Source organism: Microvirga sp. CF3062, from assembly GCF_036314045.1.
Classification (GTDB): Bacteria; Pseudomonadota; Alphaproteobacteria; order Rhizobiales; family Beijerinckiaceae; genus Microvirga.
Map to the genome: position 1 here is coordinate 1 of NZ_JAYGGN010000005.1, position 109760 is coordinate 109760.

Genomic DNA, 109760 nt, shown 5'->3' on the forward strand with positions numbered 1-109760 from the left:
CCGCGCTCATGGAGCGCGCGATGTCGTCGGCCAAGGAGATCACCCGCGACGACTTCGTCCCAGGCGCAGGCTCAAGCTCATACAATGTGACTACGGGGCCGGGATTGACCTTGGAGATGGCGCCGCGGACGCCGAAATCCTCCAGGGTGCTTTCAAGCAGGGCGGCGTTCTGCTCCAGGGCGTCGGCCGAGATCGTGGGACCCGCCGGGCGCTTGGGCTCGGCGAGCAGGCCGAGCTGTGGCAGCTGGTAGTTCTCCTCGTCGAGGAGCGAGGGCTGGGCCTCACGGGCCATACGCTTGCCGGCCTTCGGCGCCGTATGTGCCGGCGCGACCCGGGGCGGGGCAAGCTCGGGCCTGACGGCAGCTCGAGCCGGGGGAGCATCGTCCACGTCCCAGGGAGCCTCGTCATCGTCGTGCATGGGAGCGGAGGCCGGCATCGGCCGTGGGCGCGCCGGTGCGCCATCGAGGACGGGCTCGCGACGCTGTCCCGGCTGGCGGGCGGAGCGCTTCACCGGTGCAGGCGTGTCCTCATAATCCTCGTCGGGGGCGCCGCGGCCCTCCCGCCAGCGCCGGGCGGCAGCGCGCAGGCTCATGGCCCCATGGGCGAGCGCCCCAAGGGACACGATGCCCCAGCCGGGCTCGTCATGGCCGATCTCCTCGGCCTCGTCCCAATCCTGAATCCTGCGGCGGCGGACCGGCACGGGATCCTCGATCTCCTCCGGCTCTTCGCCATGCCTCTCGTCCGCCGGTCCGAGGCCGCAGGCTGCCGAGAGGGTCAAGATGGCGACGCCTGCGAACAAAAAGCCCAGCACTGCGCTGGCCGAGCCGCTGGACAATCCCGTGATAGCCTTGGCACCGGCCAGGATCGCATCGCCGACCACGCCGCCGAGGCCCGTGGGCAGCGGCCAGCTCTGGGTCGGGGGCAGGGCGCTGGCCAGCGCCGTCGCGGCGCCCGCGCCGATGACCCAGAGGGCCACGCGCAGCTGCAGGCGGCCGAGCGCGCCCGACTTCATGAGCCGCCAGCCCCACAGCGCCAGGGGCAGCACGGCCGCAATGGCGCCGAGGCCTAAGAGCTGCATGAAGAGATCGGCCACAATGGCGCCGGGCCAGCCGATGAGGTTGCGGACCGGCAGGTCGGTGGCGTTGTTCAGGCTCGGATCGTCCACCGACCAGGTGGCCAGCGCCACGGCGACCGCGCCCGCGAAGGCGATCAGGCACAGGCCCGTCAGCTCCTGGGCCCGACGGGCCAGGAAGGCTCTCAAGGAGCTGAAGAGGCCATCATAGGCGGAGGAAGAACGGCGGGCCGCGCGCATCAAACCACTCTGAAAAACCACAGGACGAGACACTATTGCCAGGATGCTAGCGCGGGCGGGTTAAGGGTCCTTTAACCGTAAGTGCATCGGGTGGGGAAAAGTGGTGCTGCATCCATCCTCCCTCTCCCGTGCGGGAGAGGGCCGGGGTGAGGGCAGGCCGGCGCAGGATGAGGTGCATCGGGTGACGCGTTGCAGCGGAGACGGTGGTGCTTTGCTGGTGAAGTGTCATTCCCTCACCCCTGCCCCTCTCCCACACGGGAGAGGGGACGGTGGAGTGGCCTTATGCGCGGTTGACGTCCGAACACCAAAAGATCACTGTCCCGGCCATGAGACGCAGGACCTCCGCACAGGGCTGGACGCGCGCCACTATTGCGGCGGTGATGGCCTATGCCTTCGTCCTGCAGGCCCTGTTGCTGTCCGCGAGCGGCGCCGTCCATGCGGCGGCCGCCGCCGAGCCGCTGGGGATCATCTGCCTGCAGGACGGCTCGTCCTCGCCCGATCATTCTCCCGCGAAAAACCACGCGAATCTCTGCTGCACCTTGAGCTGCCACGGCTCGGGAGCGGCAGGTCCCGCTCCGATGGCGGTTATCCTCGGGCGGATCGCACCTCTTGCCGTCGCAGGCAGCCGCGTCGTGGACCCGCCGCGCTTGCGCCTTACCTCCAACGTCCTGCCCCTGGGATCGCGCGCGCCGCCGCGCCTCGGCTGATTACCGATTTCGACTCCCAATTCTGCAAGGACTTCCATCCATGACGTCTTCCCGCATCGGCGCGCTTGCTGCCGCGCTCATTGCCGTTTCTTCTCCCGCTCTCGCCCATGTCAGTTTCGAGAACGGGCAGGCGACGCCCAATTCCACCTACAAGGTCACCTTGCGAATCCCGCACGGCTGCGACGGCAAGCCAACCCTGAAGGTGCGCGTCCGGATCCCCGAGGGGGTCGTCGCCGTCAAACCCATGCCTAAGTCCGGCTGGAAACTCGAGACCACCAAGGGCGCTTATGTGCGCGCCTATCAGGTTCACGGCGAGGCAGTGTCGGAGGGCGTCACCGACATCGTCTGGACCGGCTCCCTCGACGACGCTCATTACGACGAGTTCGTGTTCCAGGCCCGCTTCACCGATGCCTATCAGCCGGGCGCCACGGTGCACTTCCCGGTGGTGCAGGAATGCGACAGCGTGGCAGAGGAATGGACGCAAGTGCCCGCCGCCGGCGAGGATCCGCACAGCCTGAAAGCTCCCGCGCCCGGCGTGAGGATCGTGGCTGCCCAAGGCGCGGCCGCGGTCGCGCCCGCGATGGTGAAGGCCGGGTCCCTGACCCTCGAGCAGCCCTGGTCGCGCGCCACTCCCGGCGGCGCCAAGGTGGGCGGCGGTTACGTGCGCATCACCAACACCGGCACGGCACCTGATCGCCTCACCGGCGGTTCGCTCTCTCTGGCGTCAAAAGTCGAGGTGCATGAGATGAGGCTTGAAGGCGACGTCATGCGCATGAAGGCCGTAGAGGGCGGGCTCGAGATCAAGCCCGGCGCCACCGTCGAACTGAAGCCCGGCGGGCTCCATCTCATGTTCGTCGACCTGAAGGAGCCGCTGAAGGAGGGCCAGACCGTGAAGGGAACGCTCACCTTCGAAAAGGCAGGCCCCATCGAGGTGGAATACACCGTGCGCGGCATGGGCGGGGCTGCTCCCGCCGAGCACAAGCACTAAGGAGGCACAGCGATGAACCCGAAACGTCTTCTCGTGCCGCTCCTCGTCTTCACGGCGGGGCTCCTGGTGCTCGTCGTCACGGCGGGCCTGCTTCTGTTTCCCTCGCAGCCGCAGCAGAGCGCCGGCAAGGTGCCGATCGGCGGCCCGTTCAAGCTCACGAGCCACGAGGGCAAGCCGTTCACGGCGGAGAACCTGAAGGGCAAGCCCTTCGTGGTGTTCTTCGGCTTCACCCATTGCCCGGAGGTCTGCCCGACGACGCTCTACGATCTGACGCAGGACATGGCCGCATTGGGCCAGGATGCCTCAACCCTGCAGGCGGTGTTCATCACGGTCGATCCGGAGCGCGACACGCCGGAGCTGATGAAGACATATCTTGAATCCTTCGATCCGCGCATCGTCGGCCTCACCGGCACGCAGGAGGAGATCGCCGCGGCGGCGCGCGCCTACAAGATCTACTACCGCAAGGTGCCGACGGACGGCAGCTACACCATGGACCATTCGGCGACGCTGTTTCTCATGGACAGCAAGGGCGAGTTCTATGGCACGTCCAACTTCCAGGAGCCGGAGGAGACGCGGCGCTCGAAGCTGCGGCAGCTCGTGAAGAATGGGTGAGTTTGTAAATGTCATCCCGGACGGCGCAAGCCGATCCGGGATCGCTAGACGAGTAGAGCGCGGGCACACCTCTCCCAGTGGGAGAGGTCGCGCCTTCAGGCGCGGGTGAGGGGTTACAGGTCTATCCGGACAGGACACTAACCCCTCACCCCAGCCCTCTCCCTCAGGGAGAGGGAGTTCAGAGCGACATCCTGAACCCGATCCCGGATCGGCTGCGCCGTCCGGGATGACACTGTTGAAATAATAAGAAAAGCCCCGACCGTCGTGACCGGGGCTTTTCCGTTCGAGCCTCTGGAAGGCTTCGTTGCCGCATCGCCTGTGGCGATGCAGGTTTGGCTTAGTAGTTGTAAGCGCGCTCGCCGTGGTCGGCGAGGTCGAGGCCTTCGCGTTCCTGGTCGTGCGTGACGCGCAGGCCGACGATGGCGTCGGTGATCTTGAAGAGCACCAGGGAGCCAATGCCGGTCCAGACCAGCGTCACCACCACGGCAATGGTCTGCGTCACCAGCTGGCCGCCGATCGAATACTCGCCGACGCCGTAGCCGCCGAGCGAGGGAGCGGCCACGATGCCGGTGCCGATGGCCCCGATGATTCCGCCGACGCCGTGGATGCCGAACACGTCCAGCGCGTCGTCATAGCCGAGCGCGTTCTTCACGCCCGTCACCGCGAAGTAGCAGACCGCGCCGGCCACAAGCCCGAGCACGATGGCGCCCATCGGGCCGGACAGGCCCGCGGCCGGCGTGATGGCCACAAGGCCTGCAACTGCGCCCGACGCGATGCCGAGCAGCGAAGACTTGCCCTTGGCAAGAGCTTCCACGGTCATCCAGGCGAGGCCTGCCGCGCACGGCGCCACGATGGTGTTGAGGAGCGCCAGCGCCGCGCCGCCCGTGGCCTCGAGGTTGGAGCCCGCGTTGAAGCCGAACCAGCCGACCCAGAGAAGGCAGGCGCCGACGAAGGTGAGCGTCAGCGAGTGCGGGGCGAGCAGGTCGCGGCCGTAGCCGATGCGCTTGCCGATGAGCAGGGCGCCGATGAGGCCGGCCACGCCCGAGTTGATGTGCACCACCGTGCCGCCCGCGAAGTCGAGAGCGCCGAGGCCGAAGAGATAGCCTTCCGAGAACCACACCATGTGGGCGATGGGCAGATAGACGAAGGTCAGCCACAGGCCGGTGAAGAGCATCACGGCCGAGAACTTGATGCGCTCGGCGAATGCGCCGACGATCAGCGCCGGCGTGATGGCCGCAAAGGTGAGCTGGAAGGCGATGAAGGTGAATTCCGGAATCGCCACGCCCTTGGTGAAGGTGTCGGCGGTGGAATCCGTGGTCACGCCGGAAAGAAACGCCTTCGAGAAGCCGCCGATGATCGCGCCGAGCACGCCTTCGCCGCCGGACGTGAAGGCGAGCGAGTAGCCGTAAGTGACCCACAGGATGCCCACGAGGGAGAACACAGCGAAGACCTGCATGAGCACGGAGAGCATGTTCTTGGTGCGCACCAGGCCGCCATAGAACAGGGCCAGCCCCGGAATCGTCATGAGGATCACCAGGATCGTCGAGACGAGCATCCAGGCGGTGTCGCCCTTGTTGACCGTGGGAGCAACCGCTGCGGCATCCTGCGCCAGGGCAGGGTTGAGAGCTAAGAGACCTATACCCAGCGCACCGAGCGCCGGCAGGAGGAAAGGACGGAACGTCATCGGATCGAACCTCGAAAAATCAGCAAAAAGGGGATTAAAGGGCGTCGCCGTCGGTCTCGCCGGTGCGGATGCGGACAGCCTTTTCGAGCGAGGTGACGAAGATCTTGCCGTCGCCGATCTGGCCCGTGCGCGCGGACGCCGTGATCGCCTCGATCACCGGGTCGACCAGCTCGCTTGCCACGGCCACCTCGATCTTCAGCTTCGGCAGGAAGCTCACGGCATATTCGGCGCCGCGATAGATTTCGGTGTGGCCCTTCTGCCGGCCGTATCCCTTCACCTCGGTCACGGTGAGGCCGTGCACGCCGAGGTTGGTGAGCGCGTCGCGCACTTCCTCGAGCTTGAACGGCTTGATGACCGCCATCACAATTTTCATGGGTCAGGCCCCCTTTGCTTGCGTCTTCCCGAAAGTGCGGGCGACGGTTCCAACGTGAACCCGGCTCTAGGTCCGGGTGTCGGAGGGCTTTATGCAAGTATCGTGCCAAGCCTTGCGGGCTATGGAGGGCGGCCACTGCCTCTTTTCGAGGCAGTGGGAGTTTGGCGGGAAAGTAGCCTTTGTGATGAATTTTTGGGCAGTAGAGTGAGGGCCAAGCGGAGCGCAGGTTTACCTCTCCTTGAGGGAGAGGTCGGACCGGAGGTCCGGGTGAGGGGTTACTGTCCTCTCCGGATAGCGCTCTCCCCCTCACCCGCCGCACTGACGTGCGTCGACCTCTCCCCATTGGGGAGAGGTGGACTGGCTCCGCGAGCTCAAAAGCTGAAACTCAGCGACGGCGCTCGCGAATGAGGCCTTCCTGGGCGACCGACGCGATCAGGGTTCCGTCCTGCCTGAAGATGAGGCCGCGTGACAGGCCGCGGGCGCCGGCGGCATTCGGCGTGTCCTGCGCGTAGAGCAGCCATTCGTCGGCCCGGAACGGCCGGTGGAACCACATGGCGTGGTCGAGGCTCGCCGGCTGGATCTCGGGCTCGAACACCGTCCGGCCATGGGGAATGAGCGACGTGTCGAGGAGCGTCATGTCGGACGCGTAGGCGAGCACGCTCTGATGGATTGCCGGATCGTCCGGCAGGCGGCCGGTGGTCTTGATCCACACATGGAAGCGCGGCTCGCCCGGATCGCGCGACATGTAGCGGTTGAGCTCCACGGGCCGGATCTCCAGCGGGCGCTCGCGCTCATAATAGGTGCGCATGGGCTCCGGCATCTTGAGGATCAGGCCGCCCTTCACCTCCTCCTCGCTGGGGAGTTCATCCGGACCAGGAACCTTGGGCATCTCGGCCTGATGGGCGAAGCCGTCCTCCTCCAGATGGAAAGACGCCGACATGGAGAATATCGCCTGCCCGTGCTGGATCGCTAGGACCCGGCGCGTGGTGAAGCTCTTGCCGTCGCGGATGCGGTCGACCTCGTAGATGATCGGAACCTTGGGATCGCCCGGCAGCATGAAGTAGCAATGGAGCGAGTGGGGATGGCGCCCGTCCACCGTGCGGGTGGCGGCCACCAGCGCCTGCCCGATCACCTGCCCGCCGAACACCCGCTGCCAGCCACTCTTGGGGCTCTGGCCGCGAAAGAGATTCACCTCGAGCTGTTCGAGGTCGAGGATGGAGAGAAGGTCGGTGACGGCGCGGGACATGGGCTTCAAAAATCCTTGGGCTTCGAAATCCTGTGATCACGAACGGTCATCCATCGGGGAGCGGCCTCGACACGTCAAGCTTGACGCTGGTCAATGATTGGCTGACACCCACCTATAACGTCTGGAGCAAGGAGATGGAGCGATGAGCGCAGCAACAGGCTCGGCAACACCGCGCATCGTCATCGCGGGTGGCGGTCTCGCCGGGTTGTCTCTCGCGCTGGCGCTGAAGAGCGCGCTCACGGACGGAATCGACGTGGTCATGTGCGATCCAGCGCTCAAGCGCGATCCACACGGCGACAAGCGCTCCTATGCCATCGCGGCCGCCGCGCGCCGGATGCTGACGGCGCTAGGCGTGTGGGACCAGGTGGCGCAGCGCGCCCAGCCCATTTTGGACATGGTGATCACCGACAGCCGCCTGCAGGATCCGGTGCGCCCGACCTTCCTCACCTTTGCCGGCGAGGTGGACGGCCACGAGCCCTTCGCCCACATGATCACAGCCGGCAATCTCACGGCCGCGCTGCTCGAGGCCTGCCGTGCGACTGGCGTGGATTTGAGGCTCGAGGGCGTGAAGGGCTTTGCCGTTCAGGGCACCCGCACCGATGTGACCCTGACCGATGGCGACATTCTGCCCGCCGCCCTGCTGGTCGCGGCCGATGGCGGGCGGTCGCGCCTGCGCGAACAGGCAGGCATTGGCTGGATCTCCTGGCCCTATCGGCAATCCGGCATCGTCGCCACCATCGCCCATGAGCGCGACCACGAGGGCCGGGCGGTGGAGCACTTCCTGCCCTCCGGCCCCTTCGCGATCCTGCCCCTCAAGCCCGAGCCTCAAGGAGACGGCAGCGTGCAGCACCGCTCCTCCATCGTCTGGACCGAGCGCGCCGAGAACGTTCCGCCCCTGCTGGAGTCACATTCTGAGGATCTGCTCCTCGAATTGGAGCGCCGCTTCGGGCTGCAGCTGGGAAAGCTCTCCTTCGAGACGAAGCCGCAGGCCTTCCCCCTGTCCTTCGGCGTGGCGCGCAGCTTTGTGGCCGAGCGTCTGGCGCTGCTCGGCGACGCCGCCCATGTAATCCACCCGATCGCTGGGCAAGGGCTCAATCTCGGCCTGCACGATGCGGCGGCGCTCGCTGAGATCATCACAGACGCCATGCGCCTTGGCATGGATCCGGGTGCGGCCGACGTGCTCGACGGTTACGAGCGAGCCCGCCGCACCGACATCACCGCCATGGGCGTGATCACGGACGGGCTCAACCGGCTGTTCTCCAATGACGTGCTACCCGTGCGCCTGATCCGCGACTTAGGGCTTGGCCTCGTCGACCGCATGCCGGGCCTGAAGCGCTTCTTCATCCGCGAGGCGGCGGGACTGACCAGGCGGGAAGCACCGCGGCTGCTCAAAGGTGAGGCGCTATAGGGTACCTCCGGATTCGAGCTTCGAAGGAATTCCTTTTAGACATGTGATAATATAGTGTTTGAGTATCGTTCTCCCGTCACGCTGCGGATGCTTCATGCCCAACATCATCTACACCAATCTAGACCAGCTTCCTCCAAGTGGCACGGAGGCGCGGCTCGAATTGGCCGGGTTCGGTCTGGTCGTGATCGATCTTGACATCACGAGCGATACTGGCGCTGTGATCAAAGCCAACGAGACGGATCACATCCTGATCCGGAAGGACAGGACCATCACTGGTCAGACCGATGGAATCGTACTGACGGGGCACAGCAGCACCATCACCAACGAGGGCTCCATCCGGTCCCTGTCCGAGACCGGGGCAGCCATCCGCCTCTCGGGCGCGGTCACCTACTCGGTCGTCAATTCTGGAACGATCACGTCTGCAGGTCTTGCCATCCAAGGCAGTGCGGGCGTCGATCGGATCATCAATGCAGGGACACTGCAGACGGCGTCCAATTCGGCCAATGCCGTTCTTCTGGATCTGGGGGCAGGCAACGACTTATTCGAGGGTGTTCTCGGCACGGCGACCGGCGGTACCATCAAGCTCGGACTCGGTAACGACACCGCCTTCGGTGGCGCAGGATCGGAGATCTTTTCCGGCGGGGCAGGCGACGACGTCCTCTTCGGAGGCGGCGGCAGCGACACGGCCGATTACTCGGAGGCGACCGGCGGTGGTGTGAACGTCGATCTCAGCAGGACGACGGCTCAGACCATCCATGGCAACCAAGGCGTCGACATCCTCATCGACATTGAGAATGTCATCGGAAGCTCCGATAATGACACCCTCATCGGCAATACGGGCCAGAATGTCCTCAAGGGAGGCGGCGGCCAAGATGTTCTGCAGGGCGGATCGGGCAACGACACGCTCGAGGGTGGGGACGGCAACGATGTCCTCGACGGTGGACAGGGCAACGATCTGCTCGATGGCGGTGCCGGCACCAACACGGCCCGCTACACCGGTTCCTCCGGAGCCAAGGTCGATCTTCGCATCGTGGGGGCTCAGGATACCGGCAGTTACGGCTCCGACACCCTTGCCGGAATTGTGAATCTCGAAGGCGGCTCCGGCGCCGACCATTTCATCGGCAGCGACGAGAACAACCGGTTGAACGGCGCGGGCGGAAACAACACGCTCGAGGGCGGCAAGGGTAACGACACGCTCACCGGTGGGTCCGGGGAGAACACGGCCGTGTTCTCCGGGGCGAGCGGCGAATACAACAGGGTCAAGAACGACGATGGCACGTTCACGATCACCCATGCGCGAGGAACCCAGGCGGACGGCACCGATACGCTCAAGGATGTGCGTCTGGTGAAGTTCTCCGACACAACCCTCGCGCTTACTAACGCCAATCCGACCGACATCTCCCTGTCAGGAACATCCGTGTCCGAGGACAAGGCTGTGGGTTCTGTCCTGGGAACCCCACGCGGCACCGACCCGGATGACGATGACCTGACCTTCAGCCTCGTGTCGAACCCGAATGGCATCTTCGGCCTGAACAGCAGTGGCGAGCTCGTGCTGTTGAAGGCGCTCGATTACGAGGCGGCGGCGCAGCATACGATCATGATCAAGGCCGAGGACAAATACGGCGGCGTCCTCACCGAGACCTTCACCATCAATGTGCGGAACGTCGTTGAGACGACTCCGCTGGTCCACTCCGGCACCTCGAAAGGGGAGCAGGTGACAGGTGAGTCTGGTCATGACCGGCTCTTCGGCCTGGGTGGCAACGATGCGCTCTTCGGCCAGATTGGTAACGACACGCTCGCCGGGGGAACGGGAAAGGATACTCTCGTTGGCGGGACCGGCAGAGACGTGTTCGTGTTCGACCAGAGACCAAACGCGAAATCGAACCTCGACTACATTCAGGATTTCAACCCAGCGGACGACACCGTTCACCTGTCGCGGAAGATCTTCACCAAGATCGCGAAGGGTGCCCTGTCGAGCAAAGCCTTCGTCACAGGCAACCAGTTCAAGGACGAGGACGACCGGATCCTCTACTACAAGCAGGGCGGCGCCCTGTTCTACGATCCGGACGGGTCCGGATCGGCCAAGGCGATCCAATTCGCCAGTCTCTCAAAGAACCTCAAGATCAGCCACAAAGACTTCTTTGTCATCTGAGGTTGGACGGCGCCCTAGCCAACCTTGCCATGCTCATAGCGGCACTCGTCGTGATTGGCCAGCACCTGGATGATCCGGCATTCTCGCACGGGTCCATGCCGGCAATCCTCCAGCATGTGTCGCAGCTCGGAGCGCAGGAGCGTCAGCTGCGCGAGGCGGCGTTCCACGCTTTGCAGATGCCGCAGCACGATCTCGTCCGCCGGCTCGCAGGGCTGATCAGGACGGGCACTCAGGCTTAAAAGCTCGCGGATGGCCTCTACCTCGAAGCCGAGATCCCGCGCATGGCGGATGAAGCGCAGGCGCGATACGTCCTCGGGGCCGTAGCGGCGCTGGCGCCCCTCCGTGCGCGGCGGGGCGGGAAGCAGGCCGATCTGCTCGTAGTAGCGGATGGTCGGCAACTTCACGGCAACCCGGCGCGACAGGTCCCCAATCGACAAATCCATCATTTTTCCTCTTGAACCTCTAGTCGCTAGAGATTGTACAACTCGGCACAACGCATGAAAAGGAGATTCGGATGAGCGCAGGTCACAGTCATGAGCGCGGGGCGTGCTGCTCGTCTCATGAGCATCACGTGCATAAGAGCTCGACCCCTGCAATCCCTCACAGTCACGCCGAGGAGGCTTGCGGCTGCGATGGGGGTGTGCCGGTCTTCGATGGGGTCGACCCGCGCTACAAGCGCGTGCTCTGGACCGTGATCGCGATCAATGCCGCCATGTTCGTCACAGAGATCGTGGCAGGCCACCTTGCCCGCTCGCAGGCTCTCCAGGCCGATGCCCTCGACTTTCTCGGCGACACGGTGACCTACGGCTTGAGCCTCGCGGTGATAGGTGCATCCTTGCGCACCCGCGCCACGGCCGCCTTGTTCAAGGGACTGAGCCTCTCGCTGATGGGCGCCTGGGTGCTGGGCTCGACTCTCTACCATGTGCTGATCCTCGGCCTGCCGCGGGCTGAGATCATGGGTGTGATCGGCCTCCTCGCGCTGGCAGCGAACGTCACCAGCGTGCTCCTGCTGATGCGCTACAAGGACGGCGACGCCAATGTCCGCTCGGTCTGGCTCTGCTCGCGCAACGACGCCATCGGCAACGTGGTCGTCACCGGGGCAGCCGGCGCGGTCTGGTGGACTGCAAGCGCCTGGCCGGATCTGATCGTGGCTAGCCTCATGGCCGGGCTGTTCCTGTCCTCAGCGGTGCAGATCCTGCGGCAGGCTTGGGCCGAGTACCGCAGCACCGATCCGGTCGCACCTGTCCCGGCCGAGTAGCTGTCAAAGAAAAGGCCAGGCATTTGCCTGGCCCTTCGTTTCAGGTGCGGAAACGGCGCTTTACTTCTTGGCGCGCTCGACCGCCTCCACAATCAGGCGCTTGGCCTCTTCGGCATCGCCCCAGCGGATGATCTTGGCCCATTTGCCGGGCTCGAGATCCTTGTAGTGCTCGAAGAAGTGCTCGATCTGCTTGATGGTGATCTCCGGCAGATCCGTATAGTTCGCCACCCGGTCGTAGCGCTGGGTCAGCTTGCTCGACGGAACGGCGATGATCTTCTCGTCCTGACCGGCGTCGTCCTCCATCACGAGAACACCGACCGGACGCACGTTCATGACCGCGCCGGGCACGATGGCGCGGGTGTTGGCCACCAGCACGTCGCAGGGGTCGCCGTCGCCCGACAGGGTATGGGGAATGAAGCCGTAGTTTCCGGGGTACCGCATGGCGGTGTAGAGGAAGCGGTCTACGACGAGCGCGCCGGATTCCTTGTCCATCTCGTACTTGATGGGCTCGCCGCCGATCGGCACTTCGATCACGACATTCACGTCGTCCGGCGGGTTCTTTCCAATCTTGATCGCGTCAAGGCGCATAGAGCTGTTCTCCGGAACAAGTCATGAGCATCCTCGCAGGCGAGGCGTCCCGTGTTTGAAGGGAACGCCGTGACACCGGTGAAAATGCGGCAGAAGCTGGGCTTGAGAGCGGCTTGAGCCGATGCTCGAAGAGCCGCTCCCTGAAGCTGGACGCTTCACTAGCCGGAGCGGGCTCCGGCAACAAGGAGTGACGGTTGGAATTTTTAGGGCCTTTAGCCGAAAGGCGACCTCACTCCAAGGCGCGTCAGCGTCAGCGGAAGAGAAAGGCCACCTTGGCAAGCGGCGTTCCGCCGATGCGCTCCTCGATGCGGGCGATCCTCTGCCCGCCCATGCCGCCGTAGAAGGCGCAGGCGCGGGTGTTGTCCTCCAGTGCCCAGACAACGACCTTGTCGAGCTCCCGGTGCCGGAGGTCGTTGCGCACCGCCTTGAACAGGCGCCGCCCGAAGCCGATGCCTTGATACTCGGGCAGCAGGTAGAGCTCGTCGATCTCGCCGTTCGCCGGCAGCGACCGGTCGCGGCAGCGGCCGTAAGAGGCATAGCCGATGGCGCCCTGGCCGAGATCCAGCACCACGAGTGGGCGCCCGCGGGACACGGTTGAGCGCCACCAGCGCTCGCTGCGCCTGGAAAACATCTTCTCGAGGGTCACACCCGGGATGATGCCGGAATACGCCTCGCGCCAAGCCGTGTCGAAGACCTTCGAAAGGAAAGCCGCATCATCGGGCTTCGCATGACGGATACTGACGAGAAGGTCGCTCATGGCTTTGGCAAAACGGGTGAGAGAGGCAATAAATTCAGTTTCCGCGCGAAAGGGTTAATGGGGCCTTAACAACCCGGAAGCCAGCTGATGAGAGCGTGGCGTCTTAAGCGCAACCAGTGAGATGGGAGCTAAGTCAAATCGCCGCAATGGGCCAAAAGCTGTTCATGAAGAGATAGATCGCGTTCTGAAGACACGCACAAGCGGTGATTGTGTCAGCTTCGCAATCTGCAGATAGTACTAAATATTCCTTGCTCGAGTAAGGAGTCCTACCCAAGAGGAAGAGTAGAAAACGCCTTCTTCCTCTTGGGAGGGGCAATAGAGCCGTGGCCGATTATCTTCATGATTCTCCCTCAAATACCTATCGGCTCGAACCGGACACGCAGGATTTCTCCCTATCCGAGGTGCATGGGCAAGGTGCGGCCAATGTTGAGGGAAACCTCCGGGACAATGTCATCACCGGCAATGATGCCAATAATAGTCTCGATGGCAACGGTGGTGCCGATACGCTGATCGGCGGCCTTGGCGACGATCAGTATTTCGTCGACAACTCGGACGATGTGGTGATTGAAGGCCCGGCGGATGGAAGCGTCGACGAGGTCATCGCCTACATCTCCTACAGCCTTCCCGCCAACGTCGAGACGCTCGTACTGCGCGGCCTCGATCCGATCGACGGCATCGGCAACGATCAGGCCAATGCCCTCATCGGCAATTCGGTGAACAACCGAATGCTGGGCGGCAATGGCGATGACAGGCTGTTCGGGGGCGACGGCAACGATACCCTGGACGGCGGGGCTGGCGCGGACCTTCTCTGGGGTGATGCTGGTGACGATACTTTCATCATCGATGAGGACAATGAGATTACCGAAGACCCTAATGCGGGCATCGACTGGGTCATCGCTTCGTTCGGCTACACGCTCGGGTCCAATCTTGAAAATCTTCGGCTGAGCGGAGCCTTGCCGCTCACGGGCATCGGCAACGGTCTCGACAATTACCTGATCGGCGCCCAGGGCAATGATACCCTGGAGGGCCATGACGGACAGGACACCTTGGACGGCGGCGCGGGAGCCGACAGGCTCGAGGGTGGCGCAGGAGATGATGTCTACGGGATCGATCACGCGGATGATCGTGTCCTTGAAATCGGCGGTGCCGGCCATGACCGGGTCGAGACGCTCGTCAGCTACAGCCTTGCGGTCTTTGTGGAAGATCTGTTTGCGGCCGGCAGCGCGCCTTTAAGTCTCGTGGGCAATGCCCTCGCCAATTCCATCCAGGGAAATGCCGCTGCCAATACGCTCGACGGTAGTGCGGGAGCGGACACGCTGGCAGGAGGGCAAGGCAACGACACCTATGTGGTGGACGGCCTGGATACGATCATCGAGCTGGTAGGTGGCGGCATCGATACGATCCTGAGCGCCCTGAGCTATAGCTTGGATGAGAGCCTGGATCACCTTACCGCCACGGGGCAGATAGCCGTGACCCTGACAGGCAATGCTCTCGACAACATCATCACAGGAAACGCAGCCGCCAACACCCTCGATGGAGCCGCCGGCGCGGATCATCTTCTGGGCGGAGCAGGCGGCGATACCTACATCGTCGATGGATCGGATTGGATCACGGAGCTTGCGGGCGAAGGGATCGATACCGTTCTGGCAGGCTCGTCCTACACCCTCGGGGCCGATCTGGAAAACCTGATCGCGTCCGCACCAGGGGCGATCGACCTGACAGGCAATAGCCTGAACAACACATTGATCGGAAATGATGCAGCCAATCGCCTGGATGGCGGTGCCGGCAGCGACGTGCTGCGTGCAGGCGCAGGGGACGACATCTATGTGGCCGACGGGGCGGATACGATCATCGAGGAGGCAGGCGGTGGAACCGATACCGTGATTGCCGGCACAACCTTCTCGCTGCTGCCGTTCGTCCATGTGGAGAACCTCAAGGCAGCGACGGGCCGGTCCAACATCGCGATGACCGGCAACAAGAGTGCCAATGCGCTCACCGGCAATGAGGGGGCCAACAAGCTCTATGGCGGTGACGGCAACGATCAGCTGAAAGGCGGGTCGGGCAAGGACGCGTTCGTGTTCAACACGAAGCTAAGCAAGAGCACGAACGTGGACAAGATCCTCGACTTCTCCTCCTCCGCCGACAGCATCTTCCTGGAGAACAAGATCTTCACGAAGCTGGGCTCAGGCTCGTCAAAGGGCAAGAAGCTCACCTTAGACATGTTCGTGGAGGGAGGTCGGGCCAGGGACAAGGAGGACCGGATTATCTACGACAAGAAGACAGGTACGCTCTCCTACGACAAGGACGGTGCCGGTGGCGCAGCTCAGGTAAAAATCGCCACGCTGACCAACAAGGCCAAACTCTACTATCACGACTTCTTCGTCATATGAGTCCATAGAATGGAGCGCTCCATTCTATTCGGAACTAGCGCCCGCTCTCATTGGAAGAGTGGGTGCAAGGCGGCAGCAAAAGGACAAGCCTAGAGACCGAGCGGAGGAGCGCAGCAATGATGTTGAGGAATTAACCTCAATCAGGATGATCGCCCTCCTGCGCTCCGCATCTCACATCGGCATGGTCATCGGCTTTTCGAATTGCAATAAAATCATATTGCTTGCATTTATAGCAGCTGATTCCGGATCCGATGCGCACTGTGCCTGCTCACGGATGATCGAAGTTGGAAGTATATTGATGGTAAAATTTCCTATTCACGCATCGATTGTCCTGAACATCCATCGCGAAGCCGTCTTTTTGCGCCGCACGCTTCTTTCTCTGGCCGAAGCAGCAGACTTTGCCCGTTCGAAAGGAGTCTGCCTCGAGCTTGTTGCCGTTCTTGACAGAACGGACGATCAGACGCGCCAGATTCTCGCATCGTTCAATCTGAATACTTACCAGAGCACCAAGATCATCGAAGTCGACAACGGCTCGCTTGGATTGTCCCGCAATGATGGTATCAACCACTCGTCAGGAGAGTTTATCTTCACGGCAGATGCGGACGATCTCGTATCTTACAATTACTTTCATACTATCTTGATGGAAGCCCAAAGCAGGGGGAAAAACTCCCTATACTTCCCCGAAGCTGTTCTGAGCTTCGGGGATGAGCCATTGATCGCGCTCTACAAAGGATCGGAGGTCGTGCCTCCCAAGGCGTTCGTTGATGGGCAGCCCTATATCTCCCGAGTCTGCGCTCACAGGGACATATTCCTCAGCATTCCCTACTGGGATGTGCATCTTCAGAAAGGTTATGCTTACGAGGATTGGCACTTCAATGCAGAAGCGGTCGCTCTGGGCGTGGATATCCACACGGTCCCCAAAACCGTTCTGTTCTATCGCCAAAGGGCCGGAAGTCTCTTGAAGGCGGCGGATGTGATGTCTGTCCGGCAGATTCCGCCGACCCGACTCTTCGAGCCCGAAACCTTCCTGAAGCTCTCACGGCGTTACGAGCAGGACCGTGCCATGGGAGCCGAACAACTGAGATCCGCCCCTCCCCAAACAATGCGTTGGTCCATCGATGATCCCAGCATCAAGGACTTTATTTGGCGGGCCAATGCGATCGAGCCGTCCATCTTGGCCGAGAAATATGCTGCCTGCCAGATCCTCCGGAATTTCACGCAAGATTATCCTCTGGGCACGGCTTATCTTGATCTATGCGCTGTTGTCAGGGACCGAGACTTCAGCGACGTGTTTCTGCTGCCCTTCATGCCACGCGGCGGCGCGGAGAAATACTTCGTCAGCCTCATGGAAGCGATGTACGAGATCGACCCTTTCAAGAACTTTCTCGTCATTCTGGGGGAGCGTATCGACAAGTCGCGTTGGATGGACCGCTTGCCGCCAAACGTGGTGGTCGTCGACATGGCTCTCCATTGCCGCTCGCTCTCGCTGGATCAGCGCTGCCTGCTGACCTTGAAAATCATCGAGACGTGCCCTCCCGAGACGCGGATCCATATGCGTAATTCCGCTTTTGCCGATAAATTCCTGGATCTCTATGGCGTTGTCTTGAAGGATCAGGAGACAATTTATTACCAGTTTGCCGACATAGAACGCATTAAAAACGGTCAACGCTCAATCGTTCATTCTTCGCTCGGCCTCATCGCCGACAACCTCGATCATCTTTCCAAGATCGTCTGCGACAACAAGACAACGATCGAAAAGGATCATCATCGGCTCGGCGTGCAGACTCATAAATGGCATTGCCTTTATGCCTCAGTCGAGGCACCAGCAGTACTGCCGTCTCGCGAGGTCGATGCCTACCGGCGCATTCTCTGGGCTTCGCGGCTGGATATGGAGAAGAGACCGTCCCTGCTTCCCCTGATAGCCTCGCGTCTCAGCCGCAGCGCTCCCGATGTCTGCATGGATGTGTTCGGCGGATCCGTGTCGGAGGGGTTCAATCCCCGGCTGCTGGAACGCCTGCCCAACCTTCGATACCACGGACCCTACGACGGCTTCGGCTCCCTGCCGCTCTCCAAGTCTTCGATCTTTCTCTATACGAGCCTGCATGATGGAATCCCTAACGTCATTCTTGAAGCCATGAGCCACGGCCTCGCGGTCATCGCTCCGGATGTCGGCGGCATTTCAGAGGTCGTCGACGGAGAAACCGGGATCCTGCTGCCCTCGCTGGCAGATGACCGCGACATGGCGGATTCCTATGTAAAGGCCATTCGCAGACTCGTGAGCGATCCCAACCTTGTCCGCGCGTTTGCTGAGAAAGGCCAAGCCCTCGTCCGCAGAGTCCATTCGCCCGACGCCTATAAGGCCCGGGTCACCGATCTTTTTGGCCTTCATCAGGAGCAGTTCGAGCATGCTTAAGAAGAGCGATATCCAGCCGTCGCCTTGCGGCTCCGAAGACCTTGAATATTACAAGTCGCTTGCGCGCCTTGCGGAACGGCGGGCACGGGACATCCGTCGGATCGCAGCCCTCGAACGGGAGCAGCTGGAGAAGCATGCTGTCGATAGGGGAATCACGATGGCCAAGGCGGAACTGGAGGAACTCCGGAGAACGCATACAATTCTGGCAACCTCGCGAGCGCATGCATTGGCTAACGCCTATATACGTCTTGCCACGGGAGATTCCTTCTTCGCCAAGGCCCTGCAGCCTCTCCGGTTAATCGCTCACATGGTGTTTCCGCAGACTCCAGGTGTCTAACCTCCTTACGATCAAGCGTGAGGCTGTGGCTTCGCGCTACTGCATCAGTAACTCTAAGCCATGTCGACAGACCAATCCATTAAGACAAGCGGGGCGCTCCATTGCTGGAGCGCCCCGCTTGTCTTAATGCCCGCTCTCACGTGAAGAGCGGGCATTTGAATATCTAGTATTACGCCGCGAGCTGGCGCAGGACGTAGTGCAGGATGCCGCCGTTGCGGAAGTACTCGACTTCCTCCAGCGTATCGATGCGGCAATGCACCGGCACGCGCTTCACCGAGCCGTCGGCGGAGGTGACTTCCATCTCCATGCGCATGCGCGGCTTGAGCTCGCCGGCGAGGCCTTTGATGGTGATGGTCTCGTCGCCCTTCAGGCCTAAGCTCTCCCAGGACGTGCCCTGCTCGAACACGAAGGGGGCCACGCCCATGCCGACCAGGTTCGAGCGGTGGATGCGCTCGAAGCTCTCGGCGATCACGGCGCGCACGCCGAGCAGGTTCGTGCCCTTCGCCGCCCAATCGCGGGACGAGCCGGTGCCGTATTCCTTGCCGGCAAGGATGATGAGCGGAACGCCTTCGTCCTTGTAGCGCATGGCGGCGTCGTAGATGAACATCCGCTCGCCCGACGGGTGATGGATGGTGTAGCCGCCCTCGACCACGTGCCCGCTCTCGTCCTTCACCATCTGGTTCTTGATGCGGATATTGGCAAACGTGCCGCGCATCATCACCTCGTGGTTGCCGCGACGGGTGCCGTACTGGTTGAAGTCGGCAACCAGCACCTGATGCGCCTGCAGGTATTCACCGGCCGGCGAAGCTGCGCGGATGTTGCCTGCGGGCGAGATGTGGTCGGTGGTGATCGAGTCCTGGAACAGGCCGAGGATGCGCGCGTTCAGGATGTCCGTGACGGGCTTGGGCTCCTTGGTCATGCCCTCGAAATAGGGCGGGTTCTGCACATAGGTGGATCCCATGTCCCACTCGTAGGTGAGGCCCGGCTCGAAGGTGACCTTGCGCCAGTTCTCATCGCCCGTGAACACGTCCGAGTAGCGGCTCTCGAACAGCTCGCTGGTGATCGTGCGGTCGATAAAGTCCTGCACTTCCGTGGAAGAAGGCCAGATGTCCTTCAGGTACACGGGCTTTCCGTCCTGGTCGTGACCCAGCGGATCGTTGACGAGATCAACCAGCATGGAGCCGGCGAGCGCGTAGGCCACCACCAGCGGAGGCGAGGCGAGGTAGTTCGCGCGCACGTCCGGGTTCACGCGGCCCTCGAAGTTGCGGTTGCCCGAGAGCACCGACACGGCCACGAGGTCGTTGTCGTTGATCGCCTTGGAGACGTTCTCCGGCAGCGGGCCCGAGTTGCCGATGCAGGTGGTGCAGCCGAAGCCGACGATATTGAAGCCGAGCGCATCGAGGTCGCCCTGGAGGTCCGCCTTCTTGAAGTATTCCTCGACGATCTGCGATCCGGGCGCCAGCGAGGTCTTCACCCACGGCTTGGATTTCAGGCCCTTCTTCACCGCGTTGCGGGCCAGCAGCCCTGCGCCGATCATCACGCTCGGGTTCGAGGTGTTGGTGCAGGAGGTGATCGCCGCGATCACCACGTCGCCGTGGCCGAGATCGTAATTGGCGCCGTCCACCTTCACGCGCTTGCCCATCTCCTGCGCCTTGCGGAACTCCTTCTCCATGGCGCCGAGGAACTCGGTCTTGGAGGTGTCCAGCGTCACGCGGTCCTGCGGGCGCTTCGGGCCGGCGAGCGACGGGACCACGTCGTTAAGGTCGAGCTCGAGGGTGTCGGTGAAGACCGGGTCGGCCATGTCGGGGGTGAGCCACATGCCCTGAGCCTTGGCATAGGCCTCGACGAGAGCGACGCGCTCATTCGTGCGGCTCGTGGTGCGCAGGTAGTCGATCGTCTTGACGTCGATCGGGAAGAACCCGCAGGTGGCGCCGTATTCCGGAGCCATGTTGCCGATGGTGGCGCGGTCGGCCACCGACATGTCGGTGAGGCCGGGGCCGTAGAACTCCACGAACTTGCCGACCACGCCCTTCTTGCGCAGCATCTGGGTGACGGTGAGCACGAGATCGGTTGCGGTCACGCCCTCACGGAGCTTGCCGGTGAGCTTGAAGCCGATAACCTCGGGAATGAGCATGGAGACCGGCTGGCCGAGCATGGCGGCTTCCGCCTCGATGCCGCCCACGCCCCAGCCGAGAACGGCAAGGCCGTTGACCATGGTGGTGTGCGAATCAGTGCCGACCAGGGTGTCCGGATAGGCCACTTCCTCGCCGGTCGCCGTGTCCTTCCGGGTCCAGACGGTCTGGGACAGGAATTCCAGGTTCACCTGGTGGCAGATGCCGGTGCCCGGGGGAACCACGGAGAAGTTCTCGAAGGCGGTCTGGCCCCATTTGAGGAAGCGGTAGCGCTCGCCGTTGCGCTGGTACTCCAACTCCACGTTGCGGTCGAAGGCCTTGGGCGTGCCGAACTCGTCCACGATCACCGAGTGGTCGATGACGAGATCGACGGGCACGAGCGGGTTGATCTTGCGCGGGTCACCGCCGAGGTTCTTCATGGCGTCGCGCATGGCGGCGAGATCCACCACGGCCGGCACGCCGGTGAAGTCCTGCATCAGGACGCGGGCAGGGCGGTAGGCGATTTCCTTCTCGGCCTTGCCCTTGTTGTCGAGCCAGGCGGCCACGGCCTCGATATCGGCCTTGGTGACCGTGCGGCCGTCCTCGTAGCGCAAAAGGTTCTCGAGCAGCACCTTCATGGAGAAGGGCAGTTTCGACGCACCCTTCAGGCCGTTCTTCTCGGCCTCGACGAGGGAGTAATAGGTGTAGGACTTGTCGCCGACTTTTAGGGTCTGGCGGGCATTGAAGCTGTTGTTGAGCGTCACGGCGAATCCTCGCGTGCATTTGGGTTACGAACATTGTGTTCGGCCGAAAGCGCGATATGCGCGCGCCGCTCCGGGGGCGCCCGGATAGGGGAGAAGCGCGCGAGACGGATTGGACGCCTTGGCGCGCGGCGCAGCCAGGGGTGCTATAGATCATTTCGAGCCATCCCGCTACACGGTTTAGAACCATTCTGGGGTGCAATCAGGGCAGGGGTCTTCGGGTTTGCGTCTGAGCGTTAACAATTTGGCCTGCGAACGAGGAGAGCGACGCATTTTCGAGGGCGTCTCGTTTACCCTGCAGGCAGGCGAGGCCCTGGTGATCACCGGCCGCAACGGCGCTGGCAAGTCCTCCCTCCTCGACATCCTGGCTGGGCGGCTCCATCCCGCTTCGGGTGCGATTCTGCTGGACGGTGCTGGCGAACGCACCCTGGCCGAGTGCCTGCACTATGTGGGCCATCGAGACGCCCTCAAGGCTGCGCTGACGGCCGAGGAGAATCTCACCTTCGCCCGCGACTTCCTCGGCAATCCGGCCCTGAAGCCACGCGATGCGCTTGAGGCGGTAGGCCTCGCCCATGCGGCCCGCCTGCCGGTTGCCTATCTCTCGGCCGGCCAGCGCCGCCGGGTGGCGCTCGCCCGGCTGCTCGTGGCGCATCGGCCGCTCTGGCTCCTCGACGAGCCGACCTCCGCCCTCGACACCGCTTCCCAGGAGATTCTGCGCCTGATTCTCGAAAGCCACCGGGAGAATGGCGGTATGATCGCGGCCTCAACCCATGCGCCGCTGTTCCTGGGAAATGCTAAGGAAATCAGGATCGAGCGCACGAAAAGCCCTCCCCCCTCTGCGGGGGAGGGTGCCGAGCGGAGCGAGGCGGGAGAGGGGCAGCCCTTGCTCTCCCACGCCCCCTCTCCCGGCCCTGCGGGCCACCCTCTCCCGTATAGGGGAAAGGGGAAAAGGGGCGAAACTCAATGATCCGCTCCTTCAACGCCCTCCTGGTCCGTGACCTGAAGCTTGCCGCCCGCGTCGGCGGCTCCGGTGTCATGGGGCTCATCTTCTTCCTGATGATCGTGACACTGATCCCCTTCGCGCTCGGACCCGATCTCAACCTGCTCTCGCGCATCGGCCCGGCCATCCTCTGGATCGCGGCTCTGCTCGCCACGCTGATCGGTCTCGACCGGCTCTTCCAGGCCGATCAGGAAGACGGGTCGCTCGATCTGCTGCGCCTCTCACACGCACCGCTGGAGATCGTGGTGCTGGCGAAAGTCGTCGCCTATTGGCTCGTCACGGGCCTGCCGCTCGCCCTTGCGGCGCCCTTTCTGGGGTTCCTCGTGGCCCTATCGCCCGAGGCTATGCTCGCCATGGTGGCGACCCTGATGGTGGGCACGCCCGCGCTCACCTTCATCGGCGCGGTCGGCGCGGCGCTGACCTCGTCGCTCCGGCGAGGCGGGCTGATCCTCGCCATCCTGGTCCTGCCCTTCATGATCCCGACCCTGATCTTCGGGGTCTCCGCCGCCAATGCGGCCATCGGCGGGACGATTCCCTTCGCAACACCGTTCCTGGTGCTCGTCGCCCTGTCGCTGATCGCCGCCGTGGTCGGCACGGTGGGCGCTGCGGCAGCCCTGCGGTCCGGAGAATAGACAAACCCATGACCGAACACCTCGTTATCCGCATGCGACGCTTTCTGGCCGATCCGGTGCCAGCCCCTGTCTGGCCGGCAGGGATCCGGCTCGTCCCGTTCGAGCCCGACCGGCACGCGGAAGCCGTCCATGCGCTGCTGGTGGAGGCCTATGCGCGGGGCGGCGGCATTGTTGAGCCCTTCGCGATCTGGTGGCCGAGCCTGCGGGATAATTCGGAATACGACCCAGCTCTGGTCTTTGTTGCAGCGGACGAGCAGGGCAAGATTGTCGGCTTGGCACAGTGCTGGACAAGCGCCTTCGTCAAGGATCTGGCGGTGGCTCCGTCGATGCGCCGGCACGGACTGGGCTCGGCGCTGCTGCATCAGGTGTTCCATGCCTTCCGCGGGAGGGGCGCTGCCTCCGTCGACCTGAAGGTGCATGCGGACAATCCGTCCGGTGCCCTGCGGCTCTACCGCTCTCTTGGCTTCAAGGAGGTCGAGTCCTAGAGGCTCGCCTGAGCGTCAGGCGGCCTGAGAGGCCTTATCCAAGATCGGCTTGAACGCAGCCTCGAATCCCTCCACGCCCTCACAGGTGAAGGCCAGCACACGCCCGGCCTCACGGCGGACCCATCCCGTCTCGATCATGCGCGACAGGATCGCGGCGCCGAGCGCCCCTCCGAGATGGCTGTGGCGCTCACTCCAGTCGAGGCAGGCGCGGCAGACGGGGCGACGGCCTTTTTCGAGCGCCGCGAGATCGATGCCGAACTCGGCGAAGAAGGCGCGGCCCTTATCTGTCAGAGCGAGATCCTGATCGCCATCGATGAAGCCATGTTGCCGGGCCGCTTTCAGCAGGGCGACGCCGCGCTCGCCGGCGAGGTGGTCGTAGCAGATCCGGGCGGACCGCAGCGCCGCATCCTTCGGGCCGGTGCGCACCCGGGTGGCGCCCGTGCGCTGGGCGAGGCCCATCAGGGCCTCCAACACCTGCGCCACGTCGGGGCCTGAGAGCCGGAAATAGCGGTGCCGTCCCTGCTTTTCCGCAGTGAGCAGATTCGCAGCATCGAGCTTGGCCAAGTGGCCGCTTGCCGTCTGGAGCGTGACGCCCGCCGCCTCGGCCAGTTCGCTCACGGTGAGCGCCCGCCCGTCCATGAGGGCGGTGAGGATGTTGGCGCGGGCCGGATCGCCCAGGAGCGCGGCAACAGACGCGATGACGGGACCTTCTTTCATAGTTCGATCGTAGCCGAAGCATCGGCGTCGATCAATCGGCTAAGACCGAACTGTGTCAGTCAATAAGGATGCTATCGATGATCACCTGCTTCATCCGCTACGAGATCGATCCCTTCAAGGTGGAGGCCTTCAATGAATACGCGCGCAATTGGGGCCAGGCGATTCCCCGCTGCGGCGGCGATCTGATCGGCTATTATGCGCCGCACGAGGGCTCCAGCACATTGGCTTACGGCGTGTACAACATCGAAAACTTGGCTGACTACGAGGCCTATCGCGAGCGCCTGAGGAACGACCCTCAAGGCCGTGCCAATTACGAATTCGCCAAGCGCGAGCAGTTCATCCGTCGGGAGGACCGCACCTTCCTGCGCCTCGCCTCGACCCCTCATGCGGAGCTGATCAAGCCATGATCGCGGTGATCTTCGAAGTCTGGCCGGACGGAGATGACGGAAAGCGGGATTATCTCGGTCTCGCCGCGGCGCTCCGCTCCGACCTCATGGGGATGGACGGCTTCATCTCCGTCGAGCGCTTCCAGAGCCTCAGCGAACCAGGCAAGCTCCTGTCCCTGTCGTTCTGGCGCGACGAGGAGGCGGTGCGGGCCTGGCGCAACCTGCCCTCCCATCGCACTACGCAAGGGGCGGGCCGCGACGGCGTCTTTCGGGATTACCGCCTGCGGGTCGCCAGCGTGATCCGCGACTACGGGTTGAACGAGCGCGACGAGGCTCCTGCCGATAGCCGCACGGCGCACGAGGGCATCACGGGCGCAGGCTGATGCCGAAGGCCTGCTCGATGGCGGGTTTTCCGTCCCGTTCGACCCGGTAGATTGCCCGGTAGAGGCCGGGGCGGAAGCCTCCTTGCGGCTGCTTCACGCCCGAAAACGCCATCCATTGCGCCTTGTCGCGATCAAGCGGCGGGGCCTTGTTCTGGGCGAGAGGCTTGCCGTCCGGATCGAACAGGGTGAGCGTCTGTACGTCGCCGCCCTTGAGCCCGATGGCGCGCACGAAGGCCACGAGGGCGGGAGAGCGCGTGGTGGGCGTCTCCTGCTCGGTTGCACCCGATTCGATCGCCTCCATCGTCACCGGGCCGGACGCGAAACCTTTGTTGAGCACGCTGCCGCCCTGATAGGCGAGAGTCTGCTGCAGAGAGTTCTCCCATAACGACTTGCCGCCGCCGCAGGACTTTTCCGGCGCGCCATAGGCGAAGGGATCGACCGGTTTGCCGTCCTTGCGCAGGGTGAAATGCAGGTGCGGGAACTCGGTCATGCCCGAAAGACCGACCTGTCCGATCCTGTCGCCGGCCTTCAGGGTGTCGCCCGACTTCACCTTGATTCTGCCCTTGGCCAGATGGCAGTACTGCGCCTCCCAGCCGTTGCCGTGATCGACCACGGCGCCGTTGCCGCATTCGGTGTTGGCGACGCTGTCGCGGCCGCGCCCGGTGAGGGAGACGTCCTCCACCCCGTCGCGGGTGCGCAGCACCTTTCCGTCGGCGGCGGCTACCACATCGACGCCTGCCTTCTGGGCCGCCATGGTGGGCACCCGAATGTCGGTGCCGTCATGCCCCTCGTAGGTGAGGGTGCCGCATTGGTAGTCACTCACCGAGGGCGAAGGATCACGGTCCACGTAGTGCTGGATGAAGCAGCTGCGCCCGATTTCGCAGGCGACCGGCAGGCGCAAGGTGATGTCCTGCGCCAAGGCCGGAGGCACAAGCAGGGTGAGGCCGAACAGGCTGGACAATCCAAGGCGCATGATCGCTCCGCAACAAAGATGCGGAACTATAGGGCGGTTCGCATGGCGAATGAAAGGCGCCTCGAACGCCCGCTATGGCCAAGATGCTACGCACATTTCCGGAATGCCCAACTATGTCTGGAACCCTTACAAGCACCATCTCTGGCGAAAACGTTATTCGCCCCGTGATGATCTCCACATTGCAGGCTTCATTCAAGACCGCTACATCGAGTCCATGATCCGAGAGCTTGCCAATCCGACCCGCTTCATGAGCCTCAGCGGCACACTCCTGCCGTGGCTGGGAGGCTTGGCTGCGATCCTGATGGGCTTCGGGCTGTATATAGTCTGGTTCGCCGCGCCCGCCGACTACCAGCAGGGCGAGACGGTCAAGATCATGTATCTGCACGTGCCGGCGGCTTGGCTGTCCCTGTTCTTCTACATGATCATGGCGACGTCCGCGCTTGGCACCCTGGTCTGGCGCCATCCGCTGGCGGATGTGTCACAGAAGGCGGCAGCCCCTATCGGCGCGGCGTTCACGCTGATCTGCCTCGTTACCGGCTCGCTCTGGGGCAAGCCCATGTGGGGCACCTACTGGCAGTGGGATGCCCGGCTCACATCCATGCTGGTGATGCTGCTGATCTATCTCGGGATCCTCGCGCTCTGGCGCGCCATCGAGGAGCCGAACCGCGCGGCGCGGGCCGTATCGATCCTCACGCTTGTCGGTGCCGTGAACGTGCCGATCGTGAAGTTCTCGGTCGATTGGTGGAACACTCTCCACCAGCCGGCCTCGGTGTTCCGCATCGACGGGCCGACGATCCATCCCTCCATGCTCGTGCCGCTGCTGATCATGGCGGTTGGCTTCTCGCTTCTAGGCGTCGCGCTGCATCTCGCCGGCATGCGCACCGAAATCCTGCGTCGGCGCGTGCGCACCCTCACGATCCTCGAGGCCGAGCGCCTTGATGCACAGGCGGCCTGACACGCATGTCGCACACGTTCTTCATCGCCTTTTCCTACATCGTAACCGCCCTGGTGATTGCGGGCCTGATCCTGCGCGCCGCAATCGACCACCGCATCCAGGTGCGCACGCTCGCCGATCTCGAATCCCGCGGCATCGGCCGGAGGTCCCGCCATGGCTGAGGCAACCGAGCGCCCCCGGTCCCGCCTGATCTTCATCCTGCCGGGGCTCGTCTTTTTAGGTCTCGCGCTTTTGTTTGCCGTGCAGCTGTTCTCCGGCCGCAATCCGGCCGAGCTGCCCTCCGTCCTCATCAACAAGCCTGTTCCGACCTTCAGCCTCGCGCCGCTTGAAGGATTGGTGGCTGACGGCAAGGCGGTGCCGGGCTTCTCCAATGAGGATTTGAAGGGCCGCGTCACAGTGGTGAATGTGTGGGCGTCGTGGTGCGGCCCGTGCCGCCAGGAGCATCCGCTGTTGGTCAATCTCGCCAAGGACCCGTCCATCCGTGTGGTCGGCATCAACCAGCGCGACAACCCGGACAACGCCCGCCGCTTCCTCGGCTCCCTCGGCAACCCTTACGCCGCAGTCGGCATCGATCCGAACGGCCGCGCCTCCATCGACTGGGGTGTCTATGGCGTGCCGGAAACCTTCATCGTCGGCCCCGACGGCACCATCCGTCACAAGCATATCGGGCCGCTGACGCCGGAGAATTTTTCGGCGTTCAGGGGCAAGTTGCGGCTGGTATCGATGAAATAGTGTTATATCTCTCTGACAGGTGTGTTGGAGAGTTCTAGGATGTCAGCTGAGCTGAAGGATTCAGGAAATCCTGAGCGGCGCTACTTCTTTCGCAGACTTAAAATGCTAGGCTTTGCCGCTATCGGGATCGCTGTTGCGTTGCTGTTCCTGTTCTTGGCGTATGATATTTCTGATCCTGACTGGTTTCCCACTGCCAAGCGGTCGCGGAACAGATTTTTCAGTGAAATTTTAGTTTCTCTGCCGCCATGGGGGCGTGCAGCAATCATTGCGAGTTTCGCATTAATTTTACTCTCTATCTCAGTACAGATACTTTTCCATGCTTGCGATAGAAAGCCTGATTTTACCATTGGCCCCGATGGTATCAGCCGAAATATGCTCTTTCGGTTTCGAAGAATATCTTGGCCCGAGCTTCAAATGGTAAGGCTTCAGGAGAAGAAGATTTTATTTGGAGGCCAAAGAGCATCCGGGTCAGCACGAAAGGCCATCCTGATCGAATTTGATTCTAAGTTTTTCAGCGGTGAGAGGGACGAGGTGCTTGATCTGGTCCGCTATTATCGTCCGGACCTCAATATCGAGCAGCCTTCCATCCTCTCTTAACTGCCAAATCCCGCGCGCTTGAGCCGGTTAATCGCCACGTCCAGCGCCGAGAGGAAGGCCGAACGGTCCTTGGCCGAAAACGGCTTCGGCCCGCCGGTCACGTCGCCCATGGCGCGCAGATCCTCCATCAGGTTGCGGGTGGCGAGCGCCATGCCGATGGAGGCCTGCGTGAAGGGCTTTCCCGTGGGACCGATCACGTCGGCGCCGGCTGTCACGCAGCGGTGGGCGAGAGGAATGTCGGCGGTGATCACGACGGCGCCGCGCCCGGCGCGCTCGGCGATCCAGTCGTCGGCCGCATCGAAGCCTGAGCTCACCACCACGCGCTCGATCAGAGGGTCCTGCGGCACCTGGAGGAAGGAATTCGACACCACGAACACCTTCACCCGATGGCGCTCGGCGACCTTGTAGATTTCCGCCTTCACCGGGCAGGCATCCGCATCCACATAGACGGTAATCGGCTGGAAGCTCTCGCTCATGGACCATATATTCCTGTGAGGCGCGAGGATGCGGCCAAGGTTAAACAGCAGTTCATCGTGGCGTAACGGATCCGTAATGGGCGCTGGGGCAGTCCAGTGACATAGTGCATTAACCCGCCGGCGAGCAAAAGGAAGCCTGTGACCCCTCGATCCCGTACCCGTGCCGCCCTGGGCCTCATCAACAATCTGCGCACGACGCCGGTCCTGAGCGATGCCACCCACCGGCTGATCCGCGAGGCCGATACCGGGGCGCTGCAGCGGGCCGGCATGGCCCGCATGGTCACGGCCGGGCTGCTGCTGCTGGCCGTTGTGCTCACGACGGCAGGCATCGATCTCTCCAACCCCATGGCGTCCAAGCAGATCCAGGCCGCCGAGCTGACCCTGGTGCTGTTCGGGGCCCTGGGATGGGCCGGAGCCTGGCTCGCCTCGAAACGGATCGCCATCGAGAAGCTGCCGGTGATCACCGCCATCCTCGATGCCTTCCTGGTCCTCGGCAATCTCGCCTTCAGCCACTGGGGCGTGGGGATCCCGGGCAGCCTCTTTGCGGCGTTTCCGGTAGCCTGGGTGGTGCCGATCACCATGGCGGCAGCCGCCATCCACTACCAGCCCCGGCTCCAGGCCTTCGTGGCCGCCGTCTACGTGATCGGCCTGTCGCTCCTCGCCTTCAGCGGCGACTGGATCAGCCCGGCGCAGCGCCAGCAGGATCTCGCCGAAATCGAGGGCCTGTTCTCGACTCAGGCGAATGTGGTGCGCATCGTCATGGTCTTCGCTGCCGCCCTGATCCTGATCCTCGTGGCGCGCCAGGGCCGGCTCATGCTGGAGCGGGCCGTGCGGGAGACTACACTGCGCGCAAATCTTACCCGCTACCTGCCGAGCGAACTCGCCCCCATCCTCACCGATCAGGCCTTCGCCTCCTTACGCCAGGGACGACGCATTCCGGTGACCGTGATGTTCGTGGACATCCGCGCCTCGACCACCTTCGGCGAGACCATGGAGCCGGTCCAGCTTGCTATCTTCATCACGTCCTTCCGCCGCCGGGTCTTAAGGGCGGCCTCACGCCACGGCGGCGTCATCGACAAGTTCACCGGCGACGGCGCGCTCATCCTCTTTGGGGTGCCGGGCGCGCAGGACGGCGATGCCCGGCGCGCGCTCGCCTGCGGGCGCACCCTTCTGACGCTCATCGAGCGCTGGAACGCCAAGCGCCGCTTCGACCCGCCGGTACGGCTCGGCATCGGCATCCATACGGGCGACGTGTTCTGCGGCGTGGTGGGCGACGAGAGCCGGCTCGAATTCACCGTGGTCGGCGAGACCGTCAACATCGCGTCCCGCATCGAGCAGGCGACGAAAGCCGCGGATTGCGAGCTTCTCGCCTCGCAGGAGACCATTGTTGCGGCCGGCGAGGAGGATCTCTGGACGGAGGTGGAGTGCGATCCGCTGCCTGGGGTGACGCGCAGGATGGTGCTGATGAAGCCGGTGGGGTGAGGGTATGCACACTCCGCCGTCATGGCCGGGCTCGTCCCGGCCATCCACGTCTTAATAAACGCAGCGGGTCAAAGACGTGGATCCCCGGACCAAGTCCGGGGATGACGTCGCGGATATCAGGCCTCTTCCGCCTTCTTGATTTCGTGCTTCAGCAGCAGCGGCGTCTGGGCGAGCGCGAACGCGATGGTGAGCGGCATGATGCCGAAGACCTTGAAGCTGACCCAGAAATCGGTGGTCTGCGTGCGCCAGACGATCTCGTTGATCGCCGCCAGCGCGAAGAAGAACAGCGCCCAGCGCAAGGTGAGCTTGCGCCAGCCCTCCTCGGTGAGATCGAACACGCTGTCGAGCACGATCTGCAGCAGGGGCTTGCGGAAATAGAGGCCTCCGAGCAGCACGAGCCCGAACAGGGTGTTCACGATGGTGGGCTTGAGCTTGATGAAAGTCTCGTCCTGCAGGAAGAGCGTCAGCCCGCCGAACACCACCACGACGATGCCGGACACCACCGGCATGATCGGCAGCTTGCGGGTGAGCCCGTAGCTGATGCCGAGCGCGATCACCGTCGCCACGATGAAGACACCCGTGGCGGCGAAGATGCGCTGGTCCTGCGCGAAGCCGAAACGGTCGCCATAGGCGTTGCCGATGAAGAACAGGGCCAGCGGCCCGAGTTCGAGGGCGAGCTTGAGAAGGGGAGGCAGGCGTTTTTCGTCGGTCATGAGGTTGCTTCTAACCCGGCAATGGCTTTGGCGAAATCCCGTGCGGTGAAAGGTTCCAGGTCCTCCACCCCCTCGCCGACGCCAATGAAGTGAACAGGCAGGCGGAATTTTTCCGCCAGCGCCACCAGGATGCCGCCCCGCGCCGTGCCGTCGAGCTTGGTCATCACGAGGCCGGTGACGCCGGCTGCCTTCTGGAACAGCTCGACCTGGCTGATGGCATTCTGGCCGACAGTCGCGTCGAGCACGAGGAGCGTGGCATGGGGCGCGCTCGGGTCGAACTTCTTGACAACGCGCACGATCTTCTCGAGCTCGGCCATGAGCCCGGCCTTGTTCTGCAGGCGGCCTGCCGTGTCGATGAGCAGCACATCGCTGCCGTTGGCCTTCGCCTCCTGCAGGGCGTCATAGGCGAGGCCTGCCGCATCCGCCCCCTGCTCGCGGGACAGCACCGGCGCACCGACCCGTTCGCCCCACACCTTCAGCTGCTCGATAGCGGCGGCCCGGAAGGTGTCGCCGGCCGCCAGCATCACCTTCAAACCCTGTTGCCGGAACTTCTGGGAGAGCTTGCCGATGGTGGTGGTCTTGCCCGCCCCGTTCACGCCGATCATCAGAATGACGAAAGGCTTTTGCGATCGGTCGACGATGAGCGGCTGGGCCACGGGCTGGAGCGTCTTCTCCACCTCGCTAGCGAGAATCGCCTTCACCTCCTGGGGCGAGATCTCCTTGTTATAGCGCCCCGAGGAAATCGCCTCCGTGATCCGCATGGCGGTGGGCACGCCGAGATCGGCTTGGACCAACGCGTCCTCCAGCTCCTCGAGGGTCGCGGCATCGAGCTTGCGCTTTGTGAAGAGGCCGGTGACGCTGTCGGAGAGCGACGAGGAGGTGCGGCGCATGCCGTCCGTCAGCCGCTGCCACCAGCCGTGAGCCGCGGCCGGCTTCCCGTCAGGAGCGATCTCAGCGGGAGCAGGTTCAGGAGAGGCCAAGTCCGCTGCAGTGATGTCCGGGCGCAGCTCGGGACCGTGCTCGGTCACGATGCGCGGCAGTGGCTCCTGCGGGTTGGTGCCCTCCGGGTCGAGACCTTCGATGGGCTGTAGATCGGCGCCTGCCAGCTCCGGCGGGGTCTTGTTCTCGCCCGGCGTGTCGGGAGAGGCCGTGGTCACCGTCGACGGAGCGGCCGCGAGATCGTCCGCGCCGGTCGTGGGCGGAGAGGGCATTGCTTCGGGCTCGCCGCCGGCCTGCGGGGTTTCCTGCGTGGGTGTAGCGGGTGCTTCAGCCTTGCGCCCGAACAGACGGGAGAGGAATCCGGGCTTGTCGGGCTTCGTGTCGGCCATGAGTGTTACTGTGCCTTATGAATGCTGTGCTTGATTTAATGCGTTCGCCTCGATAGCCGAGGCACCATGAATGCGGAAGAGATAGTAAGCCGATTGCTGTATCGCGATGCCCTGATGCTCGTGATCGACAAACCGGCCGGTTTGCCGGTGCATCCGGGCCCCAAGGGCGGCGAGACCCTGTTTCATCATCTCGACGCCTTGCGTTTCGGTCTGCCTCGCCGCCCGGAGGCCGCCCACCGCCTCGACAAGGACACGTCGGGCTGCCTGATTCTCGGTCGGCATCCGAAGGCCATCGCGCGGTTGAACGAGATGTTCAAGCGGGCTGAGATCGACAAGGTCTACTGGGCCTTGGTCGAGGGCGGGCCGGAGGCCGACGAGGGCACGATCGACCTGCCGCTCGCCCCTAAATCGCCGGATCGCGGCTGGTGGATGAAGGTGGACCCGAAGGGCCAGCCTTCGCTGACGCAATGGCGGGTGCTGGGGCGCACCCACACCTCCCCCTTGAGGGGGGAGGTCGCACCGGAGGTGCGGGAGGGGGTGGGAAACGCGACTTCCCCGAACGTTGCGCTGCCACCCCACCCCGGATCGCTCACGCGCTCCGACCCTCCCCCTCAAGGGGAGGATAAGAAGCGCCTCACTCTGCTCGAACTGCGCCCGATCACCGGCCGCACCCATCAGCTGCGCGTCCATTGCCAAGCCTCAGGCTTTCCGATTCTCGGCGATCCGATCTACGGCACGGCTCCACGGTTCGGTGGACCGGGCCTGCACCTGCACGCCCGCAGCGTCACGGTGCCGCTCTATCCGAAGAAGCCGCCGATCCTCGTGGAGGCTCCGGTGCCGGCGCATATGCGCGAGCGGGTGGAGGCATGCGGTGTCATCCCGGACGACGGCGCCGATCCGGGATCGGTGGCAGGATAGGGCACTGTCATTCCGGGCGCCGAAGGCGAGCCCGGAATCCATAAACACGACGCCTCAAGAACAGAGCAATCAGCATCGTGCCTCTTTCTGCATCGTCAGCGGTTATGGATCCCGGGCTCCGCTGCGCGGCCCCGGGATGACACTGGAATGGTCTCGCGATCCCGGATCTCCGCTGACGCTCCGTCCGGGATGACGATGCGGTTACGACGCCAGCAGCTCCTTGCCGTCGTGACCGGCAATCATTACAGGCATGATCTCGCCACGCGTCACCGGCTTGGCGAAGCGCACCGGCGTGAACGCTTCCGTGCGGCCGAGCTGGTTCGCCTCGATCAGCACGTTGCGTCTAGCGCCAACCTCTCCGGCGAGGTGCTTGAGCAACGCAGCGTCGCCTTTTTCGCGCAACCGTCGCGCCCGGTCCTTCACCACATCGCGGGCCACCTGGGGCATGCGGGCTGCCGGGGTGCCGGGGCGGGGCGAGAACGGGAAGACATGGAGATGCGTCAGACCACACTCATCGACGATGTCGAGGGAGCGGGCGAACATCTCTTCCGTTTCCGTCGGAAAGCCCGCGATGATGTCGGCGCCGAAGATCATGTCGGGGCGAAGCCGCTTCACCTGCTCGCAGAACGCGATGGCATCGGCCCGCAGATGGCGGCGCTTCATGCGCTTCAACACCATGTCGTCGCCGGCCTGCAATGAGAGGTGCAGATGCGGCATCAGGCGGTGCTCGTTGGCGATCACGTCGAGGAGATCCTCGTCGGCCTCGACCGAGTCGATGGAGGAAATGCGCAGGCGCTCAAGCTCTGGCACATGGCGCAGCAGGCCCTTCACCAGGGTGCCGAGCTTCGGCTCGCCCGGCAGGTCCTTGCCGTAGCTGGTAATGTCGACGCCGGTGAGCACCACCTCGCGCGAGCCGTGCTCCACGAGGGTGCGCACCTGATCCACCACTACGCCCATGGGCACGGAGCGGGAATTGCCGCGACCGTAGGGGATGATGCAGAAGGTGCAGCGGTGGTCGCAGCCGTTCTGCACCTGCACGAAGGCGCGGGTGTGCCCGCGCAGGCCGTCGATGAGGTGCATGGCGGTTTCCTTGACCGCCATGATGTCGTTGACCAGAACCTTTTCTGATGTGCCGACGCCGAAATCGCGCATGCCGGCCCAGGTCTCGGCCTTCATCTTCTCGTGGTTGCCGACGACTTGGCTCACCTCCGGCATGGCAGCAAAAGTCTCGGGCTCCACTTGCGCCGCGCAGCCTGTCACGATGATGCGCGCACCCGGCTTCTCGCGGGCGATCCTGCGAATCGACTGGCGCGCCTGGCGCGTTGCCTCGCCGGTCACTGCACAGGTGTTGACGATCACGACCTCGCTTAAGCCCGCATCCTGCGCGTGGCGCTGCATGGCCTCCGATTCGTAGATGTTGAGGCGGCAGCCAAAGGTGACGACCTCCACCGCCATCAGGCCACCTCCGAGAAGAGGGTAGGCGAAAGGGTCCCTTCGTGCTCCAGCTCGGTCGGGCCGGTCATGAGCACATGGTCGTCGCTCTCGCGCCATTCGATGATGAGGTCGCCGCCGGGCAGCGCCACCACGGCCCTGCGGCCGGTGAGCCCCTTGCGGGCGGCCGCCATGAGCGTCGCACAGGCAGCCGATCCGCAGGCCCGGGTGGCGCCGGCGCCACGCTCCCAGACGCGTAAGCTAATGTGCTCGCGGCTCGTGACCTGAGCAAACGAGATGTTGGCGCGCTCCGGCAAGGCCGGGTCGTGCTCGAAAACAGGGCCGATGGTGGCAAGATCATAGGCCTCGGCATCCTCGACCCAGAAGATCACATGCGGGTTGCCCATGCTCACGGCCGACGGGCCGTGCAACTCGGGTGCCTCGGGCAGCCGGGTGTCGAGGGCGATGGTGCGGGTGTCCGGGTAGGGATCGCGCAGGGGGATCTCGTTCCAATTGAGCCGCGGCGGACCCATGTCGACGGTGAAGACCCGGTCCGAGACGCGCTCCACGGGCAGCAGCCCGGCCTTGGTCTCGAGCACCAGGTCGTGGTCCACGGGGCGGCTCATGACGGGATCCGCCGTCATGGCCCAGGCGACGCAGCGGGTGCCGTTGCCGCAGGCGCCGGATTCCGAGCCGTCCGTGTTGTAGATCCGCATGTATGCGTCGGTGCCCGGGGTCACGGGATCGTGCAGCACCATGAGCTGGTCGAAGCGCGAGCGCGGGTCGGACGCGATGGCGCGCGCCTCCGCCGGACTCACCCGGAGGGAGGAGCCGCGCAGGTCCAGCACGGTGATCTCGTTGCCGAGACCGTTCATCTTCAGGAAGCGGCTGTTCGAAAGAGCACTCATGCGGCCGTATATGGATGAAAACGCTGGAAATCGCGAGGGGGATCGGAAAGCCCTGCGGCAATAGAGGCTAGAAGGCCGCAAAGATCCGGGGAATGCTGGTGGCGATGATGATCAGGCCGACGCCGATCATCAGGGGGCGAGTCGGAAGGCGGCTCACCACCAGGCCGCCAAGCGGTGCGGCCAGCACGCCGCCGACGATCAGGCCTGCTGCCGAACTCAGCTCGGACCAGCCCAGGGTGATAATGAAGGTGGCCGAGATGACGGTTGTGACCAGGAACTCGGTCAGGTTCGTCGAGCCGATCACCTGCCGGGGCGCATGGCCCCGGCCGATCAGGGAGCTCGTGACGATGGGCCCCCATCCGCCCCCGCCCATGGCGTCGAGCAGGCCGCCGCCCGCCCCGATCCAGGGCACCATCCAGTCGCGCACTTGCCTGGGCCAGAGAGGCCGGAAGGCCTTGAAGAGGATGTAGAGGCCGATCGCCAGGAGATAGGCCGACACCACGGGCTGGATGGTCTTGGCGTCGATGTTGGCGAGAATGAAGGCCCCGATGCCGCCGCCGATCATGCCGGCCGGCGCCAGACGGGCCACGAGGCGCCAGTTCACGTTGCGGTGGACCACGTGAGAGGTGCCGGACGCGGCCGTGGTGAAGATCTCCGTCACATGGGTGACGGCGCTGGCGGTGGCGGGCGGCACCCCAAAGGCAAGCAGGCTCGTGGTGGAGAGCACCCCGAAGGCCATGCCGAGCGCCCCATCGACGAGCTGGGCCCCGAAGCCGATCAGCGCAAAGATCAGAAACTCTTCCGTCATGGGTAAGCCCAAGGGTGAGGAGACGAAGCACGAGCATAAAGCATCGGCCCCAGCTTCCGTCAGGGCATCGTGCTGTCAATCAGACCAATTGTTGGGCAGCCCCTGCTGCAATCCGCCTCTCCTCGACGGATTGTGGATACTCTCGCGGCTGCTTCGAAAGCCTTCTATGTTGCTGCAAGGTATCTTTTCATGATTCGCGGGTAAGGCGTTCTTCTGATGCGGCTGCACTACTCTCATCCTGTCCTCGTCCTGGCCCTCTGCACCGGTGTGGCGCTGGCGCAGACGCCCCCTCCGGCAAGCCCGCCAGCAGCAGCAATCGAGGTGCCGGCGCCCCCGACCGCTCCCGCTGCACCACCCTCGGCGGCTCCGGCCACTCCGGAACCAGCACCGCAGGCCCAGACGCCTCCGGCTCCCGCGACGGCTCAGCCCGCTCCGACGAATCCGGCTCCCGCCAGCCCGGCGCCGGTGCAGGAGGCAGGCCGCACGACTCTGTTTCCAAACCCGAGCGACCCGACCGGGGTGGAGGAGGGCGTGCTCATGTCCAAGGATACGGTGATGCTCGCCGGCATCAGCACCTGGGACGAGGCCTACGACAACCTGAAGAACGCCTTCGCGAAGATCGACGGCGAGATGAAGAAGGCCGGGATCGCGCCCGCGGGCCGGCCGCTCACGATTTTCGTGGACACCGACGACAACGGCTTCAAGTACGAGGCGATGGTGCCGATCACGAAGGTGCCGGAGGGCAAGACCGAGCTCACCCCCGAGATCAAGTTCGGCCGCACGCCGGAGGGCAAATCCTTCCGCTTCGTGCACAAGGACGCCTATGACGAGATCGACGGCACCTACGAGACGATCACGGCCTATCTCGACATCAAGGAGATCGTGGCCAAGGATGCGTTCATCGAGGAATACGTGAGCGATTTTACGGATTCGCAGGACACCAATTTCGAGGTGAACATCTACGTTCAACCGAAGGAATGACACTCGCGATGATCGCGCTCTTCGACCTCGACGGGACCCTGACGGACCCGAAAACGGGCTTCACGCGCTCGCTCCAGTACGCCTTGGACAAACTGGGCCGCCCTGTTCCGGAAGCGGACGACCTCACCTGGATGATTGGCCCGCCGATATTTGCAGGATTCACGCAGCTTCTGGGCGGGCCTGACGAGGTGCAGGAGGCCGTGCGCCTCTATCGCGAACGCTACGGCAATGTCGGCCTGTTCGAGAACGACGTCTATGCGGGCATCCCGGCCTTGCTTCAGCATCTGCAGGAGAAAGGCATCCGCCTCTATGTGGCGACCTCGAAGCTCCAAGTGTTTGCGCGGCGGATCCTCGACCATTTCGAGCTGTCGCGGTTCTTCTCCGGGATCTACGGCTCGGAACTCGACAACCGCAACGCGGACAAGCGCGATCTCATTCGGCACATCCTTGACCGGGAGCGCTTCGACCCGGCGGGCGCCGTCATGATCGGCGACCGGGAGCACGACGCCATCGGGGCGAAGGCCAATGGGCTTGCCTCCATCGGTGTAACCTGGGGCTACGGCTCGCGGCAGGAACTCCACGATGCCGGCGTCGCCTGCCTCGTGGATGCTCCGCAGGAGCTCGCGGAGCCGATCCTCACACGGACGGCGACCATGCCTCGCCGGGCCGCAACGCCCTGAATCGTTCCCCCGGGATCTCGGCCGTTTGCAGAGCGACGGCCAGTTCCTGCAGCGGTTCCTCGACACCCTCATCGGTGAGCCGGAACGTGCCCCAGTGGTGCCCTAGCGCCTGCTCGGCCTCGACGATGCGCAGCACCTTCACGGCATCGTCCGGGTTCATGTGCTGCGGCTCCATGAACCATCGCGGCTCGTAGGCGCCGATGGGCAGATGCGCGAGGCGCGGCTTGCCGAAGCGCTCGCGCACGGCGTGGAAGATTTTTCCGTCGCCGAACCCCGTATCGCCGATGTGGTAGATCACGCCCTCCGGAGTCGTGAGCACGAAGGCGCACCAGAGCGCCATGCGCCGGTCGTTGATGCCGCGCGCCGACCAGTGATAGGCGGGCTCGAGATGCGCCACGACGCCGTTGCCGAGATCGACCGAGCCGCCCCAGTCCCGCGTCTCGACCGGGATCTCCGGGTGCTCGGCCCGGATCACCGCGTCGTTGCCGAGCGGCGCCACGAATTTTGGACGGTGCCGCTGCCAGAGTCGGCCCAAGGTCTCGATGTCGAGATGGTCGTAATGGTTGTGGGTGATCAGCACCACGTGGATCGGCGGAAGGTCCTCGAAGGCGATGCCCGGCGGGTTGACCCGCGTGGGTCCGGCGAAGGAAACGGGGCTCGCCCTCTCGGAGAAAACCGGATCGGTGAGAATGTTGAGCCCCGCCACTTGGATCAGGAACGAGGCGTGGCCGATCAGCGCGCTACGCAGGCCCGCCACCTCCGCCGGAGGCTTGTCCCGGAAGGGGCTCGGGAAGCTCTCCGGCCAGTCCTTGCGCCCACCCTGGAGCCGCCAGCGGGCAAGCTCGAGCAGGCCCTTGTCCTGCGGCTGGCCGGGCGTGAAGAACCGCACGCCATCGAAATGGTCGCTGACCGGGCCGTCGTAGTAGCGGTTCTTCGAGCGCGCTGCGGTGATCCAGCCCAGCGCCCCGGTGGCGGCGATGACGGGAAGGCCAAGCGCTTTGAGCAGGGTGCGGCGGTTCATCGGTGCAGGGTTCCTCGGCGAAGCTTTAAGCGTGGGGACGCCAAGGCGGATCGGCAAGGGTTCAGGTCTCATCACCTTGGCGTCATCCTGGACGGCAAAGCCGATCCGGGATCGGGTGTATGACGAGTAAGGTGTTTCCCTCCCCCTTGTGGGGAGAGCCAGGGTGGGGGTGCCGGCGCCAAACCTTGATAGGCTATCGCTCACACCCCCACCTCCAACTCCTCCCCACAAGGGGGAGGAGGGCTAGTGGCGCTCTTCCCGTCGAGCGATCCCGGATCTCCGCTGCGCTGCGTCCGGGATGACGGTCTCGCGAGCCCAAGGCTCCCGATCTTCAGGCCTTTTCCTTGACTCTTGCGCCCTTTTCCCTTATCGGCTGACCGCAAATCTGTAGAGCGAGCCCTTTTTGAGCCGCCGCCCAGCCCGAGAGGCTGGAGGTCAACGTCCGACAGCGCGATGCGCCCTCGGGCGCGCTTTCCTTTGGGTTTCGCGTTGGGATGGTAGCGGATGACGGACAAGACCTTGCGCATCGAGGACGCGATCAACGAGACCTGCCCGTGGTCGGGGAAACCGATCGCGGCGGATTCGCTCACCCTCTATCGCGGCGAGGTGGTCGGCTTCTGCAATACAGGCTGCCGCGACAAGTTCGAGGCGGCCATCCGCCACTTTGAAAAGGCCCTTGAGGATCGCGATGTACCACTCATCGCAAAAGGGATTGAGTGACCATGTTCGAAGGCCTTTCCGACAAGCTTTCCAATATCCTCAGCGGGCTGACGCGCCGCGGCGCTTTGACGGAAGAGGATGTCAACGCGGCCCTGCGTGAGGTCCGCCGCGCCCTGCTCGAGGCCGACGTCGCCCTGGAGGTCGTGCGCTCGTTCACCGACAAGGTGCGTGCCCGCGCGGTCGGCGCCGAGGTGGTGAAGTCGGTCTCGCCGGGCCAGCAGGTGGTCAAGATCGTCCACGACCAGCTCGTGGAGATGCTGGGCGCTGATGCGGAGGTGATCAGCCTCAACGCGGTTCCGCCCGTCGGCATCCTCATGGTCGGTTTGCAGGGCTCGGGCAAGACCACCACCACGGCCAAGATCGCCCGGCGCCTGAAGGATCGCGAGAACCGTCGCGTGCTCATGGCGTCCCTCGACACCCGCCGCCCGGCCGCCCAGGAGCAGCTTGCCATACTCGGCAAGCAGGTTGGCGTCGACACGCTGCCGATCGTGGCCGGCCAATCGGCGGTGCAGATCGCCCGGCGCGCCATGGAGGCGGCGCGGCTCGGTGGCTACGACGTGGTCATGCTCGACACCGCCGGCCGCGTCACCGTGGACGAGGCCCTGATGGTGGAGGCCGCTGAAGTGCGCGCCGCCACCGGCCCGCACGAGGTGCTGCTCGTCGCCGACGCGCTCACCGGCCAGGACGCAGTCAACACCGCGCGCGCCTTCGACCAGCGTCTCGGCGTCACCGGCATCGTGCTGACCCGCATGGACGGCGATGCCCGCGGCGGCGCTGCTCTGTCGATGCGCGCCGTCACCGGCAAGCCGATCAAGCTCATCGGCACCGGCGAGAAGGTCGATGCGCTGGAGGAGTTCCATCCCTCGCGCGTCGCCAACCGCATCCTCGGCATGGGCGACATCGTCTCGCTCGTGGAAAAGGCCGCCGAGAATTTCGATGCCGAAAAAGCCCAGCGCATGGCCGACAAGATGCGCAAGGGCAAGTTCGATCTCGACGACCTGCGCGACCAGCTTAGCCAGATGGAAAAGATCGGCGGCATCGGCGGCATGCTCGGCATGCTGCCCGGCATCGCAAAGATGAAGTCGCAGCTCGAGAGCGCCAATCTCGACGACCGGGTCATCAAGCGCCAGCGCGCCATCATCGATTCCATGACGCCTTCCGAGCGCCGCAATCCGGACGTCCTGAAAGCCTCGCGCAAGAAGCGCATCGCGGCAGGCTCCGGCGTGAAGGTCGAGGACGTCAATAAGCTGCTCAAGATGCACCGCCAGATGGCCGACATGATGAAGATGATGGGCGGCGGCAAGGGCAAGGGCATGGCCGGCCAGCTCGGCAAGATGTTCGGAATCGGCGGCGGTGGCGGCATGGGCGGCATGCCCCAGCCTAGCCCTGAGCAGATCGAAGCCCTGCAGAAGCAGATGGGCGGCAAGCTGCCCGACTTCCCCGGCGGCGCTGGCGGTCTTCCGGCCATGCCGAAGGGCGTGCCGGGTCTTCCGGGCTTGGGTAGCGGCAAGATCCCCGGCCTGCCGGGCATCGGCGGCTTCCCGTTCGGGAAGAAGAAATGAATTTTTACGACTGGTTCGTAAATAAAAGCCAAGTTGACTTCGGCAACTTAGCTGTCGGCCTAGCAACAGCAATACTAGCTATTGTGACGTTGGTTGTATCTTTGAAGAATATCAAGAGCAATCATTCTTATAAAATTGCGGATTTCCGCAGACATTGGATTGAGGAGCTGCGGGTAAAGGTAGCTAGGTTCTCAGTTCTTTATAATGAGCTTGAGATGAAAGTCTCAGGTACATTTGACAGAGATGGAATTAAGCAAAAATATTGGAAGGTTGGAAATCCAGAAGACGAAGAAAAACGTAAAGAAATGACAGAGATTGTCTATCACATCACTCTTATGCTCAATCCAAGAGAGAAGATGCATAAAGATCTTGTAGATATGATGAACAATTACTTGGCACTTGATGTTGATGCCAATCTCAGAGAATTCCACGATCTCGCACGCCAGATCATGAAGGCTGAATGGGATCGTGTAAAAAGCCACTAAATCAGGACACCAAAAGGAGTATCCCATGTCCCTGAAGATCCGTCTCACCCGTGGTGGTGCGAAGAAGCGTCCCTACTACCGCATCGTCGTGGCCGACTCGCGCTCCCCGCGCGATGGCCGCTTCATCGAGAAGGTCGGCACCTACGACCCGATGAAGCCGAAGGATGACGCCGGCCGCGTCGTTCTCGACAACGAAAAGATCCAGGCCTGGCTCGCCAAGGGCGCCCAGCCGACCGATCGCGTCCTGCGCTTCCTCGATGCCGCTGGCCTCATGAAGCGTCCGGCCCGCAACAACCCGCAGAAGGCCGTCCCGGGCAAGAAGTCCCAGGAGCGCGCCGACGCCAGGGCCGCTGCGGCTGCCGCTCCCGCCGGCGAAGGCGAGGCTGCGTAAGCATCCCAATGAAGCGGGGGCGTTCAGACAGGCAAACCCTTCGCCCTCTCCCCTCTGCGGGAGAGGGTGGCCCTCGCGTCAGCGAGGGCCGGGAGAGGGGCCGTGCTCAGTCGAAGAACGCCCCCTCTCCCGGCTCGCTCCGCTCGCCACCCTCCCCCGCACAGGGGGGAGGGAGCGCGGCGGCGCCTATCCGAAACGACCTCGTCCTCGTGGGCGAGTTCGGTCGCGCCCATGGCCTCAAGGGCGAGGTGCGGCTGAAATCCCATACGGGCGATCCGCAGGCGATTGCCGATTACAGGCCGCTCATCGCAAATAACGGCCGAACCCATTCCCTCAAGAGCGTGCGCACCGCCCCCGGCGGCGCCCCCGATCTGCTCATCGCCATCGTCGACGGCATCACGACACGCGAGGCCGCGGAAGCCCTCAACCGCGTGCAGCTCCATGTGGAGCGTGACAAGCTTCCTCAGCCCGACGAGGAAGACGAATTTCTGCTGGCCGACCTGATCGGCCTGTCGGTCCAGACCGAAGCCGGCGACATCATCGGCACCGTGGTGGCGGTGCCGAATTACGGCGGCGGTGACCTTCTGGAAATCGCGCCCGCGCAAAAGGGCCCCACTGCGCTTCTGCCCTTCACTAAAGCCTTCGTGCCTGTAGTGGACATCGCGGCAAAGCGCATTGTGGCGGCACCGCCCGACGACCTGTTCGAGCCTGCGAAGCCTGCTCCCAATTCCGAGGATGAGGCGTGAGCTTTTCCGCCACTATCCTGACCCTCTATCCGGACATGTTTCCGGGACCGCTCGGGATGTCGCTCTCCGGCGATGCGCTGGCGCGCGGTGTGTGGTCGCTTGACGCGAAGAACATCCGCGACCACGGCCTCGGTCGTCACCGCACCGTCGACGACACGCCGGCCGGCGGCGGTCCCGGCATGGTGATCCGCTGCGACGTGCTGGCTGCCGCCATCGATGCGAATGTTCCCGAGAACGATCCGCGCCCGAAGCTTTTGATGAGCCCGCGCGGCCGGCCGCTCACTCAAAGTTATGTGCGCGAGCTTGCCGCCGGCCCGGGCGTCGTCATCGTCTGCGGTCGGTTCGAGGGCGTTGACGAGCGCGTGATCGAGGCACGCGGCCTGCAAGAGATTTCGATCGGCGACTATGTGCTCTCCGGCGGCGAGATGGCCGCGATGATCGTGCTCGATTCGTGCGTGCGGCTTCTGCCCGGCGTCATGGGCAAGGAAGCGTCGGGCACGGAGGAAAGCTTCGAGTCGAACCGCCTCGAATACCCGCATTACACGCGCCCCCGTGAGTGGGAAGGACGGCCCATTCCCGACGTTCTGCTCTCCGGCAACCATGCCATGATCGAGCGCTGGCGCCGTGAGGAATCCGAACGCATCACCCGCGAACGGCGGCCGGATTTGTTGGAACTCTGAAGCGGCTCGTTTAGTGGGCGTCCGAAGGACCCGATGCGGGCTCATGCGGAACGTCGAATGCGGCCCGTGAATTAATGAGGCGGGGTACTTGATCATGGGAGATCGACATGGTCAGCCGCATCCTTCTTGGCACGACACTTGCCTTCATTTCCGTCAGTCCCGGCTTGGCCGGACCCTGCACGCAACGGCTCGCTGAGTTGGAAAAGTCCATCTCGGCGCGGCAGGAGGGGGCAGGCCCTGCGCTCGATGCGCCCGCAACGACAGGTTCTGCAGCCCAGGGCTCGTCCTCGGCCTCAGGGCAGGGTGTGAACGTCACGGCCCAGAGCCAGGGCCATAACCAGGCCATGCAGATGATCCAGCAGGCGAAGCAACTCGACCAGCAGGGCAAGGAAGCCGAATGCATGGACATGGCCGGCAAGGCCCAGTCCATGGCGCCGCCGGCCATCAAGTAAGCAGCAGGATTGTCTCGATATTGATGCCGCCGTGGACCGGTGAAGCACGGCGGTGTCGAGCGCCCTCACGTCTTGGCGGGACGTGCGTGCTGCCCCATGCCGAAGCGGCTCATGCGAAGCCGCCACTTGAGGTTCACTCCGGCGCTGCCGAGCAAGATCAGCCCGATGCCGCTCCATTGGCCGAGCGACAGGTCACGGCCATAGGCCAGGTAATCCACGAGAATGGCAACCGCCGGATAAGTGAACGAGAGCACGGCGATCATCGGCGTCGGCAGCTTCTGGAGCGCCGCGTAGAGCAGGATGTACATGATGCCGGTGTGCACCACACCGAGCACCGCGAGATACCCCCATTGCAGGGACGCTGTCGGCAGGCTGGAGAAGTCCGCCAGCGGCAAGAGCATCAGGGTGCCGAGCATGGCTTGCACGAGCGCGATCACGTGCGGCGGGAGGCCCTTGAGATGCCGGACGATGATCGAGGTCACCGCATAGAGGAAGGCCGCGCCCAAGGCCTGCAGCAGCCCCGTTACGTAGCCGCTGCTCCAGTCAAGGCCGCCGGCTTCGACCTGGGTGATCATGAGTATCCCTACGAAGGCGAGGGCGATGAAGCCGAGCGCGTCGCCCGTCGGACGCTCCCCGAACAGGATCATCCCGAGCAGGATCAGGAAGAACGGCTGGGTGTTGTAGACGGCCGTCGCGATCGAAATCGAGGCGTGTTCGTAGGACGAGAACAGCAGTACCCAGTTGAGCACGATGGCCGCGCCGCTCAACGTTGCGAGCATCAGCGTCCGGGTCGAGAACGGCCAGGGCGTGAGCATGCCCTTCGCCCAGCAATAGGCGAACAGGCTCAAAGCCCCGAACAGGCAGCGGAAGAACACCACGTTCCAGACACTCTGGCCGGATTCGACCACGAAGTACCCGATGGTGCCCGAGAGCGCCATGGCGGCGATCATCTCCAGCCGTCCTGAAAACTTAACTTGCGATCTCATGGCTGCGCCTCCTGCGATGAGGGCAGAACTTTATCTTTTGCCGGGATCAGCGTACTTTCAGGATCGAAAGCAGTTTGAACGTTCGACATTCGAAGCAATGGCAGTTTCAGCAAAGAACCTTAAAAGCAGAAATGCTGCTCTGGACGAGATCGACCAGGCCCTGATCGGGCTCTTGAGCGACAACGCCAGGCTATCCCATGCGGAACTCGCCCGAAGCGTCGGCCTCTCACCCCCGAGCGTTGCCGAGCGGCTGCGGCGGCTGGAGGAGGACGCCGTGGTAAAGGCCTATACGGTCGAACTCGACCCGAAGGCCCTGGGCTACACGCTGACGGCCATCGTGCGCATCCGGCCCCTGGCGGGGCAGCTGCATCACGTGGAAAAGCTTCTGATCGAGAGCCCCGAGGTCATCGAGTGCGATAAGGTCACGGGTGACGATTGCTTCGTGGCGCGCTATCTCCTGCGCTCCATCGACGAGCTCGACCCGATCCTGGAGCGGATCGCGCAACGGGCGCAGACCAGCACGTCCATCGTCAAGGCATCGCCCGTCAAGCGAAGGCTGCCGCCCATTCGCTGAACTGGAGCCGGCATTACGAGCGTGCGCCTGCTTCGAGCCTCGCCCCGAAGGTCTTCAGGTATTTCATGCCCGTATCGCACATGATTGTCACGACGGTGGCATCCGGCCCCAGCTTTTCCGCGAGCCGCAGGGCCGCGTTGACGTTGGCCCCGGTGGAGGTGCCGGCGAACAGGCCTTCCTCGCGGGCGAGACGGAATGCCATACCCATGGCGTCTTCTGTCGACACGCGCTCGATGCCGTCGGCAATGGTCTCCTGCCAGAGCGGCACCACATAGCCTGCGCCGATGCCGTCGATCTTGTGCGCGCCGGACGGGCCGCCGGAGAGAACCGCGGATTCGGCAGGCTCGACGGCCACAATCCGGATGTCGCCGCGATAATGCCGTAGGCGCTCGGCAATGCCGCGTAAGGAAGCCGCCGTTCCAACGCTCTGGACGAAGCCGTCGATGCGGCCTCCCGTCTGCTCCCGGATCTCGTCCGCCATGCAGTGGTAGGCTGCGAGCTGGTCCCGGTTCTTCATCTGATCGGTCCAGAAGGAACCCTTCGCTTCCGCGAAGATGCGGGCCTGCTCGATCATGTCCTTGGTGAGCTTTTCGGTCATACGCCCGCTGTCGCTCTCCACGATGTGAAGCGTCGCGCCAAGGAGCCGCATGTGGTCGAGTTTTTCGCGGGAGAAGGCATCCGAGGTCACGACGTCGAGCGGATATCCCTTCACGGCGCAGACGAGCGCCAGCGACACCCCCGTGCTGCCGCCGGTATATTCGACGACCGAGCCGCCGGGTTTGAGGCGCCCGTCGTCCTCCGCCGCCTCGATCATGGCGAGCGCCATGCGGTCCTTCATGCTGCCGGTGGGATTCTCGTTCTCCAGTTTCAGCAGAATGCGGGCACCGCTGGACGGCACGACGTGGCGCAGAGCGATTATCGAGGTATTGCCGATGCGGTCGAGAATGGTGCAGGGCTGTGCGGTCATGGGTGTTGTCCGAAAAGGTGCATTCTCGTTAGAGCGGCGAAGGCTCCCCGTCAGGTCCGGAATCCGGACTTCCCGACCCTTGGCCGCCATGGTAGCGCTTCACCCATGGCAGAGTATGGTCAGTTCTGTTCCGTGGCCCGCGCCCATGAGGCCATCGGCGGGCGCTGGACCCTTCTCGTGGTGCGCGAGCTTCTCTGCGGCAGCCGCCGCTTCAACGACATCCGCCGCGGCATCCCGCGCATCTCCCGCACCATGCTGTCCGAGCGTCTGCAAGCGTTGGTCTATGTCGGGGCAGTGTCGCGCATCGAAGGCGAGCATGGCCCCGAATATGCGCTCACCGAAGCGGGCCGGGAGCTGATGGGCATTGTGAGCGCTCTAGGCATGTGGGGTCAGCGCTGGCTGCCGCGGCAGGCTGCGGACGAGGATCTCGATCTCGAGCCGGTCCTCGTTGACATGCAGCGGCGGGCGCGCGTTGAGGCCTTGCCCAAGGAGCCCCTCGTTGTCCGCTTCGAGATCGAAGGTCAGCCAAGGCCGCGCTTCCTGCTACTGAAGCAGGCCGAAGTCTCGCTCTGCACGCAGAATCCCGGCTTCCCGGAGCCGCTGCGCATCCGCACCCGCCTGCCCGCGCTGGTCGCCTGGTGGCGGGGCGACGTGAGCTTTGTCGAGGCGCAGCGGATGGGGCTTAAGGTGGAAGGACCGCGCGCGCTCGCAAAGGCGTTTCCAGACTGGTTCGACCGCTATCCGTTTGCCGGGATCGGACCCGTCTCGGGCTTGTAGGCTCGACAATCCCTCTAAACTCCTGTATAGGCGCGGCCTCAACTTAAAACAGGACGCCGAAATCCAGCGGGTCCGGGGCTTGCCCTGAGGCCACGCAACGGCAGGAGTACAGACATGAACCTTATTCAGCAGATCGAGCAAGAGCAGATCGCCAAGCTCGCCAAGACCATTCCGGATTTCCAGCCCGGCGACACCGTCATCGTCAACGTGAAGGTGAAGGAAGGCGAGCGTTCGCGTATCCAGGCCTATGAGGGCGTCTGCATCGCCCGTTCGGGTGGCGGTCTCCAGGAGAGCTTCACGGTCCGCAAGATCTCCTACGGCGAAGGCGTCGAGCGCGTGTTCCCGGTCTATTCGCCGAACGTCGACTCGATCAAGGTCGTACGCCGCGGTGCCGTCCGCCGCGCCAAGCTGTACTACCTGCGCGACCGTCGCGGCAAGTCGGCCCGTATCACCGAGCGCGTCGAGAAGAAGACCCAGGCCGCAGCCGAGTAAGGCTCTCAGCTCAAGGCAAAGTTTCCGAAAGCGCAGTGCAAACCGCGCTTTTTTGCTGTTGGAGCAAGCTTTGCGGAAAGTGCGGCGCGACAAAAATATTATTGCGCGTTGCACCAGCTCTGCTATGCGATCGTTTCAAGGCGGTGTGCGCTCAGAGCATCTTCTCTCGAGGGCGGCAAACCGCTAAACACGTTGAAACCATCCTTATCGAGACCGTTGGAAGAGCACCATGGCCAAAGCCCGCACCCTCTATGACAAGATCTGGGACGATCACGTCGTCGATCGGCAGGATGACGGGACGTGCCTTCTCTACATCGACCGTCACCTCGTCCATGAGGTGACCAGCCCCCAGGCCTTCGAGGGCCTGCGTCTGACTGGCCGTCAGGTGCGCCAGCCCCACAAGACGCTTGCCGTCGTCGACCATAACGTGCCGACCTCGGACCGCTCGCACGGCATCGAGGATCCTGAAGCCGCGACCCAGGTGGCGGCTCTCGCACAGAACGCCAAGGATTTCGGCGTCGAGTATTTTAACGAGCTCGACACCCGCCAGGGCATCGTCCACGTGGTCGGACCGGAGCAGGGCTTTACGCTCCCCGGCATGACCATCGTGTGCGGCGACAGCCACACCTCGACCCATGGCGCCTTCGGTTCGCTCGCCCACGGCATCGGCACGTCGGAGGTCGAGCACGTGCTCGCGACGCAGACGCTGATCCAGAAGAAGGCCAAGAACATGCGCGTGACCGTCGACGGGCAGCTGCCCGCCGGTGTCACGGCCAAGGACATCATCCTCGCCATCATCGGCGAGATCGGCACCGCCGGCGGCACCGGCCATGTGATCGAATATGCGGGCGAGGCCATCCGGTCGCTCTCGATGGAAGGCCGCATGACGATCTGCAACATGTCGATCGAGGGCGGTGCCCGCGCCGGCATGGTGGCGCCCGACGAGAAGACCTATGCCTATCTCAAAGGCAAGCCCAAGGCGCCGCAGGGCGAGGCCTGGGATACGGCCGTGCGCTACTGGGACAGCCTTCGCACCGACGAGGGCGCGTTCTTCGACTCCGAGATCCGCCTCGACGCTGCCAATCTTCCGCCCATCGTCACCTGGGGCACCAGCCCTGAGGACGTGGTCTCGGTCGCCGGCGTCGTGCCGAACCCGGACGACATCCAGGACGAGAACAAGCGCCGCTCCAAGTGGCGCGCGCTGGAATATATGGGCCTCACTCCCGGCACGAAGATCACCGACATCGCGCTCGACCGCGTGTTCATTGGCTCCTGCACCAATGGGCGCATCGAGGACCTGCGGGAAGTGGCCAAGGTCGTCGAAGGCAAGCGCGTGGCGGGAACCGTCAGCGCCATGATCGTGCCCGGCTCCGGCATCGTGAAGATGCAGGCCGAGGCGGAAGGGCTCGACAAGATCTTCAAGGAAGCCGGCTTCGACTGGCGCGAGCCCGGCTGCTCCATGTGCCTGGCCATGAACGCCGACCGGCTCGCGCCGGGCGAGCGCTGCGCCTCCACGTCGAACCGCAATTTCGAGGGCCGTCAGGGCTTCAAGGGCCGCACCCATCTCGTCTCGCCCGCCATGGCGGCGGCGGCGGCGATTGCGGGCCGCTTCGTGGACATCCGCACTTTTTGATATAGTATTCGGCCATGACATACCGCTCATGGCCGATCCTTCTCTTCGCTCTGATCCTCGTCCCTGTGTCTGGCGGGGACGCTCTCGCTCAAAAGCGTGATGACGCTGCCAGAAAGCACGCCTGGGAATGTAGTAAGAAGCAGATCGAGTTCGAGCGAACCCTCGGCACGCTGCGGCAGTATCCGGATGCCGAGATCCGGTTTTACCTCGCCAACAAGTCCGGGACAAAGCCCGATTACCCGGTGTGCTATAACAGGCGTGAAAGACTGAAACGAGAGAGTGAGATTGCTCAGTGGAGACAGTCGAACTTTCCTGAATGCCGAGCTGTGTTCCGCGAACGCGAAGCCAAGTTGGACAGGGACGCGAAAGAACGGGGCAGACCGCGCAAATCAATTCAGCAGCAAATTTCTGAATACAACGAAGCTTGCTCGCATACGATGGCGGGCACGCTCTGACTGACAAACGAAAAGGCCGTGGCTCAGACGAGCCACGGCCTTTTTTATTAGAAAAGCTTGTAGATCTTAGTCCACGTAGACCCGGCGGCCGGCCACAACCTGGCGGCAGCGCTCGACCGGGCGACGGACGACCACGCCGTTCCGGCGCACGCGCTCTTCCATCACCGTGCGGCACACCGTGCGGGTGCGGGCAGGACTGACCACGCGGCGCTCGATGATGCGCTCGCGATACTCCGGCCGATTCTGCTCCAGGCGAACGCCGCCAGGGCCGATCCGCACATCAACACCCTGAGCCGACGCCGTGCCGGCGCCGAGGAAAGTCAACCCGGCTACAGCCAGGACACCGAGAATCGTACGCATTGTTGCCTCTTCAAGAATTGGTTATTCGAGGCTGTTAACGGCTGAGCCTCCGAGGCGTTCCGTTGCGAAGCGGCTCTTGAGTCGCCATGGTGAAGCCAATGTTAAGCCGGGAGCAAGCGATGAATGACCGCGAGCGGGAAGCCCGCGAGGCCTCTGAGGCTCGCGAGGCGCTGGAGCGCGTGCAGCGGGACACGGAGACGCTGGGCTCCTCCGCGCTCGCCCGCATGGGCCGTCGGGCCGGAGATCATTTTGGTGCCAAGGACGCCATGGACCCGGATGGCGGCACCGACCCGATCGAGCTCTGGGGCCGGCGCATCGGGCGCATTCTGTCCCTGATCGGCGTCGTGATCCTCGGTTTCTGGCTCCTCGTTCAGCTCGATATCCTCTAGGCCATGACCGATCCCGCCAATCTCCAGGCCCCCTCCCTCAGCGACATGGAAACCCTGGCGCAGGACGCCTATGCCCGCCTGCCGGAGGCGTTTCGCGCCCTGTGCGAGGGGGTGGTGATCCGGGTCGAGGATTTTCCCGATGACGAGACCATGCGCGAGATGGGCTGCGAGACGCCTTTCGATCTCTTGGGCCTCTTTCGCGGCATCGGCCTCGCCCAGGGCGGCGCCATGATGCAGACTGGCCAATTCCCCAACATGGTCTGGCTCTACCGCCGCCCGATTCTCGACTATTGGGCCGAGCACGAGGAAACCTTGGGCCATATTGTCACCCACGTGCTCGTCCACGAGATCGGCCACCATTTCGGCCTTTCCGACGAGGACATGGAAGCCATCGAGGCTGCTGCAGGATAATTCCTGGCCACACTTGCTTATCGGTGAAGCCCACACATAGATCAGAACGCCTTTCGGTTCACCCCGCAGAGTATAGCAGCGCTCAACGACGTGGCCGCTTTCCTGGCTCTGGATGATTTCGGGCCTAAAGGGCCTCACGGCTTGCCCGATGATATGGCGGCCAAGTCCGTCGATTGCATCATTCTCGCAGGCAATTGCGTTCTCGAGACAGCCGAGGGGGCCTTTCGTGCCGTGAAGGGTGGCGTTGGCCCAAACCTCCTGATCACGGGCGGCATCGGCCATGCAACGGAGGTTCTGCGCCGGAAGATCGAAGCCCACCCGATCTACCGTGCCGTCCTTACCGAGGCGCGATCCGAGGCTCATATCCTGGCAGACATCGCCGAGCGATTCTGGAGCATCGATCGATCAAGCATTCTCATCGAGCCGGATTCCACCAACAGCGGCGAGAACGCCCGGTTTTCACGCAAGGTCCTGGAGGACGCGGGCCTGCCCGTAAGAAGGATCCTGCTCATTCAGGACCCGACCATGCAAAGGCGGGCCGACGCCACGTTCCGCAAGATCTGGAGCGACTATCCCAGCCTGTCGATCCTCAACTGGCCAACCTTCACGCCTTGCGTTTGCTTAGTGGGGGAGGAACTTCAATTCGATCTGAGCGGGGTTACAGGATTGTGGTCGATGGACCGCTTCCTCTCCCTCGTCATGGGAGAGATTCCCCGACTGCGCGACGACCCTCATGGGTATGGCCCCAAAGGCAAGGGGTTCATCGTTCATGTCGATATCCCTGCTCGCATCGAGGATGCCTACACCCATCTGACCGCTGGCCTGGCGGGAGATCTCGGCCGCCGCTCGGTCTCCATGCGGCCATCGTTGACCTAGTCGTGGCGCCTAGGCTTTGGTAAGAGGTTCCTGAAGCGGCCCGGCTGCCGCCTGAAGGAATGAGACCATGGACAAGTTCACCGTGCTGGAAAGCGTCGCGGCGCCGCTGCGGATCATCAATATCGATACCGATATGATCATCCCCAAGCAGTACCTGAAGACGATCAAGCGCACGGGGCTTGGCACCGGCCTCTTCTCCGAGATGCGCTACCGCGAGGACGGCTCGGAGAACCCGGACTTCGTCCTCAACCAGCCGGCCTACCGCAATGCCAAGATCCTGGTGGCGGGCGACAATTTCGGCTGCGGCTCGTCGCGCGAGCATGCCCCCTGGGCGCTGCTCGATTTCGGCATCCGCTGCGTGATCTCCACGAGCTTCGCCGACATCTTCTACAACAACTGCTTCCAGAACGGGATCCTGCCGATCACGGTCTCTCCGGAAGACCTGGAGAAGCTCTTCGACGATGCCAGCCGCGGCAGCAACGCCACGCTGACCATCGACCTGGAGAACCAGGAGATCCGCGGTCCCGACGGCGGCAAGATCACGTTCGATATCGACCCGTTCAAGAAGCACTGCATGCTCAACGGCCTCGACGGCATCGGGCTCACCATGGAAAAGGCCACAGCCATCGACACCTTCGAAAAGAAGCTCTCGGAGCGCGCCTGGGCCTGAGCTATCATCCTCATGGAGTTGAGGGTGAACGATGACGACAGCCAAGCCAAGGGTTCTCGATCGCGCCGATTGGGCGACGCATCCCAGCCTTTTCTGGAAGGGCCACGTGGAAGGACACACCCTCGGCACCGGCGCGACCGTGCTCTTCTATTCCACGGAAGAGGTCGGTGGCGGTCCGAAATGGCACGTCCACCCCTATGACGAGATCTTCATCATCCGCGAGGGGCGGGCGCTCTTCACCGTGGGGGACGAGCGCTTCGAGTGCCAGACGGGTCAGGTCGTTTTCGGCCCGGCCCATGTCCCGCACAAGTTCGTCAATCTCGGCCCGGGGCGGCTGGAGACCACCGACATTCATGTGAGCGACCGTTGGATCCAGGCCAATCTGCCCGATCCGGAGATCGAGGCCAGCTGAGCCGAGCCCCGGTCATGACGAAAGCGTGAGGTGCGGCCCCGTTTTCACAAGATTAACCAAATTCCCTGCAATCTGCGCGGCATGAAACAATTTCTTGCCCCCACTCTCCTCGTTCTCGCTGCGCTGACCGCCGCCTCGCCGGCTGCCGCTCAGGCCGATTTCGGCTCCTGCCTCGCCGTTCTGAAATCCCAGGCAGCCGCCAAGGGCATCTCCGGCCAGGCTTTCGATGCCGCCACCCGCGGCCTCACCCCGGATCTGACGATCCTCGACCTCATGAGCAACCAGCCGGAGTTCAAGACGGCGATCTGGGATTATCTCGCCGCCCTCGTCGACGACGAGCGGGTGCAGGACGGCCGGACCGCCATGCGTCAATGGGGACAGGCTCTTGCTGCCGCAGAGGCGCGCTTCGGCGTTGACCGCCACGCGATTGCGGGTGTCTGGGGTGTCGAGTCGAATTTCGGCAAGGACATCGGCGGCCGGCCCCTCGTGCAGTCGCTCACGACGCTTGTCTGCTATGCACCCCGCCGCAATGAGTATTTCAAGGGCGAGCTGATGGCGACGCTCAAGATCGTGCAGGACGGTGACATCAATCCGGCCAATCTGCGCGGCTCCTGGGCCGGCGCCTTCGGCCACACCCAGTTCATGCCCTCCACCTTCCAGCGGCTTGCCGTCGACGGTGACGGCGACGGGCGGCGCGACATCATGGCCTCGGTGCCGGATGCGGTGCATTCCACGGCCAACTTCCTCAATAAAGCCGGCTGGGTGAACGGGCTGCCCTGGGGCTACGAGGTGCGCCTGCCGACGAACTTCAACTCCGGCCTCGCCGGGCGCAAGAACAAGAAGCCGCTGAGCACCTGGGCCGCCATGGGCGTGCGCCGTGTCGACGGGCGTCCGCTCGAGGGCAATTATGCCGCCGGCATTCTCATTCCGGCCGGCGCGAATGGCCCGGCCTTCGTCGTCACCAAGAACTTCGATGCGGTCTATTCTTACAACGCTGCCGAATCCTATGGGCTGGCCATTGCGCTGCTCGGCGACCGGCTGAAAGGTTTGCCCGGCATCCAGGCTGCCTGGCCCACAGACGATCCGCCTCTGTCGCGCGCCCAGCGCCGCGAGCTGCAGACCCTCCTCACCGCCCGCGGCTATGATGTGGGCGAGCCGGACGGAAAGATCGGTTCAAAGACCCGTGAAGCCATCAAGGACGTGGAGCGCCGCATCGGCCTCGAGCCGCGCGGCCGGCCCGGTGGCAAGGTGCTGCAGGCATTGCGCGGCTAAATTTCCGCCGCTCATCGGCTAGCTTGCGGTGGCGATGCGTTTGGAGTTGAACTGCTCCCATGCTCATCGCCATTCTCACCGATATCCACGGCAACCGCGAAGCGCTCTCGGCTTGCCTTGCTCATGCGCGCCTGCTCAAGGTCGACCGCTTTGTCTTCCTGGGCGATTACGTCGGCTACGGGGCCGATCCGGCCTGGGTGGTCGACACGGTCAGGACCATGGTGGACCAGGGCGCCGTCGCGCTGCTGGGCAACCACGATGCGGCCATCGATGGTTCCGACGAGGACATGAACGGCACGGCCCGGCAGGCGATCCGCTGGACCCGCGGCCAGCTCGGGCCCGAGCAGTGCCGGTTCCTGGCCGATCTTCCGCTCATCCACGAGGACGGGAACGTTCTCTATGTCCATGCCAACGGCTATGCCCCGCGCAACTGGGACTACATGGACGGGCCCATGGAGGCGATTGCGCATTTCTCCCGCGTCGAGGCCCACATCACCTTCTGCGGCCACGTGCATGTGCCCATGCTCTACCACATGAGCACCACCGCGAAGGTGGGCACCTTCTCGCCGGTGGCGAACAACGACATCCCGCTGCTGCCGACCCGCACGTGGCTCGCCGTCATCGGCGCCGTCGGCCAGCCGCGGGACGGAGTGGCGGCGGCGAACTACGCGGTCTTCGACACGGCCCGCCAGAATCTGCGTTACCTGCGCGTGCCCTACGACACGGCCACGGCTGCCCGCAAGGTGCGGGAGGCAGGGCTCCCTGAAAAGCTCGCGCTGCGCCTCGAACAGGGCCGCTGACGCATGCGCTGGCGTCTTGAGCCCGGCATGGTGATCGATGGTTTCACGTTGCAGGAGCACGTGAGCACCGGCGGCATGGCGCTGCTCTGGAGCGTAACCCGAGAGGGCGACCCGACGCTGCTCATGATGAAGATCCCGCTGCTCCTCGACAGCGACGATCCGCTGCCCATCGTGTGCTTCGAGACCGAGCAGATGATCATGCCGCGCCTCACCGGCCCACATGTGCCGCGCTTCGTCGCGGCAGGTCCCCTCGATCCGATGCCCTACATCGTCATGGAGCAGATTCCGGGCGAGTCCCTGAAAGCGCGCTTGGACGATGTGCCACTGCCTTGGCCGGAAGTCGTTGCCATCGGGGTGAAGGTGGCCAATGCCCTGCATGACCTGCATCTGCAGAAGGTCATTCATCTCGACATCAAGCCGAGCAACGTGATGATCCGCGAGACCGGCGAGGCCGTGCTGATCGATTACGGTTTCGCCCGGCACGAGCAACTGCCCGATCTTTTGGCCGAGGAGTTCCGCGAGCCCTTCGGCACTACGCCGTACATGGCGCCCGAGCAGGTGCTGCAGGACCGGGCTGATCCGCGCAGCGACCTCTTTGCGCTCGGCGTCATGCTTTATTTCTTCGTCACCGGCGAGCGTCCCTTCGGCAATCCGCGCGGCGGGCAGATCCGCCGCCGCCTGTGGCGCGATCCGGTGCCGCCGCGGGCACTGCGTCCCGATTGCCTACCTTGGCTGCAGGAGATCATCCTGCGCTGCCTAGAGGTCGACCCCCAGGATCGCTACGCGACGGCCGCCCAACTCGCCCTCGACCTGGACAACCCCGACCAGATCAAGCTCACCGAGCGCGCTAAGCGGTTAGCTCGTGACAGCGGGATGAAGACCTTTCGGCGCTGGCTCAAGGCGCGGAAGGCGCAACCGCTTGAGACGCCCAACATTGCCGGACATCTCTCCCGCGCGCCCATCCTGCTCGCCGCCGTGGATCTCTCGCCCGGCAGCGAGGATCTGGCCGAATCCTTGCGCCTGATGGTCGAACGCATCCTGTCCATTGAGAGCGAAGCGCGCATCGCCTGCGTCAACATCCTGAAAACCTCGCGCATCGCCGTCGACATCCTGGAGGACGCGGAGGGCAACAGCCTCCATGTCCAACGCCTCGTGCAGCTCAAGCATTGGGCCTCGTCCCTGGACATCCCGAAGGAGCGGATCTCCTACAGCGTGCTGGAGGCGCCCGATCCGGCGGCGGCGCTGGTCGACTATGCCCGTCACAACAATGTCGACCACATCGTCATCGGCGCACGGGCCTCCTCGGCGCTCAGGCGCTACCTAGGGAGCGTCTCGTCCCAAGTGGTGGCGGAGGCGCCGTGCTCGGTCACGGTGGTGCGGACGCCCAAGGACCGCCGAGAAGCGAACGGCTGACCGGCTTTTCCTTCAGTTTTTGTTCATGTCACACGACTTGTCCGCGGTGCAGAGCCTTGCAGGCTATGGAGGCCCATTGCTACGCTTGCCGCAACATCAGGGAATCGCTCATGACACGCCAGCTTCTTTCCTCCGGTTCGCCCATGGAGAAGACATTCGGGTACTCGCGCGCCGTCGTGCAGGATCCCTGGGTCTTCATGTCTGGCACGACCGGTTATGATTATGAAACCATGCAGATACCGGACGATGTGCTGCAGCAGACGCGCAATTGCTGGAAGACAATCGAGCATTACCTCAAGGAGGCTGGATCCAGCCTCAAGGATATCGTCCGCGTGACCTATTATGCGACTGATGAGGCCGACGCCGAGGCGATCTCCAGGGTCTGTGGGGAGATTCTCCACGATATCCGTCCAGCCTCGACCTTTCTGGTGATCAAATCGCTTTTCCTCCCCGAGATGAAGATCGAGATCGAGGTCACGGCTTTGAAAGGCTCCGCCTAACGGCCAACGCGATGAACGCTTGCCAAGCGGCCTGTTCGGCCTTTTAAGAGCCCTGCATTCGATCACAGCAGAACAGGGGTCTTCCCATGGCAACGCACAAGCTTCTCCTTCTCCCCGGCGACGGTATCGGCCCGGAGGTCATGCGCGAGGTCGAGAAGATCGTGGGCTGGTTCCGCAAGCGGGGCGTGGGCTTCGAGACCGAGACGGACCTCGTCGGCGGCTCGGCCTATGACGCCCACGGGGCGGCGATTTCGGAAGACGCCATGAAGCTGGCTCAAGCGGCCGACGCGGTGCTCTTTGGCGCGGTCGGCGGCGCGAAATGGGACAGCGTGCCTTATGCGGTGCGCCCCGAGGCCGGCCTCCTGCGCCTGCGCAAGGATCTCGGCCTCTTTGCGAATCTCCGCCCCGCGATCTGCTACCCGGCGCTGGCGGACGCTTCCTCGCTCAAGCGCGAGGTGGTGGAAGGCCTCGACATCATGATCGTGCGCGAGCTCACCGGCGGCGTCTATTTCGGCGAGCCGAAGGAGATCGTGACCCTGGAGGACGGCTCCCAGCGCGCGGTCGACACGCAGATCTATCACACGCATGAGGTCGAGCGCATTACACGCGTCGCCTTCGACCTCGCCAAGAAGCGCCGCAACAAGGTCTCGTCGGCGGAAAAATTCAACGTGATGAAGACCGGCGTGTTCTGGCGTCAGGTGGTCACGCGCATCCACAAGGCGGAGTTCTCCGACGTCGCGCTCGAGCATGTGCTCGCCGACAACTGCGCCATGCAGCTCGTGCGCTGGCCGAAGCAGTTCGACGTGATCGTCACCGACAACCTCTTTGGCGATATCTTATCGGATATCGCGGCGATGCTCACCGGCTCGCTCGGCATGCTGCCCTCCGCGTCGCTCGGCGCCGAGGATCCGGCCACGGGTCAGCGCAAGGCGCTCTACGAGCCGGTCCACGGCTCGGCGCCGGACATCGCCGGCAAGGGACTGGCCAACCCCATCGCGATGATCGGCTCCTTCGGCATGGCCTTGCGCTATTCCTTCGGCCTGCTCGACGAGGCGGATCGTCTCGACAAGGCGATTGCCAACGTGCTCGCCTCCGGCACCCGCACCAAGGACATCGCAGGCCCCGGCATGAACGCGGTCGGCACGCAGGATGTGGGTGACGCCATCGTCAAGGAGCTGGAAGCGCTCGCATAAAACGACGAAAGCCCCGGAGCGTTCCGGGGCTTTCGTCCTGAGAGGAATCGGTCAGCGAAGCGAACCCGTCGTCTCGATATCCGAGAACGGGTTGCGCGCGCCCACGAACGGCCCACCGATCGGATCGGGCAGGGAGCCCTCGCCGAAGCGGTCGCGCTGATGGTTCCAGGGCGGGTTTGTCATGTAGGACAGCATGGGCTGGGTGGCATAGCGGTTGAGCGTGCCCGGCTGGGCCACGGGGCCCGGATCGAGGAAGCTGCGGGGCTGCACGCGGAGAACGAGGGGACGGTCCTGTGCCTGCGCATCCGCCACCATCGGGACGGTCGTCAGCGCAGCCAGCGAGGCCAGACCCAGAAGGGCGAAGCGGCGCATGGGGTAACCTCCGGAAAGGGCGCCCGATCTCGTCATCGGTGCGCCGGCGTTGTTACGCTTGAACACTGTCAGAACAAGCCGGACCCTTTACATTGGTTCCTTCGAATCATGGTGTTCACCGCAAGGTGAGAAGGACAATGAGCGATGCAGCACAGGGGTGACGAGCGGGAAGGCCTCGAAGGCAAGGACGGCTTGAGCCTGCTCGGCGACGTGCCCCTCGTGGCCGAGACGCCCGAGGAGCTTCTCGACGACGAGACGACGCCGGTTGCGCGCTTTTTCGTGCGCAACAACGGCCTTCTCCCTGAGCCGGTGACGGATGCTGACAACTGGACCTTCACAATCGACGGCGAGGTGGAGCGCCCGCTGAGTCTTTCGCTCGCAGATCTGAAGAGCCGCTTCCCGCACAAGACCTTGCGCATGGTGCTCGAATGCGGCGGCAACGGTCGCTCCTTCTTCGAGCCGAAGGCCGAGGGCAATCCCTGGACCCATGGCGGCGTCGGCTGCGCGGAATGGACGGGCGTGTCGTTGGGCGACGTGCTGCGGGAAGCGGGCCTGAAGGGGAGCGCGCTCTTCACCGGCCATTTCGGGGCCGATCCCGACAAGTACGGCAGCCGTGAGCAGCAGGCCATGTCCCGCGGGGTGCCCATCGCCAAGGCCCTGGAAGAGCACACGCTCCTGGTCTGGGCCATGAACGGCGAGACGCTGCCTTTCATCCATGGCGGCCCTTTGCGCCTTATCGTGCCGGGCTGGCCCGGTTCCTTGAGCCAGAAATGGCTCAAGCGCATCTGGATCCGCGACCGGGAACATGACGGGCCCGGCATGACCGGCCTGTCTTATCGCATGCCGGTTCGCCCCCTGGCTCCTGGCGCTGACGGCAAGCACGTCGCGACCCGCGTTCTCGAATCGATGCCCGTGCGCAGCATCGTCACGGCGCCGGCGGACGGCGGCCGTTATCCTGCGGGCACGCGCACCATCGACGTTCGTGGTGCTGCCTGGGCGGGAGACGATGAGGTGGTGCGGGTCGAAATAACCCTCGACGGCGGAGCGACCTGGGTCGAGGCCGCGATGACGCCGCCGCGCAACCGCTACGACTGGACGCGCTGGCAGGTGTCTCTGACCCTACCAGATGACGGCTTCTACGAGATCTTTGCCCGGGCGACGGATTCACAAGGACGGGCGCAGCCCTTCCGCGCCGCGAACTGGAATCCGAACGGCTACGGCTGCAACACCATGCACCGGGTGGCGGTTACGGTCGGGCCGGAGGCTTGACGGCAACAGACGCCGTGCGGGCAGCCGGTCCGCAGGCCTCGCTCCGGCTGCGCTCGGCCCGCACGAAGAGCGCCTTCAGGGGTGGGCTGGCGGCGGCCGCGGGGGTGATGCCGTCGATGAAGCAGGCAAGCTGCGCGTCGTCGGGCGCGGAGGAGCCGCAGAGCCAGCCCTGAAAGCTGAAATCAGCGTCCGCATCCGCGAACCGGAAGGCCTGACACGCCTGCTCGCCGTTGGCCGCCAGGGTCAGGGGAGCGGCCTCCAGGGAGCCGAATTTCGTCGAAACCGTCCGGCCCAGGCCCTGATGCGCCACGGCCAGGCCGGCGCGGGCAGCCCGGCGCACGATATCGATGTAGAAGCTTCCCGCAGTCTCAGGTGCGCCCTGCATCAGGGACACCTGAGCATAGCGGAAATCCCCGAATCGGCCGAGGACTAGCGTGTCCTCACGCGCTCCGTTCGTGTGCTGACGCGCCTCCATGGCGATGGGGGCAGAGGCACCCGCGAGGGCATAAGGGGCAGGGGAGGCAGAAACCGGCTTCCAGGCTGGCGCAGGGGTGACCAGGACGGAGGAGGGCACCTCCTTCGATCGCTCGGCAGGCCGGCCCGAGGGCTCCAGCTGCAGGGCGAGATAAGCAAGGCCCGCGATGCTGCCGACAGACATCAGGGCCACGCGCAGCCAGGAGGGGCGCCTGCGTTTCAGGCGACGAGCCGGGCGCTCGTCGACCCAGTCGGCGAGATCCTCCTCGTCCCATTCGGCATAGCCTGCCCTCGGCATCGCGCCACCACTCACGTCCGCTGATCACGTCGTCACCACGTTCTACCGTGACACTGGCCAGGGTTCGAAAGGTTTTGCTAAGCAAGGTAAACCGAAGGTTAATCCGTCAGAGACCCTATGCTCCAGACCATCGTCCGCCTTGCCACCCTCGAGGATGCTGCCGACGTTGCAGCTTTGGTCCGTGCGGTGGACCTGCACTATGTTGGCCCGGAGGTCGCGCAACCCCTCGCGCCGACAGTTGCCATGGTCGAGCGCTCCATGCGGGAGGCGGAAGGAACGCGCTACGCGCTGGCCTTTCGGGAGGGGCGCGCCGTGGGCCTCGCCTGCTTCGCCGTGCTGCGGCCAGGCTTCAAGTTGTCAGGGCTTCTCTTCGTTAAGGAGCTTTTCGTCGATAGTCATTCCCGAGGCCAGGAGGTGGGCGCCCTGCTGATGCGCTGGCTGGCGGGCTATTCCCGGTCGCAGGGCATCACGCGGATCGATCTTACCACGGATGGCACCAACACGGGCGCTCAGACGTTCTACGAGCGCCTCGGGGCCGAGCGGATGAACAAGGTCTTCTACCGGTTCAATCTCTCGACCGATGTGCTGACGGGCGATTGAACGCGCTGAGCCCAAGGAAACGCTTGACGAAAGCGTGTCTTTGGTGTGTTTCTGGCGCGATCAAAGCCGCAACCAGGCTTTGGATGGACGATGGCAATGGCGCTGCTCACCCAGACGACGAGCAAAACGAAAACCGCCACAACGGCTGTGAAAACAGCCGAATAAGCCTCGTCGTCCCCGGTCCTCTCTCCCACGGGGCGAGAGGCAACACCCGAATAGGGTTTTTGCGTTTTCCGGGGAGAGCCACAACAGGAGAAGATCGATGGGTTTCAAGATCGCCGTCGTCGGTGCGACCGGCAATGTGGGCCGCGAGATGCTGAGCATCCTCGCCGAGCGGGCCTTCCCGGCCGATGAGGTGGTGGCGCTCGCCTCCCGCCGCAGTCAGGGTTCGGAGGTCTCCTACGGTGACAAGATCCTTAAGACGAAGACCCTCGATACCTATGACTTCTCCGATGTCGATATCTGCCTCATGTCGGCTGGCGGCGAAGTCTCGAAGGAGTGGTCGCCGAAGATCGCCGCTCAGGGCGCCGTCGTAATCGACAACTCCTCCGCCTGGCGCTACGACCAGGACGTGCCGCTGGTGGTGCCGGAGGTGAACGCCGAGGCCCTGCGCGAGATCAAGAAGGGCATCGTGGCCAACCCGAACTGCTCTACGGCCCAGCTCGTGGTGGCCCTCAAGCCGCTCCATGACCGCGCCACCATCAAGCGCGTGGTGGTGGCCACCTACCAGTCCGTTTCCGGCGCCGGCAAGGACGGCATGGACGAGCTCGACCGCCAGACGAAGGCGCTCTACTCGCTCCACGACGTGCAGCAGAAGAAGTTCCCCAAGCGCATCGCCTTCAACCTGATCCCGCAGATCGACGTGTTCATGGAGGACGGGTACACGAAGGAAGAGTGGAAGATGATGGTCGAGACCAAGAAGATTCTCGACCCGAAGATCAAGCTCACCGCCACCTGCGTGCGCGTGCCGGTCTTCATCGGCCATTCGGAAGCCGTGAACGTGGAATTCGAGAACCCGATCAGCGCCGACGAGGCCCGCGACATCCTGCGGTCTTCGCCCGGCATCATGGTAATCGATAAGCACGAGCCCGGCGGCTACATCACCCCGCACGAGGCAGCCGGCGAGGATGCCACCTACATCTCCCGCATCCGCGAGGACATCACGGTGGAGAACGGCCTGTCCTTCTGGTGCGTGTCCGACAACCTGCGCAAGGGCGCGGCGCTAAACGCAATCCAGATTGCGGAATCAATGGTCAATCGCGGCCTGCTGAAGGCGAAGAAGCAGGCGGCTTGATTGCCAAACAATTGAAAGGCCGCCTTCGGGCGGCCTTTTCGTTTATAGCGCCCCTGCGTCCCGCGCGGCAAACATCGACACGCGCGCCGGCATATCTTCCACCGCCTGCCTGAACTCTCCCGTTTCCGGATCGCGTACCAGCAGAACGCCGCTGGCTACGCCGAAATAGGCGCCGTGGAGCTGCAGCTTGCCGCGCTCCACCAGGATGCGCACGCATGGGAACGTCATCAGGTTCTTGAGGCTGTTCTCGATAGCGGCGAGTTCCAGTCGCGGCAGGTATTCTTCCAGGTTCCCGTCATGCGGACCGAGCCGTTCGCCGGCCGGCTTGATCAGGGTCATCCAGCGGCCGATGAAATCGCCCGGCGAGAGCGGTGCGGTGTCGTCGGCAAAGGCGCGAACACCGCCGCAGCGGGCGTGGCCCAGCACCACGATGTGCTTCACGCGCAGGGCCTGGACGGCGAATTCCAACGCCGCGGACGTGCCGTGATAATCGCCGCCCGTCTCGTAGGGCGGAACGAGATTGGCCACATTGCGCACCACGAACAGCTCGCCCGGGCTCGCGTCAAAAATCACCTCCGGCGACACGCGGCTGTCGCAGCAGCCGATCACCATCACCTCCGGCGACTGGCCCTTTTCGGCAAGCGCCTCGAAACGGCTCTTCTCGCTTGGAAAGCGCCCGTCGAGAAAGGCGCGGTATCCTTCGGTCAGGCGGGTCGGGAACATGGGTCGTCCTTGCGATTACGGATGCACGAGTTCGGCGAGCTTCTGGAGTTCGACGTTCGCCCCGCACAGGAGCACGCCGATTCTTTCACCTGAGCTTGGCATATAGGCGCCCGACATCAGCGCCGCCAGAGCCGCAGCGCCGCCAGGCTCGGAGGCGATGCGGTAGTCGCGCCAGAGCGTCCGCTGGGCATCGCGGATTGCAGCGTCCGTGACGAGCGCCACGTGATCGACCGTCTTACGGCAGACCTCATAGACCAGATCGCCGGTGTTCTTGGCGCCGAGCGAATCGGCGGCCACCGAATCGATCTCCACGTCGACCGGTCCTCCGGCTTGAAGCGCTGCATGGAGCGCCTGCGAGCCTTCCGGCTCCACACCCACCACCTTCACGCGGCCCGCCCACCAGCTCGCCACGCCGCTGATGAGCCCGCCGCCGCCGACCGCGACGAGCACCGTGTCGAGAGCCGTGCTGTCCTGCTCCCATTCGAGCGCCGCCGTGCCCTGGCCGATCATGGTGCTTGCCGCCGCGAAGGGATGGATGCGCAGGGCGCCGCTCTCCGCAACGTATCGGTCGCAGGCCTCCTGAGCGTCCGCATAGCGCGCCCCGCCGATCACCACCTCGGCCCCGTGCGAGCGGATGACCGCGATCTTCGCAGGGCTCGAGATCTCAGGCACGAAGATGCGGGCCTTCACGCCAACTTGCCTTGCCGCATAGGCCACGGCCGCGCCATGGTTGCCGCCGGAGGCGGCCGCCACGCCGGAGGCGGGCACCTCCTGCGACAGGAGGGCGTTGAAGGCGCCGCGCGTTTTGAACGAGCCCGCGTGCTGCAGGAATTCCAGCTTCAGGCTCACCGGCCCATCATGGCCGAAGGCCCTGTCCTGGTGCAGGACAGGCGTGCGGCGCACGTGTGGGGCAATGCGAGCGTGGGCGGCTTCGATCTCGGCGCGGGTTATGGTCATGGGCGCAGCGTCCAGATGGCGACCGGCAGGCCGTGGGCATCGCGGCCGGGCGGGTCGGGAAAGGGTTGTCCTCCACCTCTCGCGATATCGAGCGCCACGGTCAACCCCGCCAGCGCATCGAGCAAGTCATCTGCGGCTGCGCCACGGGGCGGGGATGCGTGAATCAGGCCCTCGGGCAGGAGACCAGACCCTGCGAGAAGCTCGCGCCGCAGGGTCATGCCCGGCGCATAAGGCGTGCCCTTGACTTTCTTCGGCTGGTCGAGCGCCTTCCGTCCGTTGAGGGCCCAGAAGGCGAGCTCGGGATGCACCTCATACGCGCGCGACACCAGTTCAGGCCGGGCGTGCAGCAGGGCATCGATCTCGCGGATCTTGGGGAAGATCGCGAAGCCCTGGCGCGAGACTTTGCGCGGTGGCTCGGAGGTGGCGGCGGCAATCGTGCAGGCTTCTCCATAGTCCTCAGCCTCGACGGCGCGGCGCGAGGGGATGGCGAAGACGGAGGATTGCCGCCCGCCGAGCAGCGGACGAATGAGCTGTTCGGGCTGGCGACCCGATCCCTCCGTGCGCTCCGGCAGGCCGATGGGCATGTCGACGGCGATCACCGCTGGCTGTTCAGGCGCATCGGCGATGCCGGCCAGCGTCGGCGCCGTCATGATGCGATAGGTGTGCGGATCGTTCGCTCTCATCAGCACCGCGATCCATCTAGCCCTGCAGCCATCCACCCTGCAACCCACATTCTTCAGCCTCTCTTCAGTCGCAGAACAGGCGCTTTGCCCAGGATAACACCCGCCGCGTCATCCTTGGGCTTGTCCCGGGGATCCACGTCTTACGCCGCCGTGGCTCCAAAGACGTGGATGGCCGGAACAAGTCCGGCCATGACGAACTGGTTGAGATGGCCCTGTTCCTGAACTCGAACCACGATTAAAACCGATCCGCCTCATGAGGAAGACGCCATGACTCCCATCCGCCCGCGCCGCAGCGCGCTCTACATGCCGGGCTCCAATGCCAGAGCCATCGAGAAGGCGAAGACGCTGGCCACGGACGTGGTGATCTTCGATCTCGAGGACGCTGTGGTGCCTGATGCGAAGGCACAGGCGCGCGAGCAGGTCTGCGCGGCTGTGCGGGCCGGTGGTTACGGGAAACGGGAGTTGGTCATTCGCATCAATGCCCTCGAGACCGCCTGGGGCGAGGCCGATCTCGCGGCTGCCATTGCAGCCGCACCCGATGCGATTCTCGTGCCGAAGGTCTCATCAGTTGAGATGCTCGCGGCGGTAGGCCTGCGTCTGCGCAGGCTCGGGGCCGCGGAGCGCATCCGCGTCTGGGCGATGATCGAGACGCCGCTCGCAATCCTGAATGCGGAATTGATCGCAAGCGCGGCCCACGATGTCGACACACGCCTGGCTTGCTTTGTCATGGGGACCAACGATCTGGCGAAGGACACCCGCGCCCGCCTGCTGCCCGGGCGTGCGGCGATGCTTCCCTGGCTCATGACAGCGCTTGCAGCCGCACGGGCGCATGGCATCGACATTCTCGACGGGGTCTACAACAGCCTCTCCGATGCGGAGGGCTTCCGCGCCGAATGCGAGCAGGGCCGCGATAGCGGCTTCGACGGCAAGACGCTGATCCATCCGGATCAGATTGCCGCCGCCAACGAAATCTTCGCGCCGTCAGCGGAGGAGGTCACGAGCGCCCGCGCCCTTGTGGCGGCGTTCGAGCAGCCGGAGAATGCGGGCAAAGGAGCGATCAGCCTCAACGGCCGCATGGTCGAGCGGCTGCATGCGGAGATGGCCACGCGCGTGCTGGCGCTGGCGGAGGCGATTGGAAAACGAAGATAGTTTTAGCGTCATCCCGGACGGCGAAGTCGATCCGGGATCGTTGAACGGGTGTGGCGCTGAAGCCCTCCTCCCCCTTGTGGGGAGGAGTTGGAGGTGGGGGTGTGAGCGATAGCCTATGCAGGTCTGGAGCCAGCACCCCCACCCTAGCCCTCCCCACAAGGGGGAGGGAAACATGTGCCCTATCCTGCTCGCGATCCCGGATCTCCGCTGCGCTTTGTCCGGGATGACACCGAGAAAAGGCTCAATCCGCCAACTGCCGCGCCTCTTCCGGCAGCATGATGGGGATGCCGTCGCGGATCGGGTAGGCGAGCTTGGCCCGGCGGCTGATCAGTTCCTGGCGGCTCGCGTCGTATTCCAGCGTTTCCTTGGTGAGCGGGCAGACGAGAAGCTCCAGGAGCTTGGGGTCGATCCGCGTCGCCTCCACCGCTTGAGGTGTATCGGGCACCATTGTCGTGTTTCCTATTGCATGGTCGATTCGGAGCCGGCGCCGCTGCGGGCGAGCTCGATCTCTGTGAGCGCGATGAGCACCTCCGCCCGCGACTTGAGATTGGGCGCCTCCAGCAGCGCCTGCTTCTCGCGCACGCCGAACGGGCTCATCATGCACAAAGCATTCACCAGGGCCTCGTTGGGCGCCTCCTCGATGCCGCGCCAGTCGACCTTCACATGCACTGCGTTGACGAAGTCGCGCAGGGCTTTGACCACACCGGCCCGGTCGACCTCGGTCTCGCCGGCGCGGGCCGTGAAGTCGGACGCGAAGGGCTCGAAGCTCACGCGGCAGCGGCGAAACAGATCGATGGGCGGCAGCTCCTCCTCGATGCGGAAACGCCCGATGCCGATCAGCGTGATCAGATAGCGGCCGTCGCCGGACTCGGCGAACTGGGTGATGCGGCCGGCACAGCCGACCCGGTAGAGCTTCGGCGCCGTCGCGTTGGGATCGTTGTCCGCGTCGGGCTGCACCATGCCGATGATGCGATCGGTCTTGAGCGCCTCATCCACCATCGCGAGATAGCGCGGCTCGAAGATGTTGAGCGGCATCTGCCCGCGCGGGAGAAGAAGCGCGCCGGGAAGGGGAAAGACCGGGATGACCGACGGGCAATCCTCCGGCCCTCGGTATGCCGCGTTCATTCCCATTCCGATCTCCCCAAACTTATGGCGCGTCAGGAGAACAGGAGCGAGGAGAGCCTCCGCCGCCCTGCCAGCGTCATCTCGTCCATCGGGCCCCAGGCCTCGAAGAACTGAACGAGCTGCTTGCGCGCGCCGTCATCGTTCCAATTGCGGTCGCGCCGGACGATTTCAAGGAGGTGATCGACAGCTTCTCCGCGCCGCCCGCGGGCGTTCAACCCGATGGCGAGATCGAACCGCGCCTGATAGTCCGCTGGATCTGCCTCGACCTGCCGCTGCAAGTCTGCGAGATCGCCGAGCGAACCTGCCTGCTCGGCGAGTTCGATAGCCGCGCGGGCACCGGCGATGGCCGGATCGTTGGCCTTCGCCTGGGGCGCCATAGCGAGGAAGCGCTTGGCGCCTTCCAGATCGTTCACCTCTACATGAAGCTTCACGAGGGCGGCGAGCGCTGCCACGTTCTCGGGATCCTGCGAGAGGACGGCAGCGTAGAGTTCGGCGGCCCCGCCCATGTCGCCGGCGGCCGTCAGGCTGTCGGCCTCGGCCAGGATTTCTTCGACGGCGCTGGGACCCAGCGGCCCCACGAGGCGCTCGATGAAACCCTTGATCTGGCTTTCCGGCAGTGCGCCCATGAAGCCGTCCACCGGCTGGCCGCGCTGAAAGGCGAACACGGCGGGAATCGACTGCACGCCGAGCTGGCCGGCGATCTGCGGATGATCGTCGATGTTCATCTTCACGAGCTTCACCTTGCCGCCGGCGGCGCGCACGGCCTTTTCCAGGATCGGGGTGAGCTGCTTGCAGGGGCCGCACCAGGGCGCCCAGAAATCCACGAGCACCGGCTGCTGCATGGACTCGGTCAGCACGTCCTGGCGGAATGCCGCCGTGGTGGTGTCCTTCACCAGATCGTCGGAGGGGGCGGGGTTGTCGGAGAGCATGCGATCCTCGAAGCGAGAGAAGAACTTCCGTTAAATGGGAGCTTGAGCGTTGTCTGACAATTCCGCCGGCGGCTCCGGCAGGCGCAGGATCAGCGGATCGTGTCCCGTGGCGCGCAGGAACGCGACCAGATCCTCCCGCGACACGCCCGTGGTCATGGAATTGACCAGCGGGTGAAAGTTCACCCGCTCGTGCTCCATCAGGTTGGCGTCGAGCACCATGGTGACTTTGCCTTCCGTATCGTTCACCACTGCGAAGGCCGTGACCGAGCCGGGCTCGACCCCGAGCAGGGCGCGCAGCTGCTCGGCGGAGCCGAAGGACAGGCGGCCCGAGGCGCCGAGGGCCTCATGGGTGCGCTTGAGGTCGATGGGGGTGTCGTGCTTGGCGGAGATCAGGAAGAAGCGGCCCTTCTTGTCCTTCACGAACAGGTTCTTGGAATGGGCTCCCGGCACCTGCTCCTTGACGGATTTCGATTCGGCCACCGTGAAGACGGGCTCATGCTCCACCGTCTCGGTCTTGATGCCGAGCGAGGACAAGCGATCCAGGAGTTCCTGCGGGGACAGATGGGCCAAGATGATCCTCCAAACCTGATCGGCTTCTAGAGCATCGGACCCAAAAGTGGAAACCACTTTTGGGATCCATCCGATGCTCACTTTCCTAAGCAGCGCATCGTTCGGAGCGGAAAACCGGACCCACTTTTCCGCACGATGCGCTAGCGACCGGATGAAGCAGGCTCAAGGGTTTCGCGGAAAAGTTCTGCGGGACCCTCTTGCAATGCGCGCTGTTTTGAGGCAAATCACGGGCCTCGCAACGATGTCTCGGCATCGCGGAGCGCGGGTGTAGCTCAGGGGTAGAGCACAACCTTGCCAAGGTTGGGGTCGAGGGTTCGAATCCCTTCGCCCGCTCCAATTTCTCTCAAATTCGAGAGTTTCACGAAGGCCCGCCATCCGGCGGGCTTTTCGTTTTTAACTTCCCTCAAGACCTCGTCTAAGCCTTAGGCCTCGCTTCGAAAAACCATTGGGCTTATATCTCGGCAAAACCGGGAGGGACCCCATGGCTGACGCACGGCACCTGAGCATCTTGAAGGAACTCGAGCGCAAGGTGCTCTGGCTGTCCACCTGGACCATCCACAACGCCAATCATCTGCGTCCCAACGAGGACGGCATGAAGATCGGCGGGCACCAGGCTTCTTCCGCCTCCCTCTCGACCATCTTGGCAGCGCTCTACTTCTCGGTACTGCGTCCGGAGGACCGGGTGGCGGTCAAGCCCCATGCCAGCCCGATCTACCACGGGATTCAGTACCTTTTCGGCCGCCAGACCCGCGAGAAGCTGGAGAATTTCCGCGGCTACAAGGGAGCCCAGTCCTATCCGTCGCGCACCAAGGACATCGATGACGTGGATTTCTCCACCGGCTCGGTGGGTCTGGGCGTCGCCCAGACGCTGTTTGCCAGCCTCGTGCAGGATTACGTGAAGGCCCACGGCTGGGCGAAGGACAAGCCTGAAGGCCGCATGATCTCGCTCGTGGGCGATGCGGAGATGGACGAGGGCAACATCTTCGAGGCGCTGCTCGAGGGTTGGAAGCACGGCATCCGCAACACGTGGTGGATCATCGACTACAATCGTCAGAGCCTCGATGCGGTCATCCGCGAAGGCTTGTGGGAGCGCTTCGAGGCGCTGTTCCGCAATTTCGGCTGGGACGTGGTGATCCTCAAGCACGGCTCCCTGATGCAGGAGGCCTTTAAGGAGCCCGGCGGCGAGCGCCTGCGCGACTGGATCGATACCTGCCCGAACCAGCTCTACTCGGCCCTGACCTACCAAGGCGGGGCCGCCTGGAGGAAGCGCCTCCTGGACGATCTCGGCGATCAGGGGCCGGTGACCCGCCTCATCGAGAGGCGCTCGGACGAGGAGCTGGCCGAGCTAATGGCCAATCTCGGCGGCCACGACCTGCCGAGCCTGCTCGACGCCTTCGAGAAGGCGAGACAGCACGACCGGCCGGTCTGCTTCCTGGCCTACACGATCAAGGGCTTCGGCCTGCCGCTCGCCGGCCACAAAGACAACCATTCCGGCATGCTGACGCCGACCCAGATGGGGGCCTGGCAGAAGACGCAAGGCGTGCGCCCCGGCCACGAATGGGACAGGTTCGAGGGGATGAAGGTCCCTCAGGCCGAGATCGAGCGGTTCCTGGCCGCGGTGCCGTTTATTCAGAAGGGTACGCGGCGCTACACCGCCCCGGCCGTGCCGGTGCCCGAAAAGCTCGCCTTCCCGGCTAATCCGGCCATGTCGACCCAGCAGGGCTTCGGGTTCATCCTCAACGAGCTGGCGCGCCAGGACAGCGCTCTCGCCTCGCGCATTGTCACCACGGCGCCGGACGTGACGGTCTCGACCAATCTCGGCGCCTGGGTGAACCGGCGCGGGCTCTATGCCCGCGAGAGCCTGGTCGACACCTTCAAGAAGGAGCGGATTCCCTCGACCTACAACTGGGAATTCTCGCCGTCCGGCCAGCATATCGAGCTCGGCATAGCCGAGATGAACCTGTTTATCGTGCTCTCGGCCCTAGGCCTGTCGCATTCCCTCTTCGGCGAGCGCATCCTGCCCATCGGCACGCTCTACGACCCGTTCATCTATCGTGGCGCCGATGCCCTGAACTATGCCTGCTACCAGGATGCCCGCTTCATGATCGTCGCCACGCCATCCGGCGTAACGCTGGCGCCGGAGGGCGGCGCACACCAGTCCATCGGCACGCCGCTGGTCGGCATGGCGCAGGATGGCCTGGCCTCCTTCGAGCCCGCCTTCGTGGACGAGCTTGCCGTCATCATGCGCTGGGCCTTCGACTACATGCAGCGCGAGGGTGGCGAGCCCGACGAGAAAACCTGGCTGCGCGACGAGACCGGCGGCTCGGTCTATCTGCGCCTGTCCACCCGCACGCTCGAACAGCCGCAGCGTGAAATGACGCCGGAGCTGGCCGACGACGTCAGAGCAGGCGCCTATTGGCTGCGCAAGCCCGGGCCGAACGCTCAGGTGGTCGTCGCCTATACGGGTGCGGTGGCGCCGGAAGCGATCGAGGCGGTGGGCCTCATGGCCGAGGACCGCCGCGACATCGGGCTGCTCGCCATCACCTCGGCCGACCGGCTCAATGCGGGCTGGACGGCGGCGCAGCGCGCGCGCGAGCGTGGCCTTGTCCGTGCAAGGTCCCATGTGGAGCGCCTGCTCGCCGATGTGCCGCCCCATTGCGGCTTGGTGACGGTGATCGACGGCCATCCTGCGATGCTTGCCTGGATGGGCTCGGTCATGGGCCACCGCACCCGCTCGCTCGGGGTGGAGCATTTCGGCCAGACCGGTACGGTGAAGGATCTCTATCGCCACTTCGGCATCGACGCGCAGGGCATCATCGCGGCGGCCGAGATGATAGCCCCCGGCCGCCCGATCCGACATTTGAAGGCGGTCTGACCGGCCTACGGAACCATTGTTACAATGCCGGCGCCGCTCTGCGAGCGGCAAAGCGGCGCTGAGGCCCTGCAAGCATTTCGAAAGATTTGCGGCTGAACGGTTCACATGGTAACCGCGGGCCTCCAAAATAGGGATTTCACAGAGTCCATGGCGTCCAAGAGCATCCTTCGGGGGGACACCCTTCCCTTGATCAGCCGTCTGTGGCGGGACTGGATGCGTCCGCACAGGAAGACGCTGGCCGTGGTGCTCGTGCTGGTCGCCCTGGTGTCCGGCGCGACGGGGCTCTACCCGATCCTGATCAAGGCGGCTTTTGACGCCTTCGACAGCAAGGATGCGCAGGCCATCATGCTGGCGCCGCTATTCGTGATCGCCGTGACCTCCGTGAAGGGCTTCTCGCTGCTCGCGCTCACGGTCCTCACCAACAAGGCGGTGACCCGAATCGAGGCCGACATGCAGACGGCTCTCTACGGCCACATGATCGAGGCCGATCTCTCCCAGATCGATCGCGAGAGCCCGGCGGCGCTCACCCAGCGCTTCACCACGGATTTTGCCTTCATCCGCGAGGCGCTCACCCGCCTGTCGACGGTGTTCCTGCGGGAAACGACGACCCTCATGGCCTTGATCGCCGCCATGCTCTGGATCGACCCGGTGCTGACCATCGTGGCGGCCGTAATCGCGCCCTTCTTCGCCTATCCGGTCAACAAGATCGGCCGGAGGCTGCGCCAGGTTGCCGCCTCGACCCAGGAGCAGACCGGCGTGATGGCGAGCCTCATCACCGAGAGCCTTGCCGGCACCCGCATCGCCAAGACCTATGGGCTTGAGCGCTATCTGAAGGCCAAAGCCGCCAAGACCTTCGACGATGTGCGCGGCCTCAAGATGAAGGCGGCCAATGCCCGCGGGCGGATGGATCCGGTGCTTGAGACGGGCGGCGGCCTCGCCGTGGCCATTGTCCTGATCCTGATCGGTCAGCGCATTCTCTCCGGTGCCAGCACCGTGGGCGATTTCACCGGTTTCGTCACTGCGCTGGTCATGGCGGCGCATCCGGTCCGGGCGCTCGGCAATCTCAACGCCATCGTCCAGGAGGCCGCCGCCGCCTTGCAGCGCACCTTCGACGTGATGGATCAGGCCCCCGGAATCCAGGATAAGCCGGGTGCCGAGCCGCTGCGGCTGACGGGCGGCGAGATCCGGTTCGCGGACTTGTCCTTCTCCTACGACGGAGAGGCGGCGGCACTCGATCACGTCAATCTCGTGGCCGGGGCCGGGCAGACGACGGCTCTGGTCGGCCGATCCGGCTCGGGCAAGTCGACGCTCCTGTCCCTCGTGCCGCGCCTCTACGATTCGACCCGGGGCTCCGTCCTGATCGACGGGCAGGACGTGCGGGACGTCTCCCTGGCGAGCCTCCGGCAGGCTGTTGCTGTGGTGAGCCAGGACGTGATTCTCTTCGACGACACGATCCGGGCCAACATCGCCTTCGGCCGGTCCGGCGCCTCCGACGAGGAGATCGTGAATGCCGCAAAGGCGGCAGCGGCCCACGACTTCATCATGAGAATGCCGGAGGGCTACGACACGGTGGTCGGGCCGGGCGGCGGCCGAATGTCGGGCGGCGAGCGCCAGCGCATTTCGCTCGCCCGCGCCTTCCTGAAGGACGCGCCGATCCTGCTCCTCGACGAGGCGACGAGCGCCCTCGATTCCGAATCGGAGCGGCTGGTGCAGGATGCCATCCGCAAGCTCATGAAGGGCCGCACCACCCTGGTGATCGCCCACCGCCTCTCGACGGTCCGCAATGCGGAGAAGATTGTCGTGATGGAAGGTGGGCGGGTTGCGGAAACAGGGTCCCACGAGGCTCTCATCGCCAAGGCGGGCGCCTATGCCCGCCTGCACCGCCTGCAGCTGTCCGACGACAGCGAGCCCAGCCTGGCGGTGTCCTGAGGCCTACTCGCGCCGCATGATCCTGTCGACGAGAAGATGGGACCAGAAGCCGTATCGGAAATTCCGCTCCAGATCGTCCGCGTCGTAGCGGGTCTCGATCCAGGTGAGGAATGGAATGCCCTTGGCTTCGCCTTCGCGCCGGTAGAGGTCGAAGAACTCGTCCAGGATGCCGGTCTTCGAGAACCGGAAATGGCCGAAGCGCATGGACAATTGCCGTTGGGCCTCGTCGATGGACTTGCCCTCATAGACCACGAGGTAGAGGGCGGCCACGAAGCCTGCCCGGTCCGCGCCCGACTTGCAGTGCAGAACCGCCGGATACTCGATGGTGTCGAAGAATTTCTTGGCGGAGAGCAGGGTCTCCCGGTCCGGTGCGCCGCGGGAGCGCACCACGAACTCCTCCAGGTGGATGCCGAGCCGCTCGCAGGCCTCCTTCTGGAGCTGCCAGGAGCCGTGCTCCCGGCCGCCGCGCAGGTTGATGATGGTCCGGATGCCTTCGCTTTTAAGGGCGGCGATCTGGTGCGGTGCCGGCTGGGCCGAGCGCCAGAGCCGGTCCGTGACCGGGTGCTTGTTCAGGTAGAAGAGGCGGAAAACGCCATGATCGGCAATCAGCATATGGGTCCAGGCGCGCAGGCGCCCCCGCAGCCCCTCGATGGGTCTGTCCCATCGGGCGATCCGGGCCATGCGGCGGGCATAGCGGATTTCAGGCTTGAGGAACCTGTTGAGCACGTCGATCCAGCAATCAGTTTCTGTGTAAGATCATTCGGTTTAAACCCGAAGGCGGCCCTTATCGACGATGGGAGCCGAATAATCAATCGGCTGCTTCCTATGCCGTTGCCGCAGGGAAAGTTCCCGCTCTCCCGGCCAAGCCGATTCGGCTAGACGCAACCAATCGGTTGCCGGTCCGGCGCCTGTCGTGTAAGGGGTGCGCTTCGAAACAACCCTCGTCGACGAAATGAGCGTCTGGACACCGGGCCTTCCCAAGCGTGCCGGCGCCGCATCGTTGAGACCAACAAGCACTTCAGGAGAGCGGCGTCATGTCGTCCACCTTCGAGACCGTCGCCGGCATCATTTCGGAGACCGCCGATATCCCGCGCGAGCAGATCACGCCCGAGAGCCATGCCATCGAGGATCTGGGCATCGACTCGCTCGCCTTCCTGGACATCGCGTTCGCGATCGACAAGGCCTTCGGGATCAAGCTGCCGCTGGAGCAGTGGACCCAGGAAGTGAACGAGGGCAAGGCTCCGGCCGAGGAATACTTCGTCCTGAAGAACCTCGTGGCGCGCATCGACGCGCTGGTGGCCGCCAAGCAGGCCTGATACTTCAAAAGCTCCATCCCGGAGGGTAGGCCTTGAGGGGCTCGTCGGGATGGTAGGCGCGACGCAGCCCTCCTCCCCCTTGTGGGGAGGAGTTGGAGGTGGGGGTGTAAGCGTCACGCTGGTCCAGTTCATCGCTGGCACCCCCGCCCCTAGCCCCTCCCCACAAGGGGGAGGGGGACAGGTTCCGCAAAACCATGCGCCTCGAATATTTTGAAATGATCGACCAGGTGACGGCCCTCGACCGCGAGACTAAGCGGATCGAGGTGTCCTCCGTGGTCCCCCAGGAAAGCCCGGTCTTTGAAGGGCATTTTCCCGGCCACCCTCTCGTGCCCGGCGTTCTCCTCACCGAGACCATGGCCCAGGCCTCGGGCTATCTCGTGCTCGGCCTCATGGGTTTCACCCACATGCCGTTCCTGATGGGCGTCGACAAGGCGCGCTTTCGCACCTTCGTCGGACCGGGTACGGTGCTCACCGTCTCGGCGCAGTTGGAACATGAGGGCTCCGGCTATGCTGTGACCAAGGCCAGGATCACGGCCGAGGGCAAGCCGATCTGCGATGCGGAGCTGCGCTTCCGGATCATGCCCTTCCCCGAAGGCATGGACGGCCTGATGCGCGCGCAAGCCAAGCGCATCGGTCTCCTGGAGGAGAGTGTCTGATGCGGGATGTCGTCATTACGGGAGTGGGCCTCGTCTCCTCTGCCGGAGAAGGCCTGGAGGCGCATCTGGCGGCCCTTGCCGGCGGCACCTCGAACACGGATGCGGCCACCTTTGAGCCTTTCCCGGTCCACCCGGCGGTTTCGCTCGAATGGGACCGGCAGATCCCCAAAAAATCCGACCAGCGCCAGATGGAACCCTGGCAGAAGCTCGGCTGCTACGCGGCGGGCCTCGCCCTCGACTCTGCAGGCGCCAAGGAAGACGCAGCCCTCAAGGGCCGCATGCAGCTCATCGTCTCGGCCGGCGGCGGCGAGCGGGATTACGCGGTCGATGGGCAGATCCTCACCGGACTGCGCAAAGCCGACAATCCGGGCGTCTTCCTCAACGAGCGCCTGATGGGCGATTTGCGCCCGACCCTCTTTCTCGCGCAGCTTTCCAACCTGCTCGCCGGCAACATCTCCATCGTCCATGGGGTCACGGGCGCCTCACGCACCTTCATGGGCGAGGAATCGAGCGGCGTCGATGCCATCCGCATCGCCCGCGAGCGCATCGCCTCAGGCCAGGACGACATCTTTCTCGTCGGCGGCTCCTACAATGCCGAGCGTCCTGACGTGCTCCTCATCTACGAGATGGGCGGCTTCCTCTGGAAGAAGCCCTATACTTCAGTCTGGGAGCGTCCCGCACAGGGCGGCGGCATGATCCTCGGATCGGGAGGCTGCTTCCTGGTGCTCGAATCCCGCGAACATGCGGCTTCGCGCGGCGCAAAACCACTCGCTGCCATAGCGGGCGTCGCCTCCGACCGCTCTCGTCGCGAGCCGGGCAGCATCGAAGGCTCACTTCACGGCCTGTCGCGGCAGCTAGAGGCCAAGCCCGATGTCGTGATCTCCGGCGCCACCGGCATCAAGGGAATCACGGATGAGGAGCAGGCGGCGCTCAAGGACATCGCGCCGGGTGCCGCCATCCATTCGACCGGAGATCTCGTCGGCCATACCATGGAGGCCCAGGCACCCATCGGCGTCGCGCTGGCCGCGGGCCTGATCGCTCAGGGCGGGCTGAGCGAGGCGCTCGTCACCTCCATCGGACATTGGCGCGGCGAAGGCGCCATCCGGCTCACCAAGGCTTGAGGAGAAGGCTATGGCGCTTCGCGATAAACAGGGCCGCCCGCTCGTCGCCGTCACCGGCATGGGCGTGGTCACGTCTCTCGGCCAGGGCAAGGATGACACCTGGGCTGCTCTGACGGCCGGCAAATCCGGCATTCACCGCATCGAACGCTTCCCTACGGAGGGCCTGCGCACCACGATTGCCGGCACCATCGACTCGGTCGATGTGGAGCCCTTCTGCGCCCCCATGCTGTCCGAGCGGCTCGCCATGCTGGCGGCCGAGGAGGCGGTGGGCCAGTCAGGCTTGGCGTCCAGCGATTTCCCGGGCGCACTGTTCATCGCCGTGCCGCCCGTCGAGATGGAATGGCCGCAGCGCGAGGCCTTGGCCAAGGCCTCGGGGCAGGACGGTGACGTCACCTACAAGGATTTGCTGAAGGCAGCGGCCTCGGGCGAGTTCAAGCCCTGGCATGATCTCTTCATCTTCGGCACGGTGGCTGATCGCGTCGCCGACCGCTTCGGCACCAGGGGTTCGCCGATCTCGCTCTCGACCGCCTGCTCGTCCGGCGCCACCGCAATCCAGCTCGGCGTCGAGGCGATCCGTCGCGGCGAGACCGATGCCGCGCTGTGCATCGGCACCGACGGCTCGGTGAACCCGGAATCGCTCATCCGCTTCTCGCTGCTCTCGGCGCTCTCGACCCAGAACGAGAACCCGGAAGGCGCCTCAAAACCCTTCTCCAAGAACCGCGACGGCTTCGTCATGGGCGAGGGCGGCGCGGCGCTCGTGCTGGAGAATGCGGAGGCTGCGAAGGCGCGCGGCGCCACAATCCTCGGCTATGTGCTCGGCTGCGGCGAGAAGGGCGATGGCTTCCACCGCACCCGCTCGTCCCCGGACGGCATGCCGGCCATCACGGCGATCCGCGAGGCTCTAGCCGATGCGGGTCTCTCGCCCGACGACATCGATTATGTCAACGCTCATGGCACCTCGACGCCGGAGAACGACAAGATGGAGGCCATGAGCTGCACCGCCGTGTTCGGCGAGCGCATGGCCAACGTTCCGATCTCGTCGAACAAGTCGATGATCGGCCATACGCTCACGGCCGCCGGCGCCGTCGAGGCGGTGATGTCGCTCATGACCATCGGCACCGGCCGCATCGCGCCGACCATCAACTATCAGGTGCCCGATCCCGCGATCCCGCTCGATGTGGTGCCTAACGTCGCCCGCGACGCGAAGGTCGATTACGTGCTCTCCAACTCCTTCGGCTTCGGCGGCCAGAACACCTGCCTCGTCTTCGGGGCTGAGCCGAAAGGGGCTTAAGTCATGACTCGGGTTCTGGTGACGGGCGGCGGCAAGGGCGTAGGCGCCGCCATCGTGCGGGCGCTTGTGGCGGCCGGCCACGATGTCGACTTCACTTACCGCTCATCCGGTGACGCCGCCAAGGCGCTCAGCCAGGAGCTGATGCAGGCCAATCCCGGCCGCACCGTCACGGCCCATGAGATCGATCTCGCCGACAAGGCCGCTCTCGACGCCTTCTGCGAGACCATCGAGGGCGAGAGCTTCTTCGGGCTCATTCACAATGCCGGCCAGCCCTACGATGCGCTTGCCGCCATGATGCAGCAGGACAAGGCCGAAGCCGCCATGCAGGTGAACTTCTGGTCGCTCACCCGCATCGCCAAGGCGCTCATGCGCGGCATGATCCGCGCCAAGCAGGGGCGCATCGTCGCCATCGGCTCGGTGGCGGCGCTCCAGGGCAATCCCGGCAACGCGGCCTATGCGGCCTCGAAGGGCGCGCTGATCTCCTATTGCCGCACCCTCGCGGTGGAGACAGCCAAGCGCAATGTGACGGTCAACGTGATCGCCCCGGGCTTCATCGACACGGACATGATGGCGCCCTACGCGGCCTATCGCGACAACATGGAAAAGCAGATCCCCGCCGGGCGCTTCGCCAAGCCGGAGGAGATCGCGGGCCTCGCGGCTTTCCTCCTGAGCGAGCCCGCCGCCTACATCACCGGCACGGTGCTGCCCATCGACGGCGGCCTCACGTCGATGCTCGGGGTGCATCGGTAGGGCGAAGGTAGCGCAGCATGAGAGCGGCCCACCAGCCGGCGCTCATGCCGGTTCCGAGACCGGCGACGGCATAAGGCAGGGTCGACCGAAGGCTCTCCTCGACCAGGTCACGGTTGAGGGCCATCGAAACTTCGATGGCATAGCGTATCCCGAACAGGATGAGGCCGGTCACGAGCCAGAACGCGGTGCCGGGCATGTGGATGAGCCCTTGCGTCCGGTCGATGCCGATCCGCAGAACCATCGCCCAGGCCGCCCCGGTCCCGAGCCCCAGGAGACAACCCGCCAGCCAGAGCGGGAGAATGTCGGCAAGGCGCGCCGAGTTGAGGAGCGTGCCGAGCGCCACGGCCAGGAAGATCCCAGGAACAAGGCTGAGTCGGGCAGGGCTTCTGCGACCGGGGCGCATGGCCGTCATGCCAAGATAGACGATCAGCACGAGAATGCCCCAAACCCACAGAGGGGTGCCGCTGATGATCGAGAGGACAGATTGCACGTGCGCATCTCCAATCCGAAAGCTATATCATCATACAGCGCTGAGAGAGGAAATCTGCCGCTGACCTCTCATTCCGACTCTGTCCCTTGAGCGGCAATAACGAGAAATTTCGCCTAGCCAGGAGCCTTCATGACCCGGTTCATGTGCGTTCAGTGCGGCACCCAGTTCGCCGAGACATCTGCACCGCCTTCCTCATGCCTGATCTGTGAAGATGAGCGCCAGTATGTACGCTGGTCCGGGCAGGAATGGATGACCGTCGAGGATCTGAAGGCGACACACCGCAATGTCTTCACTGACGAAGGCAGCCTCACGGGCATCGGGGTCGTGCCCGATTTCGCCATCGGGCAGCGGGCGCTCGCGATTCCTGCGGGAGATGGCGCCATCCTGTGGGATTGCGTATCCCTGGTGACGCAGGAGGCGGTCGAGAGGATCCGCCGCATGGGCGGTCTCAAGGCCATGGCGATCTCGCATCCGCATTTCTACGCCGCGCAGGCCGAGTGGAGTGAAGCCTTCGGCGGCGTGCCGGTCTATCTGCATGGGGATGACCGTCCGTGGGTCATGAACCCGCATGAGGCGATCCGGTTCTGGGCAGGCGAAACCCTGGAGGTTGCGCCGGGCTTCACGCTGATCCGCACCGGCGGGCATTTCGAGGGCAGCACGGTGCTGCATCATGCAGCCGGAGCGGACGGCCGGGACGACTTGTTCGTGGGTGATACGCTCTCGGTTCTCCAGGATCGCCGCCACGTCAGCTTCATGCGCAGCTATCCCAATCTCATTCCGCTCAACCGCGCGGCCGTCGAGCGGATCGACGCAGCCCTGGCGCCTTTCCCGTTCGAGCGGATCTTCGGGACCTCCGCACAGCGAAGCATCCTGCAAGGCGGAAAGGCGGCTGTGGCCCGGTCGGTCGAGCGCTATCTGGCGGCGATCCGCGACTGAAGGCGCGGCGAAAGGCGCGACGCGCTTGTCATTCCGACGCCCGACCTTTAATCCGCCTCCATCAGTTTCTCCCATCATGGCTAGGCTCGTCCTGGCCATCCACGTCTTTGCTCCGCAAGGGCTGGATCCCGAAACAAGTCCGGGGATGATGACGACAAGGATTTCAAACTATGCGCTCCCTCCAGCTTTTCGGCGACCGTGACCTCCGCATCACCGAGATCGATGCCCCGCCGCCGCCTGCCGCCGGCGAGGTGCAGGTGCGGGTGAAGGCGCTGGCGCTCAACTACCTCGATGTCTGGGGTTTTCGCGGCATGGCCTTTGCCAAGCGCAAGATGCCCCAGGCGGTGGGCGTCGAGGCCTCGGGCGAGATCGCCGCGGTGGGCGAGGGCGTCACGCGCTTCAAGGCGGGCGATCCGGTCACGATGTACGGGGCTGAGACCTGCGGCCATTGCGCAGCCTGCCGGAAGGGCTGGGGCAATCTGTGCGAGAACGTCGCCGGCATCATGGGCTTCCACATCGACGGCTTTGCCCGCGAGCTCATCAACCGGCCGGAGCGGCTCGTGATTCCGGTGCCGAAGGGTGTTTCCTTCGAGCAGGCGGCCTGCGCGCCCATCGGCTTCGGCACCGTGCAGCACATGCTCTTCGACAACGCCAAGCTGGAGCCCGGCGAGTCCATCCTCGTCCATGCCGGCGGATCGGGCATCGGCACGGCGGCGATCAAGATGGCCAAGGCCATCGGTTGCACCGTCTACACCACCGTGGGCGACGACGAGAAGGGCGAGAAGGCGAAGGCCTTGGGCGCCGATTATGTCGTCAACTACCGCACCGAGCGCTTCGAGGGCGAGGTGCGCCAGTTGACGAAGCGCAAGGGCGTCGACGTGGTGTTCGAGCATGTGGGCGCCGAGACCTGGAACGGTTCGCTGCTCTGCCTCAAGCGCGGCGGACGCCTCGTCACCTGCGGGTCCACCTCGGGTGTCTCCACCACCATGAACCTGATGCAGCTCTTCCAGCAGCAATACCGGATCTTCGGCTCCTTCGGCTGCCGGATCGAGAACATCAGCCAGTCGCTGGACAAGATGGCCCAGGGCATGACACCGGTGATCGACGCCGTCTTCCCGCTCGACGAGTTCCAGCAGGGGCTTGAGCGGCTCGAGGGCCGCAAGGTCTTCGGCAAGGTGGTCGTGACGTTCTGAGCCGCAAGCCCGCCTCTGGAACAATGGGCCGCGACCGCAGACCTTGACGAAATCGTCTCCTCGCGAAAAGACGCGGGGAGTTTTCTTTTCAGGCCAGGATTCAAAAGAACGTGCAGCAGCCCCATCGCCCCCGCAGCCTCGTCTCGCGCCTCACCGAGACGATCATGGTCGGCGTCGTGCGCGGCGTCTTCGGCCTGGCGCGGGCGCTGGGGCCTGAGCGCTCCGGTGCCGTAGGCGCTGCGATCACGCGCATCTTCGGCCCCCTGCTCAAGGCACACAAGACAGCTCTGAACAACATCCGCGCCGTCTATCCCGAGAAATCCGAAGCCGAGGTGAAGGCTTTGGCGCTCGCCGCCTGGGACAATCTCGGTCGCACGGGCGCCGAATATCCGCATCTCGGCCGCCTGTTCGATTTCAATCCCGACAGCGATGTTCCCGGCCGCACCGAGGTCGACGGCATCGACCACTTCCTCGAGCTGCGCGATGACGGCAGGCCCGGCCTCATCTTCTCGGCGCATTTTGCAAACTGGGAGCTGCCGGCGATCTGCGCCGCCCGCTTCGGGCTCGACACCACGGCGGTGTTCCGCGCGCCCAACGATCCGGCCATCGCCCGCGTGCTGCACGAGATCCGCAGCGAGACCATGGGCAATCTGGAAGCGGCCCGCCAGGGCGCTGCTTTCGCCATGCAGGGAGCGCTGGAGAAGGGCGGCCATCTCGGCATGCTCATCGACCAGCATTTCACCCGCGGGGTGATCGTCAACTTCATGGGTCGCCCGGCGCTCGTGAACCCGATCCTGGGAAAATTCGCCCGCCGCTTCGACTGCCCGGTCCACGGGGTGCGGGTGATCCGTTTGCCTAATCACCGCTTCCGCCTTCAGCTCACCCCACCTCTCGATCTGCCGCGCGATCCGGACGGACAGATCAACGTGCAGGGCGCCATGCAGGCTATGACTTCCGTGGTGGAGGAATGGGTGCGGGAATACCCTGAGCAATGGCTGTGGATGCATCGCCGCTGGCGGGTGCCTGCAACCGCTCAAGGTAACGTGAGTTCACCTTGAGGCGGAATTCATGTTCCATGGCGGCATCATGGTGTTTCGATTGAAAGCGATCCTGGCGGCCCTTGCATTTGCCGCTTGCCTGCAGCCCGCTCTGGCGGAACCACCCCGTGCGGTGGTCGAACTCTTCACCAGCCAGGGCTGCTCCTCTTGCCCACCGGCGGACGAGTTGCTGGTCGAGTATTCCCGCCAGCCGGACATCGTGGCCCTGTCATTGCCGGTCAATTATTGGGATTATCTCGGCTGGAAGGACACGCTGGCCCATGTGGCCTTCACCGAGCGCCAGAAGGCCTATGCCCATTCCCGCAGCGACCGGCAGGTCTTCACGCCGCAGATGATCGTCAACGGCAAGAAATCCTCCATCGGGTCCGACCGGGCGCAAGTCGAGAAGGCGATCCAGTACACCACCAAGGGACGCAAGGCCCTGCCGGTGAACGTGATCATTACCGAGCAGAACGGCGCGGTCTCGATCGCCATCGAGGAGACGCCTGACACCGCGCAACGCGAGGCCGAGATCTGGATCCTGCCGGTGCTGAAATCGCAGACGGTGCCGATCGAGCGCGGCGAGAACCGGGGCAAGACCATCACCTACGCCAATGTGGTGCGCGGCCTGAACCGAGTCGGCGACTGGCGCGGCGGCTCCGCCCGCTTCGAGGTGCCGCTCGAAATGGCCCGCAAGGGTGGCGACGCCTATGTGGTGCTCCTGCAGGGCACGGATGCGACCCGGCCCGGCCTCATCCTGGGTGCTGCGAAAGGTCCCGGCCTCTAATCGAGAAGAATGACCTTGTTGGGCAGCTCGTCCACGTCGTCGCGGCGGGGAGGGGCGTGCTCAGCGAGGATTGCGCCAACGCGCCGGATGGCCTGCTCTAGACCCTCGATCATTTGCTCGTTTCGGATCGCCGCCGTCAGGTCCGCCACGATACCGGCCCAGGTCTCTGGATCAACTTTGTCCGCAATCCCTGTGTCGGCCAGGATCTCTGCATGATGCTCGGCCAGCGCCAGATAGATCAGTACGCCGGTCTTCTCCCGCGTGCGGGTGAGCCCGCGCCGCAGGAACTCGCGCGAGGCCGCCTCGTGCGCCTGAGTGTGTTTGATGGAACGCGGCACCAGGGCGAAGCGCAGCTTCGGCCAGGAGAGCGCGAGGCTTGAAGCCAGTGCCACGGCAAGCTGGATCAAAAAGACGCGCGAGGTGCTGATGTCGGTCAGCCAGATCAGCGGCCAGGGCGTGACGAGCGCCGCGAGCATCGCCCAGAGCAGCGGGACGGCACGATAATGCCCGGCCTGCTCGGCGATCACGAGAACGATCTCGCCGGAGGTCTCGTCCTCCACGTCACCGATTACGTTCGCCAGCCGAGCCTGTTCGTCGCTTGAGATCATCTACCAGCTCCCCGAAGCGCCGCCACCGCCTGACGAGCCCCCTCCGCCCGAGAAGCCGCCCCCGCCGGACCATCCTCCTCCTCCACCGCCTCCCCACCCGCCGGTGGTGACGATCCACGGGCCATGACGACCGCGCTTGATACCCTGCCTGCGGCTCGCACCCATCAGGCGCGCAATCAGGAAGAACAGGATCAGCAGGATGATGAAGGCGATCACCGGATCGATGACGGTGGTGCTGTCCTCGCGTACTTCAGCGCGGCGCTGCCATTCCTCCGCGTCCCCCGTGAGGATCGACAGCATGGCGTCGACACCCGCATCAATGCCGCCTACGAAATTGCCCTTCTGGAACTGGGGCGCAATGGCCGTGGCGATGATGATCTTCGACAGGGCATCGGTGAGAGCGCCCTCCAGCCCGTAGCCCACCTCGATGCGCACCTTGCGCTCCTGCGGCGCCACGAGGAGCAGGGCGCCGTTGTCCTTGCTCTTCTGGCCGAGCTGCCAGTGCCGGAACAGGCGGTTGGCATAATCCTCGATCTCATAGCCTTCCAGCGAGCGCAGGGTCGCGACCACCACCTGGTCCGTGGTCTTGTCCTCATGTGACTTCAGCTTCGCCTCGAGTGCCGCCCGTTCTTCAGGCTTCAGGAGGTTCGCTGCATCGACCACACGGCCGGTGAGGGGCGGGAAAGCCTGGGCGAGGGCGGGGAGGGAGAAGAGGAGAGTGAGGAGAAAGACGAGGATGGCGATGAAGGATGCAGTCGTGCCCTTCTCCCTCTTGAGGGGAGGAGTTGGAGGTCGGGGTGTAAGCGCTTTCCTGAAATCAGATTGGCTCTGGCACCCCCACCCGGCCGCTTTCGCGGCTGCCACTCCCCACAAGGGGGAGGGGATTCCCGGTGCTGCCATCATCCCGTCAGAACTTCACCGGCGGCGGGCGGTCCGATCCAGCGGTGGCGGTGAACGTCTCCATGGGCTTGGCCTCCGGATAGAGAATGCCGGCGATCCAGCGGCCCGGGATCGTGCGCAGCTCCGTGTTGTAGGCCTGAACGGTCGAGATGTAGTCGCGCCGCGCCACGGCGATGCGGTTCTCCGTGCCCTCCAGCTGCGATTGCAGGGCCAGGAAGTTGGCGTTGGATTTCAGCTCCGGGTAGCGCTCGACGGTGGCGAGCAAGCGGCCCAGTGCGCCGGAGAGCTGGTTCTGCGCCTCCTGGAACTGCCTGAATTTTTCCGGATCGGTGACGGTGGAAGCGTCAACCTGCACCTGTGTAGCCCGAGCGCGGGCTTCCGTGACCTGGGTCAGCACTTCGCGCTCCTGCTGGGCGAAGCCCTTCACGGTCTCGACGAGGTTCGGGATGAGATCGGCCCGGCGCTGGTACTGGTTCTGCACCTCGCTCCAGGCGGCCTTGGCCTGCTCCTCCAGGGTCGGGACATTGTTGATGCCGCAGGCGGACAATCCGAACGCCAGGATCAGGCCTGTCAGGCCTAAGCGGATCCGGGCGGTTGAGAGCAATGCCGTCATGTCTGTCCTTCTCGCGGCTCTTGTTTCTTCTTACCCGCCGGATCAACACATGGAGCAGGGGCGGCGTTTCAACAAGCGCCTTTCGGGTAGCAGTGCACACAGGATTGAGTCATGATCCCACGGCCTTAGCGATAAGATTCGATCCATGACCTTCCTGCCCGACGTCAGCACCCTGCTCACCTACTCCCTTGCCGCCATCCTGCTGTTCATCACACCGGGTCCGGACATGAGCCTCTCCCTGGCCAAGACCATGGCAGGCGGACGCAAGGCCGGCATGGCCGCGATGCTGGGTGCGATGGCGGGCTGCGGCGTCCACACGGTGCTCGCGGCGCTCGGCCTCTCCGCGCTGCTCGCCGCTTCTGTGACCGCCTTCACGGTGCTGAAAGTCGTCGGCGCGCTCTACCTGTTGTGGATGGCGTTCGATGCCGTACGCCATGGCTCGGCCCTAAGCGTGAAGGATGAAGGCCGGGCGGAGATCCCGTTCTGGAAGACCTTCTTCCTGGGAGTGGGCATTAATCTCACAAACCCGAAGGTCGTGCTGTTCTTCGTGACCTTCCTGCCGCAATTCGTGGATTCGGCCGATCCCCATGCGGCCGACAAGCTCCTGTTCCTGGGGCTCTACTTCATCGTGCTCACGGCCCCCATGGGCATCCTGATGATTCTCGGCGCCGACAAGGTGATCGCGCTCCTGCGCGGCCGGCCGAAGCTCATGCGGGGAATCGATTATTCCTTCGCCGGCCTGTTCTCGGTCTTCGCCATCAAGATCCTGACGACATCGGCTCGGTAGGTTCCTTTCGCCTCGGCTCGCGCCCGCCGATAATCGCCCAATAGACGAGGCCGGCCACGGCACCGGTCAGGCCCAGCACGAAGCTCACATGCAGCTCCTCGGGGCTGGCGATCCGCGCCTGGCCGCGCAGGATCCACGGCACCGCCGCCGTCAGCACGGCTGTGGCGATCACATGCCAGAGGAGGCTGCGCATCCCCAGCACCTCGCTGACGATGGCGACCAGCAGCGGTGGGAAGATCAGCAGCGTGAACATGATCCGGCCGACCGCCAGGAAGGCGTCCTCCACGATAGGTCCGGGATCCTCGGCCGCAAACACCGCATCGAGCAGCGACCAGAAGCCGACGAAGAGCGTATCGCCGGTCAGCAGCGCCATCACCGGATCGACCATGGAGGCAATGAGGAAGAATGTGCCGCTCGCGCCGATGGCGATGAGGAGCGCGAAGGGGATGAGGAGAAGCCAGCGGATCATTTCCCTCAACCAAACTTAGGGTATGTAGCTGATGTTGGATCTTGCGACCTCAACACCCATTCCCCTGCCTTCTAGCGCGAGTTCAATCGCATAGGCTACTTTCGATTGGTCTCTCTGTGGCCCAACGATAATGCGCTTGATTGGTAGAGTACCTGTATTATCGAAGAGATGAATGTACGGAACAGGCTGACCATTGCGGTAACGGAAGTGAATCTCCTTCTGTGCGCGCAGGGGGTATTCTGCGGCTGCTTCCTTACGCATATAAGGAGCAATTATTCTAACTTCCCGCTCTTCACGAAATCCTATGCTTTTTAGGGTAGGTAAAGTAATCGCAATCGTATTGTACATTTTATGCATGCGCTCATTGTAAAGAATTTCTGATTCCTTTGAGCGCTCGATCATATGGCGAGTAATGGCTGTCGCGACACCTTCGATCTCTTTCAAATCTAGAGTCTCTTGATAGCGGTCGTACTTAATGTCTCTAAGAGATATGTGTGAGAAGGCGTATTCTTCGGCTTCTCTAATGATCAGTTCTTTGAGTTTTTCCTCATCAAATTCTAGTGCGCAACCACCAAGTGACCCATACCCACGCCATTGTGACAGAAGGCCATCAACATACTGATCTGAATTCTCTTCGTGGCGACAAAACGAAGTGAGAAAGATTGGTGTTGTGCTATTAGTAACTCGCTTAGCTACATCAAATAGCGTGCGAGCTTCTTTGAGGTAAGTATGATCGCCAAACTCTTTGAGTACATTGCTATTAAGGTGTCCGCTTTTGATATATTTTTGATACTCTTCTCTGAACTCTTTTTCAAAAAGTGGGATTATAAGATCGGCGGCTTGTGAAAGCTCATTAGGATCGTTCAGGTATTGATAGTGAGTAGCAAAAAGGAGCGATGACTGGAGAATGCCAATCGCTCCTTGATTTGAGGTGTAATGAAAGAGGCTACTCACAGTTAAGCCATCCAGCTTCTACGAACTTTACTCCCCGTCCCGCACCGCATACACGCCTTCGGCCCCGATGCCCTGTTCGGCCATCATGCGGGCGCGGGCGCGCAGCTTTTCGGTCTCGCTCTTAAGCTGGCCGCAGGCGGCCAGGATATCGCGGCCGCGGGGGGTGCGGACCGGCGAGGCGTAGCCGGCGCGATAGACGATCTCGGAGAAGCGCTCGATCCGCTCCCAGTCCGAGCACTCGTATTTCGACCCGGGCCAGGGATTGAACGGGATCAGGTTGATCTTGGCCGGGATGCCCTTGAGCAGCTGTACGAGCTTGCGCGCATCGGCATCGGAATCGTTCACGCCCTTCAGCATCACGTACTCGAACGTGATGCGACGCGCGTTCGACAGGCCCGGATAGCCGCGGCAGGCATCGAGCAGCTGCTCGATGTCGTATTTGCGGTTGATCGGAACCAGCTCGTCGCGCAGCTCGTCGCGCACGGCGTGGAGCGAGATCGCCAGCATGGTGTTGGCTTCCGCACCGAGACGCTCCATCTGCGGCACGACGCCGGAGGTGGAGACCGTGATGCGCCGGCGCGACAGGCTAAGGCCCTCGCCGTCCGACATCACCTCGATGGCGGCCACCACGTTGTCGGTGTTGTAGAGCGGCTCGCCCATGCCCATGAACACGATGTTGGACACGAAGCGGCTGCCGTCGTTGGGAACGAACGCGCCTTCCGGCGGCGTAGCGCCGGGCCAATCGCCGATGCAATCGCGGGCAACGATCAGCTGCGCAACGATCTCAGCCGAGGTCAGGTTGCGCACGAGGCGCTGGGTGCCGGTGTGGCAGAAGGAGCAGGTGAGCGTGCAGCCGACCTGGCTCGACACGCAGAGCGTGCCGCGGTCGACCTCTGGGATATACACGCACTCGATCTCCGCGCCCTTGTCGAGGGGGCCGGTGGAGGCCATGCGGATCAGCCACTTGCGGGTGCCGTCCTTCGAGACCTGCTCGGAGACCACCATGGGGCGGGCAAGGGTATAGGCGGCTGCCAGCTTGGCGCGCAGCTCCTTGCCCATGTTGGTCATCTCGGCGAAGTCCTTGGCGCCCCGGAAGTAGATCCAGTGCCAAAGCTGGGCCACGCGCATCTTGAGCTCGCGCTCGGGCACGCCGATGGCGGACAGCGAATCCTTCAGCTGGTCGCGGGTGAGGCCGACGAGCGAGGCGCCGCCGGGGGCCGCTCCCGCGGCCACGGTCACCTCAGCGGTCTTTTCGATGAACCCGGCCGCGCGCGCGGCATCGCTGACGGCCCGAGGGGCCGCATTGGGGTTGCGCTTGGCGATGTCGAGCACCGTCGCCATGGGAGATCATGCCTTCGTTGTTGGGAGTTCGGCGGTCTTATAACACGATTGCGCCGGAAAAGTGAGCGTCTAAACGCAAAATCCGGGCCTCAGGCCCGGAAGATGCTTATCGGAGTGCCGATTTACAACCGTGCGGCAGTCTTAAGACGCGCATTCCTTGCGGGCGTGCTCCAGGGCCTTGTTGAAGCCGTTGAGGGAATAGCGGTCAGTCAGGTTCGAGCCGCGGGCCGACTGCGTTTTCACCGTCATGGTGCCGCTCCTCGCCATGGTGGCGATGGCCTGGCCTTCCTCGGCCGGATTCTTCAGCCAAGCGTTGGTGGCCTTGGCCAGGAGGGCGTAGGACGTGTTGCCCACGGAAACCTCGGCGGGACCGTTCTCCTTGGCCGTGAAGCCGAACTCGAACGCCACCTCGTTCTTCACGTTCTCCGCCGGGCGGAAGGAAACGAAGAGATACGCCGGATCCCGGGTGACGGTCTTGGGCGTCCAATCCTTCGGGCGGCTCAGCGCGTAGCAGATTTTCGAGCGACCGTTCTGGGCCATGTAGACCTCCCAATCGCCATAGGAGGTCACAAGCGAACCGCCGGGGCTTGCGGCCCTGGCAGGCTTGGCCGTGCTGGCAGCAGCCGCCGCTCCGGCTGCCGCAGCAGCAGGCTTGGCCGGTGTGGTCTTGGCCGTGGAGGGCGCGGCGGCGGAAGGCTTGGCCTTCGGGTCTGGCTTGGTAGCCGGCTTGGCCGGGGTCGAGCGGGTCGAGGGCTGCGTCGAACGCTGGGCCTGAGCCAGGGCTGCAGGTCCGGTTCCGATGACGACGAGGGCGGAGAGGATGCCTGCGGCGATGCCGCGCTGGAAAGATGCAGATGTCATGGGGCGGGACGATACAAGCCGATGGTTAAGAACTTTTCACCACCTCCGTTAAGACGGCGCCGGCTGGTTGGCGATGCGTCGAAACGTGGCGGTTGCTGCAAGGATGCCGGTTTAGGCTGAACGGTAACCCAATAAAAAGGGCCGCCGAAGCGACCCGTTCAGTATCCTTTAAAGCTTGTTCGTTTTTAAAAAGTTGGAGGAGTTGAAATCACTTTGACGCTAACGGAATCATTTATATCGATATAAAATAATATTGCAATAAGTATATATTCTTCATTTGTCTGGACATGCCGCAAAGTTTTCAAGCTTAGATTAAGGCAATCGCCAGCGTTTTTCTGGCCTTTTCCTTGTGCTCTTCCGTAATTGAACCGGCCACCTGGGTGATGGCGGCGGCGAGCACCGCCGCGTCGTCGGCAAAGCCGATCAGCGGCAGGAGGTCGGCAATCGCATCGGTCGGGAACACGAAATAGGCGATGGCTCCGATGAGAATCAGCTTCACGCGACTCGGGGTCGAGGGGTCGGTGGCGCAATAATAGGCCGCCACGAGATCCTCTGCGAACGGGATCTTGCCAGCCACGCGCTTGAACTTCTCCCAGAAGCGGCGCTTGAGGCCCTCCTCGTCGCGGGTCGCCTCGCGCATGGCCTCCATCTCGGCCTTGGTGAAAGGCTTCACGAAGGGTTCGCTCATCCGGTCTGCTCCTTCCATGGTCTGCGTTCCCGTTCGTTCGAGGATACCTTAAGACGTGTCCCTACACAGGGAGAAAAGCGATGAAGCTCGACAAAATGATGGCAGCCATCGTCACCGGAGGCGCTTCGGGTCTCGGTGAGGCCACGGCCCGCATGCTCGCGGCCAACGGCGCGAAGGTGGCCATTCTGGATATGAACGCGGAACGCGGCGGCGAGGTTGCCCGCGACATCGGCGCCGTCTTCTGCAAGGCCGACGTGACCGACGAGGCCTCCATCGATTCGGCGCTGGCCGAAGCGCGGGCGGCGAACGGCATCGAGCGCATCCTCGTAAACTGCGCCGGCATCGCGCCGGGCAAGCGCACAGTGGCGAAGAAGCGCGAGACCGGCGAGCTGATCGCGCACGACCTGGCGAGCTTCCGCCGCGCGGTGGAGATCAACCTCATCGGCACCTACGCGATGATTTCCAAATGCGCCGCCGCCATGGCGGGCTTGGATCCCGTGACGCCCGATGGCGGGCGCGGCGTCATCGTCAACACCTCGTCGGTCGCCGCGCAGGACGGTCAGATCGGACAGGCGGCTTATTCCGCCTCCAAGGGCGGCGTTCTCGGGCTGACGCTCCCAGTCGCCCGCGATCTCTCGGGCTTCGGCATCCGGGTGATGACCATCATGCCGGGCCTTTTCCACACGCCGCTCTTCGAGGGCATCGCCGAGGATTACCGCAAGGCGCTGGAGGCCAACGTGCCGTTCCCCTCGCGCCTCGGACGGCCCGAGGAATATGCGAATCTTGTCAAGGCCATAATCGAGAACGACATGCTCAACGGCGAAGGCATCCGCCTGGACGGCGCGTTGCGCATGCAGCCGAAGTAAAAGCCTTTAAGACACCTCGCCCCGGTTCTCGGGAAAGCTCCTGAGATCCGGGGTGCAGAGCCAGCGCTCGCGGCGCTTGGTCCAAGCCTCGTAGGTCGGCGTGAAGAGGTTCGGCTCGTCGAAGGCGCCGAGCTTGATTTCAATCTCGTCACCAGCATCCCGGTCGAACACCTGCGAGCCACAGACGGGGCAGAAGCAGCGCTCGGATTCCGGCGTGGCGGACCAGCCTTTCGTTTCGCCCGTGATCGTCACCTGATCGACGGGGTAGATCACGAAGGCGTTGAAGGCTGCGCCGCTGATCTTGCGGCAGGTCATGCAATGGCACAGGCCCACGCGCTTCGGTTCGCCTCTGGTCTTGAACGTCAGCTGACCGCAGGCGCAGCCGCCTGTCAGGATGCGCATCTCAGCCATGGCCTACCTCTTCGTCAATCCGGCCGCCATCTGGTCCATGCGCTGCGCCAGCTCGACGTCGCGGCGCGTGAGGCCCTTGGCGTCGTGGGTCGCGAGGGTGACCTCGACCCGGTTGTAGGTGTTCGACCACTCGGGGTGATGGTTCATGGCCTCGGCCGCGAGCGCCACGCGGGTCATCCAGCTGAAGGCGGAGCCGAAATCGTCGAAGACATAGCGCTTGGTGATCGCATCGCGGCCTTCGACCATCGCCCAGCCGTCGAGGGCGGGCAGGAGTTCGTGGCGTTCGGTCTCGGACAATCGGGGCATGATCCGGCTTCACCTTGAGAAAAGATTTGCTCTAGTCATGAAGCGGCAGGGTGTGTTTTCAAGGGGCTCAGGGAATAGCCAGCAGCCGAATGAGCCCCAGGCTGATCGCGATCAGCACCAGCAGCGAGAGTGTCACCGCGAGCGTCACCCGCCCGCCGACCCTGCCCAGCACCTTGAGGTCGACGCCAAGGCCCAGTGCCGCCATCGAGATCACGGTGAGAAACGTGGTGACCGGCATCACGATCTGCAGGAGCGCTTCGGGAATGGCGCCGAGCGAGCGCAGCAGCGCGAGGCCCAGGAAGCCGACGATGAACCAGGGCACGAGGCGGCTGAAGGCCAGCCTCGTTTTCGGCCCTTCCGCGTGCCGGCCCGCCAAGACCGACAGCGCGATTACCACCGGACCCAGCATCAACACGCGCACGAGCTTCACGAGGGTGCCGAGCTGCGTGCTGACGAGGCCGACCGGCATGGTGGCGGCGAGCACCTGCGGCACCGCATAGACGGTGAGCCCTGCGAGCACTCCGTACTGCGTCATCGACAGGCCGATGAGCGGCACCAGCAGGGGCAGGGCGAGCACCACGATCACGCCGAGAATGGCCGTAAACGCGATTGCAGAGGCCACATCCGCAGGCTTGGCGCCGATGACCGGTGCGACCGCCGCTATCGCCGAGTTGCCGCAGATCGCGTTGCCGCAGGCGACCAGCACCGCCATGCGCTTGGGCAGCTTAAGCATCCGCCCGAGGGCGTAGCCGGCGCCGAGAGCCAAGGCCACCACGACGGCGATGCCGAGGATGAGCCCAAGGCCCGCATCCAGCACTGCTTGAAAGCTGATCGAGGCGCCGAGCAGCATTACGGCGATTTCAAGCAGGGTCTTGGCGGAGAAGCCGATGCCGGGAGCCCAGCGCCGGTCTGGTGTCCACAGGGTGCACAGGATGGTGCCGAGCAGGATTGCAATCACGAGGGCTTCGAGCCAGGGCCGACCGGTCCAATGCTCCTCGATCAGCTGCAGGCCCATGGCAGCGAGCGCGACGCCTGCGCAAAGGGCGATACCCGGCGCCAGTTGCGCGATGCGGTTGCGGATCATGGGAGTGGTTCAGTCCTGCTCGTCGTTGAGGAGGGGCTATTCGCAAGGCATGACGGATGCAAGCGCGAAACTAGCAAGTGTCATTCCGGGGCGAGCGCGGCGAGGGCCCGGAATCCATAAACACGACATCTCAGGAAAAGCGAGCAGCGTTGCATTCATTGCTGCACTGCTAGCGGTTATGGATTCCGGGCTCGCCTGCGGCGCCCGGAATGACAGCAGAAAACGACTCGAAAAACTATCCCCCAAACCCATCCTCGATCGCGCGCCAATCCTGCGTCAGCATGAACGACTCGCGGTCGATGACGATGAAGCAGCCGCCGCCGGGATGCTGTGGGCGGCTTTCCTTCCCGATCTCCACTGTCTGCAGATGGGCCGTCAGTAGGCAGCCGACGCCGCCGTGGGACACGATGACGATGTCGCCGGAGGTCTCGTCCTCCCGAAGAATACGGCTCACAGCCTTTACGATGCGCGTCTGCGCGTCGATGGCGCGCTCCCAGCCGCGGATGCTCTCGTGGGGGCGGCCGAAGAATTCGCGTACCACCTCCCAGAATTCCGGCGGGGCGATGAAGCCCGTGGACGAGCGGCCGTTCTCGCCAAGGTCTTCGTCCGTCGCATAGGACAGCCCAAGCCGCCTCGCCACGATGGCGCCACCATCCCGCGCTTTCCGCTCGGTGCTCGCATAAATGGCGGTCACATCACGGTCTGCGAGCAACTCCACGAACCGCTCCATGCGGGCGCGCCCGATAGGGTTCAGGGGCCATTCGGTGATCGGCTGGTGCGGGTCGATGACCACTTCCGGATGGGTGATGAAGATGAGCGAAGCCATAAGTTCGGCTGTAACGCTCTTTCCTTGAGCCGTCGAGGCCTAGCTCAAGGGATAGGCTGCTTCGATCACGTAGGGGCCGCCGCCCACGGAGGCTCGGGAGGAATAGAGCACGAAGCGGTGCGCCGTGAAGGTGAGCTTGGGGAAGTGGCCGCGGGTTGCGATGTAGTTCGCGACATCAATGGGGGAGGCCTGCTTCAGGCGCGCCAGGGTGATGTGCGGCGTGAACTTGCGCGTCTCGGGAGCAAGGCCGACTTGGCGCAGGAGGCGCTCCTGTTCTCCCTGCAACTCGTTCAACTCGCCATTGCCGGAGGTGCGGGCGAAGACCGCCCGGGGCTTTGAGCCCCCAAAACTGTCGAGCCCGTCGATGGTGATGCTAAGCGGAGCGCGTTGGCGCCTCTCGCCGAGGATAGACGCGACATCATCGGCCATGCGCTCGTCGATGTCGCCGATGAAGCGCAGGGTGATGTGGTAATTCTCGGGCTCGACCCAGCGCGCCCCCGGAAGCCCGCCGCGAAAGCTCGACAGCGCCAAGCCGATCTCGGCCGGGATCTCGATGCCGGTGAACAGACGTGGCATGCGGCACCTCCCAGGGCTTGCTGATGCCACCTCAGACGATTGGTGGCCGGGTTTGTTCCGGTTGAAATCTCTACGCCGTCATGCCCGCAACAAGTGCGGGCATGACGGTCGAGGATGATCAAGGGCACGGATTGCAGTGCTCGACGTGGATCGCGTCGATGCGCTTCTCCAGCTCCGGCGTGATCGTCACCTCGATGGAGGCGATGTCGGTCTTCAGCTGCTCCATGGAGGTGGCGCCGATGATGTTGGACGTGAGGAAGGAGCGGGAATTGACGAAGGCGAGCGCCATCTGGGCCGGATCGAGGCCGAATTCCTTCGCGAGTGCGATGTATTTGCGGATCGCGGCTTCTGCTGTCGGGTTCTCGTAGCGCTGGCCGCGGCCGAACAGGGTTGTGCGCGTCCCGGCCGGGCGGGCACCATCGAGGTACTTGCCGGTGAGATAGCCTTGAGCGAGCGGCGAGTAGGCCAGCAGGCTCACATTCTCCTGCATGGTCACTTCGGCGAGTGCCACCTCATAGGTGCGGTTGAGGAGGTTATAGGCATTCTGGATCGACTGCACCCGCGCCAGGCCCTTGGCGTCCGCATGCTTGAGGAAGGTCATGGTGCCCCAGGCGCTCTCGTTGGAGAGGCCGAAATGCCGGATCTTTCCAGCCTTCACCAGGTCGGTCATGATCTCGACCGTCTCGGCGATGGGATGGGACTGGCCTTCCTGATGGCGGAAGATCGTCGGGTTCGAGCCCCAGGGCATGGGGCGGTCGGGCCAGTGGATCTGGTAGAGGTCGATATAGTCGGTCTGGAGCCGCTTGAGGCTCTTGTTCACCGCCTCCTCGATCTGCTTGCGCGAAAGCTCGCCTTTGGAGCCGTCATCCCGATACCAGGTGCTATCGGAACGGCCGATCACCTTCGATGCGAGGATCACTTTGTCGCGGGAGCCGCGGGCCTTGAACCAGGAGCCGATGATCCGCTCCGTAGACCCTTGCGTCTCAGGCTTGGGCGGGATCGAATAGAGCTCGGCAGTGTCGAAGAAGTTGACGCCCTGGTCGAGGGCATAATCCATCTGCGCATGGCCCTCGGCCTCCGTGTTCTGCTGGCCCCAGGTCATGGTGCCGAGGCAGATGAGGCTGACATTGAGATCCGTGCGGCCGAGGCGGCGGTATTCCATAGGGTTAAGCTCCTCGCGACGGTGCGATCCGCCGCGTTCAGGCAAGAAGGGGAGCGCTAAAGGGATCAGCGCTGGGCAATGCGGGCGAGAAAGCTCTCGACGCTCGGCAGGATGCGCTCGACGATGATCTCCACGCCCTTGGCCGTCGGATGCAGGCCGTCGGGCAGGTTGAGGGATCGCTCGCCGGCGACTCCGTCCAGGAAAAATGGATAGAGCACAAGGTCGTGCTTCTTCGCAATGTCCTGATGGATCGGATCGAATTTCGCGATGTAGTCCGGGCCGAGATTGCGCGAGGCATACATGCCGGCGAGCATCACCGGGATGTTGCGACTTTTAAGCCGCTCCACAATGGTCTCGAGATTTTTCCGGGTAAGCGCCGGGTTTAAGCCGCGCAGCATGTCATTGGCGCCGAGCTCCAGGATCACCCCGTCGGTGCCGTCGGGTACGGACCAGTCGAGCCGGTCGAGCCCGCCGGATGAGGTGTCGCCGGAGACGCCCGCGTTAGTGATCTCCACCTTGTAGCCCTTGGCTTTGAGCGCCCGCTCCAGCACCACCGGAAAGGCCGCCTCCTGGGGCAGATTATAGCCTGCGCTCAGGCTGTCTCCCAGGGCCACGAGGCGGATCGGCCCGCCTTGTGCCTGGGCCGAGGGAAGGGGGGCGATCAGGGCAAGGGCCGCCGCACACGCAAAAATGATCGTCATGAATGGGCCGGATTGGCGCTTCATCGATAGGCTTCCCATCTATGCCGGACTAGAACCGGGTAAATTTCAAGTTTCCAACAGATCGGGTGAACGGGCATGCAGGACAAGGCCATCGCGCTGCACGATGTCGATTTGAGCCTCGGGCGCGGGGCCGCACGGGTGCATATCCTCAAGGGAATTTCCCTCGATATCCCCAAAGGCGAGGCCGTGGGGCTCGTCGGGCCTTCGGGCTCGGGCAAGTCGACCCTGCTCATGACCATGGCAGGGCTTGAGCGCCCCGATTCGGGAAAAGTGATCGTCGACGGCACCGACCTGTCGGGCCTCGATGAGGATGCGCTGGCGCGCTTTCGCGGCCGCCGCATCGGCATCGTGTTCCAGTCCTTCCACCTCGTGCCCACCATGACGGCCCTGGAAAACGTCGCGCTGCCCCTGGAGCTAGCCGGCGATGACGATGCTTTCGAGCGCGCGGAAGCCGAACTGCAGGCCGTGGGCCTGGGGTCTCGTCTGCATCATTACCCGGCGCAGCTCTCCGGTGGCGAGCAGCAGCGCGTGGCCATTGCCCGCGCCATCGTGCCCAATCCGGCAATCCTCGTGGCCGACGAGCCCACCGGCAACCTCGACGAAAACACGGGCGGGTCCATCATCGACCTGCTCTTCGCCCTCAAGCGCGACCGGGGCGCGACCCTGGTGCTCGTGACCCACGATCTCAACCTCGCCCGCCTCTGCGACCGCATGGTGCGCCTGCGCTCCGGGCAGCTGGAGGCCGATGCCGCCTCGGCTGTGGCTTGAGGACAAGCACATGCACGGCACCCTCCCGGCCACACCGCAGAAGCGCTCTTCTTCGTCCCGCCTGCCGCTCCTGCTGCGCTTGGCTTTCCGCGAGCTTCGCGCGGGGCTTAAAGGCTTCGGCATCTTCCTCGCCTGCATCGCGCTCGGCGTCGCGGCGATTGCGAGCGTCTCGTCCCTGTCTCGTTCGCTCACCGAGGGAATTTCGAGCGAGGGACGCCGGATCCTCGGCGGCGATATGGCCTTCTCCCTGCTCCAGCGCGAAGCTGGCGCGCCCGAGCGCGCCTTCCTCGAATCCCAAGGCCGGGTCAACATCATCGCCACCATGCGGGCCATGGCCATTGCCGGTGATAAGGGCTCCGGACTGGTTGAAATGAAGGCGGTCGACGGGGGCTATCCCACCGTTGGCACCCTTGAGACCGACCCGCAATTGCCGCCCGCCGAGCTCTTTGCCGAACGCGACGGCGCCTTCGGGGCGGCGGTGGATCCAGCGCTGCTCGCACGGCTCGACCTCAAGATCGGCGACCGGGTGACGGTGGGCGCCGCAAACGTGGAGCTGAGGGCGAGCCTCGTGTCCGAGCCCGACAAGATCGCCGACGGCATCGGCTTCGGACCGCGGCTTTTGCTCTCGCAGCAGGCGTTGCAGGCCACGGGGCTTGTGCAGCCCGGCAGCCTCGTGCGCTGGACCTATCGGCTCACCCTTCCACCTGAGCAATCGACCGAGGAGGGGCTGACCCGGATCGAGGCGGAAGCGGGCCGTGTCCTGCCCGAGGCGGGCTGGAACATCCGCACGCGTCTCAATGCCGATCCGCGCTTTGCCCGCAACATCGAGCGCTTCACCCAGTTCCTCACGCTCGTCGGCCTCACGGCGCTGCTCGTGGGCGGCGTTGGCGTCGCCAATGCGGTGCGCGGCTTCGTCGATCGCAAGCGTGGCTCCATTGCCACCTTGAAAAGCCTCGGCGCGCCAGGTGGGCAGGTGGTGATGCTCTACCTCACCCAGGTGATGCTGATCGCCATCGTGGGCATCGGGATAGGCCTGGCCTTTGGGGCAGCCCTGCCGTTCGTAATTACCGGACTTTTCGGCCATCTCCTGCCGATCCCGATCCAGCCGACGCTGGCCTGGAGCGAACTCGGGATCGCGCTGCTCTACGGGGCGCTCACCGCGCTGGTCTTCGCCATCGCGCCTTTGGGCCGAGCCCATGACGTGCCGGTCTCCGGGCTTTTCCGCGACCAGATCGACCCGGAGCGGCGCTGGCCGCGCAAGCGCTATGTCACGGCGCTTACGCTATCCGTCGTGGCCCTCGTCGGGCTGTCGGTGCTGGCGGCCTATGACCGGCGGGTTGCCCTGATGTTCGTCGCTGCCGCAGCCGGTTCCTTCGTGCTCCTGCATCTTGTCGCCCTTGGGATCATGGCGCTTGCCCGCCGCCTGCCGCGTCCCAGAAGCACCTCGCCGCGGCTGGCGCTTGCCAACATCCACCGACCCGGCGCGCTCACGCCGTCCCTGGTGCTGTCGCTGGGCCTCGGCATCACGCTTCTGGTCACGCTCGCGCTCATCGACACCAACCTGACGCGCCAGCTGACGCAAAGCCTGCCGCAGAAGGCACCCAGCTTCTTCTTCCTCGACATCCCGAACCAGCAGGCCGATGCCTTCGAAGGCTTCCTCAGGCAGCAGACCTCGGAGGCGCAGATCGAACGTGTGCCCATGATGCGCGGCCGTCTCGTAACCCTGGGCGGCCGGCCCGTCGCCGAGGTCAAGGCGCCCGAGGACGTGTCCTGGGTGCTTGAGGGCGACCGCGGCATCACCTATGCCAGGACGCCGCCGGAAGGCTCGAAAATCGTGCAGGGCGAGTGGTGGCCCGAGGACTATCGCGGCAGGCCGCTGGTCTCCTTCGACCGGAGGATAGCCGAGGGCCTGGGGCTGAAGATCGGCGACGAGATCACCGTCAACGTGCTAGGGCGCAACATCTCCGCCACCATCGCCAACCTGCGCGAGGTGGAATGGCGCTCCATGGGCATCAACTTCGTCATGGTGTTCTCGCCCAACGCTTTCGCGGGCGCGCCGCACACGCATCTGGCCACCGTCACCTTCCCGAACGGTTCCGACGCCGCCCTCGATACCAAGATCCTGCGCAGCTCCGCACAGGCCTATCCCATGGTCACGAGCGTGCGGGTCAAGGATGCCCTGGAGGCGGTGAACGACGTGGTCTCGCAGCTCGTCATGGCGATTCGCGGCGCAAGCTCCATCGCGCTGATCGCGAGCCTCCTGGTGCTTGCGGGCGCCTTGGCGGCCGGCCACCGAGCGCGGCTCTACGATGCCGTGGTGCTCAAGACGCTGGGCGCCACCCGCGCCCGGCTGCTCTCGGCTTATGCGCTCGAATACGGGCTGCTGGGCTTGGCGACGGCAATTTTTGGCCTGCTAGCCGGCTCGCTCGCTGCCTACTTTATCGTCGAGCGTGTCATGAACCTAAGCTTTACCTTAGATTTGTCGGGCGCCATCCTGGCTTCAGCCTTGGCCGTTCTGGTCAGCGTCGGATTAGGCCTGGTGGGAACCTGGCGGATCTTAAGTCAAAAGCCGGCGCAGTATTTGAGAAACCTTTAAGGGCCCTGGAGGCAGCCGCGTTATAAAGAAGCGCGAAAAGCTTTGTGAGGAGCAGCAGCAACTCTGCTCTTCCCTTTTCTTGCTTCACGAAGAATTGAAGCTTGACCTTGCCTCTTGCGAAAAAAGGGCAGACCTCTCATATTTCACGTGTCGCCCGAATTGCGGCGACCGAGGGCTGAATCCAGCCTTTCGAGGGAACAACGGGACACCGTGAGAAAGGACTCCGATGCAACCGTATGAGCAAAACCAAAACGCCTATGGCACCGGCTTTGCCCGGACGGCGGCTCAGGTCGATCAAGGCCTGCGCGCCTTCATGCTCGGCGTCTACAACAACATGGTCCTGGGCCTAGGCATCTCGGCCCTGGTCGCGCTCGGCATCAACATGCTGGCCACCACGAGCGATCCGTCGCAAGCGGTTGCCCGGATGGGTGGTGTCGGCCTGACCCAGTTCGGCGCGACCCTGTATGGCTCGCCCCTGATGTGGGTTGTGGCGCTGGCACCTCTGGCCTTCATCTTCTTCTTCACGTTCCGGATGGACCGGATGTCGGCGGCCGCAGCTCGCGGCACCTTCTTCGCTTTTGCGGCGGTGATGGGTGCTTCGCTCTCGACGCTTCTCATCCGCTATACCGGCGGGAGCGTTGTGCAGGTGTTCTTCATCACGGCAGCGGCTTTCGGCTCGCTGTCGCTCTGGGGCTACACCACGAACCGCAGCCTGTCCGGCATGGGCTCGTTCCTGATGATGGGCCTCGTCGGCCTCATCCTGGCTTCCATCGTGAACATCTTCGTCGCGTCGAGCATGCTGCAGTTCGGCATCTCGGTGATCGGCGTGCTGATCTTCGCAGGCCTCACCGCCTACGACACGCAGAAGCTGAAGGAGATGTACCTGTACGGCAACTTCGACCAGGAAGCCGCCGCCAAGGTCTCCGTGTTCGGCGCCCTGACGCTGTACCTGGACTTCATCAACATGTTCCAGTTCCTCCTGGCTCTCGTGGGCAACCGCAACGAGTAACAGAGGACGGAGCAGATGCTCTTTGAAAGCCCCGGCCCAAAGCCGGGGCTTTTTGTTTGTTCGTTGCGTCGCGTAAAGCGTGGCATTACGACTGGTTCATGAGCTTCGTCATCCGACCCTCCCTTGAGAGCGACCTCCCTGCCATCACGGCGATCTATGCCCATGCGGTGACGCATGGCACGGCCTCGTTCGAACTCGATCCCCCATCACAAGCCGAGATGGCTCGTCGCCGCGATGCGATCCTGGAGGGCGGCTATCCCTATCTCGTGGCCGAACAAGGCGGGAAGCTTCTGGGCTATGCCTATGCGGGCGCCTACCGCACGCGCCCTGCCTATCGCTCCACTGTCGAGGATTCGATCTATGTCGCTCCGTCCGCACAGGGACAGGGCGTTGGACGCGCGCTCCTTGTGGCGCTGATCGAGCAATGCGAGGCCCTGGATTTCCGCCTCATGGTGGCCGTCATCGGCGACGAGGAATCGCATGGCTCCATCGCCTTGCACAGAAGCCACGGCTTCGAGCCTGTCGGGATCTTCAAGGGGGTCGGCTACAAGCACGGGCGCTGGCTTTCCACTGTGCTGATGCAGCGGCCTCTCGGACCCGGCACAACCGAGCCGCCGACACGGCCGCTTTCAGCCGGTTAAGCGGACACCACCTTGGGCTTGTCGAGAACCCGCAAGACCCGGTCGAGTTCGTGCCCGCGCTTGAGGATCAGGCCCGTCGAGACGATGACCGCATACGCGCCCTGCTTCCTGGCGAGCTTCGGGTCTTTCTCTATGCGGTAGAGGGGCACTTCCGACGTGCGGCGGAAGATGGAAAAAACGGCTTTGTCCGGCATGAAGTCGATCGCGTAATCGCGCCATTCGCCAGCCGCCACCATGCGGCCGTAGAGGTTGAGAATGGCCTGCAACTCGGAGCGGTCGAAGGACACCTGTTTCGGCGCGGCGGGGAAGGGTACGATATGGGCCGTGCCCTGGCTCGAGCCGCCGCGCAGCGGCTCCGCGATGTCACCTTCGCTCATGACGCCTCCCATGGCTGTTAACATACCCTGATGATGGGCGCAGGCGGCTAACGGATCAACCCGTTAGGACACAATGAATCACCGCTTCCTTTGCAAATCTTATTCCTGCCTCATTCGTGCCGAATTGGAGCCGCACTGAACTCCGTTAATGCTCAAGTTGCCTCGACGGCCCGGCTCATCGAACGGCTTGGACACGTCAGCCCCCCAGCCCTCCGGGTCATTTGGAGAGCCGGGCCACGTCGAGACACAAGGCTGCCTTACGGGGCAGCCTTTTCTTTTTGTCGCTAACGAGCGACGCAAGAGTTCATACTCCCTCTACGTCATGGCCGGGCCTGTCCCGGCCATCTCGATACAGAGAGGCGTGGCGGTCCACTAATCGAGATCACCGGCACAAGGCCGGTGATGACAGAGGAGGATCAGAAGATCCTCAAAATCCCGACAACACGATCTTGCCGCGCGTGCGATTGCTCTCGATCAGCGCATGTGCCCGCCTGAGATTCGCCGCATTGATCGGCCCGATCACATCCGAGAGTGTCGTCCTGATCGTTCCCGCATCCACCAGGCGCGAGGCCTCAGTCAGGATCTCGTGCTGGCGCTCCATGTCGGCCGTTTGGAACGTCGAGCGGGTGAACATGGATTCCCAGTGAATCGACACGCTCTTTCCCTTCAGCAGGCTGATGTCGAGCGGCGCCTTCGGGTCATCGATGAGCGCGAAGCGGCCCTGAGGCGCGATGACCTTGGCGATCTCCGGAAAATGCGTGTCCGTATGGGTGATCGAGAACACAAAGGCCGGTGCGCCGATCCCGAGGGCTTCGACCTGAGCAGCGAGGGGCTGGCTGTGATCGATCACATGGTGGGCCCCGAGTTCTTGGGCCCAGGCCCGGGTTTCGGGACGCGAGGCCGTGGCGATTACGGTGAGGTCCGTCAGGCGGCGCGCCAGTTGAAGGGCGACAGAACCCACGCCGCCGGCCGCGCCTACGATCAGAAGGGCATTGGCCGCACCCTTGACCGGACGCTTCACGTCGAGCCGGTCGAACAGGGTCTCCCAGGCGGTGAGCGTGGTCAGCGGCAGCGCAGCCGCCTCCTCGAAGCTGAGGGACTTTGGCTTTGCCCCCACCAGCCGCTCGTCGACGATGTGAAATTCCGCATTGGTTCCGGGCCGGGTGATGGCGCCGGCATAGAACACCTCGTCGCCGTCCTTGAACAGCGAGACCCCTGAGCCCACGCCGCGCACGATGCCGGCGGCGTCAAAACCCAGCACCTTCACGCCGCCCGCCTCTGCTTGAGCCCGCATGCGGACCTTGGTGTCGACCGGGTTCAGGGACACCGCCTTGATCTCGACCAGAAGGTCGCGCGGCCCTGGATCAGGGCGGGGGAGTTCGACGTCGATGAGGGAGGAATCCTGGTCGATGGGAAGGGATTGCTGATAGCCGACGGCGCGCATGGCTTGTCTCCTGTTGACGAACTCATAGTTGAGCATAGTGTTTGAGGCCGCAAGAACGCACAAAAACAGCCCATAGGGTCAAAAAGGATACCGTGATGCCGAGGGTGTCTTCGAAGGTTCCGGGGGTTCAAGGATGCGCGGTCGAACGCACGCTCAGCCTCATCGACGGCAAGTGGAAGATCGTCGTGCTCTACAAGCTCCTGCGCGGGACGCTCCGCTTCAACGAGCTGCGCCGGCTCATTCCCAATGTCACCCAGCGCATGCTCACGCATCAGCTGCGTGAGCTGGAAGCCGACGGGCTCATCATCCGCACGGTCTATGCCCAGGTGCCGCCCCGGGTCGAATATTCCCTGTCGGCCCGCGGGCGGAGCCTCGAGCCGGTGCTTATGGCCATGAAGGAATGGGGCGACACGAATCTTTCGTCTCCGGAGGCTCAGGCAGCATAATATGTCTGTGCGCTGCAATAACTTAACCCTACACGGCGCGGAGCAGCAGGGTGTCCTTGCACGGCCTGCCGCTCTGTGGCAACGCTCCCGCGACAACAACGATAAACAACGACGATAAAAGAGGATGCGCGCATGAAGCTGGATACACCGACCAGCGGAAGCGAGTTGACGGCAGAAGCCGTCGCCGTGCTGGAAGCCGGAAACAAGGCCACCCCTCCAACCTTCGTGCGCGACTTGTACGGGCGGGTGCCGTCCGAGGATCTCGCCTTCTACTCGCCCAAGTCCTTGGCGGATCTCGCAGCGGAAGCCTTCGAGCATCTCAAGGCCTCCCGCACTGCTGATGGCGCGGATGTCCGCCTCCTCGACGTGGAGGTCGAGCGCGACGGCCGGCACCAGGACGTGACGGTGCTTGAGATCGTCAACGATAACATGCCCTTCCTGCTCGATTCGACCCTGGCCGAGATCGTCGACCAGGGCTACGACCCCCTTCTCGTGGCCCATCCGATCCTCGCCGTGGAGCGCGATTCCGGCGGTGCCCTCGTGCGCCTCGTAGGCGAGGCCACGGCGGCCCTGCGGCTCGGCGTGAAACGCGAGAGCTTTATCCATATTCACCTGCCCCGCATCGACGACCCGGAGACCCGCACCGGAATCATCGAGGCCATGCGGCGGGTCCACAACGACGTGTCGCTGGCGGTGCATGACTGGCCGGGCATGCGCGCCCGCGTCACCGAGATCGTGCACAACTACCGCCTCAACCCGCCGCCGCTTCCAGACGACGAGGTTAAGGAGGCCATCGCCTTCCTCGACTGGATCGCGCGGGACAATTTCACCTTCTTAGGGCTTCGCGAATACCGCCTGCCGTCCGGCGACACCGCCGCCGATCCGGTGGAGGGTTCAGGTTTGGGCCTCTTGCGCGACCCGAGCGTGCGCGTGCTGCGCCGTGGGCGCGAGCTGGTTTCCATGTCGCCGGAAATCCGCGCCTTCCTGGCACGCCCGCAGGCGCTCATCATCACGAAGGCGAATGTGAAGTCCCGCGTCCATCGCCGGGCGCATCTCGATTACATCGGCGTGAAACTCTTCGACGGCAATGGCCATCTGCAGGGCGAGCTGCGCATCGTCGGCCTGTTCACCGCAAGCGCCTACACCAACACCACGGGCGAGGTGCCGTATCTGCGCCACAAGGTGGCGAAAGTCACGGCCCGTGCGGGCTTCGACCCGTCGAGCTATGCCGGCCGCGCGCTTCTCAACGTGCTCGAGAATTATCCGCGCGACGAGCTGTTCCAGATCGACGAGGACACGCTTTACCATTTTGCCATCGACATCATGAATTTGTCGGAGCGTCCGCGGGTGCGTGTGCTGGCGCGCGCCGACGAATTCGACCGTTTCGTGTCGGTGCTCGTCTTCGTGCCCAAGGACCGGTACGATACGCAGGCCCGCCTGCGCATCGGCCAGTTCCTCGCCGGCATCTATGAGGGGCGCGTCTCCGCCTCCTATCCGTCCTATCCGGAAGGCCCGCTCGCGCGCACCCATTACATCATCGGCCGCGACGAGGGGCAGACCCCGCAGGTTACCCGCGAGACCCTGGAAAAGGGCATCTCCGCCATCGTGCGCACCTGGAGCGATGCTCTGCGCGATGCGCTCAACGCCTCTGTCGGCGGCGCAAAGGCGCGCGCGCTCGCATCGCGCTACGGCGAGGCGTTCAGCGCCGCTTATCGTGAGGCCTTCGGGGCCGAGCAGGTGATCCAGGACATCAGCCTGCTGGAACAGCTCTCGGAGGCGCGCCCCCGCGCGGTCGATCTCTACCGCCGCGAAGGCGATGGCGAGACCCGCGTGAACCTGAAGGTGTTCTCGCTCAACCAATCGCTGCCGCTGTCGGATCGCGTGCCGCTCTTGGAGAATCTCGGTTTCCGCGTGGTGAACGAGCGAACCTATCGCGTGGCCTTCACGGGCGCGGACCGGGTGTGGCTCCACGATATGACTCTGGAGCGCGCCGCAGGCGGAACAATCCGGATCGATGAGATCCAGGCGCTCATCGAGGCGGCGCTGCTCGCCCTGTTCCGGGGACTTGCGGAATCCGACGGCTTCAACCGTCTGGTGCTCGAAGCCGGTCTTGGCTGGCGCGATGTCGCCATGATCCGGGCCTTCGGCCGCTACTTGCGCCAGATCCAGGTCACCTATTCGCAGGACTACATCGCCGGAACGCTCGCGCGGCACGGCGCAATCGTGGCCGATCTCGTGAAGCTCTTCTATGCCCGCTTCGACCCCCGCCACGAGCAGGGCCGCACGGCCGCCGAGGCTGTGATCCGCGAGCGGATCGAAGAGCAGCTGAAGCAGGTCACGAGTCTCGACGACGACCGGATCCTGCATCGCTTCATCAACCTGATCGACGCTGCGACCCGCACCAATTTCTTCCAGCTCGAGGACAATGGCCTGCCGCGCCAGACCATCGCGTTCAAGTTCGAATGCGCCAAGGTGGAAGGGCTGCCGCTGCCCCGGCCCCTCTACGAGATCTTCGTCTATTCGCCCCGTGTGGAAGGCGTGCACCTGCGCTTCGGCAAGGTGGCGCGCGGCGGCTTGCGCTGGTCCGACCGGCCGCAGGATTTCCGCACCGAGGTGCTGGGCCTCGTGAAGGCGCAGCAGGTTAAGAACGCCGTCATCGTGCCGGTGGGCGCCAAGGGCGGCTTCGTGCCGAAGCTCCTGCCGCCCGCGAGCGACCGGCAGGCCTGGTTGGCCGAGGGCACCGAGAGCTACCGCATCTTCGTGCGCACGATGCTCCAGCTCACCGACAACATCATGGGTGACAGCATCGTCCCGCCGCCGGACACGGTGCGCCACGACGGCGACGATCCCTATCTCGTGGTCGCCGCCGACAAGGGCACGGCCACCTTCTCCGATACGGCCAACGCGCTCTCCATCGAGAAGGGTCATTGGCTCGGCGATGCTTTCGCATCCGGTGGCAGCCAGGGCTACGACCACAAGAAGATGGGCATCACGGCCCGTGGCGCCTGGGAAGCGGTCAAGCGCCACTTCCGTGAGATCGACATCGACACCCAGACCACTCCGGTGACGGTGGCGGGCGTGGGCGACATGTCCGGCGACGTGTTCGGCAATGGCATGCTCCTGTCACGCGCCCTCAAGCTCGTGGCAGCCTTCGACCATCGCGACATCTTCCTCGATCCGAACCCGGATCCGGAAGCGACTTATCTCGAGCGCGAGCGCCTGTTCAATCTACCCCGCTCCAGCTGGCAGGATTACGACAAGGCGCTGATCTCGAAGGGCGGCGGCGTGTTCTCGCGCAATGCCAAATCGATCCCGCTCTCGGCCGAGGTGCGAGCACTGCTCGACCTCGACAAGCCGGAAGCCACGCCCGCAGAGGTGATGAACGCCATCCTGAAAGCCCGTGTCGACCTGCTCTGGTTCGGCGGCATCGGCACCTATGTCCGCGCATCAAGCGAAACCGACGAGCAGGTGGGGGATCGCGCCAACGATCCGATCCGCATCACCGGACCCGACGTGCGCGCCAAGGTGATCGGCGAGGGTGCCAATCTGGGCATGACCCAGCGCGGGCGCATCGAGGCGGCGCAGAAGGGTGTGCGCATCAACACGGATGCCATCGACAATTCGGCAGGCGTGAACACCTCCGACGTGGAGGTGAACATCAAGATTGCGCTCACCACGCCGGAGCGTGACGGACGCCTCTCGGACGAGCAGCGCAATACGTTGCTTGCCGACATGACTGAGGATGTCGCAGCCCTCGTGCTGCGCAACAACTACCTGCAGTCCCTGGCGCTCTCGCTCTCCGAGCAGCGGGGGCTTGCCGATCTTGGTTTCGCGCGCCGGCTCATGCACATGCTGGAGGCGCAAGGCCGCCTCAACCGTGCGGTGGAATACCTGCCCGACGACAGCACGCTCACTGAGCGCGCCCGCCGCGGCGAGGCGCTGACGCGGCCGGAGCTTGCGGTGCTGCTGGCTTATGCCAAGCTCTCGCTGCATGACGCCCTGCTCGACAGCCCCGTGCCGGACGATCCGTATCTCGGCAAAGAGCTCGAGCGCTACTTCCCGGCCGGGATGCGCGAGCGCTTTCCCGATGCGATCGCAAGCCATCGCCTGCGGCGCGAGATCATCGCCACGCAGCTCGCCAACGCCATCATCAACCGCGGCGGCCCGACCATGGTGGCCCGCCTCGTGGACCAGACCGGCGCGGATGCGCCGACCATCGCGGCGGCCTACGCGGCAACCCGCGATTCCTTTGGCCTGGTCGAGCTGAACGCCGCTATCGATGCCCTCGATGGCATTGTGCCGGGCCGGGTGCAGCTGCGCCTCTACGGCGAATTGCAGGATCTGCTCATGAACCGGATCGTCTGGTTCATCCGCAACGTGGACTTCGCCAACCACTCCCTTGACCAGGTCATCGGCACTTACCGGGCCGGCATTGCTGAAGTCGAGCAGAGCCTCGGCGACGCACTCTCGCCTGAAGCCAAGACGGTGTGGGAGGCGCGCACGAAGGCGCTGGTGGATGAGGGTGTTCCCGAGGACCTGGCACGGCGGATCGCGTCGCTGCCCGATCTCGTGGCGGCGCCCGATATCGTGCAGACGGCGCACAAGACGGACAAGCCGGTGTCTGAGATCGCCTGCACCCACTTCGCGCTCGAGGCCTCCTTCCGTCTCGGCGCGCTCATCGGTGCCGCGCAGGAGATCAGCGTCAGCGATTACTTCGACCGCCTGGCGCTGGACCGCGCCATCGACAGCATCGCCTATGCCCATCGCGGCCTGACCGCTGAGGTGTCCTCTCATGACGCATCCGGCGTCGAGGCGGTGCGTGCCTGGGGCGAGAAGCGCGGTACGGATGTCAACCGCATCCGGAGCGCGGTCGACGGCATCGTCTCGTCGGGCCTGACCCTGTCGAAGATCACGGTTGCGGCAAGCCTCCTCGGTGATCTTGCGCGGACGACCTGAACCTTTACGAGCCCTCCTCCCCCTTGTGGGGAAGAGTTGGACGGGGGGTGATACAAATGGGTGAAAACCTTCGTCATGGCCGGGCTTGTCCCGGCCATCCCGCTTCGGTGAGGCTCAGCGCTCCACATAACCGAGATCACCGGCACAAGGCCGGTGATGACAGGGGATCGAAACGCTAAAGTAGACATCAGAATCCAGTGAGACACATCAATCCCCTCGCGCCTTCACGAAAGGCCTCGCGTCCCGCGATCCTGGGCTGGCTGCTGTTCGACTGGGCGTGTCAGCCCTTCTTCACCCTCGTCACCACCTTCGTGTTCGCACCCTATTTCGCCTCTGCCCTGGCCTCCGATCCGGTGAGCGGTCAGAGCCTCTGGGGCTATGCGACGGCGGCGGCCGGGCTCGTCCTCGCCGTTCTCTCGCCGGTGCTCGGCTCCATCGCCGATGCCACAGGGCCGAAGAAGCCCTGGATCGCATCCTGCGGCCTCGTGCTGGTCATCGCGTCCATTGCGCTCTGGTACGCTGCGCCCGGGCAGCCCAATGCCATCGCAATCGCCCTGATCGGCTTTGCCTTCGGGACGGTCGCCGTGGAAGTGGCGGCGGTGTTCAACAATGCCATGATCCCGCATCTCGTGCCGCCGGAGCGCTACGGGCGCCTTTCGGGCACCGGCTGGGCGATGGGCTATTGCGGCGGGCTAGTGTCGCTCTTGATCGTGCTGGGCTTTCTTGCCGCCGATCCCGCGTCGATGAAGACCGTCTTCGGCCTGGATCCGCTCTTCGGTCTCGATCCATCAACACGCGAAGGTGACCGCGTCACGGGTCCGTTCTCGGCCCTGTGGTTCTTTGTCTTCGTGCTGCCGCTCTTTCTGCTCACGCCGGATGTTCCACGCTCAGGCATGAGCCTTGAGGAAGCGGCGCGGAAGGGGCTCTCGCAGGTCAGGAACACCATCGCGGATGCACGTCGCCACCCGAGCGTCGGGCGCTTCCTTCTGGCCAACATGGTCTATCAGGATGCGCTCGTGGCGCTCTTCGCCTTCGGGGGCATCTACGGGGCCGGCGTGTTCGGCTGGCAGGCCATCGAGCTCGGGCTGTTCGGCATCATGCTGACGATCACCGGCACCATCGGCGCGCTGATCGGCGGATGGCTCGACGACCGCATCGGCGCGAAACCCGTGATCCTCGGGGCGATCGTCATCCTGGCGCTCGTCTGCGCCGGCATTCTGTCGCTGGGGCGCGACCACATCTTCTTCGTGTTTCCGACCGCACCGCCGGCATCGGACGATGGCCTCTACGGCTCCGCGCCGGAAAAGGTGTTCGTGCTGCTCGGTCTCGTCATCGGCTCCGTCGCCGGCCCGCTTCAGGCGTCCTCGCGCAGCCTGCTCGCGCGGCTGGTTCCGGCGCAAGAGGCAGGCCGCTATTTCGGCCTGCTGGCGCTCTCCGGAAAAGTCACGTCGTTCCTCGCCCCGCTCGCCGTTGCGGTCGCCACCGCGATCTTCCAGACTCAAAGCGCAGGACCGGCGGTGCTGATCCTGTTCCTGCTCGTAGGATTCTGGCTGCTGAGCGGTGTAAAGCGCGCGTGAAACTCCCCCCTGTCACCCCCGCCTTCGCG

Annotated in this window: 116 protein-coding genes and 1 tRNA gene; 69 read left to right on the plus strand and 48 right to left on the minus strand. The window is 64.1% G+C overall.

Translation table 11 applies throughout. The features are described from left to right. Positions 1–1312 (minus strand): DNA translocase FtsK (locus tag VB618_RS10170; protein ID WP_329796525.1); only part of this gene is annotated, 1312 nt, incomplete at its 3' end. Positions 1313–1638: 326 nt separating this feature from the next. On the opposite strand from VB618_RS10170, the gene VB618_RS10175 reads away from it, so the two are divergent. The 3 genes from VB618_RS10175 to VB618_RS10185 are packed head-to-tail and all read left to right on the plus strand — an operon-like array spanning position 1639 to position 3619. Then, the gene (locus VB618_RS10175) at positions 1639–2019 is read left to right on the plus strand and encodes a hypothetical protein (RefSeq protein ID WP_329796526.1); all 381 of its coding nucleotides are present in this window, start codon (positions 1639–1641) and stop codon (positions 2017–2019) included. A 40-nt stretch (positions 2020–2059) separates the two neighbouring features. Further along, a complete protein-coding gene (locus VB618_RS10180) occupies positions 2060–3007 on the plus strand; it encodes a DUF1775 domain-containing protein (RefSeq protein ID WP_329796527.1) in 948 nt (315 codons plus the stop codon). A 12-nt stretch (positions 3008–3019) separates the two neighbouring features. After that, positions 3020–3619, plus strand: a complete 600-nt coding sequence (locus VB618_RS10185) for an SCO family protein (RefSeq protein WP_329796528.1) — start codon at positions 3020–3022, stop codon at positions 3617–3619. A gap of 337 nt (positions 3620–3956) precedes the next feature. Here VB618_RS10185 and VB618_RS10190 read toward each other — a convergent pair whose 3' ends face one another. The 3 genes from VB618_RS10190 to tesB form a co-directional block, all read right to left on the minus strand. Then, on the minus strand, positions 3957–5303 hold the full coding sequence (locus VB618_RS10190) for an ammonium transporter (protein WP_329796529.1): 1347 nt from the start codon (positions 5301–5303) through the stop codon (positions 3957–3959). Between the two features lie 34 nt (positions 5304–5337). Then, entirely contained in the window at positions 5338–5676 is a 339-nt protein-coding gene (locus tag VB618_RS10195) for a P-II family nitrogen regulator (protein WP_329796530.1), read from the minus strand. A gap of 385 nt (positions 5677–6061) precedes the next feature. Beyond that, complete coding sequence (gene tesB / locus VB618_RS10200) at positions 6062–6922, minus strand: acyl-CoA thioesterase II (RefSeq protein ID WP_329796531.1); 861 nt, start codon at positions 6920–6922, stop codon at positions 6062–6064. Positions 6923–7064: 142 nt separating this feature from the next. Between tesB and VB618_RS10205 the strand changes: the two genes are divergently transcribed. Both VB618_RS10205 and VB618_RS10210 read left to right on the plus strand, forming a co-directional pair. Then, complete coding sequence (locus VB618_RS10205) at positions 7065–8330, plus strand: ubiquinone biosynthesis hydroxylase (RefSeq protein WP_329796532.1); 1266 nt, start codon at positions 7065–7067, stop codon at positions 8328–8330. Positions 8331–8424: 94 nt separating this feature from the next. After that, positions 8425–10482 (plus strand): cadherin domain-containing protein, encoded by a 2058-nt coding sequence (locus VB618_RS10210; RefSeq protein WP_329796533.1) that lies wholly within the window; start codon positions 8425–8427, stop codon positions 10480–10482. A 14-nt stretch (positions 10483–10496) separates the two neighbouring features. On the opposite strand, the gene VB618_RS10215 is transcribed toward VB618_RS10210, so the two are convergent. Continuing rightward, positions 10497–10928: a MerR family transcriptional regulator gene (locus tag VB618_RS10215; protein ID WP_329796534.1), complete on the minus strand. Its 432-nt coding sequence runs from the start codon at positions 10926–10928 to the stop codon at positions 10497–10499. A 68-nt stretch (positions 10929–10996) separates the two neighbouring features. Between VB618_RS10215 and VB618_RS10220 the strand changes: the two genes are divergently transcribed. After that, positions 10997–11740 (plus strand): cation transporter, encoded by a 744-nt coding sequence (locus VB618_RS10220; RefSeq protein ID WP_329796535.1) that lies wholly within the window; start codon positions 10997–10999, stop codon positions 11738–11740. Between the two features lie 60 nt (positions 11741–11800). Here the strand turns inward: VB618_RS10220 and ppa are convergent, their stop codons facing one another. Together ppa and VB618_RS10230 are read right to left on the minus strand one after the other, a co-directional pair. Continuing rightward, positions 11801–12328 carry an inorganic diphosphatase gene (gene ppa / locus VB618_RS10225; RefSeq protein ID WP_329796536.1) on the minus strand — a complete coding sequence of 176 codons (528 nt, stop codon included), beginning with the start codon at positions 12326–12328 and terminating at the stop codon, positions 11801–11803. Positions 12329–12578: 250 nt separating this feature from the next. Continuing rightward, entirely contained in the window at positions 12579–13085 is a 507-nt protein-coding gene (locus VB618_RS10230; RefSeq protein ID WP_329796538.1) for a GNAT family N-acetyltransferase, read from the minus strand. Between the two features lie 323 nt (positions 13086–13408). Between VB618_RS10230 and VB618_RS10235 the strand changes: the two genes are divergently transcribed. From VB618_RS10235 to VB618_RS10245, 3 genes are all read left to right on the plus strand, one after another. After that, positions 13409–15475 carry a calcium-binding protein gene (locus tag VB618_RS10235; RefSeq protein ID WP_329796539.1) on the plus strand — a complete coding sequence of 689 codons (2067 nt, stop codon included), beginning with the start codon at positions 13409–13411 and terminating at the stop codon, positions 15473–15475. A gap of 145 nt (positions 15476–15620) precedes the next feature. Continuing rightward, complete coding sequence (locus VB618_RS10240) at positions 15621–17888, plus strand: glycosyltransferase (protein WP_329796540.1); 2268 nt, start codon at positions 15621–15623, stop codon at positions 17886–17888. After that, positions 17881–18225, plus strand: a complete 345-nt coding sequence (locus VB618_RS10245) for a hypothetical protein (RefSeq protein ID WP_329796541.1) — start codon at positions 17881–17883, stop codon at positions 18223–18225. The genes VB618_RS10240 and VB618_RS10245 overlap by 8 nt, the downstream gene beginning before the upstream one ends. Before the next feature lie 169 nt (positions 18226–18394). Here VB618_RS10245 and acnA read toward each other — a convergent pair whose 3' ends face one another. Then, positions 18395–21100 carry an aconitate hydratase AcnA gene (gene acnA, locus VB618_RS10250; RefSeq protein ID WP_329796542.1) on the minus strand — a complete coding sequence of 902 codons (2706 nt, stop codon included), beginning with the start codon at positions 21098–21100 and terminating at the stop codon, positions 18395–18397. A 220-nt stretch (positions 21101–21320) separates the two neighbouring features. Between acnA and ccmA the strand changes: the two genes are divergently transcribed. From ccmA to VB618_RS10265, 3 genes are read left to right on the plus strand one after another with little or no spacing between them, the layout of a single operon-like run. Next, positions 21321–22064, plus strand: coding sequence for a heme ABC exporter ATP-binding protein CcmA (gene ccmA, locus VB618_RS10255; protein ID WP_329796543.1), 744 nt, complete (start codon positions 21321–21323; stop codon positions 22062–22064). Continuing rightward, on the plus strand, positions 22061–22729 hold the full coding sequence (ccmB, locus tag VB618_RS10260; RefSeq protein WP_329796544.1) for a heme exporter protein CcmB: 669 nt from the start codon (positions 22061–22063) through the stop codon (positions 22727–22729). Before ccmA ends, ccmB begins: the two co-directional genes overlap by 4 nt. An 8-nt stretch (positions 22730–22737) precedes the next feature. Then, on the plus strand, positions 22738–23214 hold the full coding sequence (locus tag VB618_RS10265; protein ID WP_329796545.1) for a GNAT family N-acetyltransferase: 477 nt from the start codon (positions 22738–22740) through the stop codon (positions 23212–23214). A 15-nt stretch (positions 23215–23229) separates the two neighbouring features. On the opposite strand, the gene VB618_RS10270 is transcribed toward VB618_RS10265, so the two are convergent. Next, positions 23230–23931: an ArsR/SmtB family transcription factor gene (locus tag VB618_RS10270; protein ID WP_329796547.1), complete on the minus strand. Its 702-nt coding sequence runs from the start codon at positions 23929–23931 to the stop codon at positions 23230–23232. A gap of 77 nt (positions 23932–24008) precedes the next feature. Here VB618_RS10270 and VB618_RS10275 point away from each other — a divergent pair, with 77 nt between their 5' ends. Both VB618_RS10275 and VB618_RS10280 read left to right on the plus strand, forming a co-directional pair. Then, entirely contained in the window at positions 24009–24338 is a 330-nt protein-coding gene (locus tag VB618_RS10275; RefSeq protein WP_329796548.1) for an NIPSNAP family protein, read from the plus strand. Further along, positions 24335–24700, plus strand: a complete 366-nt coding sequence (locus VB618_RS10280) for an antibiotic biosynthesis monooxygenase family protein (RefSeq protein WP_329796549.1) — start codon at positions 24335–24337, stop codon at positions 24698–24700. Before VB618_RS10275 ends, VB618_RS10280 begins: the two co-directional genes overlap by 4 nt. On the opposite strand, the gene VB618_RS10285 is transcribed toward VB618_RS10280, so the two are convergent. Further along, on the minus strand, positions 24684–25673 hold the full coding sequence (locus VB618_RS10285) for a M23 family metallopeptidase (protein ID WP_329796550.1): 990 nt from the start codon (positions 25671–25673) through the stop codon (positions 24684–24686). The two genes, VB618_RS10280 and VB618_RS10285, sit on opposite strands and share 17 nt — an antisense overlap. Positions 25674–25887: 214 nt before the next feature. On the opposite strand from VB618_RS10285, the gene VB618_RS10290 reads away from it, so the two are divergent. The 4 genes from VB618_RS10290 to VB618_RS10305 are packed head-to-tail and all read left to right on the plus strand — an operon-like array spanning position 25888 to position 27957. Further along, a complete protein-coding gene (locus VB618_RS10290) occupies positions 25888–26628 on the plus strand; it encodes a heme ABC transporter permease (protein ID WP_329796888.1) in 741 nt (246 codons plus the stop codon). A 5-nt stretch (positions 26629–26633) separates the two neighbouring features. Continuing rightward, positions 26634–26789, plus strand: a complete 156-nt coding sequence (ccmD, locus tag VB618_RS10295) for a heme exporter protein CcmD (RefSeq protein WP_329796551.1) — start codon at positions 26634–26636, stop codon at positions 26787–26789. Further along, entirely contained in the window at positions 26782–27360 is a 579-nt protein-coding gene (locus tag VB618_RS10300; RefSeq protein WP_329796552.1) for a DsbE family thiol:disulfide interchange protein, read from the plus strand. The genes ccmD and VB618_RS10300 overlap by 8 nt, the downstream gene beginning before the upstream one ends. Positions 27361–27399: 39 nt before the next feature. After that, a complete protein-coding gene (locus tag VB618_RS10305) occupies positions 27400–27957 on the plus strand; it encodes a hypothetical protein (protein ID WP_329796553.1) in 558 nt (185 codons plus the stop codon). Here the strand turns inward: VB618_RS10305 and VB618_RS10310 are convergent. Beyond that, positions 27954–28433 (minus strand): YaiI/YqxD family protein, encoded by a 480-nt coding sequence (locus tag VB618_RS10310; protein ID WP_329796554.1) that lies wholly within the window; start codon positions 28431–28433, stop codon positions 27954–27956. The two genes, VB618_RS10305 and VB618_RS10310, sit on opposite strands and share 4 nt — an antisense overlap. Positions 28434–28571: 138 nt before the next feature. On the opposite strand from VB618_RS10310, the gene VB618_RS10315 reads away from it, so the two are divergent. Further along, on the plus strand, positions 28572–29915 hold the full coding sequence (locus VB618_RS10315) for an adenylate/guanylate cyclase domain-containing protein (RefSeq protein WP_329796555.1): 1344 nt from the start codon (positions 28572–28574) through the stop codon (positions 29913–29915). A gap of 116 nt (positions 29916–30031) precedes the next feature. On the opposite strand, the gene VB618_RS10320 is transcribed toward VB618_RS10315, so the two are convergent. Both VB618_RS10320 and ftsY read right to left on the minus strand, forming a co-directional pair. Next, entirely contained in the window at positions 30032–30628 is a 597-nt protein-coding gene (locus VB618_RS10320; protein ID WP_329796556.1) for a septation protein A, read from the minus strand. Continuing rightward, positions 30625–31956 (minus strand): signal recognition particle-docking protein FtsY, encoded by a 1332-nt coding sequence (ftsY, locus tag VB618_RS10325; RefSeq protein WP_329796557.1) that lies wholly within the window; start codon positions 31954–31956, stop codon positions 30625–30627. Before ftsY ends, VB618_RS10320 begins: the two co-directional genes overlap by 4 nt. Before the next feature lie 66 nt (positions 31957–32022). Between ftsY and VB618_RS10330 the strand changes: the two genes are divergently transcribed. Further along, positions 32023–32874, plus strand: a complete 852-nt coding sequence (locus VB618_RS10330) for an RluA family pseudouridine synthase (RefSeq protein ID WP_329796558.1) — start codon at positions 32023–32025, stop codon at positions 32872–32874. 201 nt (positions 32875–33075) lie between these two features. Here VB618_RS10330 and mtaB read toward each other — a convergent pair whose 3' ends face one another. The 3 genes from mtaB to VB618_RS10345 form a co-directional block, all read right to left on the minus strand. Then, complete coding sequence (gene mtaB, locus VB618_RS10335; protein ID WP_329796559.1) at positions 33076–34329, minus strand: tRNA (N(6)-L-threonylcarbamoyladenosine(37)-C(2))-methylthiotransferase MtaB; 1254 nt, start codon at positions 34327–34329, stop codon at positions 33076–33078. Further along, positions 34329–35213 carry a diaminopimelate epimerase gene (dapF, locus tag VB618_RS10340; protein ID WP_329796560.1) on the minus strand — a complete coding sequence of 295 codons (885 nt, stop codon included), beginning with the start codon at positions 35211–35213 and terminating at the stop codon, positions 34329–34331. The genes mtaB and dapF overlap by 1 nt, the downstream gene beginning before the upstream one ends. 67 nt (positions 35214–35280) lie before the next feature. Beyond that, entirely contained in the window at positions 35281–36021 is a 741-nt protein-coding gene (locus VB618_RS10345; RefSeq protein ID WP_329796561.1) for a sulfite exporter TauE/SafE family protein, read from the minus strand. A 216-nt stretch (positions 36022–36237) separates the two neighbouring features. Between VB618_RS10345 and VB618_RS10350 the strand changes: the two genes are divergently transcribed. Both VB618_RS10350 and VB618_RS10355 read left to right on the plus strand, forming a co-directional pair. After that, a complete protein-coding gene (locus tag VB618_RS10350) occupies positions 36238–37002 on the plus strand; it encodes a GyrI-like domain-containing protein (protein ID WP_329796562.1) in 765 nt (254 codons plus the stop codon). An 8-nt stretch (positions 37003–37010) separates the two neighbouring features. Further along, the gene (locus VB618_RS10355) at positions 37011–37682 is read left to right on the plus strand and encodes an HAD family hydrolase (protein WP_329796563.1); all 672 of its coding nucleotides are present in this window, start codon (positions 37011–37013) and stop codon (positions 37680–37682) included. Here the strand turns inward: VB618_RS10355 and VB618_RS10360 are convergent. After that, positions 37639–38703, minus strand: a complete 1065-nt coding sequence (locus tag VB618_RS10360; protein ID WP_329796564.1) for an MBL fold metallo-hydrolase — start codon at positions 38701–38703, stop codon at positions 37639–37641. The two genes, VB618_RS10355 and VB618_RS10360, sit on opposite strands and share 44 nt — an antisense overlap. Positions 38704–39207: 504 nt before the next feature. Here VB618_RS10360 and VB618_RS10365 point away from each other — a divergent pair. From VB618_RS10365 to VB618_RS10395, 7 genes are all read left to right on the plus strand, one after another. Continuing rightward, positions 39208–39423 (plus strand): glutathione S-transferase, encoded by a 216-nt coding sequence (locus VB618_RS10365; RefSeq protein WP_329796565.1) that lies wholly within the window; start codon positions 39208–39210, stop codon positions 39421–39423. A gap of 2 nt (positions 39424–39425) precedes the next feature. Beyond that, complete coding sequence (ffh, locus tag VB618_RS10370; RefSeq protein WP_329796566.1) at positions 39426–40985, plus strand: signal recognition particle protein; 1560 nt, start codon at positions 39426–39428, stop codon at positions 40983–40985. Next, positions 40982–41470, plus strand: a complete 489-nt coding sequence (locus VB618_RS10375) for a hypothetical protein (protein ID WP_329796567.1) — start codon at positions 40982–40984, stop codon at positions 41468–41470. Before ffh ends, VB618_RS10375 begins: the two co-directional genes overlap by 4 nt. 25 nt (positions 41471–41495) lie before the next feature. Next, entirely contained in the window at positions 41496–41861 is a 366-nt protein-coding gene (gene rpsP / locus VB618_RS10380) for a 30S ribosomal protein S16 (RefSeq protein WP_329796569.1), read from the plus strand. Positions 41862–41869: 8 nt separating this feature from the next. Continuing rightward, on the plus strand, positions 41870–42607 hold the full coding sequence (rimM, locus tag VB618_RS10385; protein ID WP_442931746.1) for a ribosome maturation factor RimM: 738 nt from the start codon (positions 41870–41872) through the stop codon (positions 42605–42607). After that, positions 42604–43287 (plus strand): tRNA (guanosine(37)-N1)-methyltransferase TrmD, encoded by a 684-nt coding sequence (gene trmD, locus VB618_RS10390; protein ID WP_329796570.1) that lies wholly within the window; start codon positions 42604–42606, stop codon positions 43285–43287. The genes rimM and trmD overlap by 4 nt, the downstream gene beginning before the upstream one ends. A gap of 107 nt (positions 43288–43394) precedes the next feature. Then, positions 43395–43739 carry a hypothetical protein gene (locus VB618_RS10395; protein WP_329796571.1) on the plus strand — a complete coding sequence of 115 codons (345 nt, stop codon included), beginning with the start codon at positions 43395–43397 and terminating at the stop codon, positions 43737–43739. Between the two features lie 65 nt (positions 43740–43804). Here VB618_RS10395 and VB618_RS10400 read toward each other — a convergent pair whose 3' ends face one another. After that, a complete protein-coding gene (locus VB618_RS10400; RefSeq protein ID WP_329796572.1) occupies positions 43805–44725 on the minus strand; it encodes a DMT family transporter in 921 nt (306 codons plus the stop codon). Between the two features lie 97 nt (positions 44726–44822). Here VB618_RS10400 and VB618_RS10405 point away from each other — a divergent pair, with 97 nt between their 5' ends. After that, positions 44823–45299: an Lrp/AsnC family transcriptional regulator gene (locus VB618_RS10405; protein WP_329796573.1), complete on the plus strand. Its 477-nt coding sequence runs from the start codon at positions 44823–44825 to the stop codon at positions 45297–45299. Between the two features lie 13 nt (positions 45300–45312). On the opposite strand, the gene VB618_RS10410 is transcribed toward VB618_RS10405, so the two are convergent. Continuing rightward, the gene (locus VB618_RS10410) at positions 45313–46266 is read right to left on the minus strand and encodes a PLP-dependent cysteine synthase family protein (RefSeq protein WP_329796574.1); all 954 of its coding nucleotides are present in this window, start codon (positions 46264–46266) and stop codon (positions 45313–45315) included. A 105-nt stretch (positions 46267–46371) separates the two neighbouring features. Between VB618_RS10410 and VB618_RS10415 the strand changes: the two genes are divergently transcribed. The 4 genes from VB618_RS10415 to VB618_RS10430 all read left to right on the plus strand — a co-directional run bounded on the left by VB618_RS10415 (position 46372) and on the right by VB618_RS10430 (position 49623). After that, positions 46372–47043: a winged helix-turn-helix transcriptional regulator gene (locus VB618_RS10415; protein ID WP_329796575.1), complete on the plus strand. Its 672-nt coding sequence runs from the start codon at positions 46372–46374 to the stop codon at positions 47041–47043. Between the two features lie 114 nt (positions 47044–47157). Then, the gene (rplS, locus tag VB618_RS10420; RefSeq protein WP_329796576.1) at positions 47158–47535 is read left to right on the plus strand and encodes a 50S ribosomal protein L19; all 378 of its coding nucleotides are present in this window, start codon (positions 47158–47160) and stop codon (positions 47533–47535) included. 229 nt (positions 47536–47764) lie between these two features. Further along, positions 47765–49168, plus strand: a complete 1404-nt coding sequence (leuC, locus tag VB618_RS10425) for a 3-isopropylmalate dehydratase large subunit (RefSeq protein WP_329796577.1) — start codon at positions 47765–47767, stop codon at positions 49166–49168. 14 nt (positions 49169–49182) lie between these two features. After that, positions 49183–49623: a hypothetical protein gene (locus tag VB618_RS10430; RefSeq protein WP_329796578.1), complete on the plus strand. Its 441-nt coding sequence runs from the start codon at positions 49183–49185 to the stop codon at positions 49621–49623. A 66-nt stretch (positions 49624–49689) separates the two neighbouring features. On the opposite strand, the gene VB618_RS10435 is transcribed toward VB618_RS10430, so the two are convergent. Further along, positions 49690–49983, minus strand: coding sequence for a hypothetical protein (locus VB618_RS10435; protein WP_329796579.1), 294 nt, complete (start codon positions 49981–49983; stop codon positions 49690–49692). Positions 49984–50102: 119 nt separating this feature from the next. Between VB618_RS10435 and VB618_RS10440 the strand changes: the two genes are divergently transcribed. The 10 genes from VB618_RS10440 to leuB all read left to right on the plus strand — a co-directional run bounded on the left by VB618_RS10440 (position 50103) and on the right by leuB (position 57919). Next, complete coding sequence (locus VB618_RS10440) at positions 50103–50372, plus strand: hypothetical protein (RefSeq protein ID WP_329796580.1); 270 nt, start codon at positions 50103–50105, stop codon at positions 50370–50372. Between the two features lie 3 nt (positions 50373–50375). Next, a complete protein-coding gene (locus tag VB618_RS10445) occupies positions 50376–50783 on the plus strand; it encodes a metallopeptidase family protein (protein WP_329796581.1) in 408 nt (135 codons plus the stop codon). 90 nt (positions 50784–50873) lie between these two features. After that, positions 50874–51659 carry a YdcF family protein gene (locus VB618_RS10450; protein WP_329796582.1) on the plus strand — a complete coding sequence of 262 codons (786 nt, stop codon included), beginning with the start codon at positions 50874–50876 and terminating at the stop codon, positions 51657–51659. A 67-nt stretch (positions 51660–51726) separates the two neighbouring features. Further along, positions 51727–52329, plus strand: a complete 603-nt coding sequence (gene leuD / locus VB618_RS10455) for a 3-isopropylmalate dehydratase small subunit (RefSeq protein ID WP_329796583.1) — start codon at positions 51727–51729, stop codon at positions 52327–52329. Between the two features lie 31 nt (positions 52330–52360). Further along, on the plus strand, positions 52361–52741 hold the full coding sequence (locus VB618_RS10460) for a cupin domain-containing protein (protein ID WP_329796584.1): 381 nt from the start codon (positions 52361–52363) through the stop codon (positions 52739–52741). 81 nt (positions 52742–52822) lie between these two features. Then, entirely contained in the window at positions 52823–54013 is a 1191-nt protein-coding gene (locus VB618_RS10465; RefSeq protein WP_329796586.1) for a lytic murein transglycosylase, read from the plus strand. A gap of 59 nt (positions 54014–54072) precedes the next feature. Continuing rightward, on the plus strand, positions 54073–54813 hold the full coding sequence (locus tag VB618_RS10470; RefSeq protein ID WP_329796587.1) for a metallophosphoesterase family protein: 741 nt from the start codon (positions 54073–54075) through the stop codon (positions 54811–54813). Positions 54814–54816: 3 nt separating this feature from the next. Then, a complete protein-coding gene (locus VB618_RS10475; RefSeq protein ID WP_329796588.1) occupies positions 54817–56226 on the plus strand; it encodes a serine/threonine protein kinase in 1410 nt (469 codons plus the stop codon). A gap of 110 nt (positions 56227–56336) precedes the next feature. Then, entirely contained in the window at positions 56337–56726 is a 390-nt protein-coding gene (locus tag VB618_RS10480) for a RidA family protein (RefSeq protein WP_329796589.1), read from the plus strand. A gap of 86 nt (positions 56727–56812) precedes the next feature. After that, on the plus strand, positions 56813–57919 hold the full coding sequence (leuB, locus tag VB618_RS10485) for a 3-isopropylmalate dehydrogenase (RefSeq protein ID WP_329796590.1): 1107 nt from the start codon (positions 56813–56815) through the stop codon (positions 57917–57919). A gap of 51 nt (positions 57920–57970) precedes the next feature. Here leuB and VB618_RS10490 read toward each other — a convergent pair whose 3' ends face one another. Next, positions 57971–58291 (minus strand): hypothetical protein, encoded by a 321-nt coding sequence (locus tag VB618_RS10490; protein ID WP_329796591.1) that lies wholly within the window; start codon positions 58289–58291, stop codon positions 57971–57973. Between the two features lie 144 nt (positions 58292–58435). Between VB618_RS10490 and VB618_RS10495 the strand changes: the two genes are divergently transcribed. After that, positions 58436–59560, plus strand: a complete 1125-nt coding sequence (locus tag VB618_RS10495) for a sulfite oxidase (RefSeq protein WP_329796592.1) — start codon at positions 58436–58438, stop codon at positions 59558–59560. Here the strand turns inward: VB618_RS10495 and VB618_RS10500 are convergent. Beyond that, complete coding sequence (locus VB618_RS10500) at positions 59538–60332, minus strand: hypothetical protein (protein WP_329796593.1); 795 nt, start codon at positions 60330–60332, stop codon at positions 59538–59540. The genes VB618_RS10495 and VB618_RS10500 overlap by 23 nt on opposite strands. Positions 60333–60449: 117 nt before the next feature. Between VB618_RS10500 and VB618_RS10505 the strand changes: the two genes are divergently transcribed. Next, complete coding sequence (locus VB618_RS10505; protein WP_329796594.1) at positions 60450–60932, plus strand: GNAT family N-acetyltransferase; 483 nt, start codon at positions 60450–60452, stop codon at positions 60930–60932. 262 nt (positions 60933–61194) lie between these two features. Continuing rightward, on the plus strand, positions 61195–62226 hold the full coding sequence (locus VB618_RS10510; RefSeq protein WP_329796595.1) for an aspartate-semialdehyde dehydrogenase: 1032 nt from the start codon (positions 61195–61197) through the stop codon (positions 62224–62226). Positions 62227–62268: 42 nt separating this feature from the next. Here the strand turns inward: VB618_RS10510 and VB618_RS10515 are convergent, their stop codons facing one another. From VB618_RS10515 to VB618_RS10525, 3 genes are read right to left on the minus strand one after another with little or no spacing between them, the layout of a single operon-like run. Then, positions 62269–62949, minus strand: a complete 681-nt coding sequence (locus VB618_RS10515) for a carbonic anhydrase (RefSeq protein WP_329796596.1) — start codon at positions 62947–62949, stop codon at positions 62269–62271. 15 nt (positions 62950–62964) lie between these two features. Further along, a complete protein-coding gene (locus VB618_RS10520) occupies positions 62965–63906 on the minus strand; it encodes a threonine/serine dehydratase (RefSeq protein ID WP_329796597.1) in 942 nt (313 codons plus the stop codon). Next, on the minus strand, positions 63903–64589 hold the full coding sequence (locus VB618_RS10525; protein ID WP_329796598.1) for a DUF429 domain-containing protein: 687 nt from the start codon (positions 64587–64589) through the stop codon (positions 63903–63905). The genes VB618_RS10520 and VB618_RS10525 overlap by 4 nt, the downstream gene beginning before the upstream one ends. Positions 64590–64856: 267 nt before the next feature. Here VB618_RS10525 and VB618_RS10530 point away from each other — a divergent pair, with 267 nt between their 5' ends. After that, positions 64857–65738 (plus strand): HpcH/HpaI aldolase/citrate lyase family protein, encoded by an 882-nt coding sequence (locus VB618_RS10530; protein ID WP_329796600.1) that lies wholly within the window; start codon positions 64857–64859, stop codon positions 65736–65738. 241 nt (positions 65739–65979) lie between these two features. Here VB618_RS10530 and VB618_RS10535 read toward each other — a convergent pair whose 3' ends face one another. The 4 genes from VB618_RS10535 to VB618_RS10550 are packed head-to-tail and all read right to left on the minus strand — an operon-like array spanning position 65980 to position 68362. Then, positions 65980–66183 (minus strand): Trm112 family protein, encoded by a 204-nt coding sequence (locus VB618_RS10535; protein ID WP_329796890.1) that lies wholly within the window; start codon positions 66181–66183, stop codon positions 65980–65982. 14 nt (positions 66184–66197) lie between these two features. Beyond that, a complete protein-coding gene (locus tag VB618_RS10540; protein WP_329796601.1) occupies positions 66198–66869 on the minus strand; it encodes an LON peptidase substrate-binding domain-containing protein in 672 nt (223 codons plus the stop codon). A gap of 26 nt (positions 66870–66895) precedes the next feature. Then, on the minus strand, positions 66896–67792 hold the full coding sequence (trxA, locus tag VB618_RS10545) for a thioredoxin (protein ID WP_329796603.1): 897 nt from the start codon (positions 67790–67792) through the stop codon (positions 66896–66898). A gap of 30 nt (positions 67793–67822) precedes the next feature. Then, on the minus strand, positions 67823–68362 hold the full coding sequence (locus VB618_RS10550; protein ID WP_329796604.1) for a prolyl-tRNA synthetase associated domain-containing protein: 540 nt from the start codon (positions 68360–68362) through the stop codon (positions 67823–67825). 261 nt (positions 68363–68623) lie between these two features. Between VB618_RS10550 and VB618_RS10555 the strand changes: the two genes are divergently transcribed. From VB618_RS10555 to VB618_RS10565, 3 genes are all read left to right on the plus strand, one after another. Beyond that, positions 68624–68698, plus strand: a tRNA-Gly gene (locus tag VB618_RS10555). A gap of 145 nt (positions 68699–68843) precedes the next feature. Beyond that, positions 68844–71237 (plus strand): transketolase-like TK C-terminal-containing protein, encoded by a 2394-nt coding sequence (locus VB618_RS10560; protein ID WP_329796605.1) that lies wholly within the window; start codon positions 68844–68846, stop codon positions 71235–71237. Positions 71238–71384: 147 nt separating this feature from the next. Further along, positions 71385–73166 (plus strand): ABC transporter ATP-binding protein, encoded by a 1782-nt coding sequence (locus VB618_RS10565; protein WP_329796606.1) that lies wholly within the window; start codon positions 71385–71387, stop codon positions 73164–73166. A 3-nt stretch (positions 73167–73169) separates the two neighbouring features. On the opposite strand, the gene VB618_RS10570 is transcribed toward VB618_RS10565, so the two are convergent. After that, positions 73170–73892: a fused DSP-PTPase phosphatase/NAD kinase-like protein gene (locus VB618_RS10570; protein ID WP_329796607.1), complete on the minus strand. Its 723-nt coding sequence runs from the start codon at positions 73890–73892 to the stop codon at positions 73170–73172. 308 nt (positions 73893–74200) lie between these two features. Here VB618_RS10570 and VB618_RS10575 point away from each other — a divergent pair, with 308 nt between their 5' ends. The 5 genes from VB618_RS10575 (at position 74201) to VB618_RS10595 (ending at position 78300) form a co-directional block, all read left to right on the plus strand. After that, positions 74201–74482, plus strand: a complete 282-nt coding sequence (locus VB618_RS10575; RefSeq protein WP_009490841.1) for an acyl carrier protein — start codon at positions 74201–74203, stop codon at positions 74480–74482. Between the two features lie 194 nt (positions 74483–74676). After that, on the plus strand, positions 74677–75138 hold the full coding sequence (locus tag VB618_RS10580) for a 3-hydroxyacyl-ACP dehydratase FabZ family protein (RefSeq protein ID WP_329796608.1): 462 nt from the start codon (positions 74677–74679) through the stop codon (positions 75136–75138). Then, entirely contained in the window at positions 75138–76259 is a 1122-nt protein-coding gene (locus VB618_RS10585; protein ID WP_329796609.1) for a beta-ketoacyl-ACP synthase, read from the plus strand. The genes VB618_RS10580 and VB618_RS10585 overlap by 1 nt, the downstream gene beginning before the upstream one ends. Before the next feature lie 10 nt (positions 76260–76269). Beyond that, entirely contained in the window at positions 76270–77550 is a 1281-nt protein-coding gene (locus VB618_RS10590) for a beta-ketoacyl-ACP synthase (RefSeq protein WP_329796610.1), read from the plus strand. 3 nt (positions 77551–77553) lie between these two features. Next, entirely contained in the window at positions 77554–78300 is a 747-nt protein-coding gene (locus VB618_RS10595) for an SDR family NAD(P)-dependent oxidoreductase (RefSeq protein WP_329796611.1), read from the plus strand. Here the strand turns inward: VB618_RS10595 and VB618_RS10600 are convergent. Further along, entirely contained in the window at positions 78272–78790 is a 519-nt protein-coding gene (locus VB618_RS10600; protein WP_329796612.1) for a DUF6622 family protein, read from the minus strand. The genes VB618_RS10595 and VB618_RS10600 overlap by 29 nt on opposite strands. A 129-nt stretch (positions 78791–78919) precedes the next feature. Here VB618_RS10600 and VB618_RS10605 point away from each other — a divergent pair, with 129 nt between their 5' ends. The 4 genes from VB618_RS10605 (at position 78920) to VB618_RS10620 (ending at position 82743) form a co-directional block, all read left to right on the plus strand. Next, positions 78920–79726: an MBL fold metallo-hydrolase gene (locus VB618_RS10605; RefSeq protein ID WP_329796613.1), complete on the plus strand. Its 807-nt coding sequence runs from the start codon at positions 78920–78922 to the stop codon at positions 79724–79726. A gap of 170 nt (positions 79727–79896) precedes the next feature. Continuing rightward, the gene (locus VB618_RS10610) at positions 79897–80919 is read left to right on the plus strand and encodes a zinc-binding dehydrogenase (protein ID WP_329796614.1); all 1023 of its coding nucleotides are present in this window, start codon (positions 79897–79899) and stop codon (positions 80917–80919) included. A gap of 110 nt (positions 80920–81029) precedes the next feature. Beyond that, entirely contained in the window at positions 81030–81977 is a 948-nt protein-coding gene (locus VB618_RS10615; protein WP_329796615.1) for a lipid A biosynthesis lauroyl acyltransferase, read from the plus strand. Positions 81978–81987: 10 nt separating this feature from the next. Next, positions 81988–82743, plus strand: a complete 756-nt coding sequence (locus tag VB618_RS10620) for a DUF1223 domain-containing protein (protein WP_329796616.1) — start codon at positions 81988–81990, stop codon at positions 82741–82743. Here VB618_RS10620 and VB618_RS10625 read toward each other — a convergent pair. From VB618_RS10625 to VB618_RS10635, 3 genes are read right to left on the minus strand one after another with little or no spacing between them, the layout of a single operon-like run. Continuing rightward, positions 82740–83351, minus strand: coding sequence for a TPM domain-containing protein (locus VB618_RS10625; RefSeq protein ID WP_329796617.1), 612 nt, complete (start codon positions 83349–83351; stop codon positions 82740–82742). The two genes, VB618_RS10620 and VB618_RS10625, sit on opposite strands and share 4 nt — an antisense overlap. After that, positions 83352–84254 carry a TPM domain-containing protein gene (locus tag VB618_RS10630; protein WP_442931748.1) on the minus strand — a complete coding sequence of 301 codons (903 nt, stop codon included), beginning with the start codon at positions 84252–84254 and terminating at the stop codon, positions 83352–83354. It abuts the gene before it with no gap. Between the two features lie 4 nt (positions 84255–84258). After that, complete coding sequence (locus tag VB618_RS10635; RefSeq protein ID WP_329796618.1) at positions 84259–84864, minus strand: LemA family protein; 606 nt, start codon at positions 84862–84864, stop codon at positions 84259–84261. A 145-nt stretch (positions 84865–85009) separates the two neighbouring features. Here VB618_RS10635 and VB618_RS10640 point away from each other — a divergent pair, with 145 nt between their 5' ends. Continuing rightward, the gene (locus tag VB618_RS10640; protein WP_329796619.1) at positions 85010–85651 is read left to right on the plus strand and encodes a LysE family translocator; all 642 of its coding nucleotides are present in this window, start codon (positions 85010–85012) and stop codon (positions 85649–85651) included. Here the strand turns inward: VB618_RS10640 and VB618_RS10645 are convergent. From VB618_RS10645 to VB618_RS10665, 5 genes are all read right to left on the minus strand, one after another. Then, complete coding sequence (locus tag VB618_RS10645) at positions 85623–86120, minus strand: hypothetical protein (protein WP_329796620.1); 498 nt, start codon at positions 86118–86120, stop codon at positions 85623–85625. The genes VB618_RS10640 and VB618_RS10645 overlap by 29 nt on opposite strands. A gap of 15 nt (positions 86121–86135) precedes the next feature. Continuing rightward, positions 86136–87074 carry a DUF2971 domain-containing protein gene (locus VB618_RS10650; RefSeq protein WP_329796621.1) on the minus strand — a complete coding sequence of 313 codons (939 nt, stop codon included), beginning with the start codon at positions 87072–87074 and terminating at the stop codon, positions 86136–86138. 27 nt (positions 87075–87101) lie between these two features. Continuing rightward, complete coding sequence (gene rlmN, locus VB618_RS10655) at positions 87102–88415, minus strand: 23S rRNA (adenine(2503)-C(2))-methyltransferase RlmN (RefSeq protein WP_329796622.1); 1314 nt, start codon at positions 88413–88415, stop codon at positions 87102–87104. Positions 88416–88556: 141 nt separating this feature from the next. Beyond that, the gene (locus tag VB618_RS10660) at positions 88557–89276 is read right to left on the minus strand and encodes a hypothetical protein (RefSeq protein WP_329796623.1); all 720 of its coding nucleotides are present in this window, start codon (positions 89274–89276) and stop codon (positions 88557–88559) included. A gap of 307 nt (positions 89277–89583) precedes the next feature. Beyond that, positions 89584–89964: a YkvA family protein gene (locus VB618_RS10665; protein ID WP_329796624.1), complete on the minus strand. Its 381-nt coding sequence runs from the start codon at positions 89962–89964 to the stop codon at positions 89584–89586. Positions 89965–90044: 80 nt separating this feature from the next. Here VB618_RS10665 and VB618_RS10670 point away from each other — a divergent pair, with 80 nt between their 5' ends. Continuing rightward, positions 90045–90830, plus strand: coding sequence for an SDR family NAD(P)-dependent oxidoreductase (locus tag VB618_RS10670; protein WP_329796625.1), 786 nt, complete (start codon positions 90045–90047; stop codon positions 90828–90830). A gap of 6 nt (positions 90831–90836) precedes the next feature. On the opposite strand, the gene VB618_RS10675 is transcribed toward VB618_RS10670, so the two are convergent. From VB618_RS10675 to VB618_RS10705, 7 genes are all read right to left on the minus strand, one after another. Further along, positions 90837–91241, minus strand: a complete 405-nt coding sequence (locus tag VB618_RS10675) for a GFA family protein (protein WP_329796626.1) — start codon at positions 91239–91241, stop codon at positions 90837–90839. 3 nt (positions 91242–91244) lie between these two features. Further along, the gene (locus VB618_RS10680; RefSeq protein WP_329796627.1) at positions 91245–91547 is read right to left on the minus strand and encodes a 4a-hydroxytetrahydrobiopterin dehydratase; all 303 of its coding nucleotides are present in this window, start codon (positions 91545–91547) and stop codon (positions 91245–91247) included. Positions 91548–91614: 67 nt separating this feature from the next. Continuing rightward, the gene (locus VB618_RS10685) at positions 91615–92631 is read right to left on the minus strand and encodes a YeiH family protein (protein ID WP_329796628.1); all 1017 of its coding nucleotides are present in this window, start codon (positions 92629–92631) and stop codon (positions 91615–91617) included. A gap of 235 nt (positions 92632–92866) precedes the next feature. After that, positions 92867–93457: a histidine phosphatase family protein gene (locus tag VB618_RS10690; RefSeq protein ID WP_329796629.1), complete on the minus strand. Its 591-nt coding sequence runs from the start codon at positions 93455–93457 to the stop codon at positions 92867–92869. Between the two features lie 39 nt (positions 93458–93496). Continuing rightward, positions 93497–94033: an RNA 2',3'-cyclic phosphodiesterase gene (gene thpR, locus VB618_RS10695; protein WP_329796630.1), complete on the minus strand. Its 537-nt coding sequence runs from the start codon at positions 94031–94033 to the stop codon at positions 93497–93499. A gap of 118 nt (positions 94034–94151) precedes the next feature. After that, positions 94152–95195: an aldo/keto reductase gene (locus tag VB618_RS10700; protein WP_329796631.1), complete on the minus strand. Its 1044-nt coding sequence runs from the start codon at positions 95193–95195 to the stop codon at positions 94152–94154. A gap of 65 nt (positions 95196–95260) precedes the next feature. Next, positions 95261–95920 (minus strand): arylesterase, encoded by a 660-nt coding sequence (locus VB618_RS10705; RefSeq protein WP_442931749.1) that lies wholly within the window; start codon positions 95918–95920, stop codon positions 95261–95263. A gap of 72 nt (positions 95921–95992) precedes the next feature. Here VB618_RS10705 and VB618_RS10710 point away from each other — a divergent pair, with 72 nt between their 5' ends. From VB618_RS10710 to VB618_RS10725, 4 genes are all read left to right on the plus strand, one after another. Then, positions 95993–96685: an ABC transporter ATP-binding protein gene (locus VB618_RS10710; RefSeq protein WP_329796632.1), complete on the plus strand. Its 693-nt coding sequence runs from the start codon at positions 95993–95995 to the stop codon at positions 96683–96685. A gap of 10 nt (positions 96686–96695) precedes the next feature. Next, complete coding sequence (locus VB618_RS10715; RefSeq protein WP_329796633.1) at positions 96696–99281, plus strand: ABC transporter permease; 2586 nt, start codon at positions 96696–96698, stop codon at positions 99279–99281. Positions 99282–99507: 226 nt separating this feature from the next. Next, positions 99508–100290 carry a Bax inhibitor-1/YccA family protein gene (locus VB618_RS10720; RefSeq protein WP_329796634.1) on the plus strand — a complete coding sequence of 261 codons (783 nt, stop codon included), beginning with the start codon at positions 99508–99510 and terminating at the stop codon, positions 100288–100290. Between the two features lie 98 nt (positions 100291–100388). Further along, positions 100389–100931 (plus strand): GNAT family N-acetyltransferase, encoded by a 543-nt coding sequence (locus tag VB618_RS10725; protein ID WP_329796636.1) that lies wholly within the window; start codon positions 100389–100391, stop codon positions 100929–100931. Here VB618_RS10725 and VB618_RS10730 read toward each other — a convergent pair. Beyond that, entirely contained in the window at positions 100928–101308 is a 381-nt protein-coding gene (locus tag VB618_RS10730) for a DUF2794 domain-containing protein (protein ID WP_329796637.1), read from the minus strand. The genes VB618_RS10725 and VB618_RS10730 overlap by 4 nt on opposite strands. Before the next feature lie 427 nt (positions 101309–101735). Beyond that, positions 101736–102752 (minus strand): zinc-binding alcohol dehydrogenase family protein, encoded by a 1017-nt coding sequence (locus tag VB618_RS10735; RefSeq protein ID WP_329796638.1) that lies wholly within the window; start codon positions 102750–102752, stop codon positions 101736–101738. Positions 102753–102847: 95 nt separating this feature from the next. On the opposite strand from VB618_RS10735, the gene VB618_RS10740 reads away from it, so the two are divergent. The 3 genes from VB618_RS10740 (at position 102848) to VB618_RS10750 (ending at position 109731) form a co-directional block, all read left to right on the plus strand. Further along, positions 102848–103198, plus strand: coding sequence for a winged helix-turn-helix transcriptional regulator (locus VB618_RS10740; RefSeq protein WP_329796640.1), 351 nt, complete (start codon positions 102848–102850; stop codon positions 103196–103198). A 132-nt stretch (positions 103199–103330) separates the two neighbouring features. Continuing rightward, a complete protein-coding gene (locus VB618_RS10745) occupies positions 103331–108154 on the plus strand; it encodes an NAD-glutamate dehydrogenase (protein ID WP_329796641.1) in 4824 nt (1607 codons plus the stop codon). 197 nt (positions 108155–108351) lie between these two features. Further along, positions 108352–109731 (plus strand): MFS transporter, encoded by a 1380-nt coding sequence (locus VB618_RS10750; protein ID WP_329796642.1) that lies wholly within the window; start codon positions 108352–108354, stop codon positions 109729–109731. Positions 109732–109760 lie beyond the last annotated feature (29 nt).

Coding starts and splice junctions, on each gene's coding strand:
- VB618_RS10175 (WP_329796526.1), top strand. CDS start 1,639: ATGAGACGCAGGACCTCCGCACAGGGCTGGACGCGCGCCACTATTGCG.
- VB618_RS10180 (WP_329796527.1), top strand. CDS start 2,060: ATGACGTCTTCCCGCATCGGCGCGCTTGCTGCCGCGCTCATTGCCGTT.
- VB618_RS10185 (WP_329796528.1), top strand. CDS start 3,020: ATGAACCCGAAACGTCTTCTCGTGCCGCTCCTCGTCTTCACGGCGGGG.
- VB618_RS10190 (WP_329796529.1), bottom strand. CDS start 5,303: ATGACGTTCCGTCCTTTCCTCCTGCCGGCGCTCGGTGCGCTGGGTATA.
- VB618_RS10195 (WP_329796530.1), bottom strand. CDS start 5,676: ATGAAAATTGTGATGGCGGTCATCAAGCCGTTCAAGCTCGAGGAAGTG.
- tesB (WP_329796531.1), bottom strand. CDS start 6,922: ATGTCCCGCGCCGTCACCGACCTTCTCTCCATCCTCGACCTCGAACAG.
- VB618_RS10205 (WP_329796532.1), top strand. CDS start 7,065: ATGAGCGCAGCAACAGGCTCGGCAACACCGCGCATCGTCATCGCGGGT.
- VB618_RS10210 (WP_329796533.1), top strand. CDS start 8,425: ATGCCCAACATCATCTACACCAATCTAGACCAGCTTCCTCCAAGTGGC.
- VB618_RS10215 (WP_329796534.1), bottom strand. CDS start 10,928: ATGATGGATTTGTCGATTGGGGACCTGTCGCGCCGGGTTGCCGTGAAG.
- VB618_RS10220 (WP_329796535.1), top strand. CDS start 10,997: ATGAGCGCAGGTCACAGTCATGAGCGCGGGGCGTGCTGCTCGTCTCAT.
- ppa (WP_329796536.1), bottom strand. CDS start 12,328: ATGCGCCTTGACGCGATCAAGATTGGAAAGAACCCGCCGGACGACGTG.
- VB618_RS10230 (WP_329796538.1), bottom strand. CDS start 13,085: ATGAGCGACCTTCTCGTCAGTATCCGTCATGCGAAGCCCGATGATGCG.
- VB618_RS10240 (WP_329796540.1), top strand. CDS start 15,621: ATGATCGCCCTCCTGCGCTCCGCATCTCACATCGGCATGGTCATCGGC.
- VB618_RS10245 (WP_329796541.1), top strand. CDS start 17,881: ATGCTTAAGAAGAGCGATATCCAGCCGTCGCCTTGCGGCTCCGAAGAC.
- ccmB (WP_329796544.1), top strand. CDS start 22,061: ATGATCCGCTCCTTCAACGCCCTCCTGGTCCGTGACCTGAAGCTTGCC.
- VB618_RS10265 (WP_329796545.1), top strand. CDS start 22,738: ATGACCGAACACCTCGTTATCCGCATGCGACGCTTTCTGGCCGATCCG.
- VB618_RS10270 (WP_329796547.1), bottom strand. CDS start 23,931: ATGAAAGAAGGTCCCGTCATCGCGTCTGTTGCCGCGCTCCTGGGCGAT.
- VB618_RS10275 (WP_329796548.1), top strand. CDS start 24,009: ATGATCACCTGCTTCATCCGCTACGAGATCGATCCCTTCAAGGTGGAG.
- VB618_RS10280 (WP_329796549.1), top strand. CDS start 24,335: ATGATCGCGGTGATCTTCGAAGTCTGGCCGGACGGAGATGACGGAAAG.
- VB618_RS10285 (WP_329796550.1), bottom strand. CDS start 25,673: ATGCGCCTTGGATTGTCCAGCCTGTTCGGCCTCACCCTGCTTGTGCCT.
- VB618_RS10290 (WP_329796888.1), top strand. CDS start 25,888: ATGATCCGAGAGCTTGCCAATCCGACCCGCTTCATGAGCCTCAGCGGC.
- ccmD (WP_329796551.1), top strand. CDS start 26,634: ATGTCGCACACGTTCTTCATCGCCTTTTCCTACATCGTAACCGCCCTG.
- VB618_RS10300 (WP_329796552.1), top strand. CDS start 26,782: ATGGCTGAGGCAACCGAGCGCCCCCGGTCCCGCCTGATCTTCATCCTG.
- VB618_RS10305 (WP_329796553.1), top strand. CDS start 27,400: ATGTCAGCTGAGCTGAAGGATTCAGGAAATCCTGAGCGGCGCTACTTC.
- VB618_RS10310 (WP_329796554.1), bottom strand. CDS start 28,433: ATGAGCGAGAGCTTCCAGCCGATTACCGTCTATGTGGATGCGGATGCC.
- VB618_RS10320 (WP_329796556.1), bottom strand. CDS start 30,628: ATGACCGACGAAAAACGCCTGCCTCCCCTTCTCAAGCTCGCCCTCGAA.
- ftsY (WP_329796557.1), bottom strand. CDS start 31,956: ATGGCCGACACGAAGCCCGACAAGCCCGGATTCCTCTCCCGTCTGTTC.
- VB618_RS10330 (WP_329796558.1), top strand. CDS start 32,023: ATGAATGCGGAAGAGATAGTAAGCCGATTGCTGTATCGCGATGCCCTG.
- mtaB (WP_329796559.1), bottom strand. CDS start 34,329: ATGGCGGTGGAGGTCGTCACCTTTGGCTGCCGCCTCAACATCTACGAA.
- dapF (WP_329796560.1), bottom strand. CDS start 35,213: ATGAGTGCTCTTTCGAACAGCCGCTTCCTGAAGATGAACGGTCTCGGC.
- VB618_RS10345 (WP_329796561.1), bottom strand. CDS start 36,021: ATGACGGAAGAGTTTCTGATCTTTGCGCTGATCGGCTTCGGGGCCCAG.
- VB618_RS10350 (WP_329796562.1), top strand. CDS start 36,238: ATGCGGCTGCACTACTCTCATCCTGTCCTCGTCCTGGCCCTCTGCACC.
- VB618_RS10355 (WP_329796563.1), top strand. CDS start 37,011: ATGATCGCGCTCTTCGACCTCGACGGGACCCTGACGGACCCGAAAACG.
- VB618_RS10360 (WP_329796564.1), bottom strand. CDS start 38,703: ATGAACCGCCGCACCCTGCTCAAAGCGCTTGGCCTTCCCGTCATCGCC.
- VB618_RS10365 (WP_329796565.1), top strand. CDS start 39,208: ATGACGGACAAGACCTTGCGCATCGAGGACGCGATCAACGAGACCTGC.
- ffh (WP_329796566.1), top strand. CDS start 39,426: ATGTTCGAAGGCCTTTCCGACAAGCTTTCCAATATCCTCAGCGGGCTG.
- VB618_RS10375 (WP_329796567.1), top strand. CDS start 40,982: ATGAATTTTTACGACTGGTTCGTAAATAAAAGCCAAGTTGACTTCGGC.
- rpsP (WP_329796569.1), top strand. CDS start 41,496: ATGTCCCTGAAGATCCGTCTCACCCGTGGTGGTGCGAAGAAGCGTCCC.
- rimM (WP_442931746.1), top strand. CDS start 41,870: ATGAAGCGGGGGCGTTCAGACAGGCAAACCCTTCGCCCTCTCCCCTCT.
- VB618_RS10395 (WP_329796571.1), top strand. CDS start 43,395: ATGGTCAGCCGCATCCTTCTTGGCACGACACTTGCCTTCATTTCCGTC.
- VB618_RS10400 (WP_329796572.1), bottom strand. CDS start 44,725: ATGAGATCGCAAGTTAAGTTTTCAGGACGGCTGGAGATGATCGCCGCC.
- VB618_RS10405 (WP_329796573.1), top strand. CDS start 44,823: ATGGCAGTTTCAGCAAAGAACCTTAAAAGCAGAAATGCTGCTCTGGAC.
- VB618_RS10410 (WP_329796574.1), bottom strand. CDS start 46,266: ATGACCGCACAGCCCTGCACCATTCTCGACCGCATCGGCAATACCTCG.
- VB618_RS10415 (WP_329796575.1), top strand. CDS start 46,372: ATGGCAGAGTATGGTCAGTTCTGTTCCGTGGCCCGCGCCCATGAGGCC.
- rplS (WP_329796576.1), top strand. CDS start 47,158: ATGAACCTTATTCAGCAGATCGAGCAAGAGCAGATCGCCAAGCTCGCC.
- leuC (WP_329796577.1), top strand. CDS start 47,765: ATGGCCAAAGCCCGCACCCTCTATGACAAGATCTGGGACGATCACGTC.
- VB618_RS10430 (WP_329796578.1), top strand. CDS start 49,183: ATGACATACCGCTCATGGCCGATCCTTCTCTTCGCTCTGATCCTCGTC.
- VB618_RS10435 (WP_329796579.1), bottom strand. CDS start 49,983: ATGCGTACGATTCTCGGTGTCCTGGCTGTAGCCGGGTTGACTTTCCTC.
- VB618_RS10440 (WP_329796580.1), top strand. CDS start 50,103: ATGAATGACCGCGAGCGGGAAGCCCGCGAGGCCTCTGAGGCTCGCGAG.
- VB618_RS10445 (WP_329796581.1), top strand. CDS start 50,376: ATGACCGATCCCGCCAATCTCCAGGCCCCCTCCCTCAGCGACATGGAA.
- leuD (WP_329796583.1), top strand. CDS start 51,727: ATGGACAAGTTCACCGTGCTGGAAAGCGTCGCGGCGCCGCTGCGGATC.
- VB618_RS10460 (WP_329796584.1), top strand. CDS start 52,361: ATGACGACAGCCAAGCCAAGGGTTCTCGATCGCGCCGATTGGGCGACG.
- VB618_RS10465 (WP_329796586.1), top strand. CDS start 52,823: ATGAAACAATTTCTTGCCCCCACTCTCCTCGTTCTCGCTGCGCTGACC.
- VB618_RS10470 (WP_329796587.1), top strand. CDS start 54,073: ATGCTCATCGCCATTCTCACCGATATCCACGGCAACCGCGAAGCGCTC.
- VB618_RS10475 (WP_329796588.1), top strand. CDS start 54,817: ATGCGCTGGCGTCTTGAGCCCGGCATGGTGATCGATGGTTTCACGTTG.
- VB618_RS10480 (WP_329796589.1), top strand. CDS start 56,337: ATGACACGCCAGCTTCTTTCCTCCGGTTCGCCCATGGAGAAGACATTC.
- leuB (WP_329796590.1), top strand. CDS start 56,813: ATGGCAACGCACAAGCTTCTCCTTCTCCCCGGCGACGGTATCGGCCCG.
- VB618_RS10490 (WP_329796591.1), bottom strand. CDS start 58,291: ATGCGCCGCTTCGCCCTTCTGGGTCTGGCCTCGCTGGCTGCGCTGACG.
- VB618_RS10495 (WP_329796592.1), top strand. CDS start 58,436: ATGCAGCACAGGGGTGACGAGCGGGAAGGCCTCGAAGGCAAGGACGGC.
- VB618_RS10500 (WP_329796593.1), bottom strand. CDS start 60,332: ATGCCGAGGGCAGGCTATGCCGAATGGGACGAGGAGGATCTCGCCGAC.
- VB618_RS10505 (WP_329796594.1), top strand. CDS start 60,450: ATGCTCCAGACCATCGTCCGCCTTGCCACCCTCGAGGATGCTGCCGAC.
- VB618_RS10510 (WP_329796595.1), top strand. CDS start 61,195: ATGGGTTTCAAGATCGCCGTCGTCGGTGCGACCGGCAATGTGGGCCGC.
- VB618_RS10515 (WP_329796596.1), bottom strand. CDS start 62,949: ATGTTCCCGACCCGCCTGACCGAAGGATACCGCGCCTTTCTCGACGGG.
- VB618_RS10520 (WP_329796597.1), bottom strand. CDS start 63,906: ATGACCATAACCCGCGCCGAGATCGAAGCCGCCCACGCTCGCATTGCC.
- VB618_RS10525 (WP_329796598.1), bottom strand. CDS start 64,589: ATGAGAGCGAACGATCCGCACACCTATCGCATCATGACGGCGCCGACG.
- VB618_RS10530 (WP_329796600.1), top strand. CDS start 64,857: ATGACTCCCATCCGCCCGCGCCGCAGCGCGCTCTACATGCCGGGCTCC.
- VB618_RS10540 (WP_329796601.1), bottom strand. CDS start 66,869: ATGGGAATGAACGCGGCATACCGAGGGCCGGAGGATTGCCCGTCGGTC.
- trxA (WP_329796603.1), bottom strand. CDS start 67,792: ATGCTCTCCGACAACCCCGCCCCCTCCGACGATCTGGTGAAGGACACC.
- VB618_RS10560 (WP_329796605.1), top strand. CDS start 68,844: ATGGCTGACGCACGGCACCTGAGCATCTTGAAGGAACTCGAGCGCAAG.
- VB618_RS10565 (WP_329796606.1), top strand. CDS start 71,385: ATGGCGTCCAAGAGCATCCTTCGGGGGGACACCCTTCCCTTGATCAGC.
- VB618_RS10575 (WP_009490841.1), top strand. CDS start 74,201: ATGTCGTCCACCTTCGAGACCGTCGCCGGCATCATTTCGGAGACCGCC.
- VB618_RS10580 (WP_329796608.1), top strand. CDS start 74,677: ATGCGCCTCGAATATTTTGAAATGATCGACCAGGTGACGGCCCTCGAC.
- VB618_RS10585 (WP_329796609.1), top strand. CDS start 75,138: ATGCGGGATGTCGTCATTACGGGAGTGGGCCTCGTCTCCTCTGCCGGA.
- VB618_RS10590 (WP_329796610.1), top strand. CDS start 76,270: ATGGCGCTTCGCGATAAACAGGGCCGCCCGCTCGTCGCCGTCACCGGC.
- VB618_RS10595 (WP_329796611.1), top strand. CDS start 77,554: ATGACTCGGGTTCTGGTGACGGGCGGCGGCAAGGGCGTAGGCGCCGCC.
- VB618_RS10605 (WP_329796613.1), top strand. CDS start 78,920: ATGACCCGGTTCATGTGCGTTCAGTGCGGCACCCAGTTCGCCGAGACA.
- VB618_RS10610 (WP_329796614.1), top strand. CDS start 79,897: ATGCGCTCCCTCCAGCTTTTCGGCGACCGTGACCTCCGCATCACCGAG.
- VB618_RS10620 (WP_329796616.1), top strand. CDS start 81,988: ATGTTCCATGGCGGCATCATGGTGTTTCGATTGAAAGCGATCCTGGCG.
- VB618_RS10625 (WP_329796617.1), bottom strand. CDS start 83,351: ATGATCTCAAGCGACGAACAGGCTCGGCTGGCGAACGTAATCGGTGAC.
- VB618_RS10630 (WP_442931748.1), bottom strand. CDS start 84,254: ATGATGGCAGCACCGGGAATCCCCTCCCCCTTGTGGGGAGTGGCAGCC.
- VB618_RS10635 (WP_329796618.1), bottom strand. CDS start 84,864: ATGACGGCATTGCTCTCAACCGCCCGGATCCGCTTAGGCCTGACAGGC.
- VB618_RS10640 (WP_329796619.1), top strand. CDS start 85,010: ATGACCTTCCTGCCCGACGTCAGCACCCTGCTCACCTACTCCCTTGCC.
- VB618_RS10645 (WP_329796620.1), bottom strand. CDS start 86,120: ATGATCCGCTGGCTTCTCCTCATCCCCTTCGCGCTCCTCATCGCCATC.
- rlmN (WP_329796622.1), bottom strand. CDS start 88,415: ATGGCGACGGTGCTCGACATCGCCAAGCGCAACCCCAATGCGGCCCCT.
- VB618_RS10660 (WP_329796623.1), bottom strand. CDS start 89,276: ATGACATCTGCATCTTTCCAGCGCGGCATCGCCGCAGGCATCCTCTCC.
- VB618_RS10665 (WP_329796624.1), bottom strand. CDS start 89,964: ATGAGCGAACCCTTCGTGAAGCCTTTCACCAAGGCCGAGATGGAGGCC.
- VB618_RS10670 (WP_329796625.1), top strand. CDS start 90,045: ATGAAGCTCGACAAAATGATGGCAGCCATCGTCACCGGAGGCGCTTCG.
- VB618_RS10675 (WP_329796626.1), bottom strand. CDS start 91,241: ATGGCTGAGATGCGCATCCTGACAGGCGGCTGCGCCTGCGGTCAGCTG.
- VB618_RS10680 (WP_329796627.1), bottom strand. CDS start 91,547: ATGCCCCGATTGTCCGAGACCGAACGCCACGAACTCCTGCCCGCCCTC.
- VB618_RS10685 (WP_329796628.1), bottom strand. CDS start 92,631: ATGATCCGCAACCGCATCGCGCAACTGGCGCCGGGTATCGCCCTTTGC.
- VB618_RS10690 (WP_329796629.1), bottom strand. CDS start 93,457: ATGGCTTCGCTCATCTTCATCACCCATCCGGAAGTGGTCATCGACCCG.
- thpR (WP_329796630.1), bottom strand. CDS start 94,033: ATGCCACGTCTGTTCACCGGCATCGAGATCCCGGCCGAGATCGGCTTG.
- VB618_RS10700 (WP_329796631.1), bottom strand. CDS start 95,195: ATGGAATACCGCCGCCTCGGCCGCACGGATCTCAATGTCAGCCTCATC.
- VB618_RS10705 (WP_442931749.1), bottom strand. CDS start 95,920: ATGAAGCGCCAATCCGGCCCATTCATGACGATCATTTTTGCGTGTGCG.
- VB618_RS10710 (WP_329796632.1), top strand. CDS start 95,993: ATGCAGGACAAGGCCATCGCGCTGCACGATGTCGATTTGAGCCTCGGG.
- VB618_RS10715 (WP_329796633.1), top strand. CDS start 96,696: ATGCACGGCACCCTCCCGGCCACACCGCAGAAGCGCTCTTCTTCGTCC.
- VB618_RS10720 (WP_329796634.1), top strand. CDS start 99,508: ATGCAACCGTATGAGCAAAACCAAAACGCCTATGGCACCGGCTTTGCC.
- VB618_RS10725 (WP_329796636.1), top strand. CDS start 100,389: ATGAGCTTCGTCATCCGACCCTCCCTTGAGAGCGACCTCCCTGCCATC.
- VB618_RS10730 (WP_329796637.1), bottom strand. CDS start 101,308: ATGAGCGAAGGTGACATCGCGGAGCCGCTGCGCGGCGGCTCGAGCCAG.
- VB618_RS10735 (WP_329796638.1), bottom strand. CDS start 102,752: ATGCGCGCCGTCGGCTATCAGCAATCCCTTCCCATCGACCAGGATTCC.
- VB618_RS10740 (WP_329796640.1), top strand. CDS start 102,848: ATGCCGAGGGTGTCTTCGAAGGTTCCGGGGGTTCAAGGATGCGCGGTC.
- VB618_RS10745 (WP_329796641.1), top strand. CDS start 103,331: ATGAAGCTGGATACACCGACCAGCGGAAGCGAGTTGACGGCAGAAGCC.